General features: G+C 60.3%; 107 protein-coding genes (2 of these 107 only partly in view). 53 read left to right on the plus strand and 54 right to left on the minus strand.

The features are described 5' to 3' along the window. The 3 genes from VWZ81_RS13465 to VWZ81_RS13475 all read left to right on the plus strand — a co-directional run. Positions 1 to 214, plus strand: the 3' end of a protein-coding gene (locus VWZ81_RS13465; RefSeq protein WP_416543315.1) for a class-II fumarase/aspartase family protein. Its footprint begins 1,136 nt before the window's first position; only the last 214 of its 1,350 coding nucleotides appear in the window; its start codon lies beyond the left edge, outside the window; the stop codon is at positions 212 to 214. A 139-nt stretch (positions 215 to 353) separates the two neighbouring features. After that, positions 354 to 1,445, plus strand: coding sequence for a zinc-binding dehydrogenase (locus tag VWZ81_RS13470; RefSeq protein ID WP_416543316.1), 1,092 nt, complete (start codon positions 354 to 356; stop codon positions 1,443 to 1,445). Positions 1,446 to 1,472: 27 nt separating this feature from the next. Beyond that, the gene (locus VWZ81_RS13475; RefSeq protein WP_416543317.1) at positions 1,473 to 2,705 is read left to right on the plus strand and encodes a mandelate racemase/muconate lactonizing enzyme family protein; all 1,233 of its coding nucleotides are present in this window, start codon (positions 1,473 to 1,475) and stop codon (positions 2,703 to 2,705) included. Positions 2,706 to 2,805: 100 nt separating this feature from the next. Here VWZ81_RS13475 and VWZ81_RS13480 read toward each other — a convergent pair whose 3' ends face one another. Next, entirely contained in the window at positions 2,806 to 5,763 is a 2,958-nt protein-coding gene (locus VWZ81_RS13480) for an ABC transporter transmembrane domain-containing protein (protein ID WP_416543422.1), read from the minus strand. Between the two features lie 292 nt (positions 5,764 to 6,055). On the opposite strand from VWZ81_RS13480, the gene VWZ81_RS13485 reads away from it, so the two are divergent. Continuing rightward, positions 6,056 to 6,448 carry a DUF3307 domain-containing protein gene (locus VWZ81_RS13485; RefSeq protein WP_340544401.1) on the plus strand — a complete coding sequence of 131 codons (393 nt, stop codon included), beginning with the start codon at positions 6,056 to 6,058 and terminating at the stop codon, positions 6,446 to 6,448. Positions 6,449 to 6,493: 45 nt separating this feature from the next. Here the strand turns inward: VWZ81_RS13485 and VWZ81_RS13490 are convergent, their stop codons facing one another. Beyond that, on the minus strand, positions 6,494 to 6,964 hold the full coding sequence (locus VWZ81_RS13490; RefSeq protein ID WP_340544400.1) for an Lrp/AsnC family transcriptional regulator: 471 nt from the start codon (positions 6,962 to 6,964) through the stop codon (positions 6,494 to 6,496). Positions 6,965 to 7,104: 140 nt separating this feature from the next. Here VWZ81_RS13490 and VWZ81_RS13495 point away from each other — a divergent pair, with 140 nt between their 5' ends. Further along, entirely contained in the window at positions 7,105 to 10,527 is a 3,423-nt protein-coding gene (locus VWZ81_RS13495; protein WP_416543318.1) for an indolepyruvate ferredoxin oxidoreductase family protein, read from the plus strand. 9 nt (positions 10,528 to 10,536) lie between these two features. On the opposite strand, the gene VWZ81_RS13500 is transcribed toward VWZ81_RS13495, so the two are convergent. The 3 genes from VWZ81_RS13500 to VWZ81_RS13510 all read right to left on the minus strand — a co-directional run bounded on the left by VWZ81_RS13500 (position 10,537) and on the right by VWZ81_RS13510 (position 12,569). Next, on the minus strand, positions 10,537 to 11,202 hold the full coding sequence (locus VWZ81_RS13500; protein WP_416543319.1) for a TetR/AcrR family transcriptional regulator: 666 nt from the start codon (positions 11,200 to 11,202) through the stop codon (positions 10,537 to 10,539). 120 nt (positions 11,203 to 11,322) lie between these two features. Next, positions 11,323 to 11,952 (minus strand): glutathione S-transferase family protein, encoded by a 630-nt coding sequence (locus VWZ81_RS13505; RefSeq protein WP_416543320.1) that lies wholly within the window; start codon positions 11,950 to 11,952, stop codon positions 11,323 to 11,325. A 107-nt stretch (positions 11,953 to 12,059) separates the two neighbouring features. After that, on the minus strand, positions 12,060 to 12,569 hold the full coding sequence (locus VWZ81_RS13510; RefSeq protein WP_416537232.1) for a class I SAM-dependent methyltransferase: 510 nt from the start codon (positions 12,567 to 12,569) through the stop codon (positions 12,060 to 12,062). 276 nt (positions 12,570 to 12,845) lie between these two features. Here VWZ81_RS13510 and VWZ81_RS13515 point away from each other — a divergent pair, with 276 nt between their 5' ends. The 5 genes from VWZ81_RS13515 to VWZ81_RS13535 are packed head-to-tail and all read left to right on the plus strand — an operon-like array spanning position 12,846 to position 20,169. Continuing rightward, a complete protein-coding gene (locus VWZ81_RS13515; protein ID WP_340544393.1) occupies positions 12,846 to 14,624 on the plus strand; it encodes an ABC transporter ATP-binding protein in 1,779 nt (592 codons plus the stop codon). Beyond that, on the plus strand, positions 14,617 to 16,560 hold the full coding sequence (locus tag VWZ81_RS13520; RefSeq protein WP_416543321.1) for an ABC transporter substrate-binding protein: 1,944 nt from the start codon (positions 14,617 to 14,619) through the stop codon (positions 16,558 to 16,560). The genes VWZ81_RS13515 and VWZ81_RS13520 overlap by 8 nt, the downstream gene beginning before the upstream one ends. Before the next feature lie 14 nt (positions 16,561 to 16,574). Then, positions 16,575 to 17,603, plus strand: coding sequence for an ABC transporter permease (locus VWZ81_RS13525; RefSeq protein ID WP_340544391.1), 1,029 nt, complete (start codon positions 16,575 to 16,577; stop codon positions 17,601 to 17,603). Continuing rightward, positions 17,600 to 18,754 carry an ABC transporter permease gene (locus tag VWZ81_RS13530; protein WP_416536500.1) on the plus strand — a complete coding sequence of 385 codons (1,155 nt, stop codon included), beginning with the start codon at positions 17,600 to 17,602 and terminating at the stop codon, positions 18,752 to 18,754. The genes VWZ81_RS13525 and VWZ81_RS13530 overlap by 4 nt, the downstream gene beginning before the upstream one ends. A gap of 38 nt (positions 18,755 to 18,792) precedes the next feature. Next, complete coding sequence (locus VWZ81_RS13535) at positions 18,793 to 20,169, plus strand: CoA transferase (protein ID WP_416543322.1); 1,377 nt, start codon at positions 18,793 to 18,795, stop codon at positions 20,167 to 20,169. A 4-nt stretch (positions 20,170 to 20,173) separates the two neighbouring features. On the opposite strand, the gene VWZ81_RS13540 is transcribed toward VWZ81_RS13535, so the two are convergent. Continuing rightward, a complete protein-coding gene (locus VWZ81_RS13540; RefSeq protein ID WP_416543323.1) occupies positions 20,174 to 22,519 on the minus strand; it encodes a mechanosensitive ion channel domain-containing protein in 2,346 nt (781 codons plus the stop codon). Between the two features lie 441 nt (positions 22,520 to 22,960). Between VWZ81_RS13540 and VWZ81_RS13545 the strand changes: the two genes are divergently transcribed. The 7 genes from VWZ81_RS13545 to VWZ81_RS13575 are packed head-to-tail and all read left to right on the plus strand — an operon-like array spanning position 22,961 to position 29,495. Next, the gene (locus VWZ81_RS13545; protein ID WP_340544386.1) at positions 22,961 to 24,172 is read left to right on the plus strand and encodes a glycosyltransferase family protein; all 1,212 of its coding nucleotides are present in this window, start codon (positions 22,961 to 22,963) and stop codon (positions 24,170 to 24,172) included. Then, the gene (locus VWZ81_RS13550) at positions 24,169 to 25,428 is read left to right on the plus strand and encodes a glycosyltransferase family 4 protein (protein ID WP_416536496.1); all 1,260 of its coding nucleotides are present in this window, start codon (positions 24,169 to 24,171) and stop codon (positions 25,426 to 25,428) included. Before VWZ81_RS13545 ends, VWZ81_RS13550 begins: the two co-directional genes overlap by 4 nt. Then, a complete protein-coding gene (locus VWZ81_RS13555) occupies positions 25,425 to 26,537 on the plus strand; it encodes a glycosyltransferase family 4 protein (RefSeq protein ID WP_416543324.1) in 1,113 nt (370 codons plus the stop codon). The genes VWZ81_RS13550 and VWZ81_RS13555 overlap by 4 nt, the downstream gene beginning before the upstream one ends. After that, positions 26,534 to 27,121, plus strand: a complete 588-nt coding sequence (locus VWZ81_RS13560) for a histidine phosphatase family protein (protein ID WP_416537225.1) — start codon at positions 26,534 to 26,536, stop codon at positions 27,119 to 27,121. Before VWZ81_RS13555 ends, VWZ81_RS13560 begins: the two co-directional genes overlap by 4 nt. Beyond that, complete coding sequence (locus VWZ81_RS13565; RefSeq protein WP_416543325.1) at positions 27,121 to 28,263, plus strand: glycosyltransferase family protein; 1,143 nt, start codon at positions 27,121 to 27,123, stop codon at positions 28,261 to 28,263. The genes VWZ81_RS13560 and VWZ81_RS13565 overlap by 1 nt, the downstream gene beginning before the upstream one ends. Continuing rightward, positions 28,260 to 29,018 carry a polysaccharide deacetylase family protein gene (locus VWZ81_RS13570; RefSeq protein ID WP_416543326.1) on the plus strand — a complete coding sequence of 253 codons (759 nt, stop codon included), beginning with the start codon at positions 28,260 to 28,262 and terminating at the stop codon, positions 29,016 to 29,018. Before VWZ81_RS13565 ends, VWZ81_RS13570 begins: the two co-directional genes overlap by 4 nt. Further along, positions 29,019 to 29,495, plus strand: coding sequence for a class I SAM-dependent methyltransferase (locus VWZ81_RS13575; protein WP_416536491.1), 477 nt, complete (start codon positions 29,019 to 29,021; stop codon positions 29,493 to 29,495). It abuts the gene before it with no gap. A 25-nt stretch (positions 29,496 to 29,520) separates the two neighbouring features. On the opposite strand, the gene VWZ81_RS13580 is transcribed toward VWZ81_RS13575, so the two are convergent. Next, positions 29,521 to 30,663: an alpha-D-ribose 1-methylphosphonate 5-triphosphate diphosphatase gene (locus VWZ81_RS13580; RefSeq protein WP_416540687.1), complete on the minus strand. Its 1,143-nt coding sequence runs from the start codon at positions 30,661 to 30,663 to the stop codon at positions 29,521 to 29,523. Positions 30,664 to 30,715: 52 nt separating this feature from the next. Here VWZ81_RS13580 and VWZ81_RS13585 point away from each other — a divergent pair, with 52 nt between their 5' ends. After that, positions 30,716 to 31,399: a DUF1045 domain-containing protein gene (locus VWZ81_RS13585; protein ID WP_416543327.1), complete on the plus strand. Its 684-nt coding sequence runs from the start codon at positions 30,716 to 30,718 to the stop codon at positions 31,397 to 31,399. Here the strand turns inward: VWZ81_RS13585 and phnN are convergent. The 7 genes from phnN to phnG all read right to left on the minus strand — a co-directional run bounded on the left by phnN (position 31,381) and on the right by phnG (position 36,676). Next, complete coding sequence (phnN, locus tag VWZ81_RS13590) at positions 31,381 to 31,953, minus strand: phosphonate metabolism protein/1,5-bisphosphokinase (PRPP-forming) PhnN (protein ID WP_416543328.1); 573 nt, start codon at positions 31,951 to 31,953, stop codon at positions 31,381 to 31,383. The two genes, VWZ81_RS13585 and phnN, sit on opposite strands and share 19 nt — an antisense overlap. Further along, positions 31,950 to 32,633, minus strand: a complete 684-nt coding sequence (gene phnL, locus VWZ81_RS13595; RefSeq protein ID WP_416543329.1) for a phosphonate C-P lyase system protein PhnL — start codon at positions 32,631 to 32,633, stop codon at positions 31,950 to 31,952. The genes phnN and phnL overlap by 4 nt, the downstream gene beginning before the upstream one ends. A gap of 9 nt (positions 32,634 to 32,642) precedes the next feature. Further along, positions 32,643 to 33,413 (minus strand): phosphonate C-P lyase system protein PhnK, encoded by a 771-nt coding sequence (phnK, locus tag VWZ81_RS13600; RefSeq protein ID WP_340544372.1) that lies wholly within the window; start codon positions 33,411 to 33,413, stop codon positions 32,643 to 32,645. Next, positions 33,413 to 34,270 (minus strand): alpha-D-ribose 1-methylphosphonate 5-phosphate C-P-lyase PhnJ, encoded by an 858-nt coding sequence (locus tag VWZ81_RS13605; protein ID WP_416543330.1) that lies wholly within the window; start codon positions 34,268 to 34,270, stop codon positions 33,413 to 33,415. The genes phnK and VWZ81_RS13605 overlap by 1 nt, the downstream gene beginning before the upstream one ends. 220 nt (positions 34,271 to 34,490) lie before the next feature. Beyond that, positions 34,491 to 35,600, minus strand: a complete 1,110-nt coding sequence (locus VWZ81_RS13610) for a carbon-phosphorus lyase complex subunit PhnI (protein ID WP_416543331.1) — start codon at positions 35,598 to 35,600, stop codon at positions 34,491 to 34,493. A 3-nt stretch (positions 35,601 to 35,603) separates the two neighbouring features. Next, positions 35,604 to 36,200, minus strand: coding sequence for a phosphonate C-P lyase system protein PhnH (gene phnH / locus VWZ81_RS13615; protein WP_416543332.1), 597 nt, complete (start codon positions 36,198 to 36,200; stop codon positions 35,604 to 35,606). After that, positions 36,200 to 36,676, minus strand: a complete 477-nt coding sequence (phnG, locus tag VWZ81_RS13620) for a phosphonate C-P lyase system protein PhnG (RefSeq protein WP_416540692.1) — start codon at positions 36,674 to 36,676, stop codon at positions 36,200 to 36,202. The genes phnH and phnG overlap by 1 nt, the downstream gene beginning before the upstream one ends. A gap of 108 nt (positions 36,677 to 36,784) precedes the next feature. On the opposite strand from phnG, the gene phnF reads away from it, so the two are divergent. After that, the gene (phnF, locus tag VWZ81_RS13625) at positions 36,785 to 37,519 is read left to right on the plus strand and encodes a phosphonate metabolism transcriptional regulator PhnF (RefSeq protein WP_416543333.1); all 735 of its coding nucleotides are present in this window, start codon (positions 36,785 to 36,787) and stop codon (positions 37,517 to 37,519) included. Positions 37,520 to 37,565: 46 nt separating this feature from the next. Here phnF and VWZ81_RS13630 read toward each other — a convergent pair whose 3' ends face one another. The 5 genes from VWZ81_RS13630 to phnC form a co-directional block, all read right to left on the minus strand. Beyond that, positions 37,566 to 38,180, minus strand: coding sequence for a chloramphenicol acetyltransferase (locus VWZ81_RS13630; RefSeq protein ID WP_416543334.1), 615 nt, complete (start codon positions 38,178 to 38,180; stop codon positions 37,566 to 37,568). 51 nt (positions 38,181 to 38,231) lie between these two features. Further along, a complete protein-coding gene (phnE, locus tag VWZ81_RS13635; protein ID WP_416543335.1) occupies positions 38,232 to 39,602 on the minus strand; it encodes a phosphonate ABC transporter, permease protein PhnE in 1,371 nt (456 codons plus the stop codon). Then, entirely contained in the window at positions 39,599 to 40,468 is an 870-nt protein-coding gene (gene phnE, locus VWZ81_RS13640; RefSeq protein ID WP_340544364.1) for a phosphonate ABC transporter, permease protein PhnE, read from the minus strand. The genes phnE (VWZ81_RS13635) and phnE (VWZ81_RS13640) overlap by 4 nt, the downstream gene beginning before the upstream one ends. Before the next feature lie 160 nt (positions 40,469 to 40,628). Next, positions 40,629 to 41,537, minus strand: a complete 909-nt coding sequence (gene phnD, locus VWZ81_RS13645; protein WP_416543336.1) for a phosphonate ABC transporter substrate-binding protein — start codon at positions 41,535 to 41,537, stop codon at positions 40,629 to 40,631. Between the two features lie 59 nt (positions 41,538 to 41,596). Next, complete coding sequence (gene phnC, locus VWZ81_RS13650; protein ID WP_416543337.1) at positions 41,597 to 42,415, minus strand: phosphonate ABC transporter ATP-binding protein; 819 nt, start codon at positions 42,413 to 42,415, stop codon at positions 41,597 to 41,599. A gap of 177 nt (positions 42,416 to 42,592) precedes the next feature. Between phnC and rpe the strand changes: the two genes are divergently transcribed. Next, the gene (gene rpe, locus VWZ81_RS13655; protein ID WP_416537214.1) at positions 42,593 to 43,282 is read left to right on the plus strand and encodes a ribulose-phosphate 3-epimerase; all 690 of its coding nucleotides are present in this window, start codon (positions 42,593 to 42,595) and stop codon (positions 43,280 to 43,282) included. A gap of 128 nt (positions 43,283 to 43,410) precedes the next feature. On the opposite strand, the gene VWZ81_RS13660 is transcribed toward rpe, so the two are convergent. From VWZ81_RS13660 to VWZ81_RS13690, 7 genes are all read right to left on the minus strand, one after another. Further along, positions 43,411 to 44,928, minus strand: coding sequence for a class I adenylate-forming enzyme family protein (locus VWZ81_RS13660; RefSeq protein WP_416543338.1), 1,518 nt, complete (start codon positions 44,926 to 44,928; stop codon positions 43,411 to 43,413). Positions 44,929 to 44,995: 67 nt separating this feature from the next. Next, on the minus strand, positions 44,996 to 45,460 hold the full coding sequence (locus VWZ81_RS13665) for a PaaI family thioesterase (RefSeq protein ID WP_416543339.1): 465 nt from the start codon (positions 45,458 to 45,460) through the stop codon (positions 44,996 to 44,998). After that, a complete protein-coding gene (locus VWZ81_RS13670; protein ID WP_416543340.1) occupies positions 45,441 to 46,586 on the minus strand; it encodes an acyl-CoA dehydrogenase family protein in 1,146 nt (381 codons plus the stop codon). The genes VWZ81_RS13665 and VWZ81_RS13670 overlap by 20 nt, the downstream gene beginning before the upstream one ends. Then, positions 46,583 to 47,782 (minus strand): acyl-CoA dehydrogenase family protein, encoded by a 1,200-nt coding sequence (locus VWZ81_RS13675; protein WP_416537210.1) that lies wholly within the window; start codon positions 47,780 to 47,782, stop codon positions 46,583 to 46,585. The genes VWZ81_RS13670 and VWZ81_RS13675 overlap by 4 nt, the downstream gene beginning before the upstream one ends. Positions 47,783 to 47,877: 95 nt before the next feature. Further along, positions 47,878 to 49,053: an acetyl-CoA C-acyltransferase gene (locus VWZ81_RS13680; RefSeq protein ID WP_416536474.1), complete on the minus strand. Its 1,176-nt coding sequence runs from the start codon at positions 49,051 to 49,053 to the stop codon at positions 47,878 to 47,880. Position 49,054: 1 nt separating this feature from the next. Beyond that, a complete protein-coding gene (locus tag VWZ81_RS13685; RefSeq protein WP_416543341.1) occupies positions 49,055 to 51,148 on the minus strand; it encodes a 3-hydroxyacyl-CoA dehydrogenase NAD-binding domain-containing protein in 2,094 nt (697 codons plus the stop codon). A 278-nt stretch (positions 51,149 to 51,426) separates the two neighbouring features. Further along, on the minus strand, positions 51,427 to 53,073 hold the full coding sequence (locus VWZ81_RS13690) for a sulfatase-like hydrolase/transferase (RefSeq protein ID WP_416543342.1): 1,647 nt from the start codon (positions 53,071 to 53,073) through the stop codon (positions 51,427 to 51,429). A gap of 316 nt (positions 53,074 to 53,389) precedes the next feature. Between VWZ81_RS13690 and pcaF the strand changes: the two genes are divergently transcribed. The 18 genes from pcaF to VWZ81_RS13780 all read left to right on the plus strand — a co-directional run bounded on the left by pcaF (position 53,390) and on the right by VWZ81_RS13780 (position 69,474). After that, on the plus strand, positions 53,390 to 54,592 hold the full coding sequence (pcaF, locus tag VWZ81_RS13695; protein WP_416543343.1) for a 3-oxoadipyl-CoA thiolase: 1,203 nt from the start codon (positions 53,390 to 53,392) through the stop codon (positions 54,590 to 54,592). Positions 54,593 to 54,615: 23 nt separating this feature from the next. Then, on the plus strand, positions 54,616 to 55,593 hold the full coding sequence (gene paaA / locus VWZ81_RS13700) for a 1,2-phenylacetyl-CoA epoxidase subunit PaaA (protein ID WP_271907133.1): 978 nt from the start codon (positions 54,616 to 54,618) through the stop codon (positions 55,591 to 55,593). Between the two features lie 61 nt (positions 55,594 to 55,654). Next, complete coding sequence (paaB, locus tag VWZ81_RS13705) at positions 55,655 to 55,939, plus strand: 1,2-phenylacetyl-CoA epoxidase subunit PaaB (protein WP_008562338.1); 285 nt, start codon at positions 55,655 to 55,657, stop codon at positions 55,937 to 55,939. Then, positions 55,939 to 56,700, plus strand: coding sequence for a 1,2-phenylacetyl-CoA epoxidase subunit PaaC (paaC, locus tag VWZ81_RS13710; RefSeq protein ID WP_416543344.1), 762 nt, complete (start codon positions 55,939 to 55,941; stop codon positions 56,698 to 56,700). Before paaB ends, paaC begins: the two co-directional genes overlap by 1 nt. 99 nt (positions 56,701 to 56,799) lie before the next feature. Next, complete coding sequence (gene paaD / locus VWZ81_RS13715; RefSeq protein WP_416543345.1) at positions 56,800 to 57,273, plus strand: 1,2-phenylacetyl-CoA epoxidase subunit PaaD; 474 nt, start codon at positions 56,800 to 56,802, stop codon at positions 57,271 to 57,273. Between the two features lie 10 nt (positions 57,274 to 57,283). After that, the gene (gene paaE / locus VWZ81_RS13720; RefSeq protein WP_416543346.1) at positions 57,284 to 58,357 is read left to right on the plus strand and encodes a 1,2-phenylacetyl-CoA epoxidase subunit PaaE; all 1,074 of its coding nucleotides are present in this window, start codon (positions 57,284 to 57,286) and stop codon (positions 58,355 to 58,357) included. A gap of 66 nt (positions 58,358 to 58,423) precedes the next feature. Further along, complete coding sequence (locus VWZ81_RS13725) at positions 58,424 to 59,191, plus strand: Phenylacetic acid catabolic protein (protein WP_416536467.1); 768 nt, start codon at positions 58,424 to 58,426, stop codon at positions 59,189 to 59,191. Between the two features lie 129 nt (positions 59,192 to 59,320). Further along, the gene (locus tag VWZ81_RS13730) at positions 59,321 to 60,187 is read left to right on the plus strand and encodes a branched-chain amino acid aminotransferase (protein ID WP_416543347.1); all 867 of its coding nucleotides are present in this window, start codon (positions 59,321 to 59,323) and stop codon (positions 60,185 to 60,187) included. 85 nt (positions 60,188 to 60,272) lie between these two features. Further along, entirely contained in the window at positions 60,273 to 60,728 is a 456-nt protein-coding gene (locus VWZ81_RS13735) for a universal stress protein (protein ID WP_340544338.1), read from the plus strand. A 168-nt stretch (positions 60,729 to 60,896) separates the two neighbouring features. Continuing rightward, positions 60,897 to 61,460, plus strand: coding sequence for a NifU family protein (locus VWZ81_RS13740; protein ID WP_340544337.1), 564 nt, complete (start codon positions 60,897 to 60,899; stop codon positions 61,458 to 61,460). Beyond that, positions 61,450 to 62,046: a tRNA (adenosine(37)-N6)-threonylcarbamoyltransferase complex dimerization subunit type 1 TsaB gene (gene tsaB / locus VWZ81_RS13745; protein WP_416536465.1), complete on the plus strand. Its 597-nt coding sequence runs from the start codon at positions 61,450 to 61,452 to the stop codon at positions 62,044 to 62,046. Before VWZ81_RS13740 ends, tsaB begins: the two co-directional genes overlap by 11 nt. Before the next feature lie 54 nt (positions 62,047 to 62,100). After that, positions 62,101 to 62,517, plus strand: a complete 417-nt coding sequence (locus VWZ81_RS13750) for a GNAT family N-acetyltransferase (protein ID WP_340544335.1) — start codon at positions 62,101 to 62,103, stop codon at positions 62,515 to 62,517. Between the two features lie 129 nt (positions 62,518 to 62,646). Continuing rightward, the gene (locus VWZ81_RS13755; RefSeq protein ID WP_340544334.1) at positions 62,647 to 63,642 is read left to right on the plus strand and encodes a BMP family lipoprotein; all 996 of its coding nucleotides are present in this window, start codon (positions 62,647 to 62,649) and stop codon (positions 63,640 to 63,642) included. Between the two features lie 199 nt (positions 63,643 to 63,841). Beyond that, positions 63,842 to 65,371 (plus strand): ABC transporter ATP-binding protein, encoded by a 1,530-nt coding sequence (locus tag VWZ81_RS13760; RefSeq protein ID WP_340544333.1) that lies wholly within the window; start codon positions 63,842 to 63,844, stop codon positions 65,369 to 65,371. Further along, positions 65,372 to 66,466 carry an ABC transporter permease gene (locus tag VWZ81_RS13765; RefSeq protein ID WP_340544332.1) on the plus strand — a complete coding sequence of 365 codons (1,095 nt, stop codon included), beginning with the start codon at positions 65,372 to 65,374 and terminating at the stop codon, positions 66,464 to 66,466. It abuts the gene before it with no gap. Further along, complete coding sequence (locus VWZ81_RS13770) at positions 66,466 to 67,431, plus strand: ABC transporter permease (RefSeq protein WP_340544331.1); 966 nt, start codon at positions 66,466 to 66,468, stop codon at positions 67,429 to 67,431. Before VWZ81_RS13765 ends, VWZ81_RS13770 begins: the two co-directional genes overlap by 1 nt. Before the next feature lie 239 nt (positions 67,432 to 67,670). Then, entirely contained in the window at positions 67,671 to 68,594 is a 924-nt protein-coding gene (locus VWZ81_RS13775) for a sulfite exporter TauE/SafE family protein (RefSeq protein ID WP_340544330.1), read from the plus strand. A 112-nt stretch (positions 68,595 to 68,706) separates the two neighbouring features. Next, the gene (locus VWZ81_RS13780; RefSeq protein ID WP_340546273.1) at positions 68,707 to 69,474 is read left to right on the plus strand and encodes a TIGR02186 family protein; all 768 of its coding nucleotides are present in this window, start codon (positions 68,707 to 68,709) and stop codon (positions 69,472 to 69,474) included. 117 nt (positions 69,475 to 69,591) lie between these two features. Here the strand turns inward: VWZ81_RS13780 and VWZ81_RS13785 are convergent, their stop codons facing one another. The 6 genes from VWZ81_RS13785 to VWZ81_RS13810 form a co-directional block, all read right to left on the minus strand. Continuing rightward, a complete protein-coding gene (locus VWZ81_RS13785; RefSeq protein ID WP_416540707.1) occupies positions 69,592 to 70,350 on the minus strand; it encodes an SDR family oxidoreductase in 759 nt (252 codons plus the stop codon). After that, positions 70,347 to 71,885: an ATP-dependent DNA helicase gene (locus VWZ81_RS13790; protein WP_340544328.1), complete on the minus strand. Its 1,539-nt coding sequence runs from the start codon at positions 71,883 to 71,885 to the stop codon at positions 70,347 to 70,349. The genes VWZ81_RS13785 and VWZ81_RS13790 overlap by 4 nt, the downstream gene beginning before the upstream one ends. 109 nt (positions 71,886 to 71,994) lie before the next feature. Next, entirely contained in the window at positions 71,995 to 72,636 is a 642-nt protein-coding gene (locus VWZ81_RS13795; RefSeq protein ID WP_416543348.1) for an acyl-homoserine-lactone synthase, read from the minus strand. 94 nt (positions 72,637 to 72,730) lie between these two features. Then, a complete protein-coding gene (locus tag VWZ81_RS13800; RefSeq protein WP_416543349.1) occupies positions 72,731 to 73,450 on the minus strand; it encodes a helix-turn-helix transcriptional regulator in 720 nt (239 codons plus the stop codon). A gap of 315 nt (positions 73,451 to 73,765) precedes the next feature. Next, the gene (gene ccrA, locus VWZ81_RS13805; RefSeq protein WP_340544323.1) at positions 73,766 to 75,046 is read right to left on the minus strand and encodes a crotonyl-CoA carboxylase/reductase; all 1,281 of its coding nucleotides are present in this window, start codon (positions 75,044 to 75,046) and stop codon (positions 73,766 to 73,768) included. Positions 75,047 to 75,156: 110 nt separating this feature from the next. Further along, entirely contained in the window at positions 75,157 to 76,611 is a 1,455-nt protein-coding gene (locus tag VWZ81_RS13810; RefSeq protein ID WP_416543350.1) for a 1-acyl-sn-glycerol-3-phosphate acyltransferase, read from the minus strand. Between the two features lie 179 nt (positions 76,612 to 76,790). Between VWZ81_RS13810 and VWZ81_RS13815 the strand changes: the two genes are divergently transcribed. The 3 genes from VWZ81_RS13815 (at position 76,791) to deoD (ending at position 79,923) form a co-directional block, all read left to right on the plus strand. Further along, entirely contained in the window at positions 76,791 to 78,758 is a 1,968-nt protein-coding gene (locus VWZ81_RS13815; protein WP_416543351.1) for a protein meaA, read from the plus strand. Positions 78,759 to 78,877: 119 nt separating this feature from the next. Next, the gene (locus tag VWZ81_RS13820; RefSeq protein ID WP_340544320.1) at positions 78,878 to 79,195 is read left to right on the plus strand and encodes an H-NS histone family protein; all 318 of its coding nucleotides are present in this window, start codon (positions 78,878 to 78,880) and stop codon (positions 79,193 to 79,195) included. A gap of 23 nt (positions 79,196 to 79,218) precedes the next feature. Further along, the gene (deoD, locus tag VWZ81_RS13825; RefSeq protein ID WP_340544319.1) at positions 79,219 to 79,923 is read left to right on the plus strand and encodes a purine-nucleoside phosphorylase; all 705 of its coding nucleotides are present in this window, start codon (positions 79,219 to 79,221) and stop codon (positions 79,921 to 79,923) included. Between the two features lie 75 nt (positions 79,924 to 79,998). Here the strand turns inward: deoD and VWZ81_RS13830 are convergent, their stop codons facing one another. The 13 genes from VWZ81_RS13830 to VWZ81_RS13890 all read right to left on the minus strand — a co-directional run bounded on the left by VWZ81_RS13830 (position 79,999) and on the right by VWZ81_RS13890 (position 91,476). Continuing rightward, positions 79,999 to 80,874 (minus strand): urea carboxylase-associated family protein, encoded by an 876-nt coding sequence (locus VWZ81_RS13830; RefSeq protein WP_416543352.1) that lies wholly within the window; start codon positions 80,872 to 80,874, stop codon positions 79,999 to 80,001. Positions 80,875 to 80,976: 102 nt separating this feature from the next. Next, positions 80,977 to 82,158 (minus strand): type III PLP-dependent enzyme, encoded by a 1,182-nt coding sequence (locus VWZ81_RS13835; protein ID WP_416543353.1) that lies wholly within the window; start codon positions 82,156 to 82,158, stop codon positions 80,977 to 80,979. A 539-nt stretch (positions 82,159 to 82,697) separates the two neighbouring features. Further along, on the minus strand, positions 82,698 to 83,477 hold the full coding sequence (locus tag VWZ81_RS13840) for a succinate dehydrogenase iron-sulfur subunit (RefSeq protein ID WP_340544315.1): 780 nt from the start codon (positions 83,475 to 83,477) through the stop codon (positions 82,698 to 82,700). Positions 83,478 to 83,627: 150 nt separating this feature from the next. Beyond that, a complete protein-coding gene (locus tag VWZ81_RS13845) occupies positions 83,628 to 84,539 on the minus strand; it encodes a hypothetical protein (protein WP_416543354.1) in 912 nt (303 codons plus the stop codon). Positions 84,540 to 84,629: 90 nt separating this feature from the next. Next, positions 84,630 to 86,435: a succinate dehydrogenase flavoprotein subunit gene (gene sdhA, locus VWZ81_RS13850; RefSeq protein ID WP_416543355.1), complete on the minus strand. Its 1,806-nt coding sequence runs from the start codon at positions 86,433 to 86,435 to the stop codon at positions 84,630 to 84,632. A gap of 15 nt (positions 86,436 to 86,450) precedes the next feature. Continuing rightward, positions 86,451 to 86,822: a succinate dehydrogenase, hydrophobic membrane anchor protein gene (sdhD, locus tag VWZ81_RS13855; RefSeq protein ID WP_340544311.1), complete on the minus strand. Its 372-nt coding sequence runs from the start codon at positions 86,820 to 86,822 to the stop codon at positions 86,451 to 86,453. Between the two features lie 18 nt (positions 86,823 to 86,840). Next, positions 86,841 to 87,224, minus strand: coding sequence for a succinate dehydrogenase, cytochrome b556 subunit (sdhC, locus tag VWZ81_RS13860; protein ID WP_416536455.1), 384 nt, complete (start codon positions 87,222 to 87,224; stop codon positions 86,841 to 86,843). A 192-nt stretch (positions 87,225 to 87,416) separates the two neighbouring features. Further along, a complete protein-coding gene (locus tag VWZ81_RS13865; protein WP_416543356.1) occupies positions 87,417 to 88,106 on the minus strand; it encodes a DUF1194 domain-containing protein in 690 nt (229 codons plus the stop codon). A 32-nt stretch (positions 88,107 to 88,138) separates the two neighbouring features. Continuing rightward, entirely contained in the window at positions 88,139 to 88,771 is a 633-nt protein-coding gene (locus VWZ81_RS13870) for a histidine phosphatase family protein (RefSeq protein WP_416543357.1), read from the minus strand. A gap of 25 nt (positions 88,772 to 88,796) precedes the next feature. Further along, on the minus strand, positions 88,797 to 89,828 hold the full coding sequence (locus VWZ81_RS13875; protein WP_340544305.1) for a MaoC family dehydratase: 1,032 nt from the start codon (positions 89,826 to 89,828) through the stop codon (positions 88,797 to 88,799). Then, the gene (locus VWZ81_RS13880; RefSeq protein WP_340544304.1) at positions 89,828 to 90,031 is read right to left on the minus strand and encodes a DUF1737 domain-containing protein; all 204 of its coding nucleotides are present in this window, start codon (positions 90,029 to 90,031) and stop codon (positions 89,828 to 89,830) included. The genes VWZ81_RS13875 and VWZ81_RS13880 overlap by 1 nt, the downstream gene beginning before the upstream one ends. A 6-nt stretch (positions 90,032 to 90,037) precedes the next feature. Continuing rightward, entirely contained in the window at positions 90,038 to 90,586 is a 549-nt protein-coding gene (locus VWZ81_RS13885) for an NnrU family protein (RefSeq protein ID WP_416543358.1), read from the minus strand. Between the two features lie 35 nt (positions 90,587 to 90,621). Next, complete coding sequence (locus VWZ81_RS13890; protein ID WP_340544302.1) at positions 90,622 to 91,476, minus strand: HpcH/HpaI aldolase/citrate lyase family protein; 855 nt, start codon at positions 91,474 to 91,476, stop codon at positions 90,622 to 90,624. A gap of 383 nt (positions 91,477 to 91,859) precedes the next feature. Here VWZ81_RS13890 and VWZ81_RS13895 point away from each other — a divergent pair, with 383 nt between their 5' ends. Further along, entirely contained in the window at positions 91,860 to 92,189 is a 330-nt protein-coding gene (locus VWZ81_RS13895) for a hypothetical protein (RefSeq protein WP_340544300.1), read from the plus strand. A gap of 176 nt (positions 92,190 to 92,365) precedes the next feature. Here VWZ81_RS13895 and VWZ81_RS13900 read toward each other — a convergent pair whose 3' ends face one another. After that, positions 92,366 to 93,121: a sulfite exporter TauE/SafE family protein gene (locus VWZ81_RS13900; protein WP_416536451.1), complete on the minus strand. Its 756-nt coding sequence runs from the start codon at positions 93,119 to 93,121 to the stop codon at positions 92,366 to 92,368. A gap of 163 nt (positions 93,122 to 93,284) precedes the next feature. On the opposite strand from VWZ81_RS13900, the gene mdh reads away from it, so the two are divergent. Next, complete coding sequence (gene mdh, locus VWZ81_RS13905; protein WP_340544298.1) at positions 93,285 to 94,247, plus strand: malate dehydrogenase; 963 nt, start codon at positions 93,285 to 93,287, stop codon at positions 94,245 to 94,247. Between the two features lie 103 nt (positions 94,248 to 94,350). Here mdh and VWZ81_RS13910 read toward each other — a convergent pair whose 3' ends face one another. Continuing rightward, positions 94,351 to 94,893 (minus strand): AAA family ATPase, encoded by a 543-nt coding sequence (locus tag VWZ81_RS13910; protein WP_416543359.1) that lies wholly within the window; start codon positions 94,891 to 94,893, stop codon positions 94,351 to 94,353. A 358-nt stretch (positions 94,894 to 95,251) separates the two neighbouring features. Between VWZ81_RS13910 and sucC the strand changes: the two genes are divergently transcribed. The 9 genes from sucC (at position 95,252) to VWZ81_RS13955 (ending at position 105,478) form a co-directional block, all read left to right on the plus strand. Further along, positions 95,252 to 96,445 (plus strand): ADP-forming succinate--CoA ligase subunit beta, encoded by a 1,194-nt coding sequence (gene sucC, locus VWZ81_RS13915; protein WP_340544296.1) that lies wholly within the window; start codon positions 95,252 to 95,254, stop codon positions 96,443 to 96,445. 4 nt (positions 96,446 to 96,449) lie between these two features. Next, positions 96,450 to 96,968: a hypothetical protein gene (locus VWZ81_RS13920; protein ID WP_416543360.1), complete on the plus strand. Its 519-nt coding sequence runs from the start codon at positions 96,450 to 96,452 to the stop codon at positions 96,966 to 96,968. 74 nt (positions 96,969 to 97,042) lie between these two features. Then, on the plus strand, positions 97,043 to 97,927 hold the full coding sequence (gene sucD, locus VWZ81_RS13925; protein ID WP_008559701.1) for a succinate--CoA ligase subunit alpha: 885 nt from the start codon (positions 97,043 to 97,045) through the stop codon (positions 97,925 to 97,927). A 265-nt stretch (positions 97,928 to 98,192) separates the two neighbouring features. Further along, positions 98,193 to 101,150 (plus strand): 2-oxoglutarate dehydrogenase E1 component, encoded by a 2,958-nt coding sequence (locus VWZ81_RS13930; RefSeq protein ID WP_416543361.1) that lies wholly within the window; start codon positions 98,193 to 98,195, stop codon positions 101,148 to 101,150. A gap of 6 nt (positions 101,151 to 101,156) precedes the next feature. Then, positions 101,157 to 102,710: a 2-oxoglutarate dehydrogenase complex dihydrolipoyllysine-residue succinyltransferase gene (odhB, locus tag VWZ81_RS13935; protein WP_340544291.1), complete on the plus strand. Its 1,554-nt coding sequence runs from the start codon at positions 101,157 to 101,159 to the stop codon at positions 102,708 to 102,710. 6 nt (positions 102,711 to 102,716) lie between these two features. Beyond that, positions 102,717 to 103,124 carry a hypothetical protein gene (locus VWZ81_RS13940; RefSeq protein ID WP_340544290.1) on the plus strand — a complete coding sequence of 136 codons (408 nt, stop codon included), beginning with the start codon at positions 102,717 to 102,719 and terminating at the stop codon, positions 103,122 to 103,124. 7 nt (positions 103,125 to 103,131) lie between these two features. Then, positions 103,132 to 103,542 (plus strand): MAPEG family protein, encoded by a 411-nt coding sequence (locus VWZ81_RS13945; RefSeq protein WP_340544289.1) that lies wholly within the window; start codon positions 103,132 to 103,134, stop codon positions 103,540 to 103,542. A gap of 107 nt (positions 103,543 to 103,649) precedes the next feature. Then, the gene (gene lpdA / locus VWZ81_RS13950; RefSeq protein WP_416536443.1) at positions 103,650 to 105,047 is read left to right on the plus strand and encodes a dihydrolipoyl dehydrogenase; all 1,398 of its coding nucleotides are present in this window, start codon (positions 103,650 to 103,652) and stop codon (positions 105,045 to 105,047) included. A gap of 116 nt (positions 105,048 to 105,163) precedes the next feature. Then, positions 105,164 to 105,478, plus strand: a complete 315-nt coding sequence (locus VWZ81_RS13955) for an EthD family reductase (RefSeq protein WP_340544286.1) — start codon at positions 105,164 to 105,166, stop codon at positions 105,476 to 105,478. Between the two features lie 67 nt (positions 105,479 to 105,545). On the opposite strand, the gene VWZ81_RS13960 is transcribed toward VWZ81_RS13955, so the two are convergent. The 4 genes from VWZ81_RS13960 to VWZ81_RS13975 are packed head-to-tail and all read right to left on the minus strand — an operon-like array spanning position 105,546 to position 108,448. Then, positions 105,546 to 106,151 (minus strand): pyridoxamine 5'-phosphate oxidase family protein, encoded by a 606-nt coding sequence (locus VWZ81_RS13960; RefSeq protein ID WP_416543362.1) that lies wholly within the window; start codon positions 106,149 to 106,151, stop codon positions 105,546 to 105,548. Further along, positions 106,129 to 106,878: a lysophospholipid acyltransferase family protein gene (locus VWZ81_RS13965; RefSeq protein WP_416543363.1), complete on the minus strand. Its 750-nt coding sequence runs from the start codon at positions 106,876 to 106,878 to the stop codon at positions 106,129 to 106,131. Before VWZ81_RS13965 ends, VWZ81_RS13960 begins: the two co-directional genes overlap by 23 nt. Beyond that, the gene (locus VWZ81_RS13970; RefSeq protein WP_340544283.1) at positions 106,875 to 107,774 is read right to left on the minus strand and encodes a cell division protein FtsX; all 900 of its coding nucleotides are present in this window, start codon (positions 107,772 to 107,774) and stop codon (positions 106,875 to 106,877) included. Before VWZ81_RS13970 ends, VWZ81_RS13965 begins: the two co-directional genes overlap by 4 nt. Then, a complete protein-coding gene (locus tag VWZ81_RS13975; protein ID WP_340544281.1) occupies positions 107,771 to 108,448 on the minus strand; it encodes a cell division ATP-binding protein FtsE in 678 nt (225 codons plus the stop codon). The genes VWZ81_RS13970 and VWZ81_RS13975 overlap by 4 nt, the downstream gene beginning before the upstream one ends. A gap of 216 nt (positions 108,449 to 108,664) precedes the next feature. Between VWZ81_RS13975 and VWZ81_RS13980 the strand changes: the two genes are divergently transcribed. Then, positions 108,665 to 109,525 carry a zinc-ribbon domain-containing protein gene (locus VWZ81_RS13980; protein ID WP_416543364.1) on the plus strand — a complete coding sequence of 287 codons (861 nt, stop codon included), beginning with the start codon at positions 108,665 to 108,667 and terminating at the stop codon, positions 109,523 to 109,525. Positions 109,526 to 109,593: 68 nt separating this feature from the next. Here the strand turns inward: VWZ81_RS13980 and VWZ81_RS13985 are convergent, their stop codons facing one another. The 3 genes in view from VWZ81_RS13985 to VWZ81_RS13995 are tightly spaced (at most 52 nt apart) and all read right to left on the minus strand, a layout consistent with a single transcriptional unit that may run on beyond the window. After that, complete coding sequence (locus tag VWZ81_RS13985; RefSeq protein WP_416543365.1) at positions 109,594 to 112,422, minus strand: DUF4175 domain-containing protein; 2,829 nt, start codon at positions 112,420 to 112,422, stop codon at positions 109,594 to 109,596. Positions 112,423 to 112,474: 52 nt separating this feature from the next. Further along, entirely contained in the window at positions 112,475 to 113,740 is a 1,266-nt protein-coding gene (lysA, locus tag VWZ81_RS13990; RefSeq protein ID WP_416543366.1) for a diaminopimelate decarboxylase, read from the minus strand. A gap of 52 nt (positions 113,741 to 113,792) precedes the next feature. After that, a protein-coding gene (locus VWZ81_RS13995; RefSeq protein WP_340544277.1) for a hypothetical protein crosses the window boundary here: on the minus strand, positions 113,793 to 113,881 show its 3' end. 97 nt of this gene lie beyond the right edge of the window; 89 of the gene's 186 nt are visible here — the last part of the coding sequence; the start codon falls outside the window, past its right edge; the stop codon is at positions 113,793 to 113,795.

Genomic DNA, 113,881 nt, shown 5'->3' on the forward strand with positions numbered 1-113,881 from the left:
GCGGCGCGGTGAGGCGCAGGCGATGGTCAAGGAGCTCTGTGCCAAGGCTGCCCAAGACGGAAAGTCGTTGCAGGAGATCACGGTCGCGCATTATCCAGAGCTTGATCACACCGCGATCTTTGACGCAGCACGGCAACTTGGCTCTGCCCCGGAAGAGGCACAGCAATTTGCGAAAAGCGTCACCGCCCTGCAAGCAAGACGAAATCCCTCCTGACCCGGCGGTGATCGGCGCAACCGTTTCCCTGCCCCCTGCGCCAATTCGTCTTCAAGATACGACGCGTCACAGACGGTTTCGGGCTTGCGGGCTCGCTTCCCCCGGTCCACCGTGACCACTAAAAGGGGAGAGACGCGACATGCCTATCGTTAAAGCAGCCGTATGCCATCAGTTCGGCAGCCCGCTTGTGATCGAGGATGTCCAGCTTGCCGCGCCGCGTAGCGGTGAAGTGGAGGTCACACTGGATGCCGTCGCGATCTGCCACAGTGATATCTCCTATGCGGAGGGTGCCTGGGGTGGTTTCCTGCCCGCTGTCTATGGTCACGAGGCTGCCGGCGTGATCAGCGCCGTTGGCGAGCATGTTCATGGCTTCGCCGAAGGCGACAGCGTGGTCGTGACCCTGATCCGCTCCTGCGGCAGCTGTCCCAGCTGTGCAGGGGGCGCTCCAACGCTGTGCGAGACCCCCTATGATGCTATCAATGGCCCGCTGAAAACCCTTGCAGGTTCCCCCCTGATGCAGGCCATGGCCTGCGGTGCATTTGCAGAACGGGTGGTGGTTGACCAACGCCAGATTGTGAAAATTCCGGCAGATCTGGGTAAAGACGTTGCCGCACTTCTGTCCTGCGGCGTGATCACCGGTATCGGCGCTGCGGTGAACGCCGCCCAGCTGCGCGCAGGCCAGGATGTTGTGGTGATTGGTGCAGGCGGTGTCGGCCTCAATGCGATTCAGGGCGCCCGCATCGCCGGCGCCCGCCGCATCGTCGCTGTCGACCTCAGCGAGGATAAGCTGGCCATTGCCGAAGAGTTCGGGGCCACCCATACGGTTCTCGGCAGTCTGGATGCCCCTTGGAAGGCCGCCTACAAAGCGCTTGGCGGTCGCGGTGCAGATGTCGTCCTGGTCACCGTTGGTGCGATCCCCGCCTACGATCAGGCCACAAGGTATCTCGGTGTCGGTGGGCGCATGGTGATGATCGGCATGCCCCATTCCGGCGCGAAAGCCAGCTACGAACCCGTGATCATGGCGGCTATCGGTCAGGGCATGATCGGGTCGAAAATGGGCGACGTCGTTATCCAGCGCGATATTCCATGGATGGTAGACCTCTACAAACAAGGACGTTTGAAGCTGGACGAGCTGATCTCCGGCCGGTGGCGGCTTGAAGAGATCAATGCAGCGATCGCAGACACCAAGACGGGCTCGGCGCGCCGCAACATCATCGTTTTCGACCAATAAACCGTTCAGTAGCCACGGGGAAATGACATGAAACTGCAAGACCTCGACATCATCGTCACAGCCCCACCCGCGCCCGGCTGGGGAGGGCGCTATTGGATCCTCGTCAAACTGACCACCGATACCGGCATCATCGGCTGGGGCGAATGCTACGCGGCCTCGATCGGCCCAGACGCGATGAGCCACGTGATCCGTGATGTATTTGACCGCCACATGCTGGGACAATCGCCAGAAAACATCGAATGGATGTTCCGACGGGCGTACTCGTCAGGTTTCACCCAGCGGCCCGACCTCAGCGTCATGGGCGCATTCTCAGGACTGGAAATCGCCTGTTGGGACATTCTCGGCAAGGATCGCGATCGTCCGGTTCACGCACTCATCGGCGGGCGAATGAACGAGCGGCTGCGCGCCTATACTTATCTCTATCCGCAGCCCCATCACGAGATGGATGCGTTCTGGAACAGCCCCGAGCTGGCAGCTGAATCCGCCATTGCAGCTGTGGAGAACGGATATACAGCGATCAAATTCGACCCCGCCGGTCCCTATACGATGCGCGGCGGGCATATGCCGGCGCAATCTGACATCACGAAATCCGTCGCCTTCTGCCGAGCGATCCGTGAGGCTGTGGGAGATCGTGCCGACCTACTGTTCGGAACCCATGGCCAGTTCACGCCCGCCGGCGCCATTCGGTTGGGGCAGGCTCTTGAACCCTATAGTCCCTTGTGGTTCGAGGAGCCGACCCCCCCCGATTTGGTCGCGGATATGGCCCGTGTCGCTGAACGGGTGCGCATTCCCGTTGCCACCGGAGAACGACTGACCACCAAGGCTGAGTTTGCCGCTGTGCTGCGCGCTGGCGCGGCCGAAATCCTGCAACCCGCATTGGGGCGGGCAGGTGGCATCTGGGAGGTCAAGAAGATTGCGGCCATCGCCGAGGTTTTTGGTGCCCAAATGGCACCGCATCTCTACGCCGGTCCGGTGGAGTGGGCTGCCAATATCCAGTTGGCGGCGTCGATCCCGAACCTTCTGATGATCGAGACCATTGAAACGCCGTTCCACATGTCTTTGATCAAGCAGAGCATCACGATCGAAGCTGGGTTCGTCATCCCCTCGGACGCCCCCGGCCTTGGTATCGAGGTAGACGAAGATCTCGCCCGCGCCGATCCATTCGAGGGAGACGATTTGCACCTCAATATGCAGGATGCCCCCTGCAACTACGCCGATGGTAACAGTTTTGTCGGCGGCGCGCCGCCCAAAACCAAATAACAGAACTACCCGTCGCAGTAGGATTTCGAACCTGTCGCGCATGCGCGCCGCCTGTCTGACCATCCGGCCTGCGCGTGCCCTGCCACAAGTCTCGGCCGCGCTAGCTCGACACGTAGCCAGCAACCACCTGCAACAGTTTGAAAGCCGTTGCGGCATCGTTTTCGACAACTGCAAGGAACTCCTCCTCACCGATCCGCAAACACGTCAGCTCGCTTTCGGCAATCATGCTCAGCGCCCTGGGTTCCTTCCGGATCAATCCCAGTTCGCCAACCAGACGACCGGCACCGACCTTGGCTACGAGACGGCTGTCATCACCTTCCTGCGGCAGATATAGGCCCGCTTCGCCCTCCAGAATCATATAAGCGCCGTCACTCGCTTCATCGTCCTTGAGAAACACCGTGTCACCAGCCTTGGCGGTATACCAGCGCGCCCCAAAGGCAAGAAGCCGGAGCTGGCGACGGTTGAGCTCGGAGAACAGCTCCGTTTGCTCAAGCGCCCGTAGTTTCCGTGCAAGATCAGCACTGCCCGCACCATCACTGACCGCATCCGCAGCGGGGGTGTCACTCACCAACCGGCCCTGGCGAAGCTCATAATAACTGTCGAAGACATCCGGGCTTTCGAAACTGCTGCCCAGATAGATCAGCGTCGTCTCTGGCAAAAGATGGCGCAGGTTCTTGTGAATGGCGATGCGTGTATCCAGATCGTAGCTCGCCATTGCAGCGTCTAGGATCAGGATATCCGGGCGCTTGATCGAAGCGCGTGAGAAGGCAAGCGGCTCGGCAAAGCTGGCTGCAAGCCCCTGCCCGCCTATCGCAATCGGCAGATCAAAAATCAGCTCAACAACCCGATCACGCACGCCGTTCTCGACAAGAACCTCTGAGACCAGCTTCTGCACCTCCTCGGCTCGCCCGCCGGCGCTATCGGAAATCTTGCCGAACAGGGCATTCTCGAGCACCGTCAGACCCGGAGCAAAGGCCCCCTCATCAAGCGGCTCGAAAATATCACCCAGCGTCGCCATCAACTGCTTGGAGTGGCTTTGGCGGAACGCAAGAATGCGCTCTTCTATCTCATCGCTGAACGCAGCACCGATTTGTTCGGCAGAGATGCTGAAAGGCACGATAAGTAACCGCGCAAGTTCTTCATGGCTCAGCGTAGAGACGCCATCGTTCCGGGTCTTGTCGACCAGCGCCAGCGCCCCCTCATAGGCCGAAGCCTCCAGCCCAAGCTTGCGAAAGAGCGGATGATCGGTACCGTCAATGCCAAAGATCTGCCGCAGCATTTCCACCACGTCACGGCTGAGCGCGACGAGATCGACGTCAAGATCGAGTGCCCTGAGTTGATCCAGAAAATCATTCTGTTGCCTCAGGACGTCTTCGGTGATCCGCGCTTGCGTGGTTGCATAGAGAAGGTTCTCCGCCACCGGCAGGGCCGGATTGTACCGATCTGACGCCAGAAAGTGCACGTATTGTTCCAGGCCCGCCTTGGTAACCGCCTGCTGCACCTTTGGCCGCAGTTCGACCAGCTGATGCGCCAATTCTGAATGACTCTTGGCATCAAAACGCTGTTCGACGCCACGACGGAACAGGGCGGTATCGGACCCGATCCCCGACACCAACCGCAGCCACCAGTCGCGCAGCTCCGCCTCGCTGGAGAACCCGGCCAGGCTCGGGTCCAGCCAGGAGGCGTCCAGTGGATCTGGGCTGTTACCCGCACGCTGCGCCACATCATAGCGCCGCAGGTCCTGCGCGGTACCAAGCGGCCGCTGCCTGATCGGCATCATCACATTGTCGCCAAAAGAGCCTTGAAACAGCACCGGGCGGGACGTGGCATGACCGATGCGGGCAGCGATCACCGCCTGATGAATTTCACGCATGTTCTGGTCATCGATACAGACCTTGCCCGCCGAAGGCAGCAATTCGCGGGTCAACAATCCCGCCAACGCACGGCGATCCTCCTCCGAGGGCGCGGCAACCCCGATCACCTTGCCTGCCGGGAAGCGGGCATTGAGATCTTCCAGAACAAGATTGCCATCCGCATCGCGGACGTTGACCCCCTCCACGACGATATCGCCCCGAAGCCGTTTCAGATCCTCGGGAGCGCCCGTCATCAAGGCCTCATCGACCATGCCGGGCGGGTCAAATCGCTCCAGGATCACATCCCAGCGCAACGCCATATCCTGCGTCTGGTTGTAATAGGCCAGCAGTTCCTTCCAGGGCGATGCCAAGTCCTTGTAGGCGGCAAGGGCTGCAACCAGTGCACCGAGCGAGACCTTGCCTTCAAGCACCAGATAGCCGCCAACTGCATAGAACAGAAACGGTGTCAGCTGGGTAATGAAGTTGTTGAGAAACTTCATGAAGAATTTTTTCTGATAGATCGCAAACCGGATGTCATAGAGCCATCCGAGCCGATCCGTGATGACAGCCATCCGGTAACGCCAACCGCCGTTCAGACGTAGGGTAGATGCGCCAGCAGCGCTTTCGCCGATCTCGGAGGCCAAAGCGCGGATCTGATGAATACGCTTCTTGTTCAACAGGTTGATTTGCCGCTGCAACATCGGGATCAACCAGCCCTGCAAGGGAATTAGCGCAACCGCCGCCAGACCGAACCAGACACTCTGCATGAACAGAAAATAGAGGATCGTCAGCATCTGACCGGCCTGTAGCACCGGCTGGCTGACCGCATCCCCCATCAACCCCCCCATCGGCTCACTTTCCGAGGTGATCATAGACACCAGTTCGCCCTGGCTTACCCGCTCGAAATACGGCTGTGGGAATCGCACAACACGCGAGATCAACCGATAGCGAAACCGCCGCAGCATCCGCTCGGCCAGAACCCCCTTCATCGTGTTGATGCGCATTTTCAGCAGACCATGCGCGAGAACCGCCAGAAGAAATCCACCGCAGAGAAGCCAGAGATAATGCAGCTGGTTCAGCTCGTACCCAAGCAGGTCAATCGTGGAGCTCTGCGCCCCGATAGCATCGTTGATGATGCGTTTTGGCAGTTCCAGAGTAAGATAGAGAAGTGGAAACAGGCAGGCCGTGACCACCAACAGAACCAGTTGGTCGCGCTTTGAGTAGTTCCAGATAAACCGAAAAAGAGTGCGTTCTATGGGACGGCTCCGAAATGGAAAATGTTACGGAAACTGATCCCGATATGCCTAGCCCGGATTGCCAGTTGCAGGCAATGGCAAGACGGACGTCACACGCCGTGTCGTCCGGCTCAATCCAGCTGACCTTGCCCAAAGCCTATCCAGATGACGGAGCGTCGTGGCGATTAGTGCCACAGGCCATTTGCCTGTTTCGAAAAAATACGTAAGCTTTCAGCGCGCGACACAAAACGGGGCCATTGCTTTGACAGACCACCTCGCATCCCTTTTGGGATTGCTTTGCCTGCTTCAGATCAAACACATGTTTGCGGATTTCTACCTGCAAACACCCAAGATGCTCTCGGGTCGTGGTGAATATCTGCATGCCGGACGGGCACAACATGCGGGCGTGCATGTGATGGGATCCATTATAGCCTTTGTTATCATGGGCGCTCCGGTTGGCTTCATCTTGATCATCTGCGCGCTGGAATGGGTGGCACATTTCAACATCGACTATTGCAAGGCCTGCTATTCCAAACGCAAGGAACTGGCACCGAATATGGCTGTCTACTGGCGCGCGATGGGCACCGACCAGGCCTTACACCAACTCACCTATCTTGCGATGGCAGCTGCCTGGGCGCATGTCAGTTTCGGCTGAAAGCCGAAGCAGCGCGACCTAAGCTGTCGGCGCCCGGGACAAAGCTCAGCGCGTGACAGGTTCGTCGCGCTTGATGGTCCGCAGCACCACGTTTGTTTGCGCACTGGCAACCGCAGGCAGGCGGAACAGAAACTCCTCAAGAAACCGATTGTAAGCGTCAAGATCAGGCGCCAATACCCGCAGGTGGTAATCCGACTGCCCCGTGGTGGCATAGCATTCCTGAACCAGACGGCTGGTCTCAACCGCCTTGATGAAGTCCGCCAGCTTTTCGCGGTCGTGACGGGTCAGCTGCACATGGACAATCGCGTGAAATCCCAGCCCCATCGCCGCCGCGTTCACCACCGCGCCATAGCGCTCAATGACACCCGCCTCCTCCAGTGCGCGCACCCGCCGCCACAACGCCGAAGCTGACATCCCCACCGCCTCTGCCAGATCCGCATTCGACATCCGCGCATCCTGTTGCAGCAGCGTCAGGATCCGACGGTCCCGATCATCAAGGGTGAGATCATCATCCATGGTAAAATCATCCAAATTCTTACACCACACGGAAATATCATTCATGAATGGAGCAAAACAGAGGTAATCTGGCAAGAATATCCAGACAATGTGGATTATCATTTCGCGCATATGATCGTATCATTGCAAGGGATACTCCAATGACCCAGCTCAGCCACGATTTTCGCAGTTACCAGCTGGATGACCGGTATGAGATGACGACGGGCCGCGTCTTCCTGACCGGCACCCAGGCGCTGGCGCGCGTGATGCTGGATCAGGCACGGCGCGACAGATCGGCCGGATTGAATACCGCAGGCTTTGTATCCGGCTATCGCGGCTCTCCGCTGGGCGGCGTTGATCTGGAATTCTGGCGCAGCCGCACACGCATGGACGCCAATAACATCACCTTCATGCCCGCCGTGAACGAAGATCTGGGCGCAACCGCCGTCTTGGGCGCGCAGCAGGCCATTCTTGACCCTCACTGCGAGGTCGAGGGCGTGTTCTCCATGTGGTATGGCAAGGGACCGGGGGTCGACAGGTCCGGCGATGCGCTGAAGCACGGCAACGCCTATGGTTCATCCGAGAAGGGCGGCGTTCTGGTCGTTGCAGGCGATGACCATGGTTGCGTCAGCTCCTCAATGCCACATCAGTCCGACGTGGCCTTCATGTCTTGGTTCATGCCGGTCCTGAACCCGGCCGATGTCGGGGAATTCCTGCAGTTTGGCGAATACGGCTTTGCGCTGTCGCGCTATTCGGGCACCTGGGTGGGGTTCAAAGCCGTCTCGGAAACCGTGGAAAGCGCACGGTCCGTGGACCTGCGCCCGGACCGCGCTTTCTCCTACCCCGAACTGCCCGATTATCCAGGCGGGCTGCACATCCGCAGATCAGACCTGCCCTCGCCGGAGATTGAGACCCGGATCCACGCCAAGCTGCGTGCGGTGCGTGCCTTCGCCGAGGCAAATCCGATTGATACGCGGATCTACGATCTGCCGGAGGCAAAATTCGGCTTTGTCACCACTGGCAAGGGACATCTGGACCTGATGGAGGCGCTGCGCCTGCTCGGACTTGATGCGGCCGCCTGCAAACGTCTCGGTATTGATATCTACAAGGTTGGGATGGTTTGGCCACTGGCGCGCACCGAGGCGCTGCGTTTTGTAAAAGGCAAACAGGAAGTTCTGGTAGTCGAGGAAAAACGCGGCATCATCGAGAGCCAGTTCAAGGAATATTTCTACGACTGGCCAGGCGACAAACCGGAACGGATGGTCGGCAAACATGACAGTCAGGGCAACCCGCTGATCCCCTGGACAGGTGAGCTGTCGCCTTTGCAGCTGGTGCCGATCGTGGCGGAACGCCTGAACCGGTTCTTCCCAGAGGAAAACCTGTTGGAGCGGGCAGATAGCCTGACCGCCAAGCCCCCTCAGTTGCTGAATATCCCCGGTGCCACCCGCACCCCCTATTTCTGTTCGGGCTGCCCTCATAACACCTCCACTAAACTGCCTGAAGGCAGCAAGGCCAACTCGGGAATTGGCTGCCATGTCATGGCCAGCTGGATGGACCGCGACACCGCCGGTTATGCCCAGATGGGAGGCGAAGGGGTGCCCTGGACAGTTGCCTCGAAATTCAACGGCGGCAAGCATGTGTTCCAGAACCTTGGCGAGGGCACCTGGTATCACTCCGGCTCTCTGGCAATCCGTCAGGCGGTCGCTGCGGGCACAAATATCACTTATAAAATCCTCTATAATGATGCGGTCGCGATGACCGGCGGCCAGCCGGTGGATGGACCGGTCAGTGTCTCAGGCATCGCCCAGACCTGCCGCGCAGAAGGCGTCGACCGGATTGCGCTGGTGTCCGATGAGATCGGCAAGTTCTCCTCCTCCGATTTCCCTGCGGGCACCAGTTTTCACGACCGTGCCGAAATGGACACCGTCCAACGCGAGCTGCGGGAGAACCCCGGCGTTACCGTCTTGATTTACGAACAGACCTGCGCCACCGAAAAACGCCGCCGCCGCAAGCGTGGCACAATGGAGGATCCAAAGCGGTTTGCCTTTATCAATGATCTGGTTTGTGAGGGCTGCGGCGATTGTTCGGTGGAATCCAACTGCCTGAGTGTCGAGCCGAAAGAGACCCCCTTTGGCCGAAAACGCAAGATCAACCTTTCAAGCTGCAACAAGGATTTCTCCTGCCTGAATGGTTTCTGCCCAAGCTTCGTAACCGTGGAAGGTGCAACGCGGCGCAAGAAAGAAATTGCCGCTTTGGACATTGGTACGCTGACCGCTGGCCTACCTATGCCTGCTTTGCCATCGCTGGAGGATCCGTTCGATCTTCTGGTGACCGGTGTCGGCGGTACGGGCGTCGTCACGGTCGGTGCTCTGATCACTATGGCCGCGCATCTGGAAGGGAAAGGCGCCAGCGTCCTGGACTTTACCGGCTTCGCACAGAAGTTCGGCACCGTACTCGGCTACATCCGCCTTTCAAATGAACCGGACGCGCTGCATCAGGTGCGTATCGACCAAAGTGCGGCAGATGCGGTAATCGGTTGCGACGTGGTGGTCAGTTCCGCTCCGAAAGCGTCAGCCCACTATCGCGAGGGCACGAAAATGGTGCTGAACCGCGCCGAAATGCCCACAGGCGATCTGGTCCTGCGCCGTGATGCCGACTTGATGGCCACTCTGCGCGAAAAATCCATCGCCGATGTTATCGGTGCCGACAACCTGTCGGGCTTCAACGCGAATGAAGCGGCAGAAACTCTGCTTGGCGATGCCGTTCTGGCCAATGTCATGATGCTGGGCTTTGCCTGGCAAAAGGGACTGGTTCCGGTCAGCCTCGTCGCCCTTGATCAGGCTATTGTCTTGAACGGTGTTGCGATCGAGAAGAACCGCCTGGCCCTGGCCATCGGGCGGGCCTTCGCTCATGATCCGGCGCGCCTGTCAGATCTCTACTCCGAAGAGGAGGCGCGCACAGAAACCCTGGCCGAGCTGATTGACCGCCGTGCCACGTTTCTGACCGGCTATCAGGATGTTGCCTATGCACAATCTTATACTGCCCAGCTGGAAACCCTGCGCGATGCCCTTCCTGCGGATCGGTCTGAAGAGCTGGTCAAGGCGGCCGCAAGATCGCTGTTCAAACTGATGGCCTACAAGGACGAATTCGAAGTGGCCCGCCTTCTGAGCGACGATCGTTTTACGCATCAGCCCGAAACCGAATTTGAGGGCGACTTTCAGGTGAACTATCACCTTGCCCCGCCGCTCATCAGCCGCAAAACCGATGCGCGGGGCCGCCCCCGCAAAATCCAGTTCGGCGGCTGGATGCGTCCGGCGCTCCGCCTTCTGGCGAAGGGACGCCGCCTGAGAGGCCATCGCTGGAACCCCTTCGGTCATCACGAAGAGGCACGTCTGCACCGCGATCTGCTCAGCTGGTATCAGGGCATCCTCCAGCAGGCCGCCGTACGCTATACAGCAGAGGATCACGACAAATGGCTGTCCGTGCTGACTGCACCGATGGATATCCGTGGATACGGACCGGTGCGCATGGCCGCCGCCGAAAAGACCAGGGCCGACGTCGACAAGCTGCTCACTGCGATGTGAGACCGCGTCTCAGGGGCGCCAGTACTGTTTGGCGTATTCCGCAAATTCGGCCAGCTCTGCGGGGCTGGCCGACTGGCTGGTAAAGACCTCCAGATAAGCCCCCGTCATGCTGAGCCGCTGCTCGTACGGCTCATTAAGGCCCGCCATGTCGTAGCCCAGCTGCATGTAATAGAGCACTTTGGCCCGCGTTTCTGCATCGCGTTCAGGGTAATCATAGCGCCGAAACATCGAGGTCAACGCATCGATCCTGCGGGCATCCGACATGTCCAGAATATTGCGCACATGGCCGGATCTGCGCGCCCAGTCCCGTATCGCGAAATCAAGAGCCGTGTTGAACAACTGCGGGTTCGCCGTACAGCGAAACACATTCAGGACAGCGGCGGTAATGGTCTCTGCCGCAGCTTCAGCCTGCCCCATCAGGCCAACCGTATTGGTCTGTTCCCAATTGGTCAGCAGCGCGTCCAACAGATCCTGCCGTGACTTGAAATACCAATAGAACGAAGACCGAGAAACCCCCATGCGTTCCGCGAGCGCAAGCACCTTGACCTGCTCGACCCCGTCGGTAATCAGCACATCCATCGCCACATTCAGCCAATCTGCACGCGTGACCTTGACGTTGCCAACCAATGGGATGGCTTCGGGATCATCGCGGTGCAGGATCGGTTTTTCAGCCATGGCTGACCTCTGAATACTTGGATTGAAACCTCGGCGGGCGGGCCGTAGACGACACGGATGATCTGCCCGCACAACTTGCCGCTGTTTGTACAGGCTGTCCATCCGGTCCTACAAGTGTTCTCACAATCGGGCGCTTGGGCGCTCGGCGATCCTATCGTACCACGCGCGGGTCGCAGTATTGTCTGCCGGGATACGCATCTTGATGACCCGGGCGAAGTCGACAAAAACAAAGGCGGCAATGTCGGCCAGGGTCAGATCGTCCAAAGCGACAAAGACGCTTTGCTGCAAGCGCGCCTCCAGCAGATCGAAAAACCTCGCAGTTCGGGCAAGACCTCGTTCTGCCAACTCTGGAATCTGAGCATGATTTTCGGGGCCGGGAATGGCCCGGTGGGCAAAGGCCGGGTGGCTGTTTCGCAGCGCTTCGGCGATCGGCAGTCCGCCCTGCGCCTCTACTATCGCATGCCACATCAGGACTTGCCCTTTTTCCGCCGGAGTGCGCCCCATCAACGGCGGTTCCGGGTGGAGCGCCTCCAGATAGGCCGCAATCCCCAGGTTCTCAGTCAAGGTCAGCCCGTCATCCGTCACCAGGACCGGCAGCGTCGCCTGCGGATTGACCGCCCGAAACGCCTCAGACAATTGTTCGCCCTTTGCAATCGAAATGTCGCGCGTCTCGATCTCCAGCCCCTTTTCTGCGATGAACATCCGCGCTCGTCTGGGGTTGGGGGCGGTGCTGCAATCGTAAAATATCATAGTGCGGCCTCTCATCTGCGTTTCGGAACGTCTCAAGCAGCCTAGGTCGCCGGAAGGCCGCGGCGCCAGTCAAACCCGACGTCGCAACCGCAGCTGACACGCGCGGATCAGCTCACACGGCAATAGATGAAACACCGCCCCGGAACCGCCCCCGCTGGCAAAGGCTGTTCCACCAGCGAGTCGAAATACATCCGGTCTGAGGACACCATAAGGCCGCCCACCGCCAGAAGCGGCTCGACCAGAGGCGAGATCATCCTCGCGAAGGCGTCGTTCTTTTCGCGGTCATGCCCGCCCAGGTCGGCGTGGATCAGGCTGGCGCCTCCCGAAAACCGGTCTGCGGCTGCAGGCAGTGTTTCACGAACGTCACCAAGGATGGTCAGATGTTCCGCTGGCGTGCTGTCAGGATGCGAGGCGACGGCGCGCTCGAACACATAGACGTCACGATCACGAATGCGTTCGCGCATGTGGTGAAAGGTACGGCCATTGCCTAACCCCAGTTCAAACACCGGCTCTGTCCGGCCCGCGGTCTGCGCAATAGCCGCATCCAGACAGGCCCGCTGCGACACCATCCGGTCGATAAACAGATCAAGCCGTGTGGTGGTATTCTGCGCGTTCATGACATTCTCCCTTAGATGACCGTGGCAGCACTAAGGCCGCAAGTTGCGACAGCTGTGACAGAGATCGTCGCGAATGTGTAGCATCCGGAAGCTATGCGTCTCTGCGCTTTTGCATGAACCTGGGCTGCTCGCGCGCACTCAATTTTTTGGCATCAATCTTTAGGGTATGGAAATGGGATTTGACTATTGCCCCAGTGGCGCGCGACAGTGGGCGAAAAAAACAGGGGATATGGAACCGCTATGCAAGCGCCGCAACGGCTTGGCGGCTTAGGCTAAATGACGCCTCTGCTGTCTGTCGAGAACCTCAGTATCGGATTTGGCCAGGGTGACCCGGTTGTGAGAGACGTGAATTTTTCCGTCTCCGCAGGTGAAACCGTTGCGCTTGTCGGAGAAAGCGGCTCGGGCAAAACCGTGACCTGTCGTGCTGTCCTGCGGATCCTGCCGAAGGCCGCGCAGATCAGGCAGGGCCGGATCTTGTGGCGTGGCGCCAACGGCGGTGGCGAACGGGATCTGCGCACGCTGGGCGAGCGGCAGATGCGAGACGTTCGCGGCAATGAAATCGCAATGATCTTTCAGGAGCCGATGCGCTCTCTTTCGCCACTGCACAGGATCGGCAATCAGGTTGCCGAAGTACTCTGGCTGCATGGTGGCAAGAGCGAAAGCGCCGCCAAGCGCGAGGTCTTGACCTGTTTTGAACGGGTGGGCTTCCCGGATCCTGAGCGCACCTATAAATCCTATCCTTTTGAGCTGTCCGGCGGGATGCGCCAGCGCGCGATGATTGCGATGGCGATGGTCGCCAAGCCTGATCTTTTGATCGCGGACGAACCGACGACGGCGCTGGACGTAACCACCCAGGCACAGGTACTGGGCCTGATGAAAGACCTCCAGCGCGATACCGGCATGGCGATGATCCTGGTGACCCACGATCTGGGTGTTGTCGCCAATATGGCAGAGCAAGTCGTCGTCATGCACAAAGGCCGCGTCATGGAATCCGGCAGTGCCGAAGCTGTCCTTGGCGCGCCCGCGCATCCCTACACTCAGGCTTTGTTCAGGGCGGCCCCGCAGATCCCCGAGACACCAGAACCCGTCTCCCCTGTGCCGCAGGACGATCTGATCCTTGAACTGCGCAACATTTCCAAGACATACGCGTTGCGGGCTGGCAAAGGCTGGTCTGCGCCCACCCTTATTCATGCCTGCAAAGAGCTGAATCTAGCGCTCCCGCGCGGCAAGACGCTGGCAATCGTCGGCGAAAGTGGTTCGGGAAAGACAACAGCCGCACGTATTGCGCTTGGCGCCGAAGCCCCCGACCCCGGCGGGGAAGTCTTGTTCAGACCCGCAGCAGATGCCGCACCGATTTCTGTTCATGACATGGACCGCAGCAGCCGGACGGCGTTTCAACGAGCCGCCCAGATGGTGTTTCAGGACCCCTATTCATCGCTGTCGCCGCGGATGCGTGTTCAGGATGCCATGACGGAACCTCTGGAGATCCACGGTTTGGGCAATCGCAGCAGCCGCCGGGATCGCGCCGAAGAGATGTTGCGGCTGGTGGGCCTGCAACCTGAAATGCTGCTTCGCTATCCACATGCGTTCTCGGGCGGTCAGCGCCAACGCCTGTCGATCGCCCGCGCGCTGATGCTCGATCCATCGCTGATCGTCTGCGATGAGCCGACATCGGCCCTGGACGTCTCGGTCCAGGAACAGATCCTGCGACTGCTGGAGGACATCCGCGATCAGCAGCAACTGTCCTATCTCTTTATCAGCCACGACCTGGCTGTGGTGGCACGCATCGCCGATGAGGTCGCTGTAATGCGCCGTGGTATGGTGGTAGAACAGGCGCCGCCTGAAACGCTGTTTTACAATCCTCAGCATCCATACACCAAGGCACTGATTGCTGCGCAGCCGGAACCGAGCATCAAGCGCCCGATCAATCTCAAATTGGTAGCACAGGGCGCCGGATCGCCCGACAGCTGGCCAGACCGTTTCAAATTCTCCGGCATCACGGCACCGCCTTTGGTACAAGTGGAGCCCGGACATAAGGTACGTTGTCATGTTTAATCTGCGCTCATCCCTGAAGACCCTCGCAACTGGCGCGGTTCTGGCCCATGCCCTCAGTCTGGCAATGGCCTCGACGGCCCTCGCCACGCCCGCACAACTGATCGAAAGCGGATTTTGGGAACAGGAGGTGCAATCCGGCGACCTGCCGCCCGTCGCCGAACGAGTGCCCGAGGTCCCGTTGATCGTCGATCTGGAAGCCAAGGGCCGTCAGTTCGGGGTCCAGGGCGGCACGCTCAACACCATGGTGACGCGGTCCAAGGACATCCGGCAGATGGTGGTGTACGGCTACGCCCGACTGGCGGGCTATGACGAGACCTATCAGCTACAGCCAGACATCCTGCTGGATTTCGAGGTTGAGGATAATCGCCGCTTCACCTTGAAACTGCGTCCGGGTCACCGCTGGTCAAATGGTGATCCCTTCACCTCTGCCGATTTTGAATACTGGTGGAAAGACGTCGCCAATAACCTGCTGCTCAACCCTACTGGCGCCCCGGATTATCTGCGGGTGGATGGGGCGCTGCCAACCGTCAGTTTTCCTGATGAAACAACCATCATCTACGAATGGGCTGCCCCCAATCCCAGTTTCCTGCACAGTCTTGCGCAGGCCAGCCCGCCCTTCATCTATCGCCCATCGGTCTATCTGAAACAGTTTCATGCCGATTACGCCGACCCCGAAAAGCTCGCTGAGGAAGTGGACTATGCCCGGGTCAAGAGCTGGGCCGCCCTGCACAACAAGCTCGACAATATGTATAAGTTCGACAACCACGAATTGCCGACTTTGCAGCCTTGGATCAATGCAACCTCGGGCAAGAAGATCCGGCATCTCTTCGTGCGCAATCCTTATTACCATCGTGTCGACAGCAAGGGCGTGCAGCTACCCTATATCGACACGGTCGAGATGGAAATCGTGGCAGGCGGCCTGGTCGCCGCCAAGACCAATGCCGGCGAAGCGGACCTGCAAGCCCGCGGACTTGGCTTTCGCGATATTCCGATCCTGCGCAAGGGAGAGAGCGATGGCGCCGCCTACAAGACCTATCTCTGGGGCAATGGAACTGCTTCTCAGATCGCCATCTATCCAAATCTCAACGTAAACGACGACCAATGGCGCCAGGTGCTGCGCGACACGCGTGTACGCCGGGCCCTCTCTGTCGCGATCAACCGGGCCGGCATCAACAAGGCGCTCTATTTCAAACTGGCAAAGCCGGGGGCGATGACGGTGCTTGAGGCCAGCCCCTTCTTTGATCCCGCCCTGCGCGAGGCCTGGGCTCAATATGACCCCGAGCTGGCAAACCAGCTTCTGGACCAAGCCGGGCTGAGCGAGCGTGACAGCTATGGCATCCGTAAACTGCCCGATGGCCGCCCCATGGAACTTGTCGTGGAGACCGCCGGCGAACGTCAGGAGGTAGAAAACGCGCTACAGATCATCTCCGATGACTGGCGCGATGTTGGCGTCAAACTGGTGATGCGGCCCCTTGATCGAGACATCCTGCGCAACCGGGTGTTTTCCGGCACCACAATGGCCTCGGTCTGGTATGGCTGGGACAACGGGCTGCCGCAAACCTATACCTCGCCTGCTTATCTGGCACCGACCGATCAGGTGTTTCTGTCTTGGCCGAAATGGGGCCAATACCATCAGACCGGAGGTGACGTTGGGGAGGCACCGGACCTCGAACCCGCCCAGCGACTGATGGAACTCTGGCACGCCTGGGAAGCCGCAACAACGGACGAAACCCGCACCAAGGTCTGGCAGGAAATGCTGAAGATCCACGCTGATGAAGTCTATGCAATCGGTCTGGTTGCTGCGGCCCCGCAACCTGTTGTTGTCAGCAATCGTCTGCGCAATGTGCCGACAAAAGGCATCTGGGCCTGGGATCCGGGCGCCCATTTTGGCATCTACCGCCCGGATGAGTTCTTCTTCGAAGACGGCAAAGGCTGAGGGACCACGACCAGATGGAGATCCTGCGCTACGCCATCTATCGCTTTGGAACCATGTTGCTGACGCTGCTTGTGGTATCAGTGCTGATCTTCGTCATCATCAACCTGCCCCCCGGTGACTACCTGTCCAACCAGATCGCGGAGCTGCGAGCCTCCGGCCAGTCGTCCGGCGTGGACAAGGCGGAATTCCTTCGCAAGGAATATGCGCTGGATCGCCCGCTGTGGCAGCAGTACATGATCTGGATGGGGTTCATGCCCGGCCCGCATGGGTTCTCCGGGATGATACAGGGTAATTTTGGCTGGTCTTTCGAATTTGACCGCCCGGTTGCCGAGATTGTCGGCGAGAGCCTCTGGCTCACCGTTCTGGTCAATGTAGCAGCAGTGCTGTTCGTCTACCTCGTTGCACTTCCGCTGGGGGTCCTGGCGGCAGCGCGCTCTCGCACCTGGGTCGACTATACCTCTGCCTTTGTTGGATACCTCGGGCTCGCAACGCCGAACTTTCTGCTGGCGCTTATCCTGTTCTATTATGGGCATAAATATTTCGATCTGCCAATCGGTGGCCTGATGGATCCCGCCTATGAGGGAGAGCCGATGACATGGGAAAAGGTGAAATCCATTCTGATCCACCTGATTGTGCCAACCTTCGTGATCGGAACCTCCGGCGCCTCGGCCATGATGCAGCGGTTGCGGGCCAATATGCTGGATGAACTCGGCAAACCCTATGTGGAAACCGCCATAGCAAAGGGGATGGCACCGGCCCGGATGTTGACAAAATATCCGCTGCGTGTGGCCTTCAACCCCTTTGTTGCGGATATTGGCAACCTACTGCCAGCCATGATCTCCGGCTCGGTTCTGGTCTCCGTTGTTCTGGGCCTGCAGACCATTGGGCCTACCCTACTCACCGCACTCAAAACACAAGATATGTTCCTGAGCGGGTTCGTCTTGATGTTCGTCGCACTGCTCACCCTGATCGGGACCATGATTTCCGATGTCTTGCTGGTGATGCTCGATCCCCGCATCCGCTATGAGGAGCGCAAGCGATGAGCACCCAACCCGACAATCGCTACGTCGATACCACGCCCTATGATCCCAATACGGCCCTGCAAGAGCTGGAGCGCAAGGATCTCGACGCCCCCAATTGGGTGTTGATCTGGCGCAAGTTCAAAACGCACAAACTGGGCCTCACCTCGGGTATCTTCCTGCTGGTCTGCTACCTGCTTCTTCCTGTCATCGGCTTCATAGCACCCTACGGCCCGAATGAGCGCGACAGCGAGCATATCTACTCGCCGCCTCAATCCATAAACCTGTTCCATGAGGGCAAGCTGCGCGCGCCGTTTATCTATCCGATGACCTCGGAGGCGGATCTCGAAACCTTTCAATGGGTCTTCAAGCCAGATCTGGAAAACCCGCAACCGCTGCGATACTTCTGCGAGGGTGCAACCTACAAGATTGCCGGGCTGTTCCCCTCCGACACCCATCTGTTCTGCCCCCCCGAAGGCGCAACTCTGTTTATCTGGGGATCCGACCGGCTGGGCCGGGATGTCTTCAGCCGTATTCTTTATGGCGCCCAGCTGTCACTCACCGTGGGCCTGATTGGCATCACCGTCTCCTTTGTGCTGGGGATATTCTTTGGCTCCCTCGCGGGATACTTCGGCGGCAAGCTGGACTGGATGATCAACCGGATGATCGAAATCCTGCGCTCGCTGCCTGAACTGCCGCTGTGGCTGGCGCTCTCCGCCGCTGTGCCATCCAACTGGTCGCCAGTCGCGGTGTTCTTTGTCATCTCAATCATTCTGGGCATTCTTGACTGGCCCGGACTGGCGCGCTCCGTCAGAGCGAAGTTCCTATCCCTGCGCGAAGAAGAATACGTCCGCGCTGCCGAAATGATGGGAGCGTCCTCGGGGCGGGTGATACGCAAACACCTGCTGCCGAATTTCATGTCACATCTTATCGCCTCTGCTGCCCTGTCGATCCCGGCGATGATCCTTGGTGAAACGGCGCTCTCGTTCCTTGGCCTCGGTTTGCGCGCCCCGGCCGTTAGTTGGGGCGTCATGCTGAACGACGCGCAAAATCTTGCTTCGATCGAGATTTACCCATGGACCGCTATTCCCATGCTTCCGATCATCATTGTTGTGCTTGCATTCAATTTCCTCGGCGACGGATTGCGCGACAGCCTCGATCCCTACCAGCAATAACCCCCAGGTGATCAACTGACCCGCGAAAGGAGAGCCCAATGCAGGCGCTACCAGACCCTGAAACCTACTCCGTGATCGCAGGTGCTCGCTGGCCCAGCTGCTATGCTGTTTCGGAACTGGCCAACCGCTCGCTGGCTGCGGTCGGGGTCGCCCTAGCCGAACTGATGACCGCGATGAACCTCGACACCGAAGATCTGGCCGTTACCGTCGATCAGCGCCGGGCTGCGCTCTGGTTTCGCTACAGCTTCCGTCCCATGGGCTGGGAGATGCCCAATCTCTGGGACCCCTTGGCCGGCGATTATCGCACAGCCGACGGATGGATCCGGCTTCATACCAACCTTCCCCATCATCGCGACGCGGCGCTAGCGACCCTCGGCTGCCAACCTACCCCGGAGGCGGTACGCGACGCTGTTGCTAGCCGATCCGCGGATACGTTGGAACAGGCCATCGTTGGTGCGGGCGGTGTCGCGGCAGCGATGCGCAGCCATGCCGACTGGCACGCCCATCAACAGGGGCAGGCAGTCGGTTCCGAGCCCTTGATCGCCTGGGGGCGGCCCCGTCACATCAACCTTCGAAAGCATCCATTGGCAACAGGGGCTCGGCCTTTGGCGGGACTGCGGGTGCTGGACCTCACGCGGGTGCTGGCAGGCCCCGTAGCGACCCGGACCTTGGCCGCCTTCGGCGCTACTGTCCTCAGGATTGATCCGCCGGGCTGGGACGAACCCGGCGTGCTTCAGGATATCTCGCTGGGCAAACATATGGCGTCATTGGATCTGCGCTCCGCCAGCGGGCGTGATCGCTTTGAAACTCTGTTAGCCGACGCCGATGTTCTGGTGCATGGCTTTCGTCCCGGCGCGCTGGACGGGCTGGGATATGATACCGCAAAGCTGCAGGAACTCGCGCCGAACCTCATTGATGTGCGCCTGAATGCCTATGGCTGGACCGGCCCGTGGGCGCAGCGCAGGGGATTTGACAGCCTTGTGCAGATGAGCAGCGGGATCGCCGAACGTGGGCGCCAATGGGTCGCCGGATTTCCATCCACATCTGACCCCGCGGCAAAACCGGTTCCGCTCCCTGTACAGGCACTGGACCACGCGACCGGTTATCTGATGGCCGCAGCAGTTCTACAGGCATTGAGCAAGGCAAGCAGAGGCGAGCCTGTTGCCGATGCGCGCCTGTCGCTGGCCCGCACCGCGCATGAGCTCACATCCCTAACCGACTGTCATGGCGATGACAGCGCACCCGGCCAGGAACTGGCGGGCGCAGTCGATCACGACTTCTCACCGGAAGTGGAGCAGACAAGCTGGGGACCCGGACAGCGGCTGCTTGCGCCGCTGGCGGTTGGTAAGACGCAGATGCAGTGGGTCCAGCCCGCGACGGCATCAGGAACAGCAGCGCCGGACTGGCCGCGCTGATCTCCTAGCGATCGTCACCGTCGCCATCGTTCACATCCATCAGATCCTCATCGATGGCCGCCTGAACAGCCCCGACAGCCAGATCGCGCTTCTCTTTGGGGGTTTGCTCGACCTGATCCCCAGCCAAACGCACGGTAACCTCGCGATGGGCAAATTTGATACCTTCGCGCGCAAAGAGATCGCGGATTTCCTGAAACACCTTCTTGCGCACCAGCCATTGGTCGCCAGGCTTGGTCATGAATTTGACCCGAATGATCATTGCAGAATCCTGCATCTCGATCACACCCTGCGACTTCAGCGGCTGTATGAAGGTGTCTCCGATCACCGGATCATCCAGCAGCTCTTGCCCCAGTTTCTTGATGAGTTTGCGAACCTTTTCCACATCGGTGTCATAGGTCACCCGTAGCGGCAGCTTCATCATGACCCAGTCGCGGGAATAATTGGTCAGCACGCGGATCTCACCAAAGGGAATGGTGTGCAACGCTCCCAGGTGATGGCGCAACTGAAAGGATCGCACCGAAATACGTTCGACCGTGCCTTTGACATCGCCGATATCTATGTATTCGCCTTTGCGGAAGGCGTCGTCCACGAGGAAGAAGGCACCCGAAAAGATATCCCGGACCAGGGTCTGCGACCCAAAACCCACCGCCAGACCGACTACACCGGCACCGGCGAACAACGGGCTGACGTTGATCCCCAGTTCCAGCAGAACGATCAGGATGATGGAGACCACGACAACCGCCAAGATCGCGCCTCGGAACAGCGGCAACAGGGTTGCCAACCGGCTGGCACCGCCCGCGCCGCCCTCGTCCCCTAATTCGCCAACCGGCATGTCGCCAACCTCTTCGTCGATCTTGCTGTCGATCCAGATCCGGGCGATGTGGTAGACAATATAACCGATGAACAGGATCACGATTATATCGCTCATCCGGTCCAGACGGGAGTTTTCCATCCAGGCTGCTTCGGGGTTCCAGATCGTGACCATGGCGAGAAAGCCGACGGTAAAGGCCAGTATACCGGCGATGCGGCGCGCGAGATCTTCGAAAGTGGCTATCGGGTGCCGCTGCTGTTGCGGAAGCATCTCGGCATCGTCGTCGGTCTCTGCGTCACTGTCTTCGTCGCTTCCATCGGCAGCGTTGACCAGCACCCGTCGCTGCGACCGATTGAAGAAGCGTTCGATCACATAGTTGATGAGGCCGTAGACAACCAGAATAGAGGTCAGCACCGAATAGCTGCCCGCCATGAGCGGCAGCGACATATCGCGCTCCAACACCAGATCGAAGGCCAGCTCCAGCCATCCAAATATGATGTAGACCACCAGAACAGGTGCCCAGGCAACAGACAGAAGCCGGACGAGCCAGGAGCAGGTTTCCGGGGCGCGGCCTGCACGTATGGCGTTGGAAATGGGTCGCGCATTGATCACAACCATCAACAGATTGCCGAACGTGCCAACCAATGCCAACACGCCATAGACAAGCGCATATACATTGTAATTGAGCCCGAAATCGCCAACCCAAGTCGCAAAAAGCACCGAACAGATATCGTAGGTCGCCAGCCCGGAGGCCCAGAAATACAGACGCCGAGCGTCCCGGTCTGAGAACACAGGAATGCGGTATTGGCTGAGGTAAGGCGACAGCACCATGCGCCACAGGTCCGAAACTGTCCGCGACAAGAAAAACGCCGTGTAGATCGCGGTGACGGTGAATTTCACCGATGAATTGCCGGAAGTTCCGAAGATGAGATAGGACGTCAGCAACGCAAACGCCATGGCTACAATTGTACCGCCGACCCCCATAATGAAACGGAAGACCAGGAACGGCATTTTATCCTGATAGCCTTCGGGCTGTTCCTTGATCCGCGACACCACATGTTTCTTGGCGATACGCTTGCCGTAAATCTCGACCGAGACCCAGCGACCGATGAACAGCAGAAACAAGCTCCAGCCGAGCACCTTCACGTAGGTGATAATGCGGCCATCCGGGCTCGTCTGTCGCAGGATGTACTGCACCTCAAAGATCGAATAGGGCATCGCCTCCAGACGACTTTTCAGGGCATCCCCGAATTGCTCCACCTCCGATTGCGCTTTCATCAGCGCCGAGGCCCCTTCCATCTGATCCGTGGCGGGAACAGGTATCGTTCCACCCTGCGCATCCGAGGGCGAAACCAGCTGGCCGCGAGCATCAACGATGATGACGCCGACGCCGCTCTCAGCTGCCTGCTCAATCGCCTTGGCTAGATCATCCCCACCCTGAGGTGACGTCGATTGCGCCCATGTTGCTGCCGGACCAAAGGCAGCCACAACCAGCGCCAGCGTCAAACAGACAAGATACTGCGATACCATTCGCCACATGAGAACAACCCGATTTTTTGGAACCATCCCTTCACCAAGGCCGCAAAACGGTGAAAATATCAAGTCTTTGCACCTTGGCACGGCGTTTCAGTGGTGAAAGTGCGGTTCGCAAGCGCTTGATTGCAACTTATACCTCTGCACGTTATAGAAAATTCAGCGTACCACACAGAGCGCAAGAGGGCAGACCACGCGGACGGGCGCAGGATGCCACCTTCGACGTTCTGGATCTGACGCAACGATGATCTGTGCCTTGGCCCGTAGCGTGTCAGGCTGAGCAACCTGAGGCGATACTATGCTGAGGCGGACCCTGGCCGAGCTGTTACGCACAGCCGCTGATGCGGAGGATGGGCACCCGTGTCCAGAACATCTCTGCACGTCCTCCCGACTTGGGTTTCCCGGTGTTTCATCTCTCCTATCCTTGTACCAGACGCAGGCCCAGCGATGACAGTCAACGCACCCTCCAGCACCCCTCGCGGCCCCCGTGTCATGCTCTACAGCCACGATACCTTCGGGCTGGGTCATCTGCGACGGTCGAGGGCCCTGGCCGGTGCGATTACCGATGCGGACCCGTCGGCCTCGGCCCTGATCCTGACCGGCTCTCCCGTGGCCGGGCGTTTCGCCTTTCCCTCACGCGTCGACCATGTGCGGCTACCCGGTGTAATCAAGCGGTCGGACGGCTCCTATGCGTCACGGACAATGGGAATGTCGATTGAAGAGACCACCACGCTGCGGGCAGGTCTTATCCGATCTACCGCGATGGAATACGCCCCCGATGTGCTGATCGTCGACAAGGAACCAACCGGGTTTCGCGGCGAATTGCTGCCCACCCTGGAAGAGCTGCAGCGCAAGGGCAAAACACGCCTGATCCTCGGGTTGCGCGATGTTCTGGATGAGCCGGAGGTGCTGGCCACCGAGTGGGCCCGCAAGGATGCCGTTGCCGCCACTGAACAATTCTATGACGAGATCTGGGTCTATGGCATCCGCTCCGTCTATGATCCCACCGCCGGGCTTCCCCTCAGCGCGGACGCACAGGCGCGGATGCATTGGACCGGGTATCTGCGCCGCGATCTTGGCGAGCTGGGAACCCCTCCCGAGCAGCCATATGTCCTGATCACCCCCGGCGGCGGTGGCGATGGCGCGATGATGGTCGACCTTGTCCTGACCGCCTATGAACGCGACCCGAACCTGGCACCCCGGGCCATGCTGGTCTACGGCCCCTTCCTGTCGGGCGAAACCCGAACCGAGTTCGAGACTCGTGTTGCCGCTCTGAACGGCCGCGTCACAGCAGTGGGGTTCGAATCCGAGATCGAAACCCTCTTCGCCGGGGCGCAGGGCGTTGTCTGCATGGGCGGCTACAACACGTTCTGCGAGGTTTTGTCCTTTGACAAACCCGCCGTCATTGTACCGCGCACCACCCCGAGGCTTGAGCAGTGGATCCGCGCCAGCCGCGCCGAAGAACTTGGGCTGACGGCCATGCTGGATGAGCGTCGAGACGGCTGGACACCAGAGGCGATGATCCGTGCGATCCGCGCGCTCGCCGACCAACCACCGCCCTCGGCGGCGATCCCCGACGGGTTGTTGGACGGTCTCGATTATGTAACCGACCGGGTCGATGCACTTCTGCATAAGACCAGCGGGAAGGCCGCCGAATGAACTCTCGCAAGACCACGCCGTCGCGCCCGCCTCTTGCCGTGATCGTCAAAGGTTGGCCGCGCCTGTCCGAAACTTTCATCGCGCAGGAACTGGTCGCGCTGGAGGCCGCAGGCCATAGTTTTGAAATCTGGTCCCTTCGTCATCCCACGGATATCAAACGTCACCCCTTACATGAGAAGCTGAGCGCCGCGGTCCACTACCTGCCGGAGTATCTTTATCAGGAACCTGATCGTGTCTGGAGCGCGCGGCAACAGGCACAGGCGATGCCCGGCTATCAGACCGCCTATCGGATCTGGCGGCAGGACCTGCGCCGCGATCCCTCCCGTAACCGGATCCGCCGATTTGGTCAGGCTTGCGTCCTGGCTGCGGAAATGCCGGAGCAGGTCCTCGGGCTTTATGCTCATTTCCTGCACACGCCGTCTTCAGTGGCGCGCTATGCCGCCATCATGCGCGGTCTGCCCTGGAGTTTTTCCGCCCATGCCAAGGACATCTGGACATCCCCCGAGTGGGAACTGAAAGAAAAGCTTGCAGCCGCGACACATGGCGCTGCCTTTGGTGCCACTTGCACCGGGTTTGGGGCGAAACACCTGCAAGCGCTTTCGGACAGAACTGACCGGGTTGACCTGATCTATCACGGTCTGGATCTCTCGCGTTTCCCCTCTCCGCCCCAGCGCAGATGGCGTGCTCCGGGCGACCCGCTGCATCTGATGTCGGTCGGCCGATTGGTCGAGAAGAAGGGCTTTGACCGGTTGATCGCCGCGCTCGCCCTCCTGCCCAGTTCGCTTGACTGGCACTGGACCCACATCGGCGGCGGCGACCTGAAAGACCTGCTACGAGGCATGGCAGAGGATCTAGGCGTGGTCGATCGGATCACCTGGCGCGGCGCCTGCGATCAGCCAGAGGTTATCTCGGCCATGCGCGCATGTGACATATTCGTCCTGCCCAGCCGCATCGCCAGCGATGGTGATCGGGACGGGCTACCTAACGTGCTGATGGAAGCCGCGTCGCAGCGCCTGCCGATCCTGTCCACCGCGGTCTCTGCGATCCCGGAGTTCATCGAAAATGGCACCCACGGCGTGCTCAGCCAAGATACCCCCGAAGCCTTGGCAGAGGCCATCCTGACCCTGAGCCGGAATCCCGAGCAAGCCGCCCGAATGGCAGAAGCGGCACTCGTTCGACTGCGTCATGATTTTGGCATGGACCCCGGCATCGCCCGCCTGTCGGAGCGGCTGAAGACGATGATACGCGAGACATGAGCCGGGGCCACAAGATTGCCTTTTATGCGCCGATGAAGTCACCGCGCCACCCGGTGCCTTCAGGTGATCGAGAGATGGCCCGCAATCTGATGGGATTACTCGCCGGGACTGGGGCAACCGTCACTCTGGCCAGCGAGCTTCGGGTGTATGACAGATCCGGTGACACCGAACACCAAGCCACACTGCGCGGCAAGGCAGCACATGAGATCGACCGCATCTGTACCGAGATTCGCGCCACTCCCGAGGCCGACCGGCCTGCGCTCTGGCTTACCTACCACAACTATTACAAGGCCCCCGATCTGATCGGCCCTGCCGTCGCGGAGCGTCTCGGCATCCCCTATGTTCAGGTAGAATCGACACGCGCCAACAAAAGGCTCGAAGGTCCATGGTCGGATTTCGCCAGGGCAGCCCATGAGGCGGCCGATGCGGCTGCGGTCATCTTCTATCTGACCGAACAGGACCACGAGACCTTGCTGCGCGACAGATACGCGGACCAGAGGCTGGTCCACCTGCCCCCGTTCTTGACAGCGAAGACGCTGCCAACCGCCAGCGATCACTCCGGCCCGCTGTTGAGCGTCGGTATGATGCGACCGGGCGACAAGCTCGCCTCATATCGTCTGCTCGCGGATGCGCTCGCCAGGGTATCCCAGCCCTGGCGGTTGGACATCGTCGGCGACGGCCCGGCCCGCCCCGAGGTCGAAACCCTGATGCGCCCCTTCGGCGAGCATGTCCGATTTCTTGGTGAGTTGAACCGGGAGGCATTGGAGGCGCTCTATCAACAGGCCTCCCTTTTTCTCTGGCCCGGTGTCAACGAAGCGTTTGGAATGGTCTATCTTGAAGCCCAGGCCCATGGTGTGCCTGTCGTGGCGCAGGATCGCCCTGGCCTGTGCGATGTCGTCACCCAATGGGAGGAACCAGACCTTAATCCAACGACAGACAGCGGCGCTGCGGGCTACGCCCGGGCGCTCGAACGGGCGCTGGATGATGGAGCCTTGCGGAACCGGCAGGCCAAACGCGCCCGCGACCGGATTGCCACGCGACACCTCGCACCGGTGGCGGCACAAAAATTGTGGGCCACGCTCTCACCCTTGCTGGAGATTTCATCATGATCAGGCTTGCCCTCCTGCGCCACGGCCACACCGACTGGAACCGTGCCGGCCGAATTCAAGGTCGCAGCGATATCCCGTTGGACGACACGGCACGTGCCGAACTCGCCGTGCAGGCCCTGCCTGCCCCTTGGGATCAAGCTTCGCTTTGGTCGAGCCCGTTGAAACGCGCGGCCGAGACCGCCAAGCTGGTTGCAGACCGTACCCCCCAGACCAGCACGGCGCTCATCGAAATGAACTGGGGAGACTGGGAAGGCCAGCACGGCAAGGATCTAAGAGCCGACCTGACCAGCGGATTTCGCGACATCGAGGAGTGGGGCTGGGACTACCGCCCGCCCGGCGGCGAAACCCCACAGGAGGTCTGGGAGAGGATCGTGCCATGGCTCGCCCAGTTGACAGAGGACACCGTGGCCGTGTGCCATATCGGGATCATGCGGATGATCCTGGCGCGGGCATATGGCTGGAACTTTGACTCGCCAGCCCCGTTTCAGATCAAGCGCAACCGGTTGTTCGTGGTGGAGCGACACGCTGACGGCAGGCTCACACCCGTCGCTGAACCAGTGCGTCTCAGCAAACGTGACATGTGATGAAAGTCCTCATCGCCGTCACACATCTGTTGGGCACTGGGCATCTGTCACGCGCCCTGACACTGGGCCGGGCGTTCAGCGCTGCCAGACACCAGCCCTATGTCGTCTCCGGCGGCGGGTCAGCGCGCCAGCTTGATCATAGCGGTGTTGATCTCGTGCAGCTGCCTCCTTTGCGATCAGACGGCGTCAGTTTCTCGCGCCTGCTGACACCAACCGGTGAAGTGGCCGACGATGCCTATTTCGACAGCCGGATCGAAATGCTGTGCGACACGGTTCAACGGATCCAGCCGGATATTGTCATCACTGAGTTATTCCCCTTTGGACGGCGCAGCTTGCGGCAGGAGTTTCTGGCACTGCTCGATGCGGCTCACGACCTGCCGAAACGACCTGTCGTGTTGGCGTCCGTGCGCGATATCCTGGCACCACCCTCGAAACCCAAGAAGGCCGATGACGCCGCGGCCATTCTGACAACACGCTATGATGGTGTACTGGTTCATTCAGATCCCCAGGCCACGCAGTTGGAGGCCTCATGGCCTGTCACACCGGCGATCTCGTCAATGCTGCACTATACCGGATATGTCGCACCGCCCCCGCCAGCACCGCACCCAGAAGGAACCGGCAAAGGCGAGATCCTTGTCAGCGCCGGTGGCGGCGCCGTCGGTGAAACGCTTTACCGGATCGCGCTCAAAGCCGCTGCGCTGCGTCCCGCTCTACGCTGGCGGATTCTGGTGGGCGGCCCGTCCGCAGCGGAGCAAATCGCCCAGCTGGTGGCGGAGCACGGCGAAACACTCGCACATCTGGAACCCGCACGGCCAGATTTCAGGCAGATGCTAAAAGGCGCAGCCGCTTCGGTCAGCATGTGTGGCTACAATACTGCGCTCGATCTGTTGCAAACAGGGGTGCCCGCAGTGATCGTTCCCTTCGATGCGGGCAATGAGGTCGAACAGACCCTGCGCGCCAGCAGTCTCACGCAGCTTGATGGCATCGCGGCGATACCCTCGGCCGATCTGACGCCGGAGGCGCTTTGCAGGGCCGTTGACGCGGTTATGGCGGCACCCGCACGGCCAACAGATGGCTTCCGGTTTGACGGCGCCTCCCGAACGGTAGAGGTTGCCCGCGAAATGGCAAAGGAGCGTTCATGACACCCGATTGGACCAATTTGGACCGAGAGCTTGCCAGGTGGCAGGAGGATGGGCTGATCCTGCCGCTGTGGTGGCGCGATGACGACGCGATTGCAGCGACACCACAGCTCGACCGGCTAATCGAACAATCGCAGCAACTGGCGCTACCTGCCCATCTCGCGGTTGTGGGACGTGACGCAACCTCCTCCCTTGCCAATCGGCTGGCTCAGGTCGACACGCTGGTGCCGGTGGTTCATGGTTGGGCGCATCAGAACCATGCCCCGCATGGTGAAAAGAAGGCCGAGTTCGGCACCCATCGACCGATAGATGACGTGCTGGAGGATGCAGAGAACGCCCTGACCCTTCTGCGTGAGCTTTTTGGCGATCGGCTAAGACCGATGTTCGTCCCTCCCTGGAACCGGATCGACGCCGAAGTTGAACCCTGGCTGGCCGGACTCGGCTATAGCGCGCTATCGACCTTTGCTCCTCGGCGACGGGCCAAGGCAGCCCCGGGTCTATGGCAGATCAATACGCATCTGGACCCGATCGACTGGAAGGGCACGCGCTCACTCGTACCGCCAGCGTTGCTTCTTTCACAGCTGGTCACGCAGCTCGCAGCGCGCCGCAAGGGGCAGGCCGATGTCGCCGAACCCTATGGCATCCTGACCCATCATCTGGTGCAGGACGATGTGACATGGACGTTCTGCAACGATGTGATACGCCGCCTGCTGGACGGCCCGGGGCGTGCTTGGGTTTTTGATGAAAGGATTAACTGAATGAGCCGCTTGGATTCCATGCTGCGTCGCCTGACCGCGCAGCGAGATGGGCTCAACTGGGCCGCAGACCAAATTCGTGGCCTGAGCGGTGATGTTCTTGATATCGGGCTGGGCAACGGCCGCACCTATGACCACCTGCGCGAAACATTGCCTGACCGCAGGGTGCGGGTCATCGACCGGGTGCTGCAGTGCCATCCCTCCTGCGTGCCGCCAGAAGCAGACTTCCTCCAAGGGGAGGCGCGCCCGATGCTGGACCAGCTGGCCGGCGAGAACAGCCCAATAGCGCTGGCCCATTATGATCTGGGTTTCGGCGTCCCGGAGCGGGACATCGCCGAGGCTGCGGCTCTGTCACCGGCCATTGCGGCAGTGATGACGCCGGGCGGGGTCATCGTTTCAGGTCAGCCGCTGGTCGGATTTGAAGAGTTGCAAGGCCCGGCGGATATTCCACCGGGGCGCTACCTGTTCTATCGCGCCTGACTGGCGCAGCCCTGCCGCGCAGGCACTAGGCGACGCGGTTTCCTTGTGACCAGACGGAAGACAACGCTGGCACCCCTGCCCGCATTCGGAAGCGGATCAGATCTGCGCGCTTGCCGATGTCGATACGTCCACGATCCGTCAGGTTCACCGCGTCCGCCGGTGCCGAAGTGACGGTCGCGAGACCTCGCGACATGTCACCCCAGATATCGCCAAGCTGCGCAGCTGCCAGCAACAGGGCCGCTGGCACATAATCGGAGGACAGCACGTCAAGAAGCTCTAGTTCCGCAAGCTCCTTTGCCGCAACGTTGCCGGAATGCGAACCCCCGCGGATCAGGTTCGGCGCGCCCATCATCACCTTGATGCCGTGCGCATGGCAGGCCTGTGCCGCCTCGACGGTGGTGGGGAATTCAGCAAGATGGATGCCGTGACCGGCTGATACCGCCACCTGGTCAGCAGTTGTATCATCATGGCTCGCCAGAACCGCTCCAAAGCGGCGCGCAGCATTCACCGCCTCGACCTCGTGCAGGTCGCCATAGGTCTCGCGCATTTGCTTCAGTCCCGCTACATGCGCTCGGAAGCCGTCGTCATCAAAGCCATGCTTGCCCTTCACATAGGCTTCCAGCTTTGACATGTCGCGGAACTGGCGTTGTCCCGGCGTGTGATCCATCAGGGACACCAGACCGACCCGATCCTCCTCCCCAAATTCGTTCAGCTCCTGTACCAGGGTTTCAGAACACACCTCGGCGCGCAGATGTAGAAAATGGCTGATCTTGAGCGCCGCCTGATCGCGAAGCTCAAGCAATTCAGATGCAAGACTACGGGCATAGGCGCCGTAGCGGGACTCAGCCGCCTTGATCGAGCCAACGCGCATTGCATCAAAAACTGTGGTAATCCCGGTACCCGCCAGCTCGGCATCATGAGCGATAATGGCCGCGGCATGGGGCCAGTCGACCTTCGGTCGCGGTTGAATATGTCGCTCCAAGTTGTCGGTGTGCAGCTCAATCAGACCGGGGCACAGAAAGTCTCCCTCAAGGTCAATAGCCCCATTCGGTACGGATGCGCCATCGGCGATATCCACGATCTGCCCATCTTTCAGGGTGACGGAACCGGTGCGGGTTTCTCCGGGAAGAACGAGCGTGGCATTGGCAAGGATCATAGGTTCTGTCATCTGAGTTTCACACGGTTTGAGCTATAGAACGGGCCACACCTAGGAGGCCATTGTGACATTCACGCGATACGCGATCTATTATGTGCCGCCCAAGCAGGCGGAATGGAGCCGATTTGCATCCAGTTGGCTGGGCTGGGACCTTTGCGAAGGGCGTCCGCTGGATCATCCCCCGAACACCGGTCTGGACGTTGCTGCAATCACTGACGTGCCGCGCAAATACGGGCTTCACGCGACCATCAAGCCGCCGTTTCGGCTCGCTGAGGGCAAGACAGCGGACGCTCTGGCAGAGCGGTTTGCGCAGTTCGCAACTGAGATGGCACCAGTTCGGCTGGACGGGCTGACGCTCACACGGCTTGGCCGTTTCCTTGCCCTTTGTCCGACCGGGGATCAGCTGTCGCTGAACCGCCTTGCGTTTAACTGCGTGCGGGATCTGGACGATTTCCGCTCTCCACCTTCGGCAGCTGAACTGGATCGGCGCCGCACTGGAGGTCTGACGCCCGCTCAGGAACAGGCGCTTCTCACCTGGGGCTACCCCTATGTCGGCGACAGCTTCCGGTTCCACATCACGCTGACCGGCAAACGGCCTAAGGCGGAACTGCCTGCCATCGAAAGCATGTTGCAGGACCGGCTCGTGCCGCTGGTGCCAGCGCCCTTTGTTCTTGGAGATCTGGCTCTGGTCGGCGAGGGCAGCGACGGTCGTTTTCAGCTGATCCATCGTCATGCCCTCACTGGCTGAAGCCAGGGTGTCAGGGCTGCTTCTGCGGCCTTGATCGCCCCGTCCAGTTCACCGCTGTTGTCGATGTCGATTACATGCTCGAGCCCGGTCGGCAACGGCGTTGCCGCGCGGGCAAGCCTGCGGCTGACTTCAGCGCCATCCTCGCGCCCGCGCTCGGCCAACCGCGCCGCCAGCGCCTCTGGGGTGGCTGTGACAGACAGAACAATCAGGACCCCAAAAACATCCTGCGCTTCGAGGAGCACCTTTCTCGAAAGGTTCACCAAGACGCCCGATGCGATCCCACGCGCCTCGTCTATCTCTCGTGGAATCGCATAGTGCAGGCCGTGCGCCTGCCAATGGAGCGCAAACCGCTCCTCGGCACGGAGTGTTGCAAAACGGGCCTCGCTTACCGCCTCATAGTCTTCACCACCCAGTTCCGGCGCGCGCGTGATGACGCGCCGCTGCTTCTGCACGCCCGGCAGACGGGCCATCAGCGCATCCATCAGGCTATCCTTGCCAACCCCTGAGGGGCCAACCACAGCGATAACAGGGGCTATCGAAGGCTCCAGGATCATGCAGCAGCCTTTGGGGTAAAGGCTGAAACATCGACAAAACGATCGCAGACCTGCTCGCGTGCGGCCTCATCGTGGAAGATACCGATAATGGCGGCGCCGCGCGCCTTGGCGTCTTCGATCAGAGACAGAACGGTCGCCCGGTTTTGCGCATCGAGACTCGCCGTTGGTTCGTCCAAGAGCATCGCCGGGTAGGTATGGGCGAAACCGCGAGCAATGTTCACCCGCTGCTGTTCCCCACCCGAGAAGGTGGTCGGGCTGAGCTGCCACAGGCGTTCCGGTATGTTCAATCCCGCAAGCAGGGTCGCGGCCCGGTCGCGCGCCGCAGCTGTATCAACGCCCACCGACAGAAGCGGCTCAGCCACGACATCGAGCGTTGGTACTCGCGGCACCACCCTCAGGAACTGGCTCACATAGCCCAGCGTTTCGCGGCGCAGCGCCAAGATCTCGCGCGGAGCCGCCTTCGCCACATCCACGCCGCCCACCATAACCCTGCCAGATGCCGCCAGATAGTTCCCGTAGATTACCCGCATCAGGGTGGATTTTCCCGCCCCGGATGCGCCTATCAGGCCAATGCACTCTCCGGGGGCCACCTTTAGACTTGCACCTTCCATGACCGGGATGACCGCACTGCCCTGATTGTGCAGGGTGAAGCTCTTGCTGACGTTTTGAAGTTCAATCATCTCGGATCCTCAGACCTGAAGAACGCTGGAAACCAGCAATTGGGTATAGGCGTGCTGCGGGTCATCCAGCACCTGATCGGTCAGACCAGCCTCGACGACATGACCGTCTTTCATGACCATCAGCCGATCCGCCAGGAGACGCACCACCGCGAGATCATGGGTCACGATAATGGCGCTCAGGCCCATTTCCCGCACCAGCCCGCGCAACAGATCCAACAGCCGCGCCTGCACCGAAACATCAAGCCCGCCAGTGGGTTCGTCCATGAAGACAAGGCGCGGCCCGGTGACCAGATTGCGGGCAATCTGAAGTCGCTGCTGCATCCCGCCGGAAAAAGCTGTGGGCCGGTCATCGATGCGGCTTTCGGCAATCTCGACGCGGCCCAGCCAATCGGCCGCTCGGGCGCGGATGCTGCCGTAGTGACGATCCCCCACAGCCATCAACCGTTCACCGATATTGCCACCGGCTGACACAGACATCCGCAGCCCATCGCGGGCGTGCTGATGGACAAACGCCCAATCCGTTCGCCCCAGCATACGACGTGCCGGTTCCGACATGGTGACTGTGTCCACCGGCCCGTCTGCACGGGTGTCGAAGATCACTTCACCACGATCCGGCGTCAGATGCCCCGCCATACTGTTCAACAGAGTCGATTTCCCCGACCCGCTTTCACCAACAATGCCCATGACTTCGCCCGGATAAAGATCAAAGCTGACATCTGTGCAGCCAATCCGCGCGCCATACATCTTGGCCAGGTTTTTTACTTGCAGCAGCGGTGTCATCACGCGGCCTCCTCACTCAGGCGGCCAATATGGCCAGCGTCACGCCGGGATCGGCAATAATCCGTGTCCGAGCAGACAAACATCCGGTTGCCCGTGTCGTCGAGGATCACCTCATCCAGATAGCTGTCTTCGGCCGCGCAGAGATCGCAGGGGTGATCCGCCTTGCTGGCTTCAAACGGATAGTCCTCAAAATCCAGGGAGACCACTTCGGTATAAGGCGGCACCGCGTAGATGCGTTGCTCGCGCCCTGCGCCAAACAGCTGGATCGCCGCCATGTTCATTTTTGGGTTGTCAAATTTCGGGATCGGCGAGGGGTCCATCACATAGCGGCCTGCGACCTTCACCGGATAGGCATAGGAGGTCGCAATCGCGCCGTGCTGGCTGATGTCCTCATAAAGTTTCACGTGCATCAGCCCATATTCCTGCAGGCTGTGCATCTTGCGGGTCTCGGTCTCCCGCGGCTCGAGAAAGCGCAGGGGCTCCGGGATTGGCACCTGATAGACCAGGATCTGATCCTCGCTCAGCTCCGCCTCAGGGATACGATGGCGGGTCTGGATAACACTGGCCTTCGCGGTTTCTTCGGTGGTTGCCACGCCTGCGGTGTTTTCGAAGAACTTCCGGATCGAGACCGCGTTGGTGGTGTCATCGGCACCCTGATCGATCACTTTCAACGTATCATCCGGCGTCAGCGTCGCTGCCGACACCTGCACGCCACCTGTACCCCAGCCATAGGGCATTGGCATTTCACGGCTGGCAAAGGGGACCTGATAGCCCGGTACCGCCAGCCCCTTCAGGATCGCCCTGCGGATCATCCGCTTGGTCTGTTCATCGAGATATGCAAAGTTGTAGTCGGTCATGACTTTTCCCTCACAGCCCGTAGTTGGGAGCATTTGTTTTGCAGGAATTTTCCGTAACGACCCTCGTTCTGGCTGTGGTCGCAATACTGTTGGTCGTCAAACTGTTCCGTGTTCAACCGCTTAAGTCGCGACCACAGAACGGCAGTTACGCTGGTGCCGAGGGGCAATACGATGGAGGAGATCATGGATGTGGGGGAGGAGATGGCGGCTGCGACTAACGTCATTCCGCAGCCTCCTGCGCAGCAAGTGTTTCTGCCAGCTCGGTTGCATCGCGGCGCAATTTGCGCACCAGTTCCAGCTCGGACTGGAAATCCACATAATGTGGCAGTTTGATGTGCTCCAGAAAGCCTGTGGCCTGAATGTTGTCGGCGTGGCTCAGAACAAATTCCTCGTCCTGGGCCGCGGCGCCGAGGTTATCCTCGCCCAGCTCCTTCCAGCGCAGCGCCCGATCAACCAAGGCCATGGCGATGGATTTGCGCTCTGACTGACCAAATACCAGACCGTAACCGCGGGTGAACTGCGGTGGCACGGTTTTCGACCCCTTGAACTGGTTCACGGTCTCGCATTCGGTCAGCTCAACCTCTCCGATCTCAATCGCGAAACCCAGCTCTGGGATCTCCATTTCGACTGGTACGGTGCCGATGCGCAGCTCCCCCACAAAGGCGTGGTTGCGCGCATAGCCACGCTGGGTCGAATAGGCCATGCCAAGGATGAAGCCTTCGTCCCCGCGCGTGAGCGACTGTAGACGCACCGCCCGCCCCGCCGGAAATGACATCGGCTCGCGCGTCAGGTCGCCCGGTTCGGTATCGTCCTGAGGCTCCTGTTCAATAATGTTCTCGCCGTCGAGGAAAGTCAGGATATGTGGCGTGTCTTCGCTCCGCGGCTCAGCTGTCTGGGCCTCCGGCAGATCTCCGGCATCACTCTCCGCCGCCAGTTTGAAATCCAGCAAGCGATGGGTGTAATCGAAGGTCGGTCCAAGCACCTGACCACCAGGCGCATCCTTAAAGGTCGCAGAGATCCGTCGGTCACAGGCCATACGGCTCGTTTCAACCGGCTCAGATGCACCGAAGCGCGGCAGCGTTGTGCGATAGGCGCGGATCAGAAAAATCGCTTCAATCAGATCCCCACGCGCCTGTTTGATCGCCAGCGCCGCCAGGTCAGGATCGTAAAGCGAGCCCTCAGCCATCACCCGGTTCACCGCCAGGCTCAGCTGTTCGCGAATCTGGGCCAGGCTCAGCTCGGCCACCGATGTATCGCCCCGGCGTTCTTCGGCCAGCCACGCATGGGCGTTGTCAATCGCCCGTTCGCCCCCTTTTACGGCAACATACATGTCTTAGCCCTCCTTCTTGGACAGCGGAGCAATCCGGCTGGAACGTGGCAGCGCGCAAAGCTGGCAGCCGACGGTGAAATAAGTGTCGAACCCCAGAGGGAAGAGCGCAGAGTTATCCTGAAATGCGCCCAGATCAGGCAGGTGGATCTGGCCGGTGTCTTTAATGCCAGGGCCGCTCAATTCAGCGTTGGGTCGTGCAAGTTCGTCCATTTCAACGATCAGAGTGGCCGAGCGATCCGGGTATTCAGCCGTGCCGATACGATAGGCATCAACTGGTGCCAGCGCAGCCCAGCCGCCCAGCGCAAAATCTGCAACATCAGCCGCCACCAGCGGCGCGCCTGTATGAAAGGTGACCCATTCCCGCACCGCCAGCGTGTCAACATCCGGCGCTAGGTAGAGACCCGTGTCGGGATCACACAGCGTCAGCAACAGGCAGCCAGCGGCGACAGACAGGTCATCGGGTGGCGCTGCGCCAGTGATGTCCATGATCTGGCCAGGACGTGCCATGGCGGTCATCGCAGCGCGAAACGCATGCGCCGACTGCACCGCAGGAGAAGCAAAACCACCAGAGAAATGAGAAGCCTGGGCTTGCGTCGACATCAGTCTTCCCCCCGCACCATTGTAAAGAAATCAACTTTCGTAGCGGCGGCTTTTGCAGCCCGAGCCGCCTTTTTCGCCTGCTTTGCCTCGCGCAGCGGTGCCAGGATCTGACGCTGCACGTCAGCCGCCGCCCCGGTCTGCATCAGCGCATCAATCTTGGCGGCGATCTCAGCCTGTACCTTGTTACGGCCCTGAACATAGCCGTGGCCGACAACGCCATCGGCCAATGTCAGCGCGCAGCGGGTAACCGTCATTTCCCCGAGGTTGAATGCCGCTCCGCTGGCCCCCATGCGCCCCCGCACCATCACGCCGCCAACTTCGGGTGGGCGCAGCCATGCGTGATCGGGGTTCTGCCCATAGCTCTGCCAGAGCTCCTGCAATGCCGCGGCATTTGCAGAGGCAAGAAGGCTCATCCATGCTTGGCGGTCCACCCCGCTGCCGGTACCACCCGCTGTCATGCTGTTTTCTCTGTTCATCTTGTCGAAGCCTCTTGGCCTATTTGTCTAGCTTATCTATACAACTAGACAAATGCTACCTGAGTCGCCCCACGCGGCGCAACGACAACCTTGTGAAAGTTTCGTGACATGCCCCGCACCCCGGTCTGGAAATCCATCGCCATCAGCCTCACCGATGACATCGCACAGGGGCGCTATCAGACCGGCGACAAGCTTCCGCCAGAGGTGCAGCTCGCAGGCCGATTTGGGGTCAACCGCCACACTGTCCGTCGCGCCTTGTCGGAGATGGCAGACCAGGGGCTGGTTCACGCCCGCAGGGGCGCCGGTGTCTTTGTTGCGGCTCAGCCAACAGACTACCCGATTGGCAAAAGAGTCCGCTTTCACCAGAACGTCGCTCGGCTGGGACGTATTCCAGCAAAGAAAATCCTCAGCCTGGAGACCCGGGCTGCCGACCGCCGAGAAGCCGAAGCGCTGGGGCTGGAATCAGGAACAGCCGTACATGTCTATGATGGGTTGTCACTGGCGGATGGCCAGCCGATTGCCCTCTTCCAAAGCGTGTTCCCCGCCGAAGACCTGCCTGATCTGCTCCCCGCGTTGCAAGAGACCCAATCGGTAACAGCGGCGCTGAAGATCTGCGGGGTCACCGACTATACGAGGGTGGAGACCCGTATCACGGCCAAACTCGCAACTGCCACGCAGGCACTGCACCTCAGGATCTCCGAGGGCAGCCCGATCCTGCGGACAACCGGCATCAACGCAGCGCCAGACGGGACCCCTGTCGAATTTGGCCGAACTTGGTTTGCCGGGGACCGGGTGACCCTGACCGTCAGCGATCAGGATGACGCGGGTTTGGCCGACGGGTGACCTGCCTGCATGACGCCCTCGTTGATGGCTGATCCGCAGGCAGGTGCTAGGCGTATTTCTCTAAGAAAGCTTCGGCGCTTAGCGCTCGGAAATCGGGGACCGCCGCCTTCAACCGGGCATTGTCCCAGTCCCACCAGGCCAAGGCGATCATCGCCTCAGCGACTGCTTCGGTATACCGACGCCGGATGAGCCGCGCCGTGTTTCCCCCGACGATCGTATAGGGGGCAACGTCCTTGGTGACGACAGTCCCGGCCGCCACCACGGCACCGTGGCCAATGGTCACCTCGGGCTTGATCAGCACACCATGCCCGATCCAGGTGTCGTGGCCGATATGTGCCAGCCGACTGGCACGATGCTGAAACCAGTCCGCGTCATCTTCGATGTCGTCCCAATAGGCCGACGAGCGGTAGAGAAAATGATGCAGCGAGGCCTTTGGCAGCGGATGATCGGTGGCGCCAATACGCGTGGCGCTGGCGACATTCGAGAACTTCCCGATCTCAGCATTGGCGATATCACAGTAGCGATCACAGTAGCTGTAATCGCCGAACCGGCTGTTCAGTACCCGGCTTTCCGCCCCGATTTCGACGAAGGCGCCAAACTGGCTGTTTGCGATCGAACAGTTGGAATGAAGATACGGCTGATCGGCAGAGAGACGGGGCATTGGGTGGCTTTCGAAGATATTGAAGAGACAGGTTCTTAGCACCGCCAACGGTCACGGCAGCAGCATCGCGCCACCCTGACGGCGGGCCTTGCGGCCCGGCTCGCCCTTGATCAGGCGGCGGCGCAGCCAACCGGACACCCAATCCATGACCATCACCATGAGAATGATCAGCACGATGTAATAGGCAACCTCTTCCCAGTCCTTCTGGGTGATAATGGCCTGAGTCAGCAGCAAGCCGATACCGCCACCGGTGATGGCGCCAATGATCGTTGCGCTGCGCATGTTTGATTCCAGAAAATAGAGCAGTTGGCTCAGCAAGACAGGCGTGATCTGCGGAATGACACCGAAGCGATAGCGCTGCGCCGGCTTCGCGCCTGTGGAGGCAACGCCTTCGATCTGTTTCTCGTCCACATTCTCCAGCGCCTCTGAGAAAATCTTGCCAAAGGTGCCAGTGTCGGTCACCAGGATCGCCAAAGCGCCAGTCAGCGGACCGGGTCCAAAGGCCCGGGCAAGGACCACGGTCCAGATCAGAGAGTCGACGCCGCGCACGAAGTCAAAAAGGCGACGGGTTGCAAAGCGGACCGCGCGCAGCGGCATGAAGTTCCGGGTAGCAGCAAATGCGAGCGGCAGCGCAATCAGCCCCGCGCCCATCGTGCCAAGGAACGCCATCAGCAGCGTTTCGAAAATGGCCCAGGCCACATCCTGATGCCGCCACATCTTGTTGGTCCAGAAATCGTGGAAGATCGCGCCCGCTTCACCGGTTGCGGCCCGGGTCATCAGCTCACCGGGCCCCAGACCGTGGTAACGGCTGTCGAGGGTGAAGAAGAACAGCTCCCAACCAGCAAAATACCGAAACACCTCCGCACGGTTACGGGTCACCGTCAGACGCCCGGCATCGGTCGTCACCGCCAACCGGTTCTTTGAGACATTGATCCAATCCGGCAGATCGCCTGCCGGAAATTCGGCCTGCACGCCAGCGCTGCGACTTGGGGTTGCGCGGATCCTACCATAGCCGGGGATATCAAAAACAATGCTCTCGGGGCCGAAGCGAACCTGATGACCATCTTCGAGGTCAATCACGGTAACGTCGGACGGTGTCGTCGCGAGGGAAACCCACTCCGGCGCTTGCCCATCGGGATAGGCCCCTTTGCGCTCTCCCTCGATGGCGACGCTAACGTCACCTGTCCGATTGTCGCGCGTGACGTGGGTTTTGTAGCTGTAACTATCTGCCACCAGCGTGCGGGCATTCTGCGGATTCATCCGCGCGGCCAGTCCCGCAACGTCGAAGGCGACGAAGACATAGGCGAGATAGACCAGTACCAAGAGCGGCAGAGAAAGGCTCAGGACGCGCTTGCGGATGAACAGGCGCTCCATGTCCAGTTTGCGCAAGGTCGGCGGAACAGTGGTGTCAAAGGTCGTCATTGTTTGGCTCCGTGGGTCAGCCGGTCGCGCAGCAGGCCCGACAGTTGATCCACCAGGACGATGGTAAAAAACAGCAAAAGAAAGATCGCCGCAGCTTCATCATACCGCCCCTGCCCCCAGGACATGGCGTTACGCAGCTCGTAGCCGATACCGCCTGCCCCGACGAAGCCGAGAATGGCGGAGGCGCGGATATTGATTTCGAACCGCAGAAGTGCGTAGCTCACATAGTTCGGGCCGACCTGGGGAAAAACGCCCAGCACCATGCGCTGCGCCCAACCGGCCCCGACAGAGGCCAGTCCTTCGACAGGCTTCAGCGATGCGTTTTCATTCACCTCGGAAAACAGCTTGCCCAGAGCGCCCGCAGTGTGGATCGCAATCGCGATCATCGCAGGCACCGGTCCACCACCCAAAAGAAAGATCAGCACCAGCGCGATGACGATTTCCGGGATCGCACGAAAGATATCCAGCATCCGGCGGAACAGCGGGATAAGGCGCGGCCAGCGCGCCAGCCCCCGTGTTGCCAACAAAGACAGGATGGTTCCGAAGATTGCCCCAATCAGCGTGGCAGCGGCAGCGATGTTCAAGGTCTCGATCAGGGCCGGTGAAAACTGTAACACATGCCCGGGCAATAGGGCCACTTTCTCGACTGCTTCCGAAAGCACCTCAGAGGGGTAGTCAAAAACATGGGTAATCCCATTCCAGAAAGACCCTGCGTTGCGATCGTCGGCGATCCTGAAACCGGCGGCCATCATCGCCACAAATACGGCCAGAAGGATCCCGCCATAAAGGCGCTTGCGCTGTATCAGCGCCTGGTAATCGGCCTGAATGTCGGACACCGAAGGGGCCGAGGCTGTTGCATCTGTCATGAATGGGATCCTGTGTCGTCGAAAACAGCCGAACGGCTGGGCTTTCGATGTTTCACGTGGTGGAGACTGCGCGCAGTCAGTGCCTAACCAGGGCAGTTGGCAGATAAAATGGCGGGGTTCGGCACGAATTCTCCGAACCCCGCGCGCTTAGGTACTGAAATTAGTTGGACTTCAATTTCCGCGCTTCGATGATAACCTCGTAGGCCTCGTGGGTGATCGGCATGAAGCCTTTCGCCTCACCGGCGGCCACACCATAGAAACATTCAGCATCCATCGACTTCAGAGAGGCCATCAGGCCAGTCATCTTCAGCTTCACGTCCTCGGGCAGTTCGGTGCGCAGAACAACCGGGCCCTCGGGAATAGGCTTGGACTGCCAGATCTGCACCAGATCGTTCATATCGACGAGACCTGCATCAACCGCGCGACGCAGCGCGCCGGAGTTGAAACCATCTTCCCATTCGCCCAGACCGTCAGCCCAGCTGACGCCGGCGTCCACATCGCCATTCGCAACAGCGACGATTGTCTGCTCATGCCCGCCCGTGAATTTAACCTCGCCAAAGTAATCGCCGGAGGTCATGGTCGCGCCGGTTACCTGTGGAATCTCGATCGAAGGGATCAGGAAACCGGAGGTGGAGTTTGGATCACCAAAACCAAATGTCTTGCCCTGCATGTCATCGAGCGATGTGATCCCGCTATCCTTACGCGTGAAACCGATGGAATAGTAGCCATAGCCACCGTCGTTATTCACCTTTACCAGGATCGGCTCTACCGCCGCCGGATCACTGAGATAAGTTTTGGCATAGCCGGATGCACCCAGCCACGCCATGTCGATGGTGCCGCCCAGCAGCCCCTGGATCACCCCGTTGTAGTCGGCCGGGGCAAAGAGTTTGGTTTCGACCCCCAGAAGATCCTCGGTCTTTTGACGCAGGCACTCGTTGTTGTTCAGGCGATCCTGAGCGTTTTCACCACCAAGAATACCGATACGGAATTCCTGAATTTCCGAGGTCTCAGCAAGAACCGGTGCGGTCAGCGCGGTGGTCGCCAGAATGGCAGCAATAAGGTTTTTCATTAGTCAATCTCTCTGGTTGGTCATGTCGGCGAACGAACCGCCGGGTTTGGAAAAAACTGTCAGTCCGCCGGAACAGGCTGTCGGCGCGGCTGAGTACGGTTCAATGTCTCAATCTCTGTAGAGGTTGCGGCCTCGGAGAAGTCCGCGCCTGCTCCGTAGATCTCGCGGGCGACACCGGTCGTCAGTTGTTCCGGCAACCCATCGAACACGATGCGCCCGTCCCGCATGCCGACAACGCGGTCGCAGTAGCGACGTGCGGTATCCAGTGTGTGCAGATTGGCGATGACCGTGCGGCCGTCCTCCTCGTGGATGCGGCGCAGTGCCTCCATGACTGTCTGGGCATTCATCGGATCAAGCGAGGCAATCGGCTCATCCGCCAGAATGATTTTCGGATCCTGCATCAGCGCCCGGGCAATCGCCACCCGCTGCTGCTGGCCGCCCGACAGCGCCTCGGCCCGCTTGGCGGCATGTTCGGCGATGCCCAGCCGGTCAAGGATATCAATCGCGCGATGGATGTCGTCCATCGGGTAGAGATTGAACAACGTTGCAAGGGTCGAGCGACGGTTGAGCGTGCCGTGCAGCACGTTGGATACGACATCCATCCGCGGAACCAGATTGAACTGCTGAAAGATCATCGCACAATCGGATTGCCAGGCGCGTTTCTCCTTGCCGCGCAGCTGGGTCACATCGCGCCCTTCGAAAAGGATGCGCCCCTCACTGGCGTCCCCAAGCCGGTTGATCATCCGCAGCAACGTGGATTTCCCCGCACCCGAGCGGCCGATGATGCCGATCATGCAGGGCTTGTCGATATCCAGCGTCGCGGCATCCACCGCGATCTTGTCGCCGAATCTCTTGGTCAGTTTGTCAATTCGCAGCACCTGAGGCTCCCGTCTCTTTGCGGGACTGACTAAGCTGCCAGATCAAAACTTGTGTGTCATCGCGGTGAAGCTTTTGTAACGGCCGGCATGACAACAGCCAGCACGCCCCTAGGCGCGCCGACAACAAGCCGCTATACGGCGACGAAACGCTGCCCACGAAACCAAGGAACTGCTGCCATGTCTTTCGACCGCTCCATCAAAATCGCACCTTCGATCCTGTCTGCCGACTTTGCCAATTTTGGTCAGGAGATTCAGGCCATCGAATCCCAAGGCGCCGATTGGGTTCATATCGATGTGATGGACGGGCATTTTGTACCCAACCTTACTTTTGGTCCGATGGCGGTGAAGGCGTTTCGCCCACATGTCAAAACCGTGATGGATGTGCATCTGATGATTGCACCGGTTGACCCCTATATCGACGCCTATGCAGATGCCGGGGCCGACGTGCTGACCGCACATGTCGAGGCCGGGCCGCATATTCATCGCACCCTGCAAGCGATCCGTGGGGCAGGTATGAAAGCCGGTGTGGCCCTGAACCCCGGCACCCCTGCCGAGGCGGTTGCCCATCTGCTGGATCTGACCGATCTGATCTGCGTCATGACGGTGAACCCCGGGTTCGGCGGGCAGAAGTTCATCGATATGACCGCCAAGATTCGCAGCCTGCGGTCCATGATCGGTGATCGCCCGGTGCATATCGAGATTGATGGCGGCGTTGACCCCAAGACCGCACCGCTGGTGGCAGAAGCCGGGGCGGACGTGCTGGTCGCCGGATCAGCAGTGTTCAAGGGCGGCTCCGTCGATACGCCGGAGGTTTACGGAGAAAATATCCGCAGCATCCGAGCCGCTGCTGCTGGCGTCTGGGCCTGAGCGAGCGACATCACAGCAGCGCGCATTCAGTAGGGCGGACACAAGGAACTCCCGCCCGCTGCGACGCCTTTCAAGAAAGGCGCTGAAGCCGTTGGGCCAAGCGCCGCGCGTTGCGCGGCGCGGGCGCTTCACGCCAGCCGGTCTGCGAAATGCGACAACAGAAGATGCTTCAGGATCTTGCCTGTCGGTGCCGCTGGTAGCTGTTCTGTGAGCACAATAAGGCCGGGCCGTTTATAGCCTGCCAGACGCTCTGCCACGAAGAGACGTAAGTCCTCAACCCGAGGCGCATCGGCAGTGGCCACCTGCACAAAGGCGACCACCTGTTCGTCCCCGTCCATCTGGCGGCCGACAACAGCGGATTGAACCACCTGCGGATGGGCATTCAGAGCTGCTTCGACCTCCGGCGGGAAGACATTGAAACCGCCATGGATAATCAGCTCCTTGGCGCGTCCGTCGATGTGCAGATTGCCGCTTTGGTCCCAACGCCCCATATCGCCGCTGCGCAGCCAACCTTCGGGATCGAGAGCCGCCCGCGTGGCGTTCGGGTTGCGGAAATAGCCGAGCATAACGTTGTCTCCGCGCAGGCAGATCTCTCCCAGCCCGCCGCCGCCGCCCGGAACATTTTCATCCAGACGCACCTCAACCCCCGATAGCGGTGGGCCAACCGATGTATCAGGGTCACCCAGGCAGTTGCGGGTCGCGCAGATCCCTGCCGTGGCCTCGGTCATCCCATAGCCGTTCTGCAGGGCAACGCCGTAAAAATCTTCCGCCCGCCGTTTCCAATCCGGGTCGAGCGGAGCCGCGCCAGAGGAGACATAGCGCAGATCGGGACTATCAAGATGCGCCAACCCCTGTTCCTTAGCGTATTGCATCACCAGCGCGTGCATCTGCGGTACAGCGGAAACCAGGGTGACGCCGCTCCTCAACGCCTGATAAAACCGCGCCGCGCTAAAGCGCGCCTCAAGACGAACCTCGGCCCCGATCATCACGGAGGCGGTCAGAACGGACGCAAGGCCAAACACGTGGCTAAGTGGCAAAACGCCATAGATCACATCTCGTACGGTCATATCGCGCAAGCGAGCCGAGGCACCGCCGCCGAAACTCAGGTTTCCATGGCTGAGCATCACCCCCTTTGGATCACCGGTCGTACCGGTTGTGTAGAGCAGCACGGCCAGATCGGACGGTATCGTTTCATCGCCTCGATCGCCCGCCGCAACACCCTCTCCGGGGGCTGAAATCACGATCTGCAAGCTGCCCAGATCGCCCGGCATCGGGTGTGCGCCCAATCGGGCCGCGTGGGCCGCAGCATCCGGCGAAGCGGCCACCGTCAGCAGGATCACTGTCGGCTCGGCATGGGCGCGGATACGCTCGACCTCGGGCGCCCGCATCCGGGCATTCACGGGAACTGCAACACCGCCCAATTGTGAGGTAGCAAACAGGGCTGCAACGGCGACGCAGCAGTTCTCGCAGAGTAACATGACCCGGTCACCCGGCCCCACTCCAGCGGCCACCAGATGAGATCGCAGTTCGTCGCAGACGCGGGCAAGCTCACCATAGGTCCACTTCGTCCCGCCGCTGTCGCTGAAGGCCGGAGACTCCGGACGATGGCGCGCATGTTGCTCAAGATACTCGTGCCAAAGCGTCATGTTCGATTCCCCGTGGTCGTGTTGATATCTGTCCCCCCTCCGCAGACAAAGCTACGCCGCGGGGGCCTCAGCCCCGTATCCTTTTGAAGACCCCGCTCGCGGTGGCCAAGATCTGCCCGCGACCATCCACCAGCTCTCCCGCCACATAGGCCAGGGAGGCGCCACCGCCTGTTGCCGTTGCCGATGCCACAACCTGCCCGGACTGTGCAGCCGCGATATAGGACAAGGTCAGTGAGACGGTCACCACCGGCGGGTGCAAGGCTGCGTCAAAATGCTGAGATGCCGTATTGCCACAGACCACATCCATCAGGGTCGCAACGATGCCCCCATGCAGGAGGCCATTGCGGTTAAGGTGCTGTGGAGCAAGCTCCAGCATCACAAGGCATGCCCCGGTTTGCGTATCGATCTCGGTGCGATACCCGACCATCTGCTGACAACCTGGATCGTCAATGATGCGCTTGGTGCCCCCGGACCCATGTGCTGCCGCAGCCTCGGTGGCCTGCGATATCGGATCAGGCCGCCGTGAGGTCAATGAACCGCTCCAACTGGGTATCAGCATCACCAAAGCGGTGTTCCGCCAAGACGATGCGTTTGGCGATATGGGCCAACTCATATTCGGCAGTCATCGCGATGCCTCCGTGAAGCTGGATCGCCTCTTCCGCGATATGGCGCCCCGTCCGCCCGATGAGATTGCGCGCGGCGGCGATATGACGATCCCGCACCAGTGGCAGATCCTCCAGGTGGCCTGCTGCATTGATCACGGCAGAACGCGCCTGTTCGAGCTCGATCAACATCTCTGCAACGCGATGCTGCAAGGCCTGAAACGTGCCGATTGGACGTCCAAATTGCTGCCGTGTAGTCAGGTAATCCATCGTCAGCCGTACGGCTGTTTCCATCGCGCCAAGCGTCTCTGCGGCGAGCGCAACCTCCGCCGCGGCAATGGCGCCTTCGATACGGTCCGCAGCATTGCCAGCTGCGCCGATCCGCGCTGATTTCAACAGCCGAACACAATCCAGTTCCATCTCGGCGGCTCTGCCGCCTGCCAGCAATGCGCTACCCCGCATTCGCAGACCGGGTGCATCGGGGCGAACACAAAATAGGGACAGGCCGTCACGATCTCCGGGTGACCCCGCTTCGCGCGCGGCAACAATCAGCAAGTCGGCCGCCTCTGCATTCACCACCACGGATTTCCGCCCGGTGAGCAGAATGTCATCCCCCTCGTCGACAGCCTTGGTTTCGATCCAGGTACGCTCATACCGGCTGGCAGGCTCGCCGTGGGCAAAGGCCAGCTGCAGATCTCCAGCGATCAGCCGATCAATCATTTTCTGATCACGCGGCGAAATCGGATCTGTGCCAGAGCCACACAGCAGCACGCCACAAAGAACGGCGCTGTCAAGCACCGGTTCAACAACGCCGGCCCGGCCCAATTCCTCAAACACCGTCGCAATGTCGAATCCGGCCCCGCCATATCCACCAGCGGCCTCGGGCAGCAGCGCGCCAATCACCCCGAGGTCAGCAAGCTGTCCCCAAATTTCCGGAGAGTACCCCGAAGGATCGGCAAGCGCCTGGTTTCGGGCGGCGACAGAATACCGATCGCGAAGAAACCGGCGCAAACTGTCCTGAAGCATCTGGCGCTCTTCTGTCAGCTGAAAGTTCATGTCCTGCCTCCCAGAGAAACCTTGGCAATGATATTCTTCTGGATCTCGTTCGATCCACCGAAGATCGACAGTTTTCGATTGTTGAAATACTGGGCCGCGACAGCTTCGCTCCCCTCTGGTGGAGAAAGCGCGTTGTTGTCACCGGCTACCGCCTCCGACGCAAACGGCAGGGCATAAACCCCCGCTGCGCGGCGTGCGAGATCGTTGATCTCCTGACGTATTTCGGTGCCTTTCACCTTGAGCATGGAGCTTTCGACGCCGGGCGCCTGCCCTTGGGCCGCAGCTGAGATGATGCGCAGATTGGTGGTGGACATGGCCATCAGATCGATTTCCGCGCGGGCGAGTCGCGCGGCGAAATGTGGATTTTCGATCAGCGGGCGACCGCGATGAAGCTGGTGACGCGCGAGACGTTTCACCGCCTCCAGCCCTGCCTGGCTGAACCCGACACCTGCAATATTGGTGCGTTCATGGGTCAGCAGATATTTGGCATAGGTCCAGCCTTTGTTTTCCTCACCAACCAGATTTTCAGCAGGCACGCGCACATCATTGAACCAGACTTCGTTGACCTCATGGGTGCCATCAAGAAGGATGATCGGCCGCACTTCGATGCCTGGTGTCGCCATGTCAATCAGCAGGAAGGAAATCCCCTCCTGCTGCTTGGCCTGAGGATCAGTGCGGACGAGACAGAAAATCCAGTTGGCGAATTGGCCAAGCGTGGTCCAAGTTTTTTGTCCGTTGACGATATAATGGTCACCATCGCGAACTGCACGCGTGCTCAGGCTGGCCAAATCGGACCCTGCGCCCGGCTCGGAATATCCCTGACACCACCAGTGTTCACCGGACAGAATTTTGGGCAGGAAATACGCGCGCTGCGCATCGGATCCGAATTTTTGCAGAACCGGCGCAAGCATGGTCAAACCAAACGGAACGATGCGCGGCGCATGGGCGCGACAACATTCTTCTTCGAAGATGTGGCGCTGGACCGCATTCCAGCCGCAGCCGCCATACTCCTGCGGCCAGGTCGGTGCCAGCCACCCCTGATCGTTCAGGATCTGGTGCCAGCGATCATGCCCCTCTTTGCCGATACCCCGCCCCAGGCGCACAGCGTCCGACAGATCCTGAGGCAGCTTCGCCTCCAGAAAGGCGCGCACTTCCGCGCGAAAGGCCAACTCTTCGGTCGAGTAATTCAGATCCATCTCCGCGTACCTCCCCGCGCTATTTCGATAGTGCCCGCTGCTCTCATCCGGGATCTACTTGGACCGCACCTGCCGGCGAAGCCGTACCCAGATAGTCAGTAGATCTCGAACAGGCCCGCAGCCCCCATGCCGCCGCCGATGCACATGGTTGCAACACCCAGCTTGGCCCCACGTCGACGGCCCTCACGCAGCAGATGCCCGACCATTCGTGCGCCTGTCATGCCAAAGGGATGGCCGATGGCAATTGATCCGCCGTTCACGTTGCAGATTTCATCTGGGATACGGAGCTGGTCACGGCAATAGAGCGCCTGGCTGGCAAAAGCCTCATTCAGCTCCCACAGATCGATATCCGCGACTGTCAGCCCGTGCCGCTCCAGCAGGCGCGGCACCGCATGTACCGGGCCGATGCCCATTTCGTCAGGCGCACAGCCGGCAACGCAGAACCCGCGAAACGCCCCCATCGGGTTCAGCCCTCGACGGCTTGCCTCGGTGGCCTCCATCATCACGACCGCCGCCGAACCATCGGAAAGCTGGCTGGCGTTTCCTGCGGTGATGAACTTGCCCTCGCCACGCACCGGGTCCAATCCGGCAAGCCCGTCCAAAGTGGTTTGCGGGCGATTACATTCGTCGCGATCCACAGTCACCTCGCGGGTGCCAACCTCACCGGTTTCCTTATCTTTTAAAGCCATAACGGTCTGCATGGGCACGATTTCGTCGTCAAACAGCCCTGCACCCTGCGCCGCTGCTATCCGCTGCTGGCTGCGCAGCCCGTAGGCATCCTGCGCTTCCCGGCTGATCCCGTAACGCTCGGCAACGATATCTGCGGTATCGATCATGGCCATATAAACGTCTGGCTTGTGCGCCTGCAGCCAGGGGTCCTGCACCTGCTTCACATTGGGCTGCACCATGGAGATGCTCTCGACCCCACCTGCAACCATCGGGCCAGCCCCTTCGGCCGTAATCTGCTGGGCCGCAAGCGCGATGGTCTGAAGACCCGAGGCGCAGAACCGGTTCACAGTCATGCCTGCTGCGGTCTGCGGCAATCCCGCGCGCAGCGCAATCTGACGTCCGATATTGTGACCCGTAGCCTGTTCGGGGAACCCGCAGCCGATAATGCAATCCTCGATCTCTCCACCATCTAGGCCAGCCCGCTCGACGGCTGCAGCTACGGCATGGCCGCCCAAAGTCGCGCCATGGGTCTGGTTGAACGATCCGCGAAAAGACTTGGCCAACCCAGTGCGGGCAGCGGAAACGATGACAGCCTGTTTCATCTCACCGGGCCTCCTTGTTGAGATCGTCAAAGCTGCGGCCCTCGGCGACAAGCTCTTCCAGCAAGGGCGCCGGCTGCCAGAAAAACGCATCTTCCTTGGCATAGCGTTTGATGTCCTTGAGGATGCTATCCAAACCTTGCAGGTCAGCCCATTTCAGCGGGCCGCCCCAAAACCGCGGAAAGCCATAGCCGAACAGCAATACCATATCCACATCCAGCGGACGCCGGGCGATGCCCTCGCCGACAACCTTCGCCGCCTCATTGACCATCGCGCACATGTAGCGCCGCAGGACCTCGTCATTGGCCAAGACCTGCGGCGTCACGCCCTGATCCCGCTGATCGCGTTCGATATACTCGGATACCTGTGGATTTGGGGTCCCGCCGCGCTTGCCCTCTTCGTAGACATAAAAACCCCGGCCGGTCTTCTGCCCGAAATCTCCAGCTTCGCAGAGCATATCGGAAAAATGCACAATCCGCTCACGGGGATCGCGTGTCGGCGCCCGCCGTTTGCGGGCTGCCCAGCCGATATCAAGCCCTGCCAGATCCGCCACCGCAAATGGCCCCATCGCAAATCCGAACCCGGTCATCACCTTGTCAATCTGGTAGGGTGAGGCTCCGTCCAGCACCATGTAATCGGCAGCCTTGCGGTAGCTGTTCATGATCCGGTTGCCGATGAAGCCATCGCAGACACCCGAACGCACAGAGATCTTCTTCAGCCGCTTGCCAAGGGCAATTCCGGTGGCGATCACATCAGGCGCGGTCTGATCTGCAACCACGACCTCAAGCAGTTTCATCACATGCGCCGGGGAGAAGAAGTGCAACCCGATCACATCCGCCGGTCGGCGCGTCGCAGCAGCGATTTCATTGATATCGAGATATGACGTGTTGCTGGCGAGAATTGCGCCGGGTTTGCAATGCGTATCCAGCGCTGAGAAAACGTCGCGTTTGACGTCCATGTCTTCAAACACTGCTTCGACCACCAGATCGACCTGCGACAGCGCTGCATAATCCGTCGCCAGCTGCAGCGCCTCGTTCATCATGGTATCAAACTGCGACTGATCGATCTTGCCGCGTTTAAGCGCCCCTTTCAGATTGCCTTCGATCCGTTCATGAGCTGCGACCGTCGCCGCATCATCACGTTCGATCAGTACTACGGGCAGCCCCGACAACAGGGCGGCGGTTGCAATGCCTGCGCCCATCGTGCCGCCACCAATTACCCCCATCGAGGCGACGTCGCGCGGGGTCACATCGGCCAGCTCTGGCAGCTTGCTGACCGCGCGCTCCGAAAAGAATGCGTGGATCAGACCCTGTCGCTGATCGCTCTCCATCAGCTTCTTAAACAGTTCTCGCTCCTGGCGCACCCCGTCAAGAAAGCTCTTGGCTTCACATGCAGCCTGAACGGCACGCACCGCGACGGCCGGGGACAGCTGACCGCGGCCCCGGGCGAGCACCCTCTCATAGGCTTCATCGAAATCGATGGGTTCCGGTGCCGACATATCACAGACCGGTCGACGCGGCGCATCCTGGTCCAGCAATTCACGGGTGTAAGCCAGACCGACTTCGCGGGGACTGCCCTCCGCAATACGATCAACGACCCCCTTGTCGAAGGCTTCTGCCGCCGACACATGGCGGCCGGTGGTGATGATCTCCAGCGCGGCCTCGGTTCCGGTGACGCGCGGCAGCCGCTGCGTCCCCCCAGCGCCCGGGATGATGCCGAGATGCACCTCAGGCAAGCCCATCTTGGCGCTTGGCACTGCAATCCGGTAGTGCGACGACAGCGCCACTTCCAACCCACCGCCCAGCGCGGTGCCGTGGAGGGCAGAAACCACGATGAGCTTGGCGGCTTCGATGCGGTTGCACAGGTCAGGCAATCCGGGCTCTTGCATCGGCTTGCCGAACTCGCGGATATCGGCGCCAGCGAAATAGGTTCGCCCCTCGCCGTAGATCAGTACGGCACGTGCGCCTTCTTCCTCGGCGCGCTCAATCCCGGCAAGAAGCCCACGGCGCACGTCAACGCCAAGAGCGTTCACTGGCGGGTTCTGCGCGCCCAGCACTGCAATATCGCCAATACGCTCATAAACAACGGCTTCAGTCATGGATCTTTCCTCTTATTGCGAGCGATGCCGAGCAAAACTTCGACAGGCTCCAACCGCGGGAACGCAGCTGCCTTGCGGCAGGCACGGATCAGGACGCAGACGTCACCCCCGCACATTTCGCCATGCGGAACATCATTCCGCAAACTTGATGCCGACCCTAAATCCGGCTTCGTGACCTGACAAGAGATATCATGCCGCGCGTCTGCGCCGCTTGCCAAGCATCACGATTTGCCTGCGGGTCGTGACGGTGCGTCTCGCGGTATTTGGGCGCTAGACGGTCAGCTCTCAGCTTTCGGAACCGGTCGACGATAGGCCTCGGTCAGGGTTGCATCCACCTCCGACGGCTCATAGACGCCCAACAGGATCCCTTTGCGCACCGATTTCCCTCGGCGCTTGGCAATCTGCTCGTCAGAAAGGGTAATGCGTTGCGACATCCGCAGCCCCCACTCGAGCAGTCGATCGTACATGAGGTCGATCACCTCCTGATGCGCCTTCGTTTTGGCAAGATCCACGAGCTCATCTGGATCCTCCTGCAAATCGAACAGCATGGGCCGAAGCCCGCCCTCAGCGTGCATGAACTTCCAGCGCGCATCCACGATCATGAACAGCCTCGCATCTTTCGGAGCCAGGCCAAGTGTTTCGGACAGGGGGAGCGTCGCATAATCAAACTCGGCCACCGCGTAGTCGCGCCACTCTGAAGTCTCGCCGCGCAACAAGGGCATCAATGAGCGCCCTTCCAGGATATGAGGTGCCGCCGCGCCGCCCGCTGCCTCCAGAAAGGTCGGAAGCAGATCAATCGACTCGACCAATGCATCGCAGGTGGTGCCGCGTGTGGCGTCGGCCTCGGGCCGCGGATCGTAGATGATCAGCGGCACCTTGATCGACGGTTCATGGAAAAGGTTCTTCTCGCCCAGCCAGTGATCGCCGAGGTAGTCGCCATGGTCCGAGGTCACCACGATCATCGTATCCTTCATTCGCCCGGTTGCCTCAAGCCAGGAGAACAGCCGACCCATCTGATCGTCAGCCTGTTTGATCAGCCCCATATAGGCGGGGATCACCTTCTGACGCACTTCCTCACGGGAGAAGGCCTGACCAATCTGATTGTTCATCATACCGGCAAATACCGGATGCGCATTCTCGCGCTCGGCGCTCGAACGAACTGCGGGCAGAACATGCTCAGGACCATACATATCGTGGTAAGGCGCAGGCACAATATATGGCCAATGCGGCTTGATGTAACTCAGATGCGCACACCACGGCTGATCGCCCTCCCTCTCCGCAGTTTCGATAAACCGCATGGCTTCACGGGTGAGCCAAGGCGTCTCACTGTCCTCCTCCGCGATATTGGCGGGCTTGTCTGCGTTGACCATGAACCAGCCAGAGGCGATATCGTCACCATCCACGCCGGCGTTTGCAAAATCGCTCCAGGGGTTGTCGCCGGGGTAGCCCTGCGATTTGAGATACTCATTATAGGGGCTTCGCTTACTGTCATAAAAACCGTCCGGCCCCTCAGCCCACAGCCCGTCATCACGGACAAATGGGTCAAAACCGCATTCCGTCTGGCGCACACCGATGATGCTGTCAGGGGCAAGACCAAGACGCTCCAGCCCCTCGGCATCGGCAACCATATGCGTCTTGCCAATCAGGTGGCAACTCATCCCGGTCTTGCGCAAGTGGTCACCCATTGTCCATTCGCCCACCCGTAGCGGGTAACCGTTGAACTGCACCCCGTGGCTTGAGGGATAGCGCCCGGTGTAACTCGACATACGGGAAGAACCGCAGGTGGGCGACTGCACATAGGCTCTGGTGAACCGGACCCCGCGCCGTGCCAGCCCATCCAAATGAGGCGTCTGTAGATGTGGATGCCCAGCACAGCTGAGGTAGTCAAACCGCAGCTGGTCAAACATGATATAGAGAATATTCATTCACCCCTCCCCTTTCCGGTCACCGCGAAGATCGCAGCGAACAGATACCTCGCGCTTCTCCAATCAGAGCGGACACTCGCAATTAGTCAACATGTAAACTATTTTCGACAGCCACTGCGACGCTGAGTGGATCATACGCGCAAAGGCGCAGAGCGACCGAAATATGAAGGATCAGCAAGAGAACCATTAATACGTTACAGAATTCCACCACCTTGTTAGATCTGGTTACATCTCTCTTGCCCAGAATCACTTCTGCGCGTATCACCGACTAAATGGTCGGCTTATCTACTGCTGCGACTTGGAGACGCGAACACCCATGGATGCTTTCATCTGCGATGCCACCCGCACCCCGATCGGCCGCTACGGCGGCGCGCTGAGTCAGGTGCGTACCGATGATCTTGCCGCCCTGCCGATTGCCGCGCTCGCCGCGCGAAACCCGGACGTGGACTGGGGCTCCCTCGACGATGTGATCTTTGGCGATGCCAACCAGGCCGGTGAAAGCAACCGCAACGTGGCCCGCATGGCGGCGCTGCTGGCGGGTCTGCCCACCTCTGTGCCCGGCACCACCATCAACCGTCTCTGCGCCTCCGGCATGGATGCGGTCGGTATGGCGTCCCGCGGGATCAAGGCGGGCGACTATGACATGGCCATCGCAGGCGGCGTCGAAAGCATGAGCCGCGCGCCTTTTGTGATGCCCAAGGCGACCTCTGCCTTCACCCGCGCCAACGCGGTCTATGACACCACCATCGGCTGGCGCTTCGTGAACAAGAAAATGCAGGAAATGTACGGCACCGACTCGATGCCGCAGACCGCAGACAACGTGGCCGAAGACTACGGCGTTTCCCGCGAAGATCAGGACGCCTTTGCCGCCCGCAGCCAGGCCCGCTGGGCCGCCGCGCATGAGGCCGGCATCTTCCAGGACGAAATCACGCCGGTCACCATCCCCCAGCGCAAGGGCGATGATCTGGTGGTGGACACCGATGAACACCCCCGCCCCGGCACCTCGGCAGAGAAGCTGGCGGGCCTCAAGGGTGTCAACGGCCCGGACAAGACCGTGACCGCAGGCAATGCCTCCGGCGTCAATGACGGTGCTGCGGCGATCCTGATGGCGAATGAAGCGGCAGCGGCGAAGAACGGCCTGACACCGATGGCCCGCATTGTTGGCATGGCCTCCGCCGGGGTCGAGCCGCGCATCATGGGCATCGGCCCGGTGCCCGCCACCCGCAAGGTTCTGGCCCGCACCGGCCTGACCATCGAACAGATGGACGTGATCGAACTGAACGAAGCATTCGCATCGCAGGGCCTTGCCACCCTGCGCGAGCTTGGCCTTCCGGACGCGGCACCCCATGTTAATCCCAACGGCGGTGCGATTGCACTGGGCCACCCGCTCGGCATGTCAGGCGCGCGGCTGGTGCTGACCGCCGCCTACCAACTGCAGCGCACCGGCGGGCGGTATGCGCTCTGCACCATGTGCGTCGGCGTTGGACAGGGCACCGCCCTGATCCTCGAACGCGTGTAACGAACTCTAGTGAGGTCCCAGACATGTATGCTCAGATGATCAAATCCGAAGCAACCCAGGACGATCCGGAAAAGCTGGCGGCCTTCCAGGCGCGCATCGACGCGGGCGAGAAGATCGAGCCCAAGGACTGGATGCCAGAAGGCTACCGCAAAACGCTGATCCGCCAGATCGGGCAGCACGCGCATTCGGAAATCGTCGGCCAGCTGCCAGAGGGCAACTGGATCACCCGCGCGCCGACGCTGGAGCGCAAGGCGATCCTCCTCGCCAAGGTGCAGGATGAGGCAGGCCACGGTCTCTACCTCTACTGCGCGGCGGAAACCCTGGGTGTCTCCCGCGACGAGATTACCGAAATGCTGCTGGACGGCCGCATGAAGTATTCGTCGATCTTCAACTACCCGACGCTGAACTGGGCCGACATCGGCGCGGTCGGCTGGCTGGTGGATGGCGCGGCGATCATGAACCAGGTGCCGCTGCAGCGGACCTCCTTCGGCCCCTACTCCCGCGCGATGATCCGCATCTGCAAGGAAGAAAGCTTCCACCAGCGCCAGGGCTATGACGCCATCCGCAAGATGGCGGAAGGAACCCCGGAGCAAAAGAAAATGGCCCAGGATGCGCTGAACCGCCTCTGGTACCCGTCGCTGATGATGTTCGGCCCGTCCGACAAGGACTCGGTCCATTCCGCCCAGTCGATGGCCTGGAAGATCAAGATGAACACCAACGACGAGCTGCGCCAGAAGTTCGTCGACCAGACCGTGCCGCAGGCCGAATACCTGGGCCTGACGATCCCCGATCCCGACCTGAAATGGAACGAGGAACGCGGCCACTACGACTACACCGACCCGGACTGGAGCGAGTTCTTTGAAGTGATCAAAGGCAACGGCCCCTGCAACGTGGACCGCCTCGCCGCCCGCAACAAGGCCTGGGACGACGGCGCCTGGGTCCGCGACGGCCTCCTTGCCCACGCCAAGAAGAAAGCCGCGCGCCAGCACGCCGCCGAGTAACCCCAAGCATTCCGGCGCCCGCCACGGCGACGGCGCCCCCTCAGCCAGGAGGATTTGAGACATGAAAAACGAATGGCCCCTCTGGGAAATCTTCATCCGCGGCCAGCACGGCATGAGCCACCGCCACGTCGGCTCGCTGCATGCGCCGGACGCCGAAATGGCGATCAAGAACGCCCGCGACGTCTACACCCGCCGCAACGAAGGCGTGTCGATCTGGGTGGTCGAGGCGAACCACATTTCCGCCTCCTCGCCCAGCGACAAGGGCCCGCTTTATGAGCCGTCGGAAAGCAAGGTCTACCGACACCCGACCTTCTTTGACATCCCCGAAGAAGTGGGGGCGATGTAATGGCCCGCGAAGACGCATTTTTCCAGTTCCTGCTGCGGATGGGGGACAACACCCTGATCCTCGGCCACCGGGTCAGCGAATGGTGCGGCCACGCGCCGGTGCTGGAAGAGGACATCGCGCTGGCCAACACAGCGCTGGACATGATCGGCCAGACCCAGATGTGGCTCGGCCTCGCCGGTGAAGTCCAGGGCGAAGGCAAATCCGCCGACGACCTCGCCTTCCTGCGCGACGCCTGGGATTTCCGCAACGTGCTCTTGTGCGAGGTGCCGAACGGCGATTTCGGCCGCACCCTGATGCGCCAGTTCCTGTTTGACGCCTGGCATTCGATACAGCTGGGTCGGCTGATGAAGTCGTCGGACGAACGCGTTGCAGCAATCGCCGAAAAAGCTTCGAAAGAGGTGGCCTATCACCTGGAACGCTCTGCCGACACGGTGGTGGGCCTGGGCGACGGCACCGGGGAAAGCCACCGCCGGATGCAGGAAGCGCTGGATTACCTCTGGCCCTATGTGGGCGAGATGTTCCAGTCCGACGATGTGGACTCCGAAATGGTGAAGGCTGGCATCGCCCCCGATCCGGCGGCCCTGCGCGAAGAATACGACGCACTGGTGTCCCGCATCCTGGGTGATGCGACGCTGACCATTCCCGAAAGCCGCTTTGCCCACAAAGGCGGGCGCACCGGTGCGATGCACACAGAGCATCTGGGCCACCTGCTGACCCAGATGCAATGGCTGCAGCGCGCCTATCCCGGCGCCAAGTGGTAAGGCCTCGGCCAAGGAACTGAGGGCATCCCCGGCGTCAAACGGGGGTGAGGCCCGCTTCCGCTGGGAAGTCCGGGCGGAACAGCCAATGAGGGTAACCGCATGAGCCAAGTGACAACTCAGCCAAGCATCACCCAAGTCTGGGACTGGCTCGACGCCGTGCCGGACCCGGAGATCCCGGTGATCTCGCTGGTGGACCTGGGCATCATCCGCGATGTGGCCTGGGAAGGGAAGACTTTGGTGGTCACCGTAACCCCGACCTACTCCGGCTGCCCGGCCACAGCGGTGATCGCCATGGATATTGAGACCGCCCTGCGCGGCCGCGGCATCACTGATCTGCGGCTCAAAACGCAGATTTCGCCGGCCTGGACCACCGATTGGCTGTCGGAAAAAGGCCGCACCAAGCTGGAGGCTTACGGCATCGCCCCGCCCCAGCCCGCAGGCGGCCCCGAGAAATGCCCGCACTGCGGGAGCAAACATGTCACCAAGGTCAGCCAGTTCGGCTCGACCCCCTGCAAGGCCCACTGGCGCTGCCAGGACTGCCTCGAACCTTTTGATTATTTCAAGTGCATCTGAGGAGACCCTGATGGCGCGCTTTCACGACCTTGAAGTCACCGACGTCCGCAAGACCATCCGCGATGCGGTGGTTGTCACCCTGAAGCCCGCGGGTGGCGCGGCTGAGGAATTCGATTTCACCCAAGGCCAGTACCTGACCTTCCGCCGCGACTTCGACGGCGAGGAACTGCGCCGCAGCTACTCGATCTGCGCCGGCAAGGACGAAGGCATCCTGCAGGTCGGCATCAAGCGCGTCAACGGCGGCGCGTTCTCGACCTGGGCCAACACCGAGCTGAAGGCGGGTGATACCCTGCAGGCGATGGCGCCGATGGGGACCTTCTTCACCCCGCTCGATGGTACCGCCGAAAAGCACTACCTGGGCTTTGCCGGCGGCTCCGGCATTACCCCTGTGCTGTCGATCCTCAAGACCACGCTGGCGGCGGAGCCCAAATCCTCCTTCACGCTGGTCTACGCCAACAAGGGCGTGAACACGATCATGTTCCGCGAGGAACTGGAGGATCTGAAAAACCTCTACATGGGCCGCTTCAATGTGATCCATGTACTGGAATCCGACGCTCAGGAAATCGACTTGTTCACCGGTCTGGTGACTGAGGAGAAATGCGCCCAGCTGTTCGAGCACTGGATCGACATCCAGTCGGTCGACACCGCCTTTATCTGCGGCCCGGAGCCGATGATGCTGGGTATTGCCAGTGCCCTGCGCACCGCCGGTCTAGGCGATAGCCAGATCAAGTTCGAACTGTTCGCATCTGCTCAGCCGGGCCGCGCCAAGCGCAAGGCCACCGCAACGGATGCGGCCAGCAGCGCCAACCAGACCAAGGCCGCGATTACGCTGGACGGCGCCACCCAGACCATCGAAATGGGCAAGGACATGACCCTGCTGGACGCGGCGCTGGAGAACGCCATGGACGCGCCCTATGCCTGCAAGGCAGGTGTATGCTCCACCTGCCGCTGCAAGGTGCTGGAGGGCGAGGTCGAAATGGTCGCCAACCACGCGCTGGAGGATTACGAGGTCGAAAAAGGCTATGTGCTGTCCTGTCAGGCCTATCCGCTGAGTGATCAGGTGGTGGTGGACTACGATCAATAGCCCACTAGGTTAGAGCCCGAGCGATCAGGACGAAACACACAGCAACAGACTCAAGAGGACAATCGCATGAGTGACGAGATGAGCATTGAGAGCTATCTGGCGGCCGGTGGCGTCCTCAGCAATCCTTCCAACGTACCGCCACGCTATCGCGCTGAGCTGATGACCATCATGGCCAGTTTCGTGGATAGCGCGCTGGCGGGAGCGGCGGGGTTTGTCGATATCATAAACGAAGGCCCGGGGATCAAATCGCGCATGGCTGCCGCCCGGATCGTATTGGAAAAAACCGCCAATGCAGACCGGGTCTTACAGGTCATGGGCGATTTCGGGGCCGACACGGAGCGCTATGTCGACCACCACCCTTGGACAGCCCGACTGGACCGCGAGGCTGGACTGGACCAGGCCAGATCCAAACATGACCGGCGCCTTGCTGTGTTCAATTACCCGCTCGAAGGCTGGGCCGATGCAGTGGTGATGAACCTTTTGATGGGACGCGCCGTTGCCGTGCAATTGGCAGAACTGTCCATGATCTCCTACCAGCCGTTGGCCGAGGCCTTCCGCGCCATTCAACCGATTGAGGCGCATCACGCGCGGCTTGCCCATGAAGGCCTGTCGCGTCTCGTCCAGGAAGGCGACATCGGCATGTTGCAGGAGTCCATCGGTTACTGGTGGCCACGTGTCGCCATCAGCTTTGGGGTCGATGACTCCGACAAATTCGAAGCCCTTCGCACACTGGGGTTGCGCCATCGCAGCAACGCAGAGCTGCGCGCACGGTGGCAAAGCGAGATGCGTGGCGTGTTGCGAGAGCTGGGGCTGGAAGCTCCCGAACCGGCCTGAAGCGGCGGCATCAAGGCACCGCCCGACACCCACCCATATGGCGGAAGAACCCAGCGGAAAAGGTCTGGACGACTGACCCATCGCGTCCTAGGGTCAGCCTGTTCCAGCACCCCAAAAACGAGGCCCGACATGGCGATCAGCAAGACCATTCGCACCTATTTCAACGGCAGCTGGCATGAGGGCGATGTGGCAATCATGAAGGCCGCTGACCATGCAACCTGGCTTGGATCGTCGGTTTTCGACGGTGCGCGGCTATTCGATGGTGTCACGCCCGACCTTGATCTGCACTGCGCCAGAGCCAACGCATCGGCCCACGCGCTGATGATGGCTCCAACCGTCAGCGTCGAAGATATGGTCGCCATCGCCAAAGAGGGTCTCGCTCTCTTTGCACCAGATGCCGCGGTCTACATCCGCCCTATGTACTGGGCGGCCGAGGGCGATTCCACGATGATCGCACCGGAACCCGCAAGCACCCAGTTTGCTCTTTGTCTGGAAGAAATCCCTATGGCTGCCCCGACAGCTGTAGCGACTCTGACACGCACCTCCTTCCGCCGGCCCGTGCTGGAGAGTTCTGTGGTCAATGCAAAGGCCGGTTGCCTCTATCCGAACAACGCCCGCATGCTGCGTGAAGCGCGCGCAAAAGGATTCAGCAACGCGCTCGCCCTCGATGCCATGGGGAATGTCGCTGAGACCGCCACGGCCAATATTTTCATGGTGCGTGACGGAGAGGTCTTTACTCCGATTGCAAATGGCACCTTCCTTGCAGGGATCACCCGTGCCCGTCACATCGCAAACCTGCGCTCAGATGGTGTCACCGTTCATGAAACGGTGCTTGGCTATAAAGACTTTGAAGACGCCGACGAAGTGTTCATGTCCGGCAATATGAGCAAGGTCACGCCAGTTGCCGCCTTTGACGATCGGCAATACCAGATCGGACCAATCGCCAAGCGCACACGGGATCTCTATTGGGATTGGGCAACAAGCAGCCGTGGATAGCTGCGTGCGACTAGCCTTTGTGCTCATCTATTGCGCCGGGGGATGGCTTGCGCCATGATCCAGACGGAACAACCAGAGGATCAATATGCGCAAATTTCTTGTGGTATTGGATGACAGCCGCGAATGCCTGAACGCCATGCGGTTCGCCGCCATGCGTGCCGCCAAGACTGGCGGCGGAGTAGAAATCCTTTCGGTGATTCCACCCGACGAATTCAATCATTGGATTGGCGTCGGCGAAGTGATGCGCGAAGAGGCCCGCGAACGCATACACGCCCATTTTGAAGTATTCGCGAAGTGGATGCGCGACCGGCAAGGTATCGAACCCAAACTCGTGATCCGCGAAGGCGAAGCGGTGCCAGAGATTATCGCCCAGATCGAATCTGATCCCGAAATCGGCGTATTGGTACTGGGCGCCGGTGACGACCGCAAAGGCCCTGGTCCCCTCGTCACCCAGCTAAGTCGCTCATCCGGCAGCCTGCCGGTGCCGATCACAATCGTACCCGGCGATCTGTCTAAAGAAAAACTGGAAGCGATCACCTGATCGCTGCCAAGCTGACCGATCTGCGGGTTGCACGAACTCGCCGCGAGTGGATCCGAAGCGAAAGGCCCCAGCGCGCGCCACAAGGTTCCGCAATTTTAGAACCGTTCCAAATCTTGACTTAAGCCCACCGGAGGCGCATATCTCTGCCACGCTTTAAGGAGGCCCGACATGTTCATTCAGACAGAATCCACGCCCAACCCGGCGACGCTGAAATTCCTGCCGGGCCAGACCGTACTGGAAATGGGCACAGCTGATTTTCCCAGCGCAGAGGCCGCAGGCTCATCGCCTTTGGCGCAGCGCATTTTTGCTGTTGCAGGCGTGACTGGCGTGTTCTTCGGCAACGATTTCGTAACCGTGACCAAGGCAGAGACGGTTGAATGGGACCACATCAAACCGGCGATCCTCGGCGCGGTGATGGAACATTTCCAGTCCGGTCAGCCGGTGATTTCCGAAGGTGGCGAACAGACCTCTGGCCACGCGGAACACACCGGTGAGGATGGCGAAATCGTCAACCAGATCAAAGAGCTTCTGGACAGCCGCGTGCGCCCTGCTGTGGCTCAGGATGGCGGCGATATCACCTTCCACGGCTTTGACCGTGGTGTGGTCTACCTGCATATGCAGGGCGCCTGCGCAGGCTGCCCTTCGTCGACACTGACGCTGAAGATGGGCATCGAAAACCTGCTGCGCCACTACATCCCCGAAGTGACCGAGGTTCGCCCCGTTGCCGTCTGACGCTCTCGTCCTTGGCTTTGATACATCGGCCGCGCATTGCGCGGCCGCTTTGTTGCGTGGGGACACGGTGCTGGCCTCCCGATTGGAGGAGATGACTCGCGGCCAGGCCGAACGATTGATGCCGTTGCTGGACGAGGTGCTCGCCGAAGGTGGCGCAGCTTGGGCGGATCTTGATGCCATTGGTGTCGGTATCGGACCCGGAAACTTCACAGGCATTCGCATCGCCGTGTCCGCTGCACGCGGTTTGGCGCTGGGGCTGGATATTCCGGCAGTCGGTGTAAACGGATTTGACGCACGCCATCACCCCGGCACTCTCGCTGCGGTGCCCGCACCTCGCGATCATGTCTATGCACTGCCTCCCGGAGGCGAGCCCCGGCTGATGCCACTTGTTGAAGCGCAGGCGGTTGCCGCCGCGCATGATCTAGAGTTGCTGGCCGAGGCAACTCCGCCGAATATCGCCGAAGCCATCGCCCGCAACGCCGCCGACCGTTACCAAACAGAAGCAGTTGCCCCTGCCCCGCTGTACCTGCGGGCTGCTGATGCCGCGCCGGCAAGAGACGCCCCACCAACGCTGATTGATGGCTGATACCTTCGGTCGACCATGCTACGAAACTGTCCCTCAAATCTGACACCACAGGACATGGCCCACACCCATCGGGCTGCCTTTGTGCAGGGGCGCCCGTGGTCTTCGGATGAATTTTCTGCCCTGCTCGACAGCCCGTTCAGCTATGCTGTCGGCGATACACGATGCTTTGCCTTGGGACGCGTTGTCGCTGGAGAGGCCGAACTGCTGACCATAGCGACCCACCCTGACTACCGGCGTCAAGGGTTTGCGCGTATGGTCTTGGACAGCTGGCAGGAAGCCGCGCTGGCCAGAGATGCAACCGATGGCTTTCTGGAAGTTGCCGCAGACAACCGATCGGCGCGTGCCCTGTATCACTCCTATGGATTCGCCGAAACCGGGCGGCGGGTCGGCTACTACCCGCGCGAAGGCGCGTCTTCAGTGGACGCAGTGCTCATGTGCGTCAGTTTACGCAAGGCCGAAACCGCAGAATAACACCAAAAGGTCAAAAAACGGTTGACCCTTTCCGCAGGCTACGGCCTAAATTGTCGCACCTTTTTAAAAACACATGGGTTGGGGCGGTCAAACTGGCCGCAACAAGAACAACAAATTGGGAGTACCCCTATGACCCTGATGAAATCCCTGATGAGCGCCGCGGCGGCCGTGGCGCTGACAGCGGGTGCCGCATTGGCAGAGCCTGCACTGATCTTTGATCTGGGCGGCAAGTTCGACAAATCGTTCAACGAAGCCGCCTTCACCGGCGCGCAGCGTTGGGCTGAGGAAACCGGCGAAAGCTTCCGCGAAATCGAACTGCAATCCGAAGCTCAGCGTGAGCAGGCCCTGCGTCGCTTTGCCGAAGCGGGCGCGAACCCGATCGTCATGGCCGGTTTTGCTTTTGCCGACGCTCTGGGCCAGGTTGCAGCCGACTACCCCGACACCAAATTCGTGATCATCGACATGGTTGTTGATGCGCCGAATGTACGTTCTGTTGTCTTCAACGAACATGAAGGCTCCTACCTTGTCGGTATGCTGGCGGCCAAAGCGTCCAAATCGGGCACAGTAGGCTTCATCGGCGGTATGGATATCCCGCTGATCCGCAAATTTGCCTGCGGCTACGCCGAGGGCGTGAAGGCCGCAAACCCGGACGCAACTGTGATCGCCAATATGACCGGCACCACCCCTGCGGCCTGGAATGACCCGGTCAAGGGCTCCGAACTGACGAAGGCGCAGATCAGCCAGGGCGCTGATGTTGTCTATGCAGCTGCGGGCGGCACTGGTGTTGGCGTACTGCAGACCGCCGCCGACGAAGGCATCCTGTCAATCGGTGTGGACAGCAACCAGAACCACCTGCACCCGGGCAAAGTTCTGACGTCCATGATGAAGCGCGTCGACAACGCTGTGTTTGAAGCCTTCTCCGACGGTCCTGACCTGGAAACCGGCTTCTCCGTTATGGGCCTGTCGAACGGCGGCGTCGGCTTTGCGGTTGACGATAACAACGCATCGCTGATCACCGAAGAGATGCAGGCTGCCGCTGATGAAGCCGCAGCCAAGATCGCAACCGGCGAAATCACCGTGCATGACTACATGTCGGATGACAGCTGCCCGGCTCTGTCCTTCTAAGTACTGAACTGCCCCCCGGCCCACCGTGATCCTCTTGATGATTATGGTGGTGACCGGGGGTTTCATATTGCCCGGAGGCTGCGCCTTTGCCGCCTCCGGGTTTGGTTTTTCCTAGGTTGGCCAAATTGCACATGTTAACCGCCGCTCGCTTCGGCGTGGATCTGTGCCAACCGATCCAGGATGAATAAGGGGAGCCCGAATGACGGCACCAGCAATTGAACTAAAAGGCATCTCCAAGGCCTTTGGCCCCGTTCAGGCCAATAAGGATATCTCAATCCGTGTTTCCCCCGGCACGATCCATGGGATCATCGGCGAGAATGGCGCAGGCAAATCAACTCTGATGAGTATCCTGTACGGTTTTTACAAAGCCGATAAGGGTGAGGTCTGGATTCACGGGAAACGTACCGAGATTCCCGACAGCCAGGCGGCGATCTCGGCAGGGATCGGCATGGTGTTCCAGCACTTCAAGCTGGTTGAGAATTTCACGGTACTGGAGAACATCATCCTCGGAGCCGAAGATGGCAAACTGTTGAAGCCCTCTCTCAGCAAGGCCCGAAATTCGCTGAAAGACCTGGCAGCAGAATATGAGCTGAACGTTGATCCCGATGCCCGTATCGACGAAATCGGTGTCGGCATGCAGCAGCGTGTCGAGATCCTGAAGGCGCTATACCGCCAGGCCGATATTCTGATTCTGGACGAGCCGACAGGGGTTCTGACCCCGGCAGAGGCCGACCAGCTGTTCCGCATTCTGGACAGGCTGCGCGCCGAGGGCAAAACGATCATCCTGATCACTCACAAACTGCGCGAAATCATGGAGTATACCGATACGGTGTCGGTGATGCGCCGCGGCCAGATGACCGCGACCGTGAAAACCGCTGAAACCAGCCCCGAACATCTGGCCGAACTGATGGTGGGACGCAAGGTGCTGCTGCGGGTGGACAAGGTTCCCGCCACTCCCGGCAAGCCGATCCTTGAGATCGAGAACCTCAGTGTTGTCGATGAGGCGGGCGTTGCGCGGGTTAAGAATATCGACCTGACCGTGCGTGCGGGAGAGATCCTTGGCATCGCCGGGGTGGCCGGCAACGGTCAATCCGAACTGATGGAGGTGCTCGGTGGCATGCGCGAAGGTCAGGGCACCATTCGTCTCAATGGATCGCCGCTGCCCCTGTCAGGTGCCGGATCCGATGCCCGCGCCCGTCGCGCAGCACATGTGGCCCACGTTCCCGAAGACCGTCAGCGCGAAGGTCTGATCATGGACTTCCACGCTTGGGAAAACGTGGCGTTCGGCTATCATCACGCGCCCGAATACCAACGCGGCCTGTTAATGAACAATGCTGCACTGCGCGCCGATACCGAGGCCAAGATGGCCAAGTTTGACGTACGCCCCCCGGACCCCTGGCTTGCGGCCAAGAATTTCTCCGGCGGCAATCAGCAGAAAATCGTTGTTGCCCGCGAAATCGAGCGCAACCCTGACCTGTTGCTGATTGGGCAGCCGACACGGGGCGTCGATATCGGCGCCATTGAGTTTATTCACAAGCAAATCGTCGAATTGCGCGATCAGGGCAAGGCGATCCTGCTGGTCTCGGTTGAACTGGAGGAAATCCTGTCACTCGCCGACCGTGTTGCAGTGATGTTTGACGGAATGATCATGGGCGAGCGCCCGGCCGATCAGACCGATGAGAAAGAGCTGGGCCTGTTGATGGCCGGTGTCGCGGGGGAGGCCGCGTAAATGGATAAAATGCCTAAATGGGCCGATGTCGTACTGATCCCGCTGATCAGCCTCGTATTGGCCGCTATTCTGTCTGCCTTGGTGATTCTTGGCATTGGCGAAGACCCGATTGCCGCCGTGAAGCTGATGGTTTCGGGCGCGCTTGGATCCACTTATGGCTGGGGCTATACGCTCTATTATGCCACCAACTTCCTGTTCACGGGTCTGGCCGTTTCCGTGGCCTTCCACGCCCGGCTTTTCAACATCGGTGGTGAAGGTCAGGCGATGCTCGGTGGTTTGGGTGTGGCCCTCGTATGCCTTTATATTCCCTGGCCGCATTGGTCGCTGGCACTGATCTTTGCCAGCCTGGGTGCTGCCCTTTTTGGTGCGGCCTGGGCCGCGATCCCCGCCTATCTTCAGGCGAAGCGCGGCAGCCATATCGTGATCACCACAATCATGTTCAACTTTATTGCGGCGGCCGTTCTGAACTACGTGCTGGTCAATCTCCTGCGTCCAGAAGGCTCGATGGACCCGGCGACAGCCCGTTTTGCCGAAGCTGTCCACCTGCCGTCCTTGCATGAGCTCCTCGCACCTATCGGGATCGAGTTTTCCAAGGCGGCACCTGCCAATGTGAGCTTCCTCGTCGCGCTTGCTGCTTGCGTTGCGGTCTGGTTGCTGATCTGGCGTACCAAACTGGGCTACGAGATCCGGGCCTATGGCAACTCCGAATATGGCGCACTTTACGCCGGAATCTCGCCGGTCAAGATCACCATGATTGCGATGCTGATCTCTGGCGGTCTGGCGGGCATGATGGCCACCAACAATGTGATGGGCGAGGCCGAGCGCCTGGTATTGAACTCAACCGAGGGCGCCGGTTTCATCGGCATCGCCGTGGCACTCATGGGGCGTAGCCATCCCTTTGGCGTGTTTCTGGCCGCGATCCTGTTCGGGTTCCTCTATCAGGGCGGCGCGGAGCTGGCGCTATGGACCAGCATCCCGCGGGAACTGATCGTCGTCATTCAGGCACTGGTGATCCTGTTCACAGGCGCGCTGGACAATATGGTACGAGGACCGCTTGAACGGATCTTCCTTGCTCTGCGCCGGGGGAAAGCGTGATGGATTTTCTGACTCTGATCCAGGTGCTCGACAGCACCGTTCGCCTCGCAACACCGCTGCTGCTGGCCTGTCTGGCTGGACTGTTCTCCGAACGGGCGGGGATCTTCGATATCGGCCTTGAAGGCAAAATGCTGATGGCCGCTTTCTTCTCGGCGGCGGTGGCTGCGACCACTGGCAATGTCTGGCTCGGCCTCCTGGCCGGTATCGCATCATCGCTGGTTCTCAGCGGCCTGCACGGGCTTGCCTCGATCACCTTCCGTGGCAACCAGCTGATCTCCGGTGTGGCGATCAACTTCCTGGCCGCAGGCATGACCGTACTGATCGCGCAGGACTGGTTCCAGCAGGGCGGACGCACACCCTCGCTGTTCTCGGGTGGCCGGTTTGAACCTCTCAGCCTGCCGTTTGCAGATGCGCTGGCGGATGTCCCAGTGTTGGGCCCGATCTATAGCGAGCTGCTTTCCGGTCACTCCGTGCTGGTCTACCTGGCGTTCCTCGCGGTGCCTGCTACCGCCTGGATCCTCTTTGGTACGCGCTTTGGCCTGCGCCTGCGCGCGGTCGGGGAAAACCCCGCAGCTGTCGATACCGCCGGCGTGTCCGTGGTCGGTCTGCGCTATGCGGCGGTAATGATCTGTGGCCTGCTCTGCGGCATTGCCGGCGCCTATCTTGCAACAGCGCTACAGGCCGGGTTCGTAAAGGACATGACAGCCGGTCGCGGCTTTATCGCCCTGGCAGCGCTGATTTTCGCGAAATGGCGCCCCTGGCACGCGCTTGGTGCCTGCCTTCTGTTCGGCCTGCTTCAAGCGGTGGCCCTGCGTTTTCAGAACATCGAAATCGGCAACTTTGTGATTCCAGTGCAGATGATGGACGCGCTGCCCTACATCCTGACTGTGGTGATCCTGGCAGGCTTCGTCGGCAAGGCGGTTCCGCCCAAAGCCGGTGGAGAACCCTACGTCAAGGAGCGCTGATAGAGCCATCAATTTGGTACAGCCCGCAGGGCTGTACCAAAGGCATCTGCAAGCGCCCGGCTCCGGCCGGGCGTTTGCCGTTTTGACACAGCCAGAGTCAGACTTTTCGGAAACCAGTTCTCCCGATGCGAGTTCCGGCCAACTTTCATAGGTCCAGTTTTTGCCCTAGCGTCAGTCCTGTTTTCTGCGGAGCGGCATCGGCAGTTGATTTTAGCCAATTGCTGCGCTCTAACACTGATATGCAGATTTATCTTCCCATCGCCGAAGTCTCGGTCAACGCATTCCTGCTGCTGGGGCTTGGCGGTATGGTCGGTATCCTGTCCGGCATGTTTGGTGTCGGTGGCGGCTTCCTGATGACACCGCTCCTGTTCTTCATCGGCATCCCGCCGGCAGTGGCCGTTGCCACCGAAGCCAATCAGATCGTGGCCTCCTCATTCTCCGGTGTGCTTGCTCATTTCAGGCGCCGAACCGTCGACATCAAGATGGGCCTGGTTCTTCAAGCGGGCGGTCTTTTCGGTGCGGCGCTTGGGGTTGTGGTCTTCAACTATCTCAAAGCATTGGGCCAGGTCGATCTGCTGGTAAAACTCTGTTACGTCGTCTTTCTTGGCGTTGTCGGCGGGCTGATGTTCATCGAAAGCCTGAATGCGATCCGCAAATCCAAAGCCTCCGCAGGTGGCGCCCCCGCGCCGCGTCGGCAGCGTGGCTGGGTCCATGCCCTGCCCTTCAAGATGCGGTTCCGCACATCCGGCCTCTATATCTCCGTGATTCCTCCCTTGCTGGTCGGTGTCGTCGTCGGCATCCTCGCGGCAATCATGGGTGTTGGTGGTGGCTTCATCATGGTGCCAGCCATGATCTACATCCTCGGGATGCCAACCAAGGTTGTGGTTGGCACATCGCTGTTTCAGATCATTCTGGTCACTGCCTTTACCACGATGCTGCACGCGACCACGAACTATACCGTGGATATTGTTCTGGCGGTTCTATTGCTGATCGGCGGGGTGATCGGTGCCCAGATCGGCACCCGGATCGGCGTCTATCTCAAGGCTGAACAGCTCCGCATCCTGTTGGCGCTGATGGTAATTATTGTCTGCGTCAAACTCGGGCTGGACCTGTTGCTGATGCCATCTGAGCTTTACTCGCTCGGCAGCGATGGAGGGCACTGAGATGCTCCATCGCGTCATCAGGCAACGCCTCCGCCGCGCGCCGCAATCCCAGCCGGCCCGCGGCTCCGCGCGGCTCTGGATTGCATTCCTCCTGGTCCTGCCACTCGGGTCGATGGCCACCGCTCAGACCTCCACCGATCCGGCAGATAGCGACCCTCCCGCTGGCCCGCGCGAGGAAGTCGTGCTCGGTCTGAGCCAAGACCGTGTTGCCATCACCGCCGACTTCGATGGATCGGAAATCCTCGTCTTTGGGGCCGTGAAGCGGGAAGCCCCTATCCCGCAGGACGACCCTCTTCAGGTGATCGTCGCCGTATCCGGTCCGGCCTCGCCCGTGATGGTCCGCCGCAAGGAGAAAAAGCTTGGGATCTGGGTCAACACCGACAGCGTGCTGGTAGACTCGGCACCGAGCTTCTACGCAGTTGCGACAAGCGCGCCGCTCTCTCAGGTGCTGAGCGATACTGAGGACCTGCGGTATCGAGTCTCCGTGGGGCGGGCCATCCGCTCGGTCGGTGCCGGAATGCACATCCGCGGGGCACAGAAATTCGCCGAAGCCGTGATCCGCATCCGGTCCGAGAACAATCTCTATTCTCTGCGGGAGAACACTGTCGCCGTCGATCAGCAAACGCTGTTTCGCACTGCGATCGAGATGCCCGCCGACCTGACCGAAGGGGCCTATCGGACCCGCATCCTGCTCACACGAGGCGGATCGGTTGTCGCTCAGTACGAAACCAGCATCGACGTGCGCAAAGTCGGGCTGGAACGGTTTCTTTACACACTTTCACGCGAACAGCCGTTTCTCTACGGCCTTATGTCACTGGCCATTGCAATTGCCGCAGGTTGGGGTGCCTCTGCCGCCTTCCGCCTGCTGCGCAACAGCTGACGACCACGAACCAGATCCAGACCCAGACCCAGACCGCCGCGCACAGCGCGGCGCTACGCCCAACGGGCGTGGTGCCAGCTTGCTGGTCTCACAACGGGCGGGAGACCTCTGCAGTGACTATCCACGCCCGATGTAAGGCATCTTGGTTGCCATCACGGTCATGAATTGAACATTTGCCTCAGGCGGAAGATTTGCCATATGCAGCACCGACCGTGCAGCATCCTCAACGGCGAAGGTCTCCATCGCGCCCGCTGCCGGATCAGTCTCGGCCTGCCGGGCGCTCAAATCCGCAACCATCGGCGTGCGTGCGTTGCCGATATCAATTTGCCCGCAGGCAATATCAAACGGGCGCCCATCCAGCGACAGGCTACGGGTCAGCCCGGTGATCGCGGCTTTGGTCGCTGCATAGGGTACCGAATGTGGGCGCGGAACATGGGCCGCAATTGATCCGTTATTGATGATCCGCCCGCCCTGCGGGGCCTGCTGGCGCATTTGGCGAAAGGCCGCTCGGGCCGAAAGGAACATGCCGTTCAAGTTCACATTGACGGCTGCAAACCAATCCTCCAGCGCAATCTCATCAATCGTGCCGGAAGGGGTAAAGATGCCTGCATTGTTGAACAACACATCTAACCGTCCGGCCCGCTTTGCAAAGGTCTCCACGGCACGATCGACAGCCTCGGCATCGGTGACATCCGCCGGCACGACATGAGCCGTGTCGCGCCCCTGCGCCACGGCCTCCAGCGCCTCTGCGCGGCGGGCAAGCAGACCCACCTGCCAGCCTTCATCCAGAAACAGCTCCGCCACGGCACGGCCGATACCGGAGCTGGCTCCGGTGATCAGGATCGTGCGTCTAGAATCTGGAGCTTGGATCGTCATAGTGGGCTGTCCTCTTGCAGTTCCAGGGTCAGGGCGCCTACCGGCGCGGCCCGCAGGTCGTCCACCTGCAGAGGGCCTGTCGGCTTTGCCAGACGATTGCGCACCACCCAGATCAGGCGCTCCTGCGCCCGCGTAATGGCCACATAAGCAAGCCGCTTCCAGAGCGGTTGCCCGGCCTCCACCCGGCCCATGCGCGCCGCGGCATAGATATCAGGCGCAAAAACCTGCGCCGTGGGCCATTGCGAGCCCTGCGCCTTGTGAATAGTGACGGCCGCCCCGTGCAGAAACGCCGCCCCCATACGCGCAGCAAATGGAATGAAGGGTTCTTCTTCATCCGGTTTTTCGATCTTCACGATAGAGGCCGCGGAGACCTGCGGGTCCTCGGCTCCCATGACATGAAGGCGCGAGAATCCAGGCTTGCGACCCGGTCCGAGGTAGATGACCTGGGCCCCCTTGATCAGGCCGCGGGCTTCCAGATCCAGCCTTTTCTTGCGATGTTTCATCGGCAATTCGATTCCGTCGCAGATCAGCGGCTCGCCAGCCAGCAAACTGTCCTCCGGCGCACCGTGCACGTTACGAAACGCATTGATCAGCCGAATCCGGGTGTTGTTGCGCCAGACCAGAACCGGAGAACGTGCCATCAGATCCACCTCGACCCGTTGCCCCCAGACGACGCGATCATCCTGGCGAGAGAGGTCCTCAACCATGCGCTCAAAATCCTCAAACCCGATGTTCGGATCAGCCAGAGCATGAGCGAGGTCCAGAATGGGATTGCCTGCCTCTTGGCGGTGAATGCGGTTGAGGATCAGTTTGCGCTCTTCTGGCAGCGTTTCAAAAACCATGGCTCCGGATTGGTTCACCGGGGCGAGCTGTGCGGGATCGCCAAACAGCAATAATGTCGGGAAAATTTCCTGAAGGTCCTGGAACTGGCGGTCATCCAGCATCGAAGCTTCATCGATAAAGCCGATATCCAGCGGCTCCTCCCGCCGTTTCCAACCGGTGATGAAGTCAGATCCGCGCAGACCGGCAGCAGCCAACGCACCAGGGATCGACTTGTTGCGTTCATAAAACGCCTTCGCCCGCGCCAGGGCTTCTTCGGTTAACCCCTCGATTTCGGGTTCATCGCCACTACCCGCCAGCCATTCCGCTATCCGCTCATATTCCGGATCATAGACAGGCGTATAGAGGATCCGGTGGATCGTAGTTGCGGGAACACCACGAAGGCGCAGCACGCTGGCGGCCTTGTTTGTGGGCGCGAGGATTGCGAGTGTGCGCCGGTCCTCATTCTTCTTGCGGCTCTCATAGTCGCCGGAAACAACCTCGACACCGGCCTTTTCCAACGCCTTATAGAGCTCCGCCAACAACAGCGTCTTACCAGATCCGGCCTTGCCAATAACCGCCATTGCGCCACCGTCACCGCGGGGCGGGTGAAGCAGATCGTCTTCGAGATCGACCCCTGCGTCACGAAGAAGACTGCTGACACGATCAAAAGCGACGGCCTGATCGTCGGAGAATTTAATGGGTGCTGCGCTCATTCGGCGACACTACAGCCGCCGGGCCGGCTGCACCAGAGCAGACGGCCCCACATCATATCGTTTCAGCGCAGCTCGCCCTCCTTCAGCGCTATGCCCATCGACACCCTGTTCACCCCGTCAGCGCAACGGCTCCTGGCGCGCCTGCACCGCCAAAGGAGCGGTCGAACCAGAGTGTCGACAATTCCGGCTGAATGCCTGCCTTCTGCGCGACCCGGTGATACGCCTCGGTAGAATAGTCCCACAGGCCAAGGCAGATCCGGTCCCGCCCCGCGCCCATGGTGCCGACAATTTCCGGGCTAAACCCAAGAGAGCGGTAGATCCGCACCATCCGCCGATCAAACACCCCGGCAAAATGCGCGATATTGAAGTTCCGCATTATCTCAAGCCCGGCCAGGGTCAGTGCCCCGGCCACATTGCCGCTGACATGTCGGGACAGGCAGAACCGGGTGCATTCCCAGATCAGAGGGCTGCGGATCGCCTCCCCGCCGGTCAGCTCGGGAAAAACATCATTTACCATGATTGGACCCGTGGAGGGCAGAAAACGCATTGACCCACCGTGGCTGCCATCGGGCTGCTGCCAGATCACATATAGCGGATCAAGCGCATCGTATTCATCGCGTTCTTCCCCGCAGGCATCTACCGAGACCTCCCAACCCAGCCGCGTCTTGAACTGATCCGCGCGATCCACGAACATCGAATGGGCAAGCTCACGGTGCTTATACAGGTCGTGTGCATATACGTAACGAAGCATAACTTAGTCCCCTTTAGATAGAAAAGTGGGACCAGATTACGATCAGAAGATATTTTCAACTATAGGGTTAATGAACATCAACAGCTTCAACGTCTTAGATGATGATCAACCCGAGACTCAGTGCCCGTGCGATGGCATGCGTGGTGTTGATCGCCCCCAGTTTGAATCGCGCGCTCTCAATATAGACCCGCAATGTATGCTCCGAAATGGTCAGCGTCCTGGCCACCTGGGCTCTGCTGTAGCCCATCGCGAGCAAGGTTAACGCGTCAATCTCACGTGGGGACAGGGGTTGGACATGCTCCGGGCTGCGATCCGGTTCAAATTCCAGCGCCTTGCGGTTGAAGTAATGCCCGATCAGGATCAGGTCACGGCTGTGTCTGTCCGTGAATTTCGTCCAGGTCTCATCGTTGCAGTTGTGGCTGACCGTGAACAAAGCGAATTGCCCGTTTGGCCCACGGATCGGGATTGAGTACCCCTGATTGCCTACGTCATGGGCAAGGGCGTCCTGCAGAAACTCGCGCGCAGGCTTGGACGACCAATCAAGGCGGCGCCAGTCAACCGGGTGAAACCGCTGATAGCAGCCGATAATGACCGGATCGACACGCACATAGGCTTTTTCCTGATAGCGCTCGACCCATTCCCGCGAATAGGTGCCAAAGTGATAGTGATCGCCAGCACTGTCGACCCAGTGATACATGGCGTGATCAACCTCAAAGGTCTCACAGACCCGCTCAATGATCTCTTGCAGACCATCGACCGTTGTCGTGGCGTCCAAAACCTCAAGGATAAGATCAAGATTAACTTTGGTTGCCATGAAATGCCTGAATTCTCACTTGGTCTCAGCGCAGAACCTCTGCACCTATTTGGCTGTCGGCAGATCCAAATTGCCGCAGCTCTGGCCTTTGTGCCGCGATCATCGATGCAGCGTCAACGGTAAGCCCGCATAATGATCAGGTTTTTATTTCATAAGCGATTATCTAGGGCGCGGCCACAAAATGTCTTCACCATCAGCGCATGACCGCTGGTCATTCCGCACAAATGTTCGACAACCACGTTCGCACCAGCAAAACAATAACCCGCCAGTCACAGGAGCGACTGACGGGTGAAATAATGTGTCTCTCGAGGGTGTTTACCCTGCCAGAACATCCTCCAGTGTGCGCAGACCGGTCCGGGGCGCCTGAACCAGAACAGACATATTACCCGGCTTGTGCTCGTTGCGGAGCATCTTCATATGCGCCTCCGGCAGATCGTTCCAGGAGAACACCTCCGACATGCAGGGGTCTAGGCGGCGCTCGACCATCAGCTTGTTGGCAGCGGCGGCCTGCTTCAGATGCGCAAAGTGCGAGCCCTGCAAACGCTTCTGGTGCATCCACATGTAACGCACATCGAACGTCAGGTTATAGCCAGTGGTGCCTGCGCAGATCACAACCATGCCGCCTTTTTTACAGACAAAGGTCGAAACCGGGAACGTGCTTTCGCCCGGATGTTCAAACACCATGTCGACATTCACGCCTTTGCCGGTGATGTCCCAGATAGCCTTGCCGAACTTACGGGCTTCCTTGAACCAATTGGCATATTCGGGCGTGTTCACTGTCGGCAACTGACCCCAGCAGTCAAAGTCTTTGCGGTTGATCACACCCTTGGCGCCCAGCCCCATGACAAAATCACGTTTGCTTTCGTCCGAGATCACGCCAATGGCATTTGCACCAGCCGTATTGATCAACTGGATCGCGTAGGAGCCGAGGCCGCCCGAAGCGCCCCAGACCAGCACGTTCTGGCCCGGCTTCAGATCGTGCGGCTCGTGGCCGAACAGCATCCGGTAGGCGGTCGCAAGGGTCAGCGTATAGCAGGCGCTTTCTTCCCAGGTCAGGTGCTTGGGGCGGGGCATAAGCTGCTGCGACTGAACATTGGTGAACTGCGCAAAGGAGCCGTCGGGCGTCTCATACCCCCAGATGCGCTGGCTGGGAGAGTACATCGGATCGCCACCGTTGCATTCTTCGTCGTCGCCATCATCCTGATTGCAGTGAATGACCACCTCGTCGCCGACTTTCCAGCGCTTAACCTTGTCGCCCACGGCCCAAACGATGCCCGAGGCGTCGGAACCGGCAATATGGAACGGCGCACCGTGACCATCAAAGGGGCTGATAGGTGTGCCGAGAGCCGCCCACACACCGTTATAGTTCACACCCGCCGCCATCACGAGCACAAGCACGTCGTGGCTGTCCAGTTCGGGCACATCGACCACTTCCTGCACCATCGCAGTATCAGGGGTGCCATGGCGCTCTTTGCGGATGGTCCAAGCATACATCTTCTGTGGCACATAGCCCATCGGCGGCAGTTCACCGATCTCATAAAGCTCTTTTTCAGGGGCCTCGTAGGAGAGGGCGCCGTTCTGCGTGTCCAAAGCCATGCTGGCCTCCTTTTTTCCGCTGTTTGCCGCAATGCAGAATCGCAGCTGCTATCTAGGGAATAAGATCCGCCAAGCAACAATGCAACATCATTTATTTGATTTGGGTAATTTTATGACCCAGCGGATGCAGAATAATCCTTTGCACCTGCAGCAATACCAGCCTCTTTTGGCCCGTCAGTGTCAGGCTCCGGGATCAGATGACGGATTGAGTTTGCGTAGTAGACAAGCAGATCGTGTTGGTCGGCCACCACCTCGTAGCCGCCCGCTGTCTGTCGCAGGATGCCTCTCATCGTCAGTTGACGTAGCCCCAACTCGGCGGCGGAACCGCGGTCGTTGCGCGATGTATGGATATAAGCATAGGGCAATCGCGACAGCAGCGCGTCCATCCCTGCTTCAATATCCGCACGGCTGAGCGGCTGTTGACCCTTTGGGAGGTACTCCACAGTGGCGGCGACCAAGGCCACAGGCAATACCGGAACACATTCGCCGATACGACCCATCAGCTCCTGCGCAAGACTCGTCGGCGTGTCCTCTCCCCCGCTGCAAAGAACAAAGTCGCGCAGGCTGAGAGGGCGCCCAAAACTGACTGCCGCATAGCCGGATCGCTGGTAGCGCCTCGTCGCCCATAGCCACAGCTGACGCAGCATACGAACCGCCACCACATGGATGCGTGCGCGGAATCGTCGATCACCGGATTTCGCAGCCGATGTCAGGATCTTGTCTTCCAGCACGCGGTCGTAGTTCAGCGCAACAGGCACAAACACCACATCACGCCCGCCCTCGCCCTGTTCCGCCTGACCGTCAACGATGTATTTCAGCAGCCCCACCTTCGGCTGTGCCAAAGCGCCATCTAGGCTCAACCCGCCTTCGGGAAAAATCGCCTGGGTCACCCCGCCCTGCGTCGCCAGCCTCACATAGGTCGCCAGAACGCGACGATAGAGGTCATTGCGTGACTTACGGCGGATAAAATAGGCACCCATGGCCCGGATCAATCGCGACAACGGCCATACCCGCGCCCATTCACCCACCGCATAGGACAAGGCCGACCGGTCCGCCACCAGATAGGTGATCAGGACATAATCCATGTTCGAGCGATGATTCATGACAAAAACCACCGTCGCCTCAGGGTCTATTGCCTTCACTGCAGCTTCATCCAGATGACCGAGGCGAACACGATAGATCGCATTGGACAAAAACCGTGCGAGACGGATCGCGATGCTGAAATAGGCAACTGCGGAAAACGACGGGACGATCTCGCGGGCATAACGCCGGGCCTCCTCGAAGGCGACGTTTTCGGGAATGCCCTGCGCACGTGCATGGTCTGCAATCGCCTGGGCCACCTGCGGGTCATAGATCAGCCGCTGTATCATGTCGTAACGGCGTGCCAGTTTGAACGGTTGAATTGGTCGTTCCAGGCGGCGGTTCAACCGCGCCACAGCCCGCTCCAAACGACGACGGAAGAACCACCGCACCGACGGAAACAGGAAATGCGAGGCAAAGGTGATCGCGGCAAACAGCACGATAAGCACAAAAAGCCAAAGCGGGAGTTCCACGGTCTGCGTCATCCTGAGACCCTTCCCCATGCTTGCTGTCATTACAAGCACTTTGCCGGATCTGCAGAGGCCCCATATTTAGCAGCTGGCATGAAATGCCGCAACGCAGCGAATTGACATGGGTTTAAAATTGCAGTCTACATCAGCTTGACGAAATAAAATTACCGCAACACTGACTCGCGAGGCCCGACATGCCGCAGATGCAAAAAGACCGCCCCTGGCTGATCCGCACCTATGCCGGCCATTCCACGGCATCGGCATCCAACGCGCTGTACCGCGCCAACCTGGCCAAGGGGCAGACCGGCCTCTCGGTCGCCTTCGACCTGCCGACCCAGACTGGCTATGACAGCGACCACGTGCTGGCCCGCGGCGAAGTGGGCAAAGTCGGCGTGCCGGTTTGCCATCTGGGCGACATGCGGACCCTGTTCAATGAGATCCCGCTGGAGCAGATGAACACCTCGATGACCATCAACGCCACGGCTCCCTGGCTGCTGGCGCTCTATATAGCGGTGGCAGAGGAACAGGGCGCGGATGTGTCCAAGCTGCAGGGCACGGTTCAGAACGACCTGATCAAGGAATATCTGAGCCGCGGCACCTATGTCTGCCCGCCCAAGCCCAGCCTCAAGATGATCGCGGATGTGGCGGAGTACTGCTACACTAACGTGCCCAAGTGGAACCCCATGAACGTGTGTTCTTATCACCTGCAGGAGGCCGGCGCGACACCGGAGCAGGAGCTGGCCTTTGCCCTGGCGACCGCGCAGGCGGTGCTGGACGAGCTGAAACCGCGCATCGCGCCGGAGGATTTCCCGGCCATGGTCGGACGCATCTCCTTCTTCGTGAACGCGGGCATCCGGTTCGTGACCGAGATGTGCAAGATGCGCGCCTTTGTCGATCTTTGGGACGAGATCTGCCGCGACCGCTATGGCGTCGAGGACCCCAAGTTCCGCCGCTTCCGCTATGGCGTGCAGGTGAACTCGCTGGGGCTGACCGAACAGCAGCCGGAGAACAACGTCTACCGCATCCTGATCGAGATGCTGGCAGTGACGCTGTCCAAGAAGGCCCGCGCCCGCGCGGTGCAGCTGCCCGCCTGGAACGAAGCGCTTGGCCTGCCTCGCCCCTGGGATCAGCAGTGGTCGATGCGGATGCAGCAGATCCTGGCCTATGAAACCGACCTGCTGGAATACGGCGACCTGTTCGATGGCAACCCGGCAGTCGACGCCAAGGTGGAAGAGCTGAAGGAAGGCGCCCGCGCCGAGCTCGCCAACCTGGAATCCATGGGCGGCGCAGTGGCCTCGATCGAATACATGAAGGGCCGCCTCGTTGACTCCAATGCCGAGCGCCTGAACCGGATCGAAAAGAACGAGACAGTGGTGGTCGGCGTCAACAAGTGGACCGAAGGCGAGCCCTCGCCGCTGCAGACCGAAGACGGCGGCATCATGGTGGTCGACCCGGCGGTGGAGCAGGAGCAAATTGCGCGGCTGAACACGTGGCGCGGCGAACGCGATGCGGCGGCTGTAGAACAGGCGCTGGCGGCCCTGCGCGCCGCGGCGCAAAGCGGCGCCAATGTTATGGAGCCGTCGATTGCCGCCGCCAAGGTCGGCGTCACCACTGGCGAATGGGCCGAGGAAATGCGCAAGGTCTACGGCACATATCGCGGCCCGACCGGCGTGTCCGGGTCCGCCTCCAACAAGACAGAGGGGCTGGATGAGCTGCGCGAAAAGGTCAATGCCGTAAGCGACCAACTGGGACGCCGCCTGAAATTCCTCGTCGGCAAGCCCGGCCTAGACGGCCACTCCAACGGCGCCGAACAAATCGCCTTTCGCGCACGCGACTGCGGTATGGATATCACCTACGATGGGATCCGCATGACACCCGAAGAACTGGTAGCATCGGCACTGGCGGACGATGCACATGTGGTGGGCATGTCCATCCTCTCCGGCAGCCATCTGCCCCTGATTGAGGAGCTGATGGGTCGGATGAATGATGCGGGCCTGTCGCATATTCCGGTTGTCGTTGGTGGAATCATTCCCGACGACGACGCTGCCCGCCTTAAAAAGATGGGTGTGGCCCGTGTTTATACCCCCAAGGATTTCGAACTCAACGCAATCATGGGTGATATTGTTGAACTTGCAAAACAACCGCAAACGACTTCACATTAGCGGATTTTCGCAAATCAATTTAATCGACACAATTTTCTTGGTGAAATCACCTTGGGAATAGGGTCATAAATGAATGCGCCTCGTAGCATCACGATGCGCATTCATTTATGGAGAAGAAAATGGCCGTTGACCTCACAACGATGTCACGAAAAGAGCTTTTGGAATTGCAGGCGAATGTCGAAAAGGCACTGAAAGAAGCCGAGCAGCGCGAGCGCATCGAAGCATTGAAAGCCGCCGAAGAAGCTGCCGCAAAATATGGTTTCTCGCTTGACGAGATTGCAGGCAACAACCGGGGCACTGCCAAGAAAACCAAGGCAGCTCCGAAATACCGCAACCCGCAGAACCCGGAAGAAACCTGGACCGGTCGCGGTCGCAAACCTCATTGGGTCCATGCAGCGCTGACATCGGGCGTTGATATTTCCGATCTGGAAATCTGATTTCCAGAAGTTGAGGACAAAGTATGACTGTTCATATCGGAGCCGCCAAGGGCGAGATTGCCGAAACGGTATTGCTGCCCGGCGATCCCTATCGCGCGAAATGGGCCGCCGAAACATTTTTGAAAGATGCCCGCCTCGTGAATGAAGTGCGCGGAATGCTGGGCTTCACCGGCACCTGGAATGGGCATCCGGTCACCATTCAAGGCAGCGGAATGGGCATGCCTTCCCTGTCTATTTATGTGAATGAGCTGATCCGTGACTACGACGCCAAAACCTTGATCCGCATTGGGTCCTGTGGCGGAATGCAGGACAAGGTGAAAATCCGTGACGTGATCCTCGCCATGACGGCAACCACTGTCAGCTCCCCTTCGCGTGGGATTTTCAAAGAGGTCAATTTCGCCCCCTGTGCCGACTGGTCCCTGCTTCAGGCTGCCGCGAAGGCCGCAGAGGCGCATAAGCTCACGCCGCATATCGGTGGCATCTACTCATCCGATGTTTTCTATGACGAGCGACCGGACCTGAACGAGCAGATGGTGCGTCATGGTATTCTGGGCGTCGAGATGGAGGCAGCCGAGCTTTATACCCTGGCGGCCCGCTACGGACGCCGCGCGCTGGCGGTGCTGACGGTATCCGATCACCTCGGGACAGGCGAGGCGCTGCCGTCCGATCAGCGTGAGCGGAGTTTCGGCGACATGGTGGAAATCGCTCTCGAAGCGGCCTTTGCCTGAACTGAGAAATCGCAAAGACCCATAGAAAAGGCAGCGCCGATCGCGCTGCCTTTTTCGTTCTGCCAGCAGACAGGCTCAACCGCGCCCGTGACTACGGTCATACCCGTTGCGCGCAGGTGGCCGCCAATCTCCCAATGCACCGCTTTCGGGGGTGAAGACCTCAATCAACAACGGATGACAGGACGCGGTGTCACTTGTGTGTTCGTCACCACAATCGCCTCCCGGACAGGCGCTCAATGCGCCCAAGAGGTCAATTTCCGCAAAAAACTCAAGATAGTCGCCTGGGCGCACTGGGCTCGCTTTCATGAAGTACTGCCCGGTGTCACGAGTAAATCCGGTACACATGAATACGTTCAGGACATCGTGAATATGCGGCTCGGCTGCGTCCAGTGGCATATCCAGATGATCTGCCAGCGCCCGGGTCAGGTTGGAATGGCAGCAATGATGATAGTGGCCGCCAGACAGCAGGTTACCGGTGTAGGGGTCGCAGCGGGTGCCGATCACGTCATGAACCGAGCCGCCATAGCCGTCGATCCCGTACCAGCCCAGGCTATCCGCAACAATGGTCGCCATCGGACGCAGATGCGGCAGGCTGCTCCACAGCCTCTCCCCCGTGGTTACATGAGTTCCATGCAGCGCACGCGTCTTGCCGGAGAAAAAGCGCTCGGTCAGATCAGCACTGTTCCAGAGATTGAGGTCCCCGACCTGCGGCCCCTCGACCGACGTGATACGAAAGAAGCTTCCAGCAGAGACGCTGAAACAGGCCGCCTCCCGCGGCGAGACCAATACTTCGGCGGTTTTCTGCGCCGTCTCACGAGCAGTCCGATATCGCGACAGATCCGGCTTGGGCAATGTCTCGTTCGGGTAGCAGATGACTGGCGCCACGGCACGCCGTTGCTCTGCATCTTCGGGAGGCTGTGCCTCGGTGCCGGGAAAATCAGTAGCGGACATGGCGCAAACCTCTCTGTTGTTTGCGCCATGAAATCCAATGCAGCCGCCGGAAACAAGCCGACATTGCAGGGTGCTCAGGCCCTGCTGATCAAAGATCCGAGATCAGATCACCACCGCATCGAGCGGTGGAAAGCCGTTGAAGCCAACGGAGGCGTAGGTCGTCGTATAGGCTCCACAGGAATGGATCACAACGCGATCCCCTGCTTTCAGATCAAGCGGCAGCTGGTAGAGCTGCTTTTCATAGAGCACATCAGCACTGTCACAGGACGGGCCCGCCAGAATGCAGGGGCCGGTCTGCTCATCCCCATGATCGGTGGTGATCCGGTAGCGGATAGCCTCGTCCATGGTTTCCGCCAGGCCTGAAAATTTGCCGATATCCAGATAGACCCAGCGGTGCAGATCGTGCGCATCCTTGCGCGAGACCAGCAACACTTCGGCCGCGATCGCGCCAGCCTCAGCCACCAGGCCACGACCGGGTTCCGCCATGATCTCGATTGCGTCGGGGAAACGTGCCTCCACGAGCGCCATGACCTCCTGCGCATAGCGATTAGGGGCCATCACCTCGGTGCCGTAGCTCGCCGGGAAACCGCCACCGATGTTCAGAAGGGTCAGCTCATGACCGGCGGATTTTGCGGCCTGCCAAACCTGGGCAACCTGATCAAGCGTACCAGCCCACATCTGCGGCTCGCGGGTTTGCGAGCCAACGTGGAAGGATACGCCGGAGACAATCAACCCAAGCTCGCGGGCGCGGTCCATCAGGCTAAGCGCCATCGCACTGGAGCAGCCGAACTTGCGGCTGAGCGGCCAATCCGCCCCGGTGGCTTCGACCAGCAGGCGAATGCAGACATGGGCACCAGGCGCATGGGCGGCCAGCTTGTCCAGCTCGGCCAAGGCATCAACCGCGAAATGGGTGATCCCGATCTCATGAGCAAAGGCGATATCGCTCGGCCGTTTGATGGTGTTGCCGAAGGAAATCTGGCCAGGCCTTGCGCCTGCAGCCAGACACATTTCAATCTCGGCGCGGCTGGCCGCATCGAAATTTGCCCCCATAGTGGTGAGCCGACGCAGAATCTGCGCTTCTGGATTGGCTTTTACCGCATAGTGGATTCGGGCACGCCCAAGGCCTTGGGCCAGGGCGGCGTATTGCCGGGCAACAGCTTGGCTGTCAATCACCAGTGTCGGGCGGTCAAACGCGGTCTGTGCGATATAGGACAGGTGGCGAGAAACGGGGACAATAGCATCTTGACGGGCAAGTTGCCCGGTTACGTTTGCGTTCATGGTCATCTCCAAAAGACCCGGCCATCTATGACCGCTCACTTCAATCAGAGACGTTACCGTCGCTACGTAACCATGGGGGATAACCCTTGGGACAGAGGCGCGTGCGTTGGCGTCTGTCCGCCATATCTACCAAACACACGAGTCGATCAAGAGTTTTCTGGGCCACTGAAGCCCTTATTTTCATGGGGAATTTGATCAGATTTCAGCCATGCACCTATTGCAACACTTACCCGGTGTTTCGAGGTCTGAGGCATGCACGCGGCGCACCGTCTCCTGGTTGGACGGCACCACAGGATGCACAGCGCCACTGGCTCGCCGACTTTTCCTGACGCCAGCGACAATCCCGGCTGAGGGTGGATGTATTGTGGCGCCAAAGGAAATATCCAAGGACACCGAGCAACAGAAAGAGGATCAACACTGGCATATCGCCTGTTTACCGATCCCCACTGTCAGCCGCAACTTCGGGGCGCAGTGGCTGCTCGACAACGCAGAACGCCGCCCACAGCAGGTGAGCGGCGTTCTCCCTAATCAAAGCTTGGCAGGGCTTAAACCGCGCGTTCAACCATCATCTGCTTGATATGCGAAATTGCCTTGGCCGGGTTCAATCCCTTCGGGCAGGTCTTCGCACAGTTCATGATGGTGTGGCAGCGATAGAGCTTAAACGGATCCTCCAGCTCATCCAGACGCTCAGGGGTTGCCTCATCGCGGCTGTCGATGATCCAGCGGTAGGCGTGCAGCAGCGCGGCCGGCCCAAGGTAACGATCCCCGTTCCACCAGTAGCTCGGGCAGGATGTCGAGCAGCTGGCGCACATGACGCATTCATACAGCCCGTCCAGCTTCTTGCGATCCTCGATGGACTGCTTCCACTCTTTCGCGGGGCGGTTGGTCTTGGTTTCCAGCCATGGCATGATCGAGGCATGCTGGGCGTAGAAATGGGTCAGATCAGGGATCAGATCCTTCACCACCGGCATATGCGGCAGCGGGTAGATCTTTACGTCGCCCTTGATCTCATCGAGGCCGTAGATACAGGCCAGGGTGTTGATCCCATCGATGTTCATCGCACAGGAGCCGCAGATCCCCTCGCGGCAGGACCGGCGGAATGTCAGGGTCGGATCGATCTCATTCTTGATCTTGATGAGCGCGTCCAGAACCATCGGACCGCATTTGTCCATATCGACAAAATAGGTATCCACCTGCGGGTTCTTGCCGTCATCCGGATTCCAGCGGTAGATGCTGAATTTGCGCACATTGGTTGCGCCTTCGGGCTTGGGCCAGGTTTTACCCGTGGTGATCTTGGAATTTTTCGGAAGTGCGAATTCGACCATAGATCGTTCTCCTTGCTTAGCTGCCCGCCAGCCACAGGCACAAAGCGCTGCGCTGGCAGGAGATCGGTGTCCGCGCTCCGGCAGGGCCGGAACGAAGATCTGTCGGTGTGGCGACCCGGTCGGTCGCAATCTGGCAGGCGCAGGGCAGCATCAGCGCAGCCCTCCCGCCGCTATCGGCGTCTGATCTGCAAGCGACGCAAGCCTTTTGGCATCGTCAGGGTAGTGTCGGCTCAGCGCGGCAAGCAGTGCCGTGTCACGCGCTGCGATATGCAGGATCGCCTGATACTCAGCGTCACCGGACATGCGCTGCCAGCGCTGATCCGTCCGCAAATCAAAATCGGCGCCAGCCTCTGGCGTATCAAAGGACGAACCACCGCCATAGCGCTGAACCTTGCCAAGGGTATTGTCAACGCAGGGCAGCCCCAGTCGATCCAGCAGAGCGGAGCGGTATTCCGCGTCATGTATCCAGACATCATAGTCAATCACGGTCAGAGCGAGATCATCCGCCTGCGCGACCAACTCCAGCATCTTGCGGTAGCTGTCGATCGCCCGCAGCACCGAAGCGCTACGATACGCTACCGTGAAATCCGGGTTCCGTTGTAGCTTCTTCAAAAGCGAGGCCGACCAGTTCAGAAACCCACGCAGCAACAGGATATCACCGCTCAGAAGAGTCTCGTCCAGATCACCGGAAACTGGCCGTTCCAGACCGAAGTCCGACGGCACCGTATCCTCATATGAGATGAGCAAAAGGCCACCGGCCCCCAGCGTTGCCCCCAACCCTGCCAGATCGCGCGTATCATGGCGCGCCAGCTGCACAGCGTTGCGCTCCACTCCCTGATGATGCGCCAGCGGCCCCCGGCCCGATTTGCAATTGTTGAAGAACAACGCCTGTCCGTGCGGCGCATTGCGCTGCAACCAATTGGCAACCGCATGATTGCCGGAACGACGCATCCCGAACATCCGCAGCGCAGCATCGGGCCGCCAGCCGAGTTCTGGCCAACAGCCCGCATTGCCAACAACGCCTGCAACCGGCGTCACCGACGATGTCCGGCCTGTCGCCATCACGCGACCACCTGCACAGATGTCGCCACTCCCCCGCGTATGCGGGGAAATGTTGCAATCTGATATGCTGGGGCTGCCTGCATCACGCTCTTAGAAGGTCCGTGCTTTGGGCGCGATCTTCGCCTCGCTGATGCCACCTTCGGCCTCAGTGGTGAGCGGCTCGACGATCACCGGGCGATAGGACAGATCCACCTTGTTGCCATCGACGCGGCTGACGGTATGAACCCGCCAGTTTTCGTCGTCTCGGTTGGTGAAATCCTCATGCGCGTGGGCGCCACGGCTTTCCTTGCGCGCCTCGGCGCCAACGATAGTGGCCAGCGCGTTTGGCATCAGGTTGGTCAGCTCCAGCGTTTCCATCAGGTCCGAGTTCCACACCAGAGACCGATCGGTCACAGCCAGATCATCAAGCTTAGCAGCGATCGCTGTCATCTTGGTTACGCCTTCGGACATGGTCTCCGAGGTGCGGAACACGGCAGCGTCGCTTTGCATGGTGCGCTGCATCTCAAGACGCAGATCAGCGGTTGGAATACCGCCCTTCGCGTGGCGCAGACCATCAAACCGATCAAAGGCCTTGTCGACCTGTGCCTGGTTCAGCACCGGGTTCGGGGCATCCGCATCGACAACCTTGCCCGCACGGATCGCTGCGGCGCGGCCAAAGACCACGAGGTCGATCAGCGAGTTCGACCCCAAACGGTTGGCACCATGCACCGAGGCGCAGCCCGCCTCGCCCACAGCCATGAGGCCCGGCACAACGGCGGTCGGGTTACCTGCGGTCGGGTTCAGCACCTCGCCCCAATAGTTGGTCGGGATACCGCCCATGTTGTAGTGCACCGTGGGCAGAACCGGGATCGGTTCCTTGGTCACGTCAACACCGGCAAAGATCTTGGCGCTTTCGGAAATACCCGGCAGCCGCTCGGCGAGCGCCTCGGCCGGAAGGTGGCTGAGATTCAGGTGAATGTGGTCGCCATGCTCGCCAACACCGCGACCTTCGCGGATTTCCATGGTCATCGAACGCGAAACATAGTCACGCGGCGCGAGGTCCTTATACTGGGGCGCATAGCGCTCCATGAACCGCTCGCCTTCGGAGTTGGTAAGATAGCCACCCTCGCCACGCGCGCCCTCGGTGATCAGACAGCCGGAGCCGTAGATCCCGGTCGGGTGGAACTGAACGAACTCCATGTCCTGCAGCGCCAGGCCTGCGCGCGCCACCATGCCGCCGCCGTCGCCGGTGCAGGTATGCGCCGAGGTGGCAGAGAAGTACGCCCGGCCGTAACCGCCGGTCGCCAGCACAACCATCTTGGCGTTGAAAACATGCATGGTGCCGTCGTCCAGCTTCCAGCAGACAACGCCCTGACACTGCCCGTCCTCGGACATGATCAGGTCGATGGCGAAATACTCGACATAGAACTCAGCATTGTTCTTCAGCGACTGACCATAGAGTGTGTGCAGAATGGCGTGGCCGGTCCGGTCCGCAGCGGCGCAGGTCCGCTGCACTGCGGGACCCTCGCCGAACTCTGTGGTGTGACCGCCAAAGGGACGCTGGTAGATCTTGCCTTCCTCGGTACGCGAGAACGGCACGCCGTAATGCTCCAGCTCATAAACCGCCTTGGGCGCTTCACGGGCCAGATATTCCATCGCGTCGGTGTCACCCAGCCAGTCAGACCCCTTGACGGTGTCATACATATGCCACTGCCAGTGATCAGGCCCCATATTTGACAGCGATGCCGCGATGCCGCCCTGCGCCGCGACGGTGTGGGAGCGGGTCGGGAACACCTTGGTCACACAGGCTGTGCGCAGGCCCTGTTCTGCCATGCCGAGGGTCGCACGGAGGCCAGCACCACCGGCGCCAACCACGACCACGTCATAATCATGTGTTTCGTATTCGTAAGCAGCCATTGAGAACCTCGGAATTTACAGGGCCAGGCGGATCAGCGCATAGGCGCTGACAGCGGCCACGGCATAGGACAGGCAGGTGATCAGAATAATCGTCAGACGACCTGCAAAACCGTGAACATAGTCTTCGATCATAATCTGCGCGCCGGATTTGAAGTGCATCATGCCCACCCAGATGGTCAGCAGAGCAACCAGCGCCGGGAACGGGCGCGCGTAATAGGCTGTGATCTCTTCGTAGGATCCCCCCAGCGCGGAGCCAAAGGTGAAGACAAACAGCGGAACCAGGATCAGCAATCCAATGGAGCTGACCTGCATCGACCAGTGATGTGCTGTACCGGATTTTGCTGCACCCATGCCAACGGCACGCTTGCGATCTGTCAAATAGCGCATTGCGACGGCTCCTTCAGCTCAGACGATAACAAGGGTGAGGACGGTCAGAACAACCGATCCGATAATGACGGCCCAGCCCAGTTTCTGCGCGGGTTCCAGATCCAACATCTTGCCGTTGTCCCAGATCAGGTGACGCACACCGGCCAGCGTGTGGTACCAGAGGCCCAGCACTGACAGGCTCATCACGATGTCGCCGAGCCAGCTGGTCATCACCGCATTTGCGGTGCGGAAATAATCTTCAGAAGTTGCCGCCGCCAGAAACCACCAGGCGATCAATAGCGCGCTCACAAGCAAGGCATTGCCCGTAATCCGCGTCAGGATCGAGGTGATCGAAGTGATCTGCGGGCGGTAGACCTGCAAATGTGGCGAAAGCGGGCGGTTGCCCCGATTTACATCGGCCATGTTGGCTCCTTTCCGGTTAGCTGACGACGTTTTAGCGGTTTTTTGCGTCCTGTCACGCAAACGAGCGGTAAAAATGCGCAGTTATTTTTGGGAATGCTACGAAAACAACAATATGTGATCACACGGTTCCGGTAAGTGATCACAAAACAGCATATAGGTGAATCCTTACAGAATCACATGGTGTTCGCGAATTTAATGGACTGACGGGACAAAGCTGCCCAAATCTGCATTTTGCTGTGCCACTTCCCGCAACAGTTTTTTGCGGATCGCATCTGGATAGTCGTCGAATCTGGCCGCAGTCTGAACAAAGGCGCCGGGTCCGTGAATGAGCTGTTCAAAGAAATACGCCGTCAGATCCGGCTCGCTCTCCTCAATTGCAAGCGCATTGACAGTCACCCCTGCCGCGCTGAGAGCACCGCGCATCGCCGTCGGCTCGATCCCCTCATTCGACGGCCCGTCACCAGAAACATCGATCACCCGGCGGCGACAGCTCGGCACCAGCTGGAACTGCTCCAACGCCAGCTGCAGTGCCTCACCGATGCCGGTTGCGTAGTTGCGCCAGGGGCGCGGAGCACTGGCAATATCCGCAGCCAGCCGGTCGACCGCCGGGAAATCTGTGACGCTGCGCCAGCTGAGCGTCAGGTCCTGGCGCCCGCTGCCCGACCATTGAATTAGCGCTACCCGCGCCTGTGCCCGCACCAGAGCCTCGGCGACGATCCCATCGCGCAGCGCCGCAGCCAATCCCTCCATCTGCGTGCGGTATTCCTCGACATCGACGCTGCCGGAGACGTCAACCGCCAGAACCAAGGCAAGATCGCACGCCCGCGCCTGCATCGGCGCCAGTGTCACAAGCATAATAACGCACAGTCGAAGGATCCGCATATTCCAAGCTTAGCGAAAACCGGGCGGTTGCCCTATCGTTTTTCGCAGCCCGCCCGCTGTCCCGCAAACAGGGTCTCGATCGGCGCCCAGTGACCCAGCACCTGGCGGCTGTGCCGATCATAGGCGAACCAATTGCCGCCACCAGCGGGCTGATCCCAGCGCCGGTCAATCGCCACGCCCCTCAAGGCGCAGTATAGCAGTGTGCCGACCGCCCCGTGACCACAGAAAACTAGCGCTGAATCCGGGTAATCCTGCTCCACCGCCTGAACCTCCCGCTGGATCCGCGCCTGCGCATCCACAGCTCTCTCCCAGCCTCGTACCGACTGCGACGGCTTCGCAAAGAAGGCATCAGCCTGCACCTCAAAGGCGTCAGGCAAAAGATACCCTGTGCTGGAGCGATCGTTCTCATGCGTGTCCGGTCGACAGCTGACCAGCGCCCCAAGCGCGGCGGCCAGCGGCGCGGCGGTCTCGACCGCTTTGCGTTCGGCGCTGGCGATCACCGCCGCCTTGCCTGTCGGCTGCAATATCGTCAGACGCTGCGCCAGGTGCGCCACCCGCGCTGAGCCGACCGCGGACAGCCCCCAATCAGGCGGGGCGACAGCCGCGTCTATCTCCACCTGCGGATGCGTGATGTAAAGAACAGTGGCGGGATCAAGTTCGATCATTTCACACCCATTGATCCCGCGTAGGTCATCGTGGCATCAGCGCCCAATAGTCCAGATCCAACAGGACCTCGGGCCGATATTTGCCGTCATCCCCCTTCAGCTGGAACGGAGCACCGCCACTCGTCGCAACCAGACGTAACCGGATTGCCCCAACCCCGGGAGCCGCGGTTTCCGCCTTGTCCAGAACCTCCGACCAGGCGCGAATGGTCATGCCGGATGTGCAGGGGTTTGCGTGGGCGCCTCCATTCAGCCCCACGATCATCTGTGCATTGGCAAGGCCGTTGAACGACAGCGCCCGCGCCATGGAAATCACATGACCACCATAGATCAATCGTGAGCCATCGGGCCGCGCGGTGGTGTCGAAATGCACTTTGGCCGTGTTCTGCCACAGGCGCGTGGCCAGCATGTGCTCAGCCTCTTCAACAGTGACCCCGTCAATATGGTCTATCTGCTCGCCAACCTCATAGTCGCCCCAGCGATGCGTCTCGCCTGCCAGCGTGAAATCATAGTTGGAAAAATCCAGCCCGGCAGGAATGACCAGCTCCTCAGCAGAGATCACCCTGGCCAGGTCCGGAATGCAGGTCTCCGGCGCAGGGACGTCCAGATCGCCTTTGCGCACCATCACCCAGCGAACATAGTCAAGCACGCAATCATCATGTTGGTTGAGGCCACGCGTCCGCACGTAGACCACGCCGGACTTTCCGTTTGAGTTCTGCTTGACCCCAATCACCTCACTCTCGGCGCGCAGGGTGTCGCCCGGGTAAACAGGCAGGTGCCAGCGCCCCTCCGCATAACCGAGGTTCGCCACCGCATTCAGCGAAACATCCGGCACGGTTTTGCCAAAAACCATGTGAAACGCCGCCAGATCCTCCAGCGGCGATTGAGCCAGACCACATCCGCGCGCAAATTCATCCGAGGAATAGAGCGCATGTCGCGCCGGGTAGAGCGCATGATACAATGCGCGCTCCCCACCTGAAACCGTCCGCGGCACCGCATGATGCAGCACGTCGCCGACGGCATAGTCCTCAAAGAACCGGCCCGGATTGGTCTTGGCCATTAGTGATCTCCCAATTTGGTGTCAGGGGTATAGGTGCCGGGCACCTCTTTCACCACAGATTGACCACAGCGCATGATACCCTTCACCGGATCGAAGGTCTGGGTGGGGCTGCCATAAAGCTCCCACCCTTTGTTCAGTGCATCGGTCACCTTGTGGCAGAAGGCCGAGGTGTCGTCCTCGGACAGAAAACGGTAGAGTTTCATCAGCGATCACCCCGGAAACGGCGAAGGGCCAACCAGCCCGTGGATATAGCCGATCACCCCCAGAAGCACGATCGACGCGACAAGGAACATCCCATCTTTTGCGATGCTGCCTTTGGGGTTCGGCGTCCAGTTCGGCTCGGACCGGTTGATCACAACCATTTCAGCCAGCGCCCAGACGAGCATACTGCCAAAGAGCACAAAAGAGGCCGGATCCCAATTCACCAGAAGATGCGCCACGGCCCACATCGCAAAGCCGAGCAGCATGGGGTGACGCAGCTTGTAAAACAGCGCCCCCTTGCTGGGGCCAGGACTGGTAAAGTAGAGGCCAAGCAACACCAGAGTGTTGTTGATATGGGTAAGAAACGGGGGCGGCAGCGCCAGATCGAAGGATTCGGCACTGCGGTAGCCGATCACCATCAAGACAACGCTTACAAGCAGCGCAAGCGCCATCATCCCCTTGCCACGACCCCCCATTGCGGCGCGCACATCCGGCGCCAGCCTTTTGAAGAAATGCGCGCCCCACCAGATCAGGATGCCTAGAAGCAACAATGCCATGTCAGTCTCCCCAAGAAATATGACTGACCCAACGCCTAGGCGGAAAACGCCGCAATTGCATCCGCTTTTGCGAGAATTTCGCGGGCCGTGGCGACATGCAGGTTTTCGACGATCTTGCCATCGACCACCGCGACCCCCTGCCCCTCTGCTTCGGCTGCATCGAAGGCCGCGATCTGACGACGGGCGAGGTCAATCTCATCCTCTGACGGAGCAAAGGCCGTATTCGCCACATCAACCTGCGCCGGATGGATCAGCGTCTTGCCGTCAAACCCCATGTCGCGGCCCTGGGCACACTCCACTGCAAGGCCCTCGCCATCCTTGAAGGCATTATAGACCCCGTCCACAATAATGACCCCTTCCGCCTTTGCCGCGAGCAGACATTGACCGAGCCCGGCCATCAACGGCAGCCGATCCGCGCGGAAACGGACCTGTAGCTCCTTGGCGAGATCGTTTGTGCCCATCACCATGCCCTGAAGCAGCGGGTGTGCGGCGATTTCTGCTGCGTTCAACATGCCGCGAGGCGTTTCCATCATTGCCCAGAGCGGCGTATCGCCTGTGACCTTGGACAGCTGATCCAAGTCAGCGGCAGAGGACACCTTGGGCAGCAGTATTGCATCGCAATCCATCTCGGCCGCCGCCTCTGCATCCGCGGCGCCCCAGCGGCTGTCCAGACCGTTGATCCGAACGATTTTCATCCGACCGCCATACCCCCCTTCGTCCAGTGCCGCCGCCAGCGTCGCCCGGGCGTTTTCCTTCTCATCGGCAGAAACGGCATCCTCGAGGTCAAAGATAATCGCATCCACAGGCAGGCTGCGCGCTTTGTCGAGCGCGCGAGGCTTGGAACCGGGGATGTAAAGTACCGAACGATAGGGACGTGTGCGCGGATCCATGAGCGACCTCCTGAGACATTTTGTTGCGCAAACGGGTACCCAAGTGAAAGGAAGCTTTCAAGTGAAATTACGCCGCAGCGCAGAATTCCCGACATCACACCGGTTGGAAACGAGTCACCGTGAAAACCTAAACACTTGGAACGATTTATTATTTTAAAGAAAAATCAAGGAGAACTCTGCGTTAATGGGATGTCAGCATCTATTTGCAACACTTTTCAGACCGGATGAGGACCGAACCAAAACGGCATGACCCTTCCGGGAGCGGGCAAACAGATCCGCGCAGACGATGACGCGATACCGGCGCGATGCATGACCCGCCCGGGTCGGATCACACGACCCGAGGGACCGCCCCGCTGCCGGATCTTCCGGAAAGGGTAAAACCCATGTTGAAGAAGACGTTTGAAGTTGCAGTTCTCAAAGGCGCCACGTTGGCGGCACTTGGCCTTATGGCCCTGCCGGCGGCGGCACAAACCAGCAATAACTGCGCGCCCCGCGATCAGGTCGTGAAACGGCTGGCTGAGCGCTACGGTGAAAGCCGCCAAAGCATTGGGATTGGCCAACGTGGTGTCGTGATGGAAACATTCGCCTCGGCCGACACTGGCAGCTGGACAATCACGATCACAACGCCGGGTGGGGTGACATGCCTTGTTGCCTCGGGCCAATCCTTTGAGTTCCTGGCTGAGGCGCTCCCAGCTGTCGACAGTGACGCCTGACAGACGGCCCACCCGAAGACAGAAGACCACCTGCCCAATTGGTCGGTTCGTCTAGCGGCGGAGGGGAGCAGCAAACGGCCCTCTGCCAATCTGGCTGACCGGGACTACGGGCACGGATAAAGACACCTGGATTTCTCTGGCTCCGGCATTTTAAACCTTTGGGGCGGGGTCGATCATTAGGTCAACCCATCCCAGATCAGCTTGGTCCCCGTGGCCAGCAATAAAACATAGGTCAGTCCAAAAAATAGCGGCTCAGATACCCGGTGGTGCAGCCGCACCCCGATCCAGGCCCCCAGCAAGGCAAAGGGCGCCAACATCAGATCAAGTGTCAACGATGCCGGGGTCACCAACCCAAGCATCGCATAGGGCACGAACTTCGCCATATTCAGAACGCCAAACACCAATACGGTAGAGGCCTGATATTCCGTCTTGGTCATGTTGCGCCCCAGCAGATAGACCGCCGCCGGCGGCCCGCCGGCATGGCTTACAAAGCTGGTGAACCCCGCAACCAGTCCGGCCAACAGCCCGGTCACATCAGCGTTCTCACGCGGCTCTGCCAATCGCGCCCGCAGATGCCCCGACAGCTGCCAAGCCACAAACCCCACCGAGATGACACCGATGAGGATCCGCATGGCATCTGCGTCGACAGATCGGTAGAAGACAGCCCCCAACAGCACACCGGGCAAACCGCCGACAATCAGCAAAAGCGACTCGCGCATCCGCCAGCGCCCCCAGTACGGTCGGAGTGATGCCACATCAATCAGCATCAGCAACGGCAACATAAAGGCTAGTGCTACACCAGGCTCCACAATCAGAGCAAGAATCGAGGATGAGGCAAAGGCAGCACCAGAACCAAAGCCCGCCTTGGAAACACCCGCGAAGGTAACTGCCAGAACCGCCACCAGAAAAAACATAACCGTGATCTCGGGCATCTGAGAAATCCCTCTAAGTGCCTCATATGTCGATTTTTTAAACAGATCCGTCCGAAATGAACAGTCTGCGGCAGATCAGCCGTAGCCACGCAGGGATCTTGCGCCAAGACACAGAAGGGCTTAGTCCTCCCGGCAATCACAACCGGACCGGAGAGATATTCCAATGGCTCGACCCAAAATCGCCCTGATCGGCGCAGGCCAGATCGGCGGCACACTTGCCCACCTCGCAGCACTGAAAGAACTCGGCGATGTCGTCCTGTTCGACATTGCCGAAGGCACCCCTGAAGGCAAGGCGCTCGACATCGCAGAATCCGGTCCTTCGGAGGGCTTCGATGCCAAAATGAAGGGCACCCAGTCCTATGAGGACATTGCAGGCGCCGACGTCTGCATCGTCACGGCCGGTGTCCCGCGCAAGCCCGGCATGAGCCGCGATGACCTTCTGGGCATCAACCTCAAAGTTATGAAATCCGTCGGCGAAGGCATCCGTGACCACGCGCCGGACGCATTTGTGATCTGTATCACCAACCCGCTGGACGCAATGGTCTGGGCCCTGCGCGAGTTCTCGGGCCTGCCCCACGAGAAGGTCTGCGGCATGGCCGGTGTTCTGGACAGCGCCCGCTTCCGTCACTTCCTGGCTGAAGAATTCAACGTCTCCATGAGAGATGTCACCGCCTTTGTGCTGGGTGGACATGGCGACACGATGGTTCCGCTGACACGCTACTCCACCGTCGCGGGCATCCCGCTGCCGGACCTGGTGAAAATGGGTTGGACCAGCCAGGAGAAACTCGACGCGATCGTTCAGCGCACCCGTGACGGTGGCGCCGAGATTGTCGGCCTTCTGAAAACCGGGTCGGCCTTCTACGCGCCCGCCACCTCGGCGATTGAAATGGCAGAAGCCTACCTCAAAGATCAAAAGCGCGTCCTGCCCTGCGCGGCTTATGTTGATGGTGCTCTGGGCCTTAAAGGCATGTATGTTGGCGTGCCCACGGTGATTGGTGCCGGAGGTATCGAACGCGTCATCGACATCAAGATGACCGCAGACGAGCAGGCAATGTTCGACAATTCAGTCAACGCAGTCAAAGGCCTGGTCGAAGCCTGCAAAGGTATCGACGGCTCATTGGCTTGAATTCGACGGCAAGAAACACGTCATTTTAGAAGGCCCGCCATCTTGGCGGGCCTTTTTCTTGCCGCACGGCCTCCAGCAGGAAGCCGCCCCCTCCCGTACCCAGTTAGATCCCAAGAAGGCGCAGCACGATATCGGCTCGAGCCGCAACAGTCGTTTTAGGCAGGACAACGACACGATAGCCGAGCCGTCGATAAGCCATTACCAGGCGGTCATACTCCTCAACAGCCTGTCCGAAACCATGCTGCCGCTCGGCGTCCTGGCAATAGATCTCCGCCCAGGGCGGCGTTAGGACCACCAGATCGTGGTAGCGTTCGGATTTGGCCAGAATATCGCCAACAGGCCGTCCGGTGACATGCGACAACGCGACCGCCGCATCCACCATCCCCCGGTCAAAGAACACCCATCCCCGGGTAGAAGAAACGCCGCGGCGATCTTCGCGCGCAAGATCCATCGCCCGTCGCGAAAACGCTTCCATATTCACCCATGGCAGCGCAGCGCCGCTCCCCAGCTTTTCCTCGGCGACGATCCGACGCCCCGGCTCGGCCACGGTCGCAAACCCGCGCCGTCCCAACTCGGTCAGTAGAGTGGATTTTCCACCCCCTGAACATCCCGAAAGAATGACATGCCGCGCTGTCCCCTCGGTCATGAAGCCCCCCCCTTTTGCATCATGGAAACTGCCCGTCGCCTCAGCGCTCCGGTGTTGGAAATCTCTGCCGTGCCCCGCTGAGACGGCGACCCCACATGCCCAGTTCGTGCCACACGCGCGGCGTCCGGGCGGTCGAATGCCGCATCCGGGCATCTTACGGTCGGTCAGGATCCAAACCTCTCCCATCGAATCAACTGCATTCACATTCTGTAAATTTGTGATCACACGCCGGAAAACTGTGATCACAAATTCGATAAATCTTCGGGAATTCTTTACCAGCTGTGAGAAAACCCTTTAAACATTGGCGCCATGACGGCGTATTAGACAAGACAATTGCAGCCAGACGGGACAGTTTCAGATGAACATCCACGAATATCAGGCCAAGGCCCTCCTCCGCAGCTACGGCGCGCCGGTTTCGGACGGGCGTGTGGTGCTCAAGGCAGAAGATGCCAAAACCGCAGCTGGTGAGCTGGACGGCCCGCTCTGGGTGGTCAAAGCTCAGATCCACGCAGGTGGCCGCGGCAAAGGCTCCTTCAAGGAAGCCGACGCGGGCGAAAAAGGCGGCGTGCGCTTGACCAAGTCGGTCGAAGAAGCCGCTGACGAAGCCAAAAAAATGCTGGGCCGCACGCTTGTGACCCACCAGACCGGCCCGGCCGGCAAACAGGTGAACCGCATCTACATCGAGGCAGGCTCCGGCATTCAGACCGAACTTTACCTCGCGCTGCTGGTGGACCGCCAGACCTCGCGCATTTCCTTTGTCTGCTCCACAGAGGGCGGCATGGACATCGAGGAAGTGGCGGAAGCCACCCCCGAGAAGATCCTGTCCTTTTCCGTTGATCCGGCAACCGGCTACCAGCCGTTCCACGGCCGCCGCATCGCCTTCTCGCTGGGTCTTGAGGGCCAGCAGATCAAGCAATGCGTCAAACTGATGGGCCAGCTCTACAAGGCATTTGTCGAAAAAGACATGGAAATGCTGGAGATCAACCCGCTGATCGTCTCCGACAGTGGCGATCTGAAGGTCCTGGACGCCAAGGTCGGTTTCGACGGCAACGCGGTTTACCGCCACGCCGATATCTCCGAGCTGCGCGACACCACCGAGGAAGACCCCAAGGAACTGGAAGCCTCCAAATACGATCTGAACTACATCGCTCTGGACGGTGAGATCGGCTGCATGGTGAACGGTGCGGGTCTGGCGATGGCCACCATGGACATCATCAAACTCTACGGCGCTGAGCCTGCGAACTTCCTCGATGTTGGCGGCGGCGCCACCAAAGAGAAAGTGACCGAAGCGTTCAAAATCATCACCTCTGACCCGAACGTCAAAGGCATCCTGGTCAACATCTTCGGCGGCATCATGCGCTGCGACGTCATCGCCGAAGGCGTGGTCGCCGCGGTGAAAGAAGTCGGCCTGAAGGTTCCGCTGGTTGTTCGCCTCGAAGGCACCAACGTGGAAGCCGGCAAAGACATCATCAACAACTCCGGTCTTGATGTCATCGCAGCCGACAACCTGTCCGACGGCGCCGAGAAGATCGTGAAAGCGGTGAAAGGGTAATTCTTTGCGGAAGCTCATCTTCTCCCTTCCGATTTTAGCGCTTGCTGCATGCCAGACCACTGGCTCAGCCACGCAAGACACGCAGCCTCAAACTGCGGCAGCGGGGTCCAGCCAAACATCTGTTTCAGCAGATGCAGCCTTTGACCATGGTGTCAAATTTTGCATTGGTTATTTGCAGTCAGGAACTCCTATTGAGACCTTGAGCAATGTCGGCTTCAGGAAAAGTTTGGACGCTTGGTCAACTAAGCCTTTCCTAGCGTCCTCAAGCTTCGAGGACCCCAAAGTATACGTTACCACGGTTCGGGGAGATGAGTGTTTTGTGACAATCACCCCGAAAACCCGCAATGAAATGGTTTCATATTTCGCGAGAGCTGAACGTGTTCTTTCTGCGCAGGGCTACCGCAAGGAAGTAAGGACGTTCAGAAAAGGCAGAAAGTTCACCTATTTCATCAAGGGCACGAATGAGATCAGCCTTCAGGCTTCAACCTCGGGGACTATCGTTTCTGTCCACCTCGCGAACTAAGGCATTTGCTGGAGAGCTTAGATTCCACAGCGCTGTAACAGCGGCCAAGCCGCACTAATAAGGAGACTCCTAAAATGGCAGTCCTTATCGACGAAAACACCAAAGTGATCTGTCAGGGCTTTACTGGCTCGCAGGGCACCTTCCACTCCGAACAGGCCATCGCTTATGGCACGAAGATGGTCGGCGGCGTGACCCCCGGCAAAGGTGGCCAGACCCACCTGAACCTGCCGGTGTTCAACTCCGTGCACGAAGCCAAGCACGTCACCGAGGCGAATGCCTCCGTGATCTACGTGCCACCGCCCTTCGCGGCTGACTCCATCCTTGAGGCCATCGACGCCGAAATGGAGCTGATTGTCTGCATCACCGAGGGCATCCCGGTTCTGGACATGATGAAGGTGAAGCGCGCGCTGGAAGACAGCAAATCGCGTCTGATCGGCCCGAACTGCCCCGGCGTCATCACTCCAGATGCCTGCAAGATCGGCATCATGCCCGGCCACATCCACAAGCGTGGCTCGGTCGGCGTTGTGTCCCGCTCGGGTACCCTGACCTATGAAGCTGTTAAGCAGACCGCCGATATCGGTCTCGGCCAGTCCACCGCTGTGGGCATCGGCGGCGACCCGATCAAGGGCACCGAGCACATCGACGTGCTGGATATGTTCCTGGACGATCCGGAAACCGAATCCATCATCATGATCGGTGAGATCGGTGGCTCCGCTGAAGAAGAAGCGGCAGAATTCCTCGCCGAGCAGAAGAAAAAAGGCCGTTGGAAGCCGGTCGCTGGCTTCATCGCAGGCCGTACTGCCCCTCCGGGCCGTCGCATGGGCCACGCCGGCGCGATCGTCGCAGGCGGCAAAGGTGGCGCAGAGGACAAGATCGAAGCGATGAAATCCGCTGGTATCGTTGTGGCTGACAGCCCGGCCACCCTGGGCGAGGCCGTTCTGAAAGCTATCGGCAAATAATGCCGAAGGCTGCCTCATATGGCATCAAGGACCAAATCCCGGACGGGCACACCCTGTCTGTCCGGGAACCGAGCGGCTGTCCGGGCCGCTCGTCTTCCCGTTTCAGGGATCCTTTTGCAGATAAGATTGTTACCTCCAGAGGCCGTTCTTATCTGCTGCAGGATTCCGAGGGCGTTTTACTCTTCCGAAACGCCTTCTGATCAGGCTGCAACGCATTGACCCAAGGTCGCACCAAAACCGGTCCCAACCCGCAAGAGGTACTCTCATGACCGACCAGAGCCCTAACGATCTCTTCCATGCCTCCTCCTTCATGCAGGGGCACAACGCGGAGTATCTGGAGCAGCTCTATGCCCAATATGCCAATGACCCCAATGCGGTGGATGCCGCCTGGGCGGAGTTTTTCCGGCAGATGGGGGACGCAGAGCTCGACGTGAAGGCCGAGGCCGCAGGCCCCTCCTGGGCGCGCTCCGACTGGCCGCCTGCTCCCAATGACGACCTGACGGCCGCGCTGACCGGCGAATGGCCCGCCCCGGAAGAGAGCAAGAGCGCCGGCAAGAAGATCAAGGAGCAGGCTGCCGCCAAGGGTGTCGAAGTGACCGACGATCAGGTCCAGCGCGCCGTGCTGGATTCGATCCGGGCCTTGATGCTGATCCGGGCCTACCGGATCCGCGGCCATCTGGCAGCTAATCTTGATCCGCTCGGTATGCGCGAGGACGCCCAGCACCCCGAGCTGGATCCGCGCACTTACGGCTTCAGCGAAGCCGACATGGATCGCCCGATTTTCATCGACAATGTTCTGGGTCTTCAGGTCGCCTCGATGCGCCAGATCGTGAACATCGTGAAACGCACTTACTGCGGCACCTTTGCCCTGCAGTACATGCACATCTCAGACCCCGAGCAGGCCAGCTGGCTGAAGGAGCGGATTGAGGGCTACGACAAGGAAATCACCTTCACCCGCGAAGGGCGCAAGGCGATCCTAAACAAGATGGTCGAGGCCGAGGGCTTCGAGAAATTCCTGCACGTCAAGTACATGGGCACCAAACGCTTTGGCCTTGATGGCGGCGAGAGCCTGATCCCGGCGATGGAACAGATCATCAAGCGCGGTGGCGCGCTGGGGATCCGAGACATCGTGATCGGGATGCCGCACCGGGGCCGCCTGTCGGTGCTCGCCAATGTGATGCAGAAACCCTACAAGGCGATCTTCAACGAATTTCAGGGTGGCAGCTTCAAACCCGAAGACGTGGATGGATCGGGCGATGTGAAATATCATCTTGGCGCGTCATCAGATCGTGAATTCGATGGCAATTCCGTCCACCTGTCGCTGACCGCCAACCCCTCTCACCTCGAAGCGGTAAATCCGGTGGTTCTGGGCAAGGTGCGCGCCAAGCAGGATCAGCTGAAAGACCACGATCGCAGCAAGGTTCTGCCGATCCTGTTGCACGGTGATGCGGCCTTTGCCGGCCAGGGGGTCGTGGCGGAATGCTTCGCCCTGTCAGGGCTGCGCGGCCACAAGGCAGGCGGCACCATGCATATCGTGGTGAACAACCAGATCGGCTTTACCACCGCACCGCATTTCTCTCGCTCCTCTCCGTATCCCACCGACAACGCGCTGGTGGTTGAGGCGCCGATCTTCCACGTCAACGGCGATGACCCGGAAGCGGTGGTCCATGCCGCGAAGGTCGCGACCGAGTTCCGGCAGAAGTTCCACAAGGACGTGGTTCTGGATATCTTCTGCTACCGCCGGTTTGGTCACAACGAGGGCGACGAGCCCATGTTCACCAACCCTCTGATGTACAAGAAGATCAAGGGCCACAAGACCACGCTGTCGCTTTATACCGAACGTCTGGTGAAGGACGGGCTGATCCCCGAGGGCGAGATTGAGGATATGAAAGCCTCGTTCCAGGCTCGCCTGAACGAGGAATTCGAAGCCGGAAAGAACTATAAGCCGAACAAGGCGGACTGGCTGGACGGACGCTGGTCGCACCTCGACAAGCACGGCGCCAAGTATCAGCGCGGCCGTACCGCCATCAAGCCGGACACCCTGAACGAAATCGGCACCGCACTTTCACGCGTGCCGGAGGGCTTCCCGATCCACAAGACCATCGGCCGTTTCCTTGAAGCCCGTGGCAAGATGTTCGAGACCGGTGAAGGCATCGACTGGGCGACCGGTGAAGCACTCGCCTTTGGCTCGCTGCTGACTGAAGGCTACCCTGTCCGCCTCGCCGGTCAGGATGCCACGCGCGGCACCTTCTCGCAGCGCCATTCCGGCATCGTGAACCAGGAGACCGAAGAGCGCTACTATCCGCTGAACAACATCCGCAGCGGCCAGTCGCAGTATGAGGTGATCGATTCCGCCCTGTCGGAATATGCTGTCCTCGGGTTCGAGTATGGCTACTCGCTGGCGGAACCCAATGCGCTGACCCTGTGGGAGGCCCAGTTCGGCGATTTCGCCAACGGCGCCCAGATCATGTTCGACCAGTTCATCTCCTCCGGCGAGTCCAAATGGCTGCGTATGTCAGGCCTCGTCTGCCTGCTGCCGCACGGGTTCGAAGGTCAGGGCCCGGAGCATTCCTCCGCCCGTCTGGAACGCTTCCTGCAGATGTGCGGCCAGGACAACTGGATTGTGGCGAATTGCACGACACCGGCAAACTACTTCCACATTCTGCGTCGTCAGCTGCACCGCACCTTCCGCAAGCCGCTGATCATGATGACGCCGAAATCGCTGCTACGTCACAAGCTGGCGGTCAGCAAGGCCGAGGAGTTCACCACCGGCTCAAGCTTCCACCGGGTGCTGTGGGATGATGCACAGCACGGCAACTCCGACACCAAGCTGGTGGCCGACGACAAGATCAAGCGCGTGGTGCTCTGCTCTGGCAAGGTCTACTATGACTTGCTGGAAGAACGTGACGCGCGCGGCATCGACGACATCTACCTGATGCGGATCGAACAGTATTATCCCTTCCCTGCCATCTCCCTCGTAAAAGAGCTGGAGCGCTTTAAGGGCGCCGAGATGGTCTGGTGCCAGGAAGAGCCCAAGAACCAGGGTGCCTGGACGTTCATCGAGCCGAATATCGAATGGGTGCTGACCCGTATCGGCGCCAAGAACAGCCGCCCGATCTATGTCGGTCGCGCCACATCGGCCTCACCCGCGACGGGTCTGGCCAGCGAACACAAAGCCCAACAAGCTGCGCTCGTCAACGAAGCGCTGAGCATCGAAGGATAACACCCTATGACCACCGAAGTTCGCGTGCCCACCCTGGGCGAATCCGTGACCGAAGCCACCGTTGCCACCTGGTTCAAGAAACCCGGTGATGCCGTAGCGGCTGATGAAATGCTCTGTGAGCTGGAGACTGACAAGGTCACCGTCGAAGTCCCCGCCCCTGCCGCAGGCACCCTGGGTGAAATCGTCGCCGCCGAAGGCGAGACCGTAGGGGTCGACGCCCTTCTGGCCACCATCTCCGAAGGTGCGTCCTCCGGCGCCGCAACCTCGGGTGCGCCCAAGAGCGATACCACGCCAGCCGCAGACACCGGTGACAAGGCGGGGGCCAGCACCGATGTGATGGTCCCCACTCTCGGTGAATCGGTCAGCGAAGCCACCGTCTCGACTTGGTTCAAGAAGGTCGGCGATACCGTCGCGCAGGATGAAATGCTCTGTGAGCTGGAAACCGACAAGGTCTCGGTCGAAGTGCCCGCGCCGGTCTCCGGCGTTCTGACCGAAATCACCGCCGCAGAAGGCAGCACTGTGGATGCAACGGCCAAACTTGGTGTGATCTCCGGTGGCGACGCCGGCGCCGTCACCCCCGAGCCGACAAAGGCAGAAACCGCCGGTGGTGCGCAATACACCACACCTCCTGCAGGTCAGGGCGGTCCCGCAAAGGATGTCGCCAATGCGCCCTCCGCAGAGAAAGCCATGGCCGAGGCCGGTCTGTCCGCAGATCAGGTCCAGGGCACCGGTCGCGATGGCCGCATCATGAAGGACGATGTCGCCCGCGCTGTGGCTGCGGCCGCAGCGGCACCGGCGGCTACTGCCTCGGCGCCCGCAGCTGCCGCTCCGGTGCGCGCACCTGTGGCAGCCGACGACGCCGCGCGCGAAGAACGGGTGAAAATGACCCGCCTGCGCCAGACCATCGCCAAGCGTCTGAAGGACAGCCAGAACACCGCGGCCATGCTCACCACCTACAACGAGGTCGACATGACCGAGGTGATGGCCCTGCGTAACGAGTACAAGGATCTGTTCCTGAAGAAGCACGGCGTAAAATTGGGCTTTATGTCCTTCTTCACCAAGGCCTGCTGCCACGCGCTGAAGGAAGTGCCCGAGGTTAATGCCGAGATCGACGGCACCGACATCGTCTACAAGAACTTCGTCCACATGGGCATCGCCGCAGGCACGCCCACGGGACTGGTGGTTCCGGTCATCCGCGACGCCGATGCAATGTCCTTTGCTGACATCGAAAAAGCGATAGCCGAAAAAGGCGCGCGCGCCCGCGACGGCAAGCTGTCGATGGCGGAAATGCAGGGCGGCACCTTCACCATCTCCAACGGTGGTGTCTATGGCTCGCTGATGTCCTCGCCGATCCTGAACCCGCCGCAGTCCGGTATCCTCGGCATGCACAAGATCCAGGACCGCCCGATGGCGATCAACGGCAAGGTGGAAATCCGCCCGATGATGTATCTGGCGCTATCCTACGACCACCGCATCGTCGACGGCAAAGGTGCCGTGACCTTCCTCGTGCGCGTCAAAGAAGCGCTGGAAGATCCCCGCCGCCTGCTGATGGATCTGTAGGATAGCATGCGCGCGCTGTTCCAGATTACGGAGAAGGGCCGGGCGGCTGACGGCCGCCGCCTCGCAGCGCGCGCAACTCTTGTTCAGCTCGCCGTTGTCTGGGGGCTGTTCGCCGTTATTGGCACGCTGGAGATTGCTGCTGGGAATGAGATTGCGCCCTACTCGCAAGCGATGGTAGCGGTTTGCATATTCTATATCTTTTTTCTCTATGCTCTCGCCCGCGATTGGGCGGTAGTGGGCATTCTTTACGGTGGATACCTTCTGCTAGGATTTTTTGTTGGCAGCAATCTTATCGGGTTGGGCTTGCTTTACGCTCTTGGCACCATCGTTTCCAGTATCCTGAACTTCGTGGCTCTGTGCGGCATCGTGATCTGGCTGCGAAACCGATCTGCAACCTCTACAAGCATTGTGTAAGGTCTAGATGCCCCCAGAACTCACCGCCCTCACCCTCGCCGCCCTTCTGCAGGTGTTTCAGATCGCCCTGATGGCGGTGCCTGCGAACCTTGAGCTGGGTCAGGGCAAAACGCTTGGCCCGCGCGACCGGGATCGTCTGGGCGGTGATCTGCGCGATCAGCTCTCGACCCGCACCGCGCGTCTACACAGGGCGATGTCAAACCACTTTGAGGGGCTGATCCTCTTCGGGATCGCCTGCCTGGTGGTGTCACTGGCGGGCAAGTCAACCGGGTTCACCGCGGCCTGCGCCTATGCCTACCTCGGCGCGCGCGTCCTCTACATTCCCGCCTATGCCTTTGGCTGGGTCCCGTGGCGCTCGCTGATCTGGTCTGTGGGCTACCTCGCAACCACCCTCATGCTGATTGCGGCCCTGACATGAGCCGTCATCTTTCCCAAAATACTCCGGGGGAGGCCCCGACCGGGGCCGGGGGCAGCGCCCCCTTTCCCCATGATCTTCATCGCTAACCCCTCAAGGAGCACATCAATATGGCATCCTATGACGTGATCGTAATCGGCGCCGGCCCCGGTGGCTATGTCTGCGCTATCCGCTGCGCCCAGCTGGGCCTCAAGACCGCAGTGGTCGAGGGCCGCGAAACCCTCGGCGGCACCTGCCTCAATGTCGGCTGTATCCCGTCAAAGGCGCTCTTGCACTCCACCCATCTGCTGCATGAGGCCGAGCACAACTTCGCCCATATGGGTCTCAAGGGCAAAAGCCCCTCGGTCGACTGGGCACAGATGAAATCCTACAAGGAAGAGGTCATCGGCCAGAACACCGGTGGCATCGAATTCCTCTTCAAGAAGAACAAGATAGACTGGATCAAGGGCTGGGCTTCCATCCCGGAGGCTGGCAAGGTCAAGGTGGGCGATGACACCCATGAGGCAAAGAACATCGTGATTGCCTCCGGCTCCGTTCCCTCGGCTCTGCCGGGCGTCGAGGTCGACAATGACAAGGGCATCGTGGTGGATTCCACCGGCGCACTGGACCTGCCGAAGATCCCAAAGAAAATGGTGGTAATCGGCGCTGGCGTCATCGGTCTGGAGCTGGGCTCGGTCTATGCCCGCCTGGGCAGCGAAGTCACCGTGGTGGAATATATGGACGCCGTCTGCCCCGGTATGGACAAGGACGTTCAGCGCAGCTTCAAGCGGATCCTTGAAAAACAGGGCCTGACCTTTGTGATGGGCGCGGCCGTCCAAGGGGTCGACGCCGCCAAGACCAAGGCAAAGGTGAAGTACCAGCCGAAAAAAGGCGGCGACGAAGAGGTGATCGACGCAGATGTGGTGCTGGTAGCGACGGGTCGCAAACCCTATGCGGAGGGGCTGGGGCTGGACGCCCTCGGCGTCAAGATGACCGAACGGGGTCAGATCGCCACCGACGCCCATTGGGCGACCAATGTCAAAGGCGTCTATGCCATCGGTGACGTCATCGAAGGTCCTATGCTGGCCCATAAAGCCGAAGACGAAGGCATGGCCGTTGCCGAGGTGATTGCGGGCAAACATGGCCACGTCAACTACGGCGTGATCCCTGGCGTGGTCTACACCACACCGGAGGTGGCCACCGTCGGCCAGACCGAAGATGCGCTGAAAGCCGAAGGTCGCAAGATCAAGGTGGGTAAGTTCATGTTCATGGGCAACGCCCGCGCCAAAGCGGTGCATCAGGCAGAAGGCGGCTTCGTCAAGCTGATCGCCGATAAGGAGACCGATCGCATCCTGGGCGCTTCGATCATTGGCCCGGCAGCCGGTGACCTGATCCACGAAATCTGTGTAGCGATGGAGTTCGGCGCCTCCGCCGAGGATCTGGCGCTGACCTGCCACGCACATCCGACCTATTCCGAAGCTGTCCGCGAAGCGGCGCTGGCCTGCGGTGACGGTCCGATCCACAGCTAAATGGAGCAGCGCAGGAAACCGGGTGCCCTACCCGGGCTCCGCCTGCTAGATATCTAACCCACACCAGAGCGGCCCATCCATGGTGGGCCGCTTTCTCATGAACCGGAGCCTCTGCCATGACTGTCAGCCTGCAAGTGATCTACCCCGCCTCCGCCGACGCGACGTTTGACTATGATTATTATGAAACCACCCACCTGCCACTGGTCGAAGAACATTTTGGCGATCTGATGGAAACCGTCGAGGCATCGCGCGGGATTGCAAGCGGCCCGGATATTCCGCCGGCCTATCTGCTGATCGCCACGATCACCTTTCCAGATATGGATACATTGGACCGCGCGATGGGCGAAAAAAGCGGACCAATCATCGACGACGTCGCCAATTTCACCAATGTGCGTCCGCAGATCCTTGTCGGTGAGGTCTTGATGAGCTGACCCTGCTCTGCCACCCGGGCGAACCCTGCTGTGAAAGCCCGGATGGGGCATTCACAGCCGCTCCCGGTTACCAGAGGGTCTTGGCTGCACGGGGCGCCCAGGCCTGGTCATAGGCGACACCGCCTTCTTGCCCTGCGGTCTGCTCGGCCAGGATCTCGCCCATAGAAGGAAGCCCCGCGCTTTCGTCGCCCGAGGTCCAGGTCCGAGCCCGCATCAGCGCGCGGGCGCACTGGCTGTAGATCTCGCCAATCTCGATCACAATCACTGTGCGCGGCTGCTTGCCGTTCTTGTCGAACCGGGCCAACATCGCCGCATCCGCAGTGACCCGTGCCCGCCCGTTGACCCGCACCACATTGTTTGACCCCGGTACCAGAAACATCAGCGAAACCCGGGGGTCCCGCAGGATGTTTCGCAAACTGTCGATACGGTTGTTACCGCGCCAATCCGGCAGCGCGAGCGTTCCGGGATCCAGCTCCAGCACCACCGGACCATCATCACCGCGCGGGCTGTCATCGGTCCCCTCCGGCCCAACGGTGGCCAACATGCATAGTCGCGATGCCATGATCCACTGCCGGTACAGCGGCGTAATCTGACGTGCCACCTTGCGCAGGGACGGTGTTCCCGGAGCGCCATAAAGCGCCTCCAACTCATCAACTGTGCTGAGAAATTCCATCGACCTTGAACCCCGCTTCCCGCATCAACTTGTCTGAATGTGTCTCCACTTCGCGCTCCAGCGTAGCCATGAAGGCATCGCGGTCCAGTCCCGGGGCGATAGCAGGCAGAAATTCCACAACGCCCAACCCCGGTTTGCGCATGATCCCTGTGCGTGGCCAGAACAACCCCACATTGGTCGCCGCAGGCACACAGGGCTGCTCCAGCGCGGCATAAAGGACGCCAGTGCCGATCTTGTAGGGCCGGTCAACGCCCGGCGCGACCCGCGTGCCTTGCGGATAGATCACCAGTTGGCCGGGTTCTGCGAATTCTGCTGCCACGTCCTTGACCATGCGGGCAATGGCATTGCCCTTCTTGCCACGGTTGACCGGCACACAGCCCAGGCGCTTGGCATAAATGCCGATAATCGGCGTCCACAACAGCTCACGTTTCATGATGAACTTGGCTGCTGGCGTGGCGTGAAAGATAATCAGAATATCCAGAAAACTCTGATGTTTGGCCGCAATGATCACCTCATCGGTCGGGACCTCGCCACGCACCTCCGTACGCAGGCCCAGCATCCAACGCGCACACCACAGCACATAACCGGCATAGCTGCGACAGGCCACTCGGGCACCGCGCGGCGAGACCAGGGCCCATGGCGCAAAGACCAGACCAAAGATCAGCATCATCGCATAGATCTGAATCATGAACACGGCCGAGAGCAGCCATCTAAACGCAGTTATCACGCCAAATCTCCAAGACGTTTGTTGGCCGCACGGGTGGTCGCGGCAAAGGCGACAAGCGCACCAAGCAGAGGGATGCAGAGTGGCAGGAGCCAGCTCCAACCTTGAAAGCCAAGCCCGGTCAGGAACCCGCCCTCGCGGGAGGCTTCGGGCATCAGCCAGACCCCGAGCATTCCCAGCGCCATGCCAACGCTGGCACCAAATAGCGCGCGCAGGGTGAAACGCCGGATAAAGGCCTGAGCGATATAGGTGTCCAGCGCGCCGACGAGACGCAGCACCTCAATCACCTGGGCATTGGCCGCAAGCGCTGCATTCGCAGCAAGGGTGATCATCGCCGCGGTGGCCCCGCCGATCAACAGGATGGACACCCAGGCCAACCGCCGCAGCGCCTGGGCAGCATCCACCAGCGGCGCCCGCCAGCGCGTGTGATCATCCAAGATCGCGCCCGGAACCTCAGCCTGAAGGCGCAAGCGCAGACCGGTCTCATCATAGCCCGGATCGCCCTCGATCACTTCGATCAGCTGTGGGATCGGCAGCGTATCCAGCGGCAGTTTGGTGCCAAACCATGGCGCCAACAGCGCCGCCTGTTCCTCGCGGCTCAGCGCACGAGCCGAGGCGACACCCGGCGTCTGTTCCAGAATGGTCATTGCTGCCTCGGTCTGGGCAGCACGCTGCTCCGCCGGTGCATTGATCCGTAGCGTGGCCGCGCGCGCCAGTTCCTCTGCCCAGCGATCTGCCAAACGGCCGGAGGCCAGCGACAGCGCCAAGGCGAAAACCGCCAGAAACGCCATCGCACCAGAGACAAACAAAGTCAGCTGGGCGGTAAATCCACTGGGCGGAACAACACGGTCAGCCTGGGCATCCCCGACAATCAGGTTGCGCAAACGGGTCAGTTTCATAGGTCCGCTCCGGCCTGCTGAAGCTGGCGGTTCGAAATCCGCAGGACTCGTGCCTGAACCTGCTTCTTGGCGGCCCGGATCAACGACAGATCATGTGTCGCGACCAGAACGGTTTTGCCCATGTGATTCAATTCCACCAACAATTGCAGCAGCCGCTGCGACATGTCCCAATCCACGTTGCCAGTTGGTTCATCGGCGATGATCACCTCAGGCGAGAGGATCACCGATCTGGCCAGCGCCGCGCGCTGCCGCTCACCACCAGAGAGCTCCGGTGGGGTGGCATGGGCGCGCTCCGACAGGCCAACCCAGTTCAACAGCTCGCGCAGATTAGCCTCTTCCTGGGTGATATCCCGCCCGGAGACCGTCAACGGCAACGCGATATTCTCCAGCACCGGCAGGTGATCGAGGAACCGGCAATCCTGGTGGACCACCCCGATGCGGCGGCGCAGATAGGCCATCTGGTCACGATCCAGCCCCTTGATATCCATGTTGAAAGCACGTGCGCGGCCTGACGTTGGTGTCAGCGCGCCGTAACAAAGTTTCAACAGGGTGGTCTTGCCCGCGCCCGATGGGCCTGTCAGGAAATGGAACGACCCCGGTGCCAGCTGCACCGACACGTCGCTCAGCAGTTCCCCGCCACCGTAGTTGTACCCCACATTGTCCAGCTCGATCACGGCGGTCCCCTTTTGGTCACCGGTGTTTTGCCCGACTGTGCGCCCAGTTTCAATGGTCCGCGCTGTTGCCACGCCACCCCGGCTGAAACAGTCCGTTCAGATGAGAGCGATTGGCTCTTTCGTGGAAAGACGGAACTGCCTATGATTATTCAACAATCACCCGCCGACAGCCGCCCGGCCCCCCCGGGAGCCACCTCAGGTCCCAAGGAGTGACCCATGCGACTGACATGTCCGAACTGTGCCGCCCAATATGAGGTGCCGGATGATGTGATCCCCGATGAGGGGCGCGACGTGCAATGTTCCAACTGCGGGCAAACGTGGTTTCAGGCTGGCCGTGCGATTGAGGCGGAGGATGACCCGAGCATTTCCCCCGCTGCGGAACCCGGCGACGATATAGCCCCGGTTGAGGACGAAATCGGCGCCCCTGATCCTGCTTCCCTTACGGCGACACAAGAGGATGACATCGTGGAAGACGCGCCGGAGGAGGAGACCGCAGAGCCTGATCAGCAGGATGAAATCCAGAATCAACCGCCAGAGATCACAGCCACGTCGCGAGGTCTTGACCCGACGATCAGCGATATTCTGCGCGAGGAGGCTGAGCGTGAAGCCCGGCTGCGCGCCGCTGAAAGCAACAGCTTACAAACACAGACGGATTTGGGACTGGATTCTCTGCCGGAAGAAGAATCCGCCCGCCGTGCCCGCGAAGCCCGCGAGCAGATGGCCCGGATGCGTGGCGAAGATCCCCAGCAGCTCTCCACCTCGGAAACCGAATCCCGTCGCGGATTGCTGCCCAATATCGACGAAATCAACTCCACCCTGCGATCCGGTGAAGGGCCTGCGGCCCCGATCGCACCACCAGTCGATGCACCGGCCCCAAGGAAAAAGCGGAACTTTGCGCGGGGCTTTGCCTTTGCACTGTTGATCGCGCTGGGTCTTGCCATGGCCTATGACAACGCGCCCCTGATCGCCCAGAAGCTGCCACAGGCGGATCCCTACCTCAGCACCTATGTCGCCAAGGTGGACGCGGCGCGGCTGTGGCTAGATACGCAGGTGCGTGCCTTCACAGTGCAGCAGTAGAACCGCAGCCAGACGGTACCGGCGACCGATCGGACACGAACGGTCGCCCCGCAGGTCCACCGCCGTCGTCAGAAGCGATCCAGAAGACGCTCGAGATAGCTTCGCTCAGTCTCGCTACGGCTGCGCTCTCCGGCGCGGCGGCGGATCTCTTCAAGAAGATCCCAGGCGCGGCGATAGGCCTGCCCTTCGCTGAACTGCCCGTCGGAAACACCACCATCACCCTGTTCCCCATTGCGTCGGCCAAGCGGATCCATTTGGTTGCCTTGGCTTGAGCTGCTGGTGCGCCCCTGCCCCTGTCCCTGACCCGGTTGCTGCTGTTCGGCCATTGCCTCTCCCAGCGCGCGCATTCCCTCTCGCAGAGCTTCCATCGCGTCGGACTGGCGGTCGATGGCCTCAGCGAGGTCACCCTGCCGCAAAGCCTCCTCCGCCCCATCCATGGCCCGTCCGGCATCATCAAGCGCATCACGCGTCGCCTGACCGCCTTCGCCATTGCCAAGCGGGAGGCCATCCCGCTGCGCCCGCAACTGATCGCGAAGAGCTTGCTGGCGATCAGCCAGCGACCCGGCAGGACCCTGTGTGCCGCCCTGCGGAGTGTTGGCGCCGCCACCCTGCCCGGTCCCATCATTATCAGGCGCGCGCTGTCCCTGACCACCCTGACCGGGCTGCCGGTCACCGCTGGGGTCGCCGGAGCCGGGCCTGTCGCCTTGGCCACCCTGATTGCCCTGACCGCCCTCGTGGGACTCCCCACGGCCCAGGCCGCCATTGCGCCCTTCATTTCCCTGACTTTCGCCGCGGCGTGCACCGGGATTGAACTGCTCCTGCAAATCCCGAAATGCCTGATCCGACAAGCCCTGCTGCTCACGCAGGGTTTCGGCCAACCCCTCCATGCTCTGCTCTCCGGGGCTGCCATCCTGACCTTCCTGCCCTTGGGTGACACGCATGTTTTCCATCATCTGCTGGAACTCGCGCAGCGCCTGCTCGGCCTCGGCCATCCGGCCCTGTTCCATCAGCTCCTGAATACGATCCATCATCGCCTGAAGATCCTGCTGAGTGAGCTGCATGGCGTTCTCATCCGGAGCGCCTTGCGGCTGCCCGTCATTGCCCTGCTCCTGCGCCTGTCGCTGCAACTGACGCAGATAGTCCTGCGTGGCATCGCGCAGCTGTTGCATCAGACGGGCAATCTCTTCATCGCTGGCACCATCGCGCATCGCTTGGCTCAGCTGCTCCTGAGCGCGCTGCATGCGGGCAAGAGCGTCGCCGACATCGCCTTCCTCCAGCTGGATTGCCAAATCCCAGAGCGCTTCAGCCAACGCGTCCTGCTGCTCTGGCCCAAGCGTTCCTGCGTTGCTGTGCTGTTCCAGACGACGCAGGATAGTGCGCAGACGCAGATAATCCCCATGGTCGTGGAACACTTCGGCCGGATAGGTCGACAGGGCGCGCAGGACCTGGGCCACCCGTGGCGCATTGGCACGCGCCCAGAGCAGATCGCGCCGCTGCTCTGCCACCGCTGCGGCCATCGGATCAAAGAAACGCCGGGTCACCAACGGCGCCCTGAGCACCTCTGCCTCGGTCTCCTGCCCCTTGGCGTCCTGTGCGACCATACGGTAGCTGACAGGCATGTTGGCCCAGGGGTGTTTGGCGAAGGCCTCGATCACCTGCTCGTCGAAGCTGTGGCGATCACCGGTCAGCGGCAGTGGCAGGTCCAGAACAATCGGCTCCCGCGTATCTGGTTCGGCTGCCAGCCCATGGCTCCGATCAATCTCGGCCATATCCAGCGAGATTTCGACCTGACCAGCCGCCACGCCGTAGTCGTCACTGGCGGTATAGGCAAGCGAGGTCGTATCATCAGACTCCAGCGTCGGCTCTCCCACAATGGCAATCGTCGGAGGCAGGTCCTCAATCAGCGTCACATCCCAGCTGCGCCCTCCGGTGCCATTGATGGTCAATGTCCCGTCGCGGGTGATCACGAAACTCTGCTCAGCCGCGGCGGCAGAGGGCACGTCTCCGGTGCGCCCCGAGAGAGTTTCATCCAGTGTAAGATCTCCGACCTCACCGTAAAACCGCAGGGTCAGGCGGCTGTTTTCGGGCAGGGTCAGAACCGGCTCGGACTGATCATTGAGGTAAAGCACCGGCAGACCGGTGTAGCGCGGCGGTTCGATCCAGCCCTCCCATGTCGGCCCTGCTGCCGCATTCACCGCGCCGGGGGTCATCTCGCCAAGGCTACCAACCCGCCAGATGGAACCGAAGAGCATGGCAACCGATAGCGCCAGAAGTGCCAGATAGCGCAGAGCAAAGGGGTCAGCGCGCGCGACTGACAGATTGGGTTTAGGGGCAACTGCGGTGGCGGCGCGCGCCTGCATCCGCCGCTGATGCGCCTGCCACAGGGCTTGCGACGCCGGATCATCCGACCCGATGGCCTGCGCGTCCAGCAGCGCCGCAATAGGATGTCCGGGCAGCGTCATATCCAGACGAGCCAGGGCATCGGACAGACTGGGCATTCTGAACCGCCAGCCCCCAAAGCCAATCGCGACTGCTGCAGCCAACACCAGCAGCACGGCCCCCACCCAGACCAGTTCGATCGGCAACTGCTCGTGCAGGCCCAACATCACAGCGGCAAGCGCCAGCATCAGCAGCGAAACCAACGGCCAGAAGGCGCGCACCAGACGTTCCGACAACAGCCCCACCCAGGTCAGCCGCAACGGCCAGCGAAGCCGCACAAGGCGCGGATCTGAGAGCCTCGGGCCTGAGCCGCGACCTGTTGGGATCGGATCGGACGGCAGATCGGAACCGCCGTCTTTCCGCGAGTACCCACCCTCCGCCTGCGGGCGCGCCGGTGAACCCGGCGCGGCGGCAGATGTCGCGTCAGCCTTGCGGCGAAACTTGGGGTCGTTGACCATGCGGGCGGCGCCTCCGATCAGCCCTGCGCCGCGGCAGATGTCGCGGTACCCGTCAGAGCCACTCGGGGATGGTATCGCGGTTTATCATTTCGTCAAAGTCCGGACGTCGGCGGATAACCGCGAATTGATCCCCATTGACCAGCACTTCAGGGATCAACGGGCGCGAGTTATATTCGCTCGACATCACTGCCCCATAGGCGCCGGCGCTGCGGAAAGCCACCAGATCCCCCGCTTCCAGGGGCGGCATATCGCGATGGCGCGCAAAGGTATCGCCAGTTTCGCAGACCGGTCCAACGATATCATATGGACGCTGCTCCACTCCGGCGTCGGCTTCGATCACCGGAACAATCTCGTGATGCGCCTCATACATGGCGGGGCGGATCAGATCATTCATGGCGCCGTCGATGATCAGGAAATCCCGGTCCTCGCCGGATTTCACATAGATCACCTTGCTCACCATGATGCCGGCATTGCCGGCAATCAGACGCCCCGGTTCGATTTCGATCTCACACCCAAGATGCCCCAAGGTGCGCTGTACCATAGCGCCGTATTCAACCGGCAACGGTGGCGTATCGTTCGAGCGGGTGTAGGGAATACCAAGGCCACCGCCAAGGTCGAGACGGTGAATCTCATGACCATCAGCGCGCAGCTGCTCGGTCAGTTCCGCCACTTTCTGATAGGCCAGCTCGAACGGGGCCAGTTCGGTCAGCTGCGAGCCGATATGTACGTCAATGCCGATCACCTTCAGCCCTGGCAGGCTGGCGGCACGGGCATAGACTTCCCGCGCCCGCGCAATCGGAATGCCGAATTTATTCTCAGATTTGCCCGTCGCGATCTTGGCGTGCGTCTTTGCATCGACATCCGGGTTCACGCGTACGGTGATCGGCGCCACAACGCTCAGTTCCTGCGCAACCGCGTTGATCACGTCCATTTCCGGCTCGGATTCCACATTGAACTGACGGATACCACCGCTCAGGGCGGTTCGAATCTCGTCCTCGGTCTTGCCGACGCCCGAAAACACAATCTTGTCACCGGGAACTCCGGCCGCCTTGGCGCGCAGATATTCGCCCTTGCTGACCACATCCATGCCGGCGCCAGCCTGTGCCAGCGTTTTCAGGATCGCCTGATTGCTGGCTGCCTTCATTGCGTAGCAGACCAGATGATCCATCTCCTTCAGCGCATCATCAAAGAGGTGGAAATGGCGCAGCAGTGTCGCCGTTGAATACAGGTAAAACGGAGTGCCCACAGCAGCCGCGATCTCGGCCACCGGCACATCTTCGGCGTAGAGAGCGCCGTCACGATAGAGAAAATGATCCATAGATCGCGCTTAGACCAGAACCGGGGCGCGGATCAAATGATTCCGCTCAGGGTCAGACGCCCAGATAGACGCTGAGTGGCCCTTTGTGCAGGCCAAGGCTGCCGCCCGCGTGGACGCCGCTGCTGGACACGCCAACTCCGG

This window comes from Phaeobacter sp. JH20_34 (assembly GCF_048056095.1).
Taxonomy (GTDB): domain Bacteria; phylum Pseudomonadota; class Alphaproteobacteria; order Rhodobacterales; family Rhodobacteraceae; genus Phaeobacter; species Phaeobacter bryozoorum.

Excerpts from the sequence above, each read along its gene's own strand:
- VWZ81_RS13470 (WP_416543316.1), top strand. The coding sequence starts at position 354 with ATGCCTATCGTTAAAGCAGCCGTATGCCATCAGTTCGGCAGCCCGCTT.
- VWZ81_RS13475 (WP_416543317.1), top strand. The coding sequence starts at position 1,473 with ATGAAACTGCAAGACCTCGACATCATCGTCACAGCCCCACCCGCGCCC.
- VWZ81_RS13490 (WP_340544400.1), bottom strand. The coding sequence starts at position 6,964 with ATGGATGATGATCTCACCCTTGATGATCGGGACCGTCGGATCCTGACG.
- VWZ81_RS13495 (WP_416543318.1), top strand. The coding sequence starts at position 7,105 with ATGACCCAGCTCAGCCACGATTTTCGCAGTTACCAGCTGGATGACCGG.
- VWZ81_RS13500 (WP_416543319.1), bottom strand. The coding sequence starts at position 11,202 with ATGGCTGAAAAACCGATCCTGCACCGCGATGATCCCGAAGCCATCCCA.
- VWZ81_RS13505 (WP_416543320.1), bottom strand. The coding sequence starts at position 11,952 with ATGATATTTTACGATTGCAGCACCGCCCCCAACCCCAGACGAGCGCGG.
- VWZ81_RS13510 (WP_416537232.1), bottom strand. The coding sequence starts at position 12,569 with ATGAACGCGCAGAATACCACCACACGGCTTGATCTGTTTATCGACCGG.
- VWZ81_RS13515 (WP_340544393.1), top strand. The coding sequence starts at position 12,846 with ATGACGCCTCTGCTGTCTGTCGAGAACCTCAGTATCGGATTTGGCCAG.
- VWZ81_RS13520 (WP_416543321.1), top strand. The coding sequence starts at position 14,617 with ATGTTTAATCTGCGCTCATCCCTGAAGACCCTCGCAACTGGCGCGGTT.
- VWZ81_RS13525 (WP_340544391.1), top strand. The coding sequence starts at position 16,575 with ATGGAGATCCTGCGCTACGCCATCTATCGCTTTGGAACCATGTTGCTG.
- VWZ81_RS13530 (WP_416536500.1), top strand. The coding sequence starts at position 17,600 with ATGAGCACCCAACCCGACAATCGCTACGTCGATACCACGCCCTATGAT.
- VWZ81_RS13535 (WP_416543322.1), top strand. The coding sequence starts at position 18,793 with ATGCAGGCGCTACCAGACCCTGAAACCTACTCCGTGATCGCAGGTGCT.
- VWZ81_RS13540 (WP_416543323.1), bottom strand. The coding sequence starts at position 22,519 with ATGTGGCGAATGGTATCGCAGTATCTTGTCTGTTTGACGCTGGCGCTG.
- VWZ81_RS13545 (WP_340544386.1), top strand. The coding sequence starts at position 22,961 with ATGACAGTCAACGCACCCTCCAGCACCCCTCGCGGCCCCCGTGTCATG.
- VWZ81_RS13550 (WP_416536496.1), top strand. The coding sequence starts at position 24,169 with ATGAACTCTCGCAAGACCACGCCGTCGCGCCCGCCTCTTGCCGTGATC.
- VWZ81_RS13555 (WP_416543324.1), top strand. The coding sequence starts at position 25,425 with ATGAGCCGGGGCCACAAGATTGCCTTTTATGCGCCGATGAAGTCACCG.
- VWZ81_RS13560 (WP_416537225.1), top strand. The coding sequence starts at position 26,534 with ATGATCAGGCTTGCCCTCCTGCGCCACGGCCACACCGACTGGAACCGT.
- VWZ81_RS13565 (WP_416543325.1), top strand. The coding sequence starts at position 27,121 with ATGAAAGTCCTCATCGCCGTCACACATCTGTTGGGCACTGGGCATCTG.
- VWZ81_RS13570 (WP_416543326.1), top strand. The coding sequence starts at position 28,260 with ATGACACCCGATTGGACCAATTTGGACCGAGAGCTTGCCAGGTGGCAG.
- VWZ81_RS13575 (WP_416536491.1), top strand. The coding sequence starts at position 29,019 with ATGAGCCGCTTGGATTCCATGCTGCGTCGCCTGACCGCGCAGCGAGAT.
- VWZ81_RS13580 (WP_416540687.1), bottom strand. The coding sequence starts at position 30,663 with ATGACAGAACCTATGATCCTTGCCAATGCCACGCTCGTTCTTCCCGGA.
- phnN (WP_416543328.1), bottom strand. The coding sequence starts at position 31,953 with ATGATCCTGGAGCCTTCGATAGCCCCTGTTATCGCTGTGGTTGGCCCC.
- phnL (WP_416543329.1), bottom strand. The coding sequence starts at position 32,633 with ATGATTGAACTTCAAAACGTCAGCAAGAGCTTCACCCTGCACAATCAG.
- phnK (WP_340544372.1), bottom strand. The coding sequence starts at position 33,413 with ATGACACCGCTGCTGCAAGTAAAAAACCTGGCCAAGATGTATGGCGCG.
- VWZ81_RS13605 (WP_416543330.1), bottom strand. The coding sequence starts at position 34,270 with ATGACCGACTACAACTTTGCATATCTCGATGAACAGACCAAGCGGATG.
- VWZ81_RS13610 (WP_416543331.1), bottom strand. The coding sequence starts at position 35,600 with ATGTATGTTGCCGTAAAAGGGGGCGAACGGGCGATTGACAACGCCCAT.
- phnH (WP_416543332.1), bottom strand. The coding sequence starts at position 36,200 with ATGTCGACGCAAGCCCAGGCTTCTCATTTCTCTGGTGGTTTTGCTTCT.
- phnG (WP_416540692.1), bottom strand. The coding sequence starts at position 36,676 with ATGAACAGAGAAAACAGCATGACAGCGGGTGGTACCGGCAGCGGGGTG.
- phnF (WP_416543333.1), top strand. The coding sequence starts at position 36,785 with ATGCCCCGCACCCCGGTCTGGAAATCCATCGCCATCAGCCTCACCGAT.
- VWZ81_RS13630 (WP_416543334.1), bottom strand. The coding sequence starts at position 38,180 with ATGCCCCGTCTCTCTGCCGATCAGCCGTATCTTCATTCCAACTGTTCG.
- phnE (WP_416543335.1), bottom strand. The coding sequence starts at position 39,602 with ATGACGACCTTTGACACCACTGTTCCGCCGACCTTGCGCAAACTGGAC.
- phnE (WP_340544364.1), bottom strand. The coding sequence starts at position 40,468 with ATGACAGATGCAACAGCCTCGGCCCCTTCGGTGTCCGACATTCAGGCC.
- phnD (WP_416543336.1), bottom strand. The coding sequence starts at position 41,537 with ATGAAAAACCTTATTGCTGCCATTCTGGCGACCACCGCGCTGACCGCA.
- rpe (WP_416537214.1), top strand. The coding sequence starts at position 42,593 with ATGTCTTTCGACCGCTCCATCAAAATCGCACCTTCGATCCTGTCTGCC.
- VWZ81_RS13660 (WP_416543338.1), bottom strand. The coding sequence starts at position 44,928 with ATGACGCTTTGGCACGAGTATCTTGAGCAACATGCGCGCCATCGTCCG.
- VWZ81_RS13670 (WP_416543340.1), bottom strand. The coding sequence starts at position 46,586 with ATGAACTTTCAGCTGACAGAAGAGCGCCAGATGCTTCAGGACAGTTTG.
- VWZ81_RS13675 (WP_416537210.1), bottom strand. The coding sequence starts at position 47,782 with ATGGATCTGAATTACTCGACCGAAGAGTTGGCCTTTCGCGCGGAAGTG.
- VWZ81_RS13680 (WP_416536474.1), bottom strand. The coding sequence starts at position 49,053 with ATGAAACAGGCTGTCATCGTTTCCGCTGCCCGCACTGGGTTGGCCAAG.
- VWZ81_RS13685 (WP_416543341.1), bottom strand. The coding sequence starts at position 51,148 with ATGACTGAAGCCGTTGTTTATGAGCGTATTGGCGATATTGCAGTGCTG.
- VWZ81_RS13690 (WP_416543342.1), bottom strand. The coding sequence starts at position 53,073 with ATGAATATTCTCTATATCATGTTTGACCAGCTGCGGTTTGACTACCTC.
- pcaF (WP_416543343.1), top strand. The coding sequence starts at position 53,390 with ATGGATGCTTTCATCTGCGATGCCACCCGCACCCCGATCGGCCGCTAC.
- paaA (WP_271907133.1), top strand. The coding sequence starts at position 54,616 with ATGTATGCTCAGATGATCAAATCCGAAGCAACCCAGGACGATCCGGAA.
- paaB (WP_008562338.1), top strand. The coding sequence starts at position 55,655 with ATGAAAAACGAATGGCCCCTCTGGGAAATCTTCATCCGCGGCCAGCAC.
- paaC (WP_416543344.1), top strand. The coding sequence starts at position 55,939 with ATGGCCCGCGAAGACGCATTTTTCCAGTTCCTGCTGCGGATGGGGGAC.
- paaD (WP_416543345.1), top strand. The coding sequence starts at position 56,800 with ATGAGCCAAGTGACAACTCAGCCAAGCATCACCCAAGTCTGGGACTGG.
- paaE (WP_416543346.1), top strand. The coding sequence starts at position 57,284 with ATGGCGCGCTTTCACGACCTTGAAGTCACCGACGTCCGCAAGACCATC.
- VWZ81_RS13725 (WP_416536467.1), top strand. The coding sequence starts at position 58,424 with ATGAGTGACGAGATGAGCATTGAGAGCTATCTGGCGGCCGGTGGCGTC.
- VWZ81_RS13730 (WP_416543347.1), top strand. The coding sequence starts at position 59,321 with ATGGCGATCAGCAAGACCATTCGCACCTATTTCAACGGCAGCTGGCAT.
- VWZ81_RS13735 (WP_340544338.1), top strand. The coding sequence starts at position 60,273 with ATGCGCAAATTTCTTGTGGTATTGGATGACAGCCGCGAATGCCTGAAC.
- VWZ81_RS13740 (WP_340544337.1), top strand. The coding sequence starts at position 60,897 with ATGTTCATTCAGACAGAATCCACGCCCAACCCGGCGACGCTGAAATTC.
- VWZ81_RS13750 (WP_340544335.1), top strand. The coding sequence starts at position 62,101 with ATGGCCCACACCCATCGGGCTGCCTTTGTGCAGGGGCGCCCGTGGTCT.
- VWZ81_RS13755 (WP_340544334.1), top strand. The coding sequence starts at position 62,647 with ATGACCCTGATGAAATCCCTGATGAGCGCCGCGGCGGCCGTGGCGCTG.
- VWZ81_RS13760 (WP_340544333.1), top strand. The coding sequence starts at position 63,842 with ATGACGGCACCAGCAATTGAACTAAAAGGCATCTCCAAGGCCTTTGGC.
- VWZ81_RS13765 (WP_340544332.1), top strand. The coding sequence starts at position 65,372 with ATGGATAAAATGCCTAAATGGGCCGATGTCGTACTGATCCCGCTGATC.
- VWZ81_RS13770 (WP_340544331.1), top strand. The coding sequence starts at position 66,466 with ATGGATTTTCTGACTCTGATCCAGGTGCTCGACAGCACCGTTCGCCTC.
- VWZ81_RS13775 (WP_340544330.1), top strand. The coding sequence starts at position 67,671 with ATGCAGATTTATCTTCCCATCGCCGAAGTCTCGGTCAACGCATTCCTG.
- VWZ81_RS13780 (WP_340546273.1), top strand. The coding sequence starts at position 68,707 with ATGGCCACCGCTCAGACCTCCACCGATCCGGCAGATAGCGACCCTCCC.
- VWZ81_RS13785 (WP_416540707.1), bottom strand. The coding sequence starts at position 70,350 with ATGACGATCCAAGCTCCAGATTCTAGACGCACGATCCTGATCACCGGA.
- VWZ81_RS13790 (WP_340544328.1), bottom strand. The coding sequence starts at position 71,885 with ATGAGCGCAGCACCCATTAAATTCTCCGACGATCAGGCCGTCGCTTTT.
- VWZ81_RS13795 (WP_416543348.1), bottom strand. The coding sequence starts at position 72,636 with ATGCTTCGTTACGTATATGCACACGACCTGTATAAGCACCGTGAGCTT.
- VWZ81_RS13800 (WP_416543349.1), bottom strand. The coding sequence starts at position 73,450 with ATGGCAACCAAAGTTAATCTTGATCTTATCCTTGAGGTTTTGGACGCC.
- ccrA (WP_340544323.1), bottom strand. The coding sequence starts at position 75,046 with ATGGCTTTGGACACGCAGAACGGCGCCCTCTCCTACGAGGCCCCTGAA.
- VWZ81_RS13810 (WP_416543350.1), bottom strand. The coding sequence starts at position 76,611 with ATGACGCAGACCGTGGAACTCCCGCTTTGGCTTTTTGTGCTTATCGTG.
- VWZ81_RS13815 (WP_416543351.1), top strand. The coding sequence starts at position 76,791 with ATGCCGCAGATGCAAAAAGACCGCCCCTGGCTGATCCGCACCTATGCC.
- VWZ81_RS13820 (WP_340544320.1), top strand. The coding sequence starts at position 78,878 with ATGGCCGTTGACCTCACAACGATGTCACGAAAAGAGCTTTTGGAATTG.
- deoD (WP_340544319.1), top strand. The coding sequence starts at position 79,219 with ATGACTGTTCATATCGGAGCCGCCAAGGGCGAGATTGCCGAAACGGTA.
- VWZ81_RS13830 (WP_416543352.1), bottom strand. The coding sequence starts at position 80,874 with ATGTCCGCTACTGATTTTCCCGGCACCGAGGCACAGCCTCCCGAAGAT.
- VWZ81_RS13835 (WP_416543353.1), bottom strand. The coding sequence starts at position 82,158 with ATGACCATGAACGCAAACGTAACCGGGCAACTTGCCCGTCAAGATGCT.
- VWZ81_RS13840 (WP_340544315.1), bottom strand. The coding sequence starts at position 83,477 with ATGGTCGAATTCGCACTTCCGAAAAATTCCAAGATCACCACGGGTAAA.
- VWZ81_RS13845 (WP_416543354.1), bottom strand. The coding sequence starts at position 84,539 with ATGGCGACAGGCCGGACATCGTCGGTGACGCCGGTTGCAGGCGTTGTT.
- sdhA (WP_416543355.1), bottom strand. The coding sequence starts at position 86,435 with ATGGCTGCTTACGAATACGAAACACATGATTATGACGTGGTCGTGGTT.
- sdhD (WP_340544311.1), bottom strand. The coding sequence starts at position 86,822 with ATGCGCTATTTGACAGATCGCAAGCGTGCCGTTGGCATGGGTGCAGCA.
- sdhC (WP_416536455.1), bottom strand. The coding sequence starts at position 87,224 with ATGGCCGATGTAAATCGGGGCAACCGCCCGCTTTCGCCACATTTGCAG.
- VWZ81_RS13865 (WP_416543356.1), bottom strand. The coding sequence starts at position 88,106 with ATGCGGATCCTTCGACTGTGCGTTATTATGCTTGTGACACTGGCGCCG.
- VWZ81_RS13870 (WP_416543357.1), bottom strand. The coding sequence starts at position 88,771 with ATGATCGAACTTGATCCCGCCACTGTTCTTTACATCACGCATCCGCAG.
- VWZ81_RS13875 (WP_340544305.1), bottom strand. The coding sequence starts at position 89,828 with ATGGCCAAGACCAATCCGGGCCGGTTCTTTGAGGACTATGCCGTCGGC.
- VWZ81_RS13880 (WP_340544304.1), bottom strand. The coding sequence starts at position 90,031 with ATGAAACTCTACCGTTTTCTGTCCGAGGACGACACCTCGGCCTTCTGC.
- VWZ81_RS13885 (WP_416543358.1), bottom strand. The coding sequence starts at position 90,586 with ATGGCATTGTTGCTTCTAGGCATCCTGATCTGGTGGGGCGCGCATTTC.
- VWZ81_RS13890 (WP_340544302.1), bottom strand. The coding sequence starts at position 91,476 with ATGGATCCGCGCACACGTCCCTATCGTTCGGTACTTTACATCCCCGGT.
- VWZ81_RS13895 (WP_340544300.1), top strand. The coding sequence starts at position 91,860 with ATGTTGAAGAAGACGTTTGAAGTTGCAGTTCTCAAAGGCGCCACGTTG.
- VWZ81_RS13900 (WP_416536451.1), bottom strand. The coding sequence starts at position 93,121 with ATGCCCGAGATCACGGTTATGTTTTTTCTGGTGGCGGTTCTGGCAGTT.
- mdh (WP_340544298.1), top strand. The coding sequence starts at position 93,285 with ATGGCTCGACCCAAAATCGCCCTGATCGGCGCAGGCCAGATCGGCGGC.
- VWZ81_RS13910 (WP_416543359.1), bottom strand. The coding sequence starts at position 94,893 with ATGACCGAGGGGACAGCGCGGCATGTCATTCTTTCGGGATGTTCAGGG.
- sucC (WP_340544296.1), top strand. The coding sequence starts at position 95,252 with ATGAACATCCACGAATATCAGGCCAAGGCCCTCCTCCGCAGCTACGGC.
- sucD (WP_008559701.1), top strand. The coding sequence starts at position 97,043 with ATGGCAGTCCTTATCGACGAAAACACCAAAGTGATCTGTCAGGGCTTT.
- VWZ81_RS13930 (WP_416543361.1), top strand. The coding sequence starts at position 98,193 with ATGACCGACCAGAGCCCTAACGATCTCTTCCATGCCTCCTCCTTCATG.
- odhB (WP_340544291.1), top strand. The coding sequence starts at position 101,157 with ATGACCACCGAAGTTCGCGTGCCCACCCTGGGCGAATCCGTGACCGAA.
- VWZ81_RS13940 (WP_340544290.1), top strand. The coding sequence starts at position 102,717 with ATGCGCGCGCTGTTCCAGATTACGGAGAAGGGCCGGGCGGCTGACGGC.
- VWZ81_RS13945 (WP_340544289.1), top strand. The coding sequence starts at position 103,132 with ATGCCCCCAGAACTCACCGCCCTCACCCTCGCCGCCCTTCTGCAGGTG.
- lpdA (WP_416536443.1), top strand. The coding sequence starts at position 103,650 with ATGGCATCCTATGACGTGATCGTAATCGGCGCCGGCCCCGGTGGCTAT.
- VWZ81_RS13955 (WP_340544286.1), top strand. The coding sequence starts at position 105,164 with ATGACTGTCAGCCTGCAAGTGATCTACCCCGCCTCCGCCGACGCGACG.
- VWZ81_RS13960 (WP_416543362.1), bottom strand. The coding sequence starts at position 106,151 with ATGGAATTTCTCAGCACAGTTGATGAGTTGGAGGCGCTTTATGGCGCT.
- VWZ81_RS13970 (WP_340544283.1), bottom strand. The coding sequence starts at position 107,774 with ATGAAACTGACCCGTTTGCGCAACCTGATTGTCGGGGATGCCCAGGCT.
- VWZ81_RS13980 (WP_416543364.1), top strand. The coding sequence starts at position 108,665 with ATGCGACTGACATGTCCGAACTGTGCCGCCCAATATGAGGTGCCGGAT.
- VWZ81_RS13985 (WP_416543365.1), bottom strand. The coding sequence starts at position 112,422 with ATGGTCAACGACCCCAAGTTTCGCCGCAAGGCTGACGCGACATCTGCC.
- lysA (WP_416543366.1), bottom strand. The coding sequence starts at position 113,740 with ATGGATCATTTTCTCTATCGTGACGGCGCTCTCTACGCCGAAGATGTG.